The sequence below is a fragment of the Pseudonocardia yunnanensis genome (assembly GCF_039534065.1).
Classification (GTDB): Bacteria; Actinomycetota; Actinomycetes; order Mycobacteriales; family Pseudonocardiaceae; genus Pseudonocardia; species Pseudonocardia yunnanensis.
On record NZ_BAAAUS010000004.1, the window covers coordinates 114,310 to 223,893 of the forward strand.

Here is a 109,584-nt window from a genome sequence, read left to right on the forward strand (position 1 = left end):
CATCCTGAGCGGGGTGCGCAAGCTCCCGCCCGCCACCGTGCGGACGATCCAGCCGGATGGCACGAGCAGCGACCACCTCTACTGGCAGCCCTCACACACCCGTCGCCCCGAGCACGCCGGGATGAGCGCAGGTGACTGGCGCGATGCGGTGCTGGAGTCGCTGCGGATCGCCGTGCGCAGGCGAATGGTCGCCGACGTTCCCGTCGGCGTGCTGCTGTCCGGCGGGTTGGACTCCTCGCTGGTCGTCGCCCTGCTCGCCGCCGAGGGGCAGACCGGTCTCCAGACGTTCAGCGTCGGGTTCCACGCCGCGGCGGGCGAATCCGGCGACGAGTTCGAGTACTCCGACCTCGTGGCCGAACACTTCGCCACCGAGCACCAGCAGATCCTCGTCGACCCCGCACGGATGCTGCCCGCCGTCGACGACGCCATAGTGGCGATGTCCGAGCCCATGGTCAGCCACGACTGCGTCGCCTTCTACCTCCTCGCGCAGGAGGTGTCGAAGTCGGTGCGGGTGGTGCAGTCCGGGCAGGGCGCCGACGAGGTGTTCGCCGGGTACAGCTGGTATCCGCCTCTGGCGGGCGTGCCCCGCGCGCAGGGTGTGGAGGCCTACGCGAAGCAGTTCACCGACCGTCCCCACGCCGAGCTCGCCCACATCCTCGAACCGGAGTGGGTGCTCGACCACGACCCGAGCCGGGCCTTCATCGCCGAGCACTTCGGCGCTCCGGGCGCCGACGAGACGCTCGACGCGGCGCTGCGGCTCGACTCGACCGTCATGCTGGTCGACGACCCCGTCAAGCGCGTGGACAACATGACGATGGCGTGGGGCCTCGAGGCCCGCGTCCCGTTCCTGGACCACGAGCTGGTGGAGCTCGCTGCCGCCTGCCCGCCGGAGCTCAAGCTCGCGCACGGCGGGAAGGGTGTGTTGAAAGAGGCAGCCCGCGGCGTGGTCCCCGACGCGATCATCGACCGGCCGAAGGGGTATTTTCCGGTTCCGGCGATCCGGCACCTCGAAGGTCCCTTCCTCGACCGGGTACGTGACGCCGTCACCGATCCCGTCGCGAAGGCCCGTGGGCTGGTGCGCCGGGACTGGCTGGACACCATGCTGGCCGACCCCAACACTGCACGAACAAACCTCGGTTCCAATGCGTTGTGGCAGGTTGCGCTGCTCGAGATGTGGTTTCAGGAGAGGGGGTTGTAGGGATGGATCACCTAGGGGTGTCGGACTTCACCGAGCGGAGGCTCGCTCGTCTGACCGGCGGTGCTGATATGCATCCGACCGGCACCGCCTACGGCGAGCTGTTCCCCACGGCCTACTCGACCCCCGTGCCCTCCCCCGACGGCAGCCTGGTCGCCTGGGTCTCCGACCGCGACGGCCGCCCGCGCGCGTGGGTGGGGGTGCTGCCCCCCGACGGCGGCCCCATCGTCGAGCCCGAGTCCCCGCTGCCCGTCGAGGGCGACGTACAGGCCCTCACCTGGTCGCCCGACGGCACCTGGCTGGCCTTCCAGACCGCGATGTACGGAGGCGAGCGCACGCGCGTCCAGGTGCTCACCCCCAACGGCAGCGAGTCGCGTCAGCTCGCTCCCGGGGCGGCCGCCGTGACGCTCGGGGCGTGGTCCCACAACGGCCGCCAGCTCGGCGTCACCGTCTTCCCGGAAGGGGCGGGCGACGGCCAGGCCTGTCTGGTCGACCTGCGCGACGGCACGTCCACGGTGCTCGCCGCCGGCCCCGCCGCCCGGGTCTGCGCAGTGAGCGGCGACGGCAGGCGCGCGGTGGTGCGGCTCGGTCGCCGCGGCGAGCGGCGGCTGGAGCTGGTGGACCTGCACAGCGGGCAGCGCACCGAGCTGCTGCCCGGCGGTGCCACGATCGCCGACGCCAGGTTCGGCATCACCGGCCGCCAGCTCTACGTCCACACCGATGCGGGCCGAGAGCGTCCTGCGCTGCTCGTGGTCACCCTGCTGGGCAGCACCGAGCTGTCCACCGCGTACCCGGTCGCCGAGCGGCCCGACGACGACCTCGACCTCGTGGCGCTCGACCCTGCCGGCGCGCGCGCCGCGCTCGTCTGGAACGTCGACGGGCGCAGCGAGATCGAGCTGCTCGACCTGCGCTCCGGGATGCTCGAGCCCGTGGTCCCCGTACCCGGCGATGTGGTCACCGGGCTGGCCTTCAGCCGCGACGGGCGCGCGCTGCTCGCCGCCAACGAGGGCCCGACCACTCCGCCGCAGCTCGCCCGGATCGGGCTCGAGACCTACGGGGACGCCACCCCGCTCCTGCCTGCCGAGCCGGGCGACGGCGAGTCGCTCGTCGCCCCGACGCTCCACGAGTTCCGCGCCGAGGACGGCCTGCTGCTGTCCGGGTGGCTGTTCCGGCCCTCCGGGGTGCTCGGGCCGCTGCCCACACTCATCTGGCTGCACGGCGGCCCTGAGGCGCAGGAACGGCCCACCTTCCAGCCGCTGTTCCAGGCGCTGCTCGCCGAGGGCGTGGCGGTCTTCGCCCCCAACGTCCGCGGCTCGGGCGGCTACGGACGCAGCTTCGCCTGCGCCGACGACCACGAGCGCCGGTTCGTCGCGATCACCGACGTGCGGGCCGCCGTCGACTTCCTCGTGTCGGCGCGGCTCGCCCATCCCGGCCGGGTCGGCGTCTCGGGCCGCTCCTACGGTGGCTACCTCGCGCTCGTCGCGCTGGCCTGGTTCCCGGAGCTGTTCGCCGTGGGCGTCGACATCTGCGGCATCTCCGACTTCGCCACCTTCTACGCCTCCACGGAGCCCTGGATCGCCGAGGCGGCCACCACCAAGTACGGCGACCCGCGCTCGGACGCCGCACTGCTGCGGGAGCTCTCCCCGATCCACCGGGTCGACCGCATCACCGCGCCGCTGCTGGTGGTACACGGCGCACACGACACCAACGTGCCGCTCGTGGAGGCCCAGCAGGTGGTGGACGCCCTCCGCGAGCGCGGAGCGTCGCCGGGCTTCCTGCTCTTCCACGACGAGGGCCACGAGGTGCACGGCACCGACAACAAGATCGTGTTCGTCCGCGAGGTGGTGCGGTGGGTCACCGCGAACCTCACCGATGTGGGCGTGCAGACGGCCTGACCGGGCCGCCCGCGGCGAGCGCTACAGCTTGCTGAAGGACTGGATGATCGTGGTGCCGTCGTCGTTCGTCCCGACGACGAAGCGGTACGGCTCGTGGGTGGTGGTGCCGTTCTTCTCGACGAACACGATCGTGGCCTGCACGGTGTTGTCGCCGGTCTGCCGAGGGTCCTGCACACTCACCGACTGCATCCGCCCGTAGAAGCCGTCGTACCCGCTCCGCCCACCGGACGCACTCTGCGCCGCCGGGCTCAGCAGCGCGAATGCGGCGTCGGTGTTGCCCGGGAGCAGCGAGTAGTAGTTCTGGACGAAGGCGACCGGGTCGCCGGATGCGACGTTCTTGTCGGGCTCCGGGGTGGGCGTCACGGTCGGTGTCGGCGCCTGGGTGGTGGTGGGCGCCGGCTCGGAGGTACGCGGCGCCGTGGTGGCAGCCGGGGCGGGGGCCGGTGGCGCGGCCGCACTGGTGGGGGCGGAAGGCGGAGCGGCCTGCTGGTTCCCAGGATCGTCGGGGCCGCCCCCTGACGTCAGTATCGCCGCGGCGACACCGCCGCCGATCACGAGCAGCGCCACGAGCGCGATCAGGCCGGATCGCCAGCGGCGAGGACGAGAAGGACCGGGCTCGGACGCGGGCCGGGACGTCTGCGGCGAGGTGGGAGGGGGCGGTGGCGCGATCGGCGGCGCCGCGGCGGTGGGTGCGGCGGCCATGGCAAGGGTGTTGCTCGTGCCACCGGCAGCAGCCGCTGCGAACGCAGGCACTGCCGGCCCGCCGTCGCGGCCCTCCGCCACAGCGGCCAGCACATCGCGGGCCTGCATCGCCGACGGACGCTCGGTGGGTTCCCGGCTCAGCAGCCACATGATCACGGCCGTGAGCGGGCCGGACTTCTTCGGCGGCCGCACCTCGCCCATGGCGACCTTGTGCAGCAGCGCGTACGCGTTGTCGTCGAGCCCGAAGGGCGGGGTGCCCTCCGCCGCCGCGTAGAGCGTGGCGCCGAGCGCGAACACGTCGGACGCCGCGGTGGGATCTCCGCCCCGGGCCACCTCGGGCGAGAGGAACGCCGGGGTGCCGGCGATCAGCCCGGTGCGGGTGAGCTGCACGTCGTCGACCGCGCGGGAGACACCGAAGTCGGTGAGCTTGACCCGCCCGTCCTCACCGAGGAGGACGTTGCCCGGCTTGACGTCGCGGTGCACCACACCGGCCAGGTGAGCAGCGGCCAGCCCGTCGGCCACCTGGCGGCCCACGTCGGCGACCTGCCGCGGCTCCAGCGCGCCCTTCTCCGCAAGCACCTGGGCCAGCGACTTCGACGGGAGGTACTCCATCACCAGCCAGGGCCGGTCCTCGTGCACCACGACGTCGAACATGCTGATCACGTGCGGATGTTGCAGGCGGGCCCCGATCCGGCCCTCCCGCAGGATCCGCTGGCGCGACTCCTCCAGCGCATCGTTGCCGGCGGGGGTGTCCGGGGCGGCCGCGGCGAGCAGCTCTTTCACAGCGACCGTGCGGTTGAGCAGCTCGTCGGTGCTGCGCCACACAGCACCCATGGCGCCGGCCCCGATCCGCTCGTCCAGGCGGTATCGGTTGCCGACGCGGATGGGGGTCTCCTCGGACTGCGAGCGCTCGCTCATCGCCCGTCAGGGTAGCGATGACCATTCCCCCCGTGACGACGGCGGTCCCGATCTCACTCCGTTATCACGACATGGTTACGAAGGCAGGTCCAGCTTGCGTGCGCAGGCAGGCCAGGAGCCGTATCCGCCCCGGTCGTCGCGCACGCGGGTGGCAACTGTGATCTGTTGCTCACGCGTGGCGCGGTGGGCCGACGGGGCGAACTCCGTTCCCCCGTACGCGCGCCAGGTACTGGCGTCGAACTGCAAGCCGCCGTAGTAGCCGTTGCCGGTGTCGATCGCCCAGTCGCCCGACGACTCGCACTGGGCGAGCCGGTCCCAGACCGGCTCGGCCGCCGGTGGGGTGCGCGGCCGCGGCGGAGCAGCGGGCGGCGGCGGCGGTTCGGCCGGTGGGAGCGGAGGCGGCGGTGCAGCCGTGGCTGCCGACGGCGGTTCAGGGGAAGCGGTCGGCGGCACATTCGTGGGCGAGCGCGGCTCCGGGGTGGTCGACGGCGCAGGAGGCGCGGTCGGCTCCGGGGCGCCGGACTCCCCGGCACCCCTGCGACCCGGCGGTCCGTAGCCCGCAGCCGCGTCGTCCAGCACCAGCACCCAGTCGGCCGCGTCCGCCTCACCGGCAGGGGGCGTGAACGTCGTGGTGCCGCGGCCCGGCACGGCGTCGAGCTCGGTGGCCCGCCCGGTCCGGGGATCGAACCACCAGGGCCGCGCGGTCTCACCCGCGAGACGTGCGAGATCGACGGTGATCGGGGCGCCGACCGGCGTGTAGGCGAGGAATGTGGAGCGGTCGGCGGCCAGTGCACCGTGGATGCGCCGGGGTCCGCTCTCGGCGTCGATCACCACATCGGCGAGCTCCGTGTGCGGCCGCGACTCCACAAGGGCGCGGAGATGGCCCAGTTGCGCCGCAGCGGAGGCATCCACCGCCGAGGGGCGGGCAGGGCCTGGGGCGGGCTCCTGGGCCTCCTCAGGCCGATAGGAAGCGCCCGCGGCGCCGCCGAGCACGGCTCGGTACGCGGCGCGGCGAACGTCCGGCGGCGCGGACCCGCCGTCGCACGCATCGGCGACGAACGGCCGCCCGGCCGCATAGGCGGCGGCGATGAGCTCCGAAGACTCGTCGGACTCGTCGTCGTTTTCGCATAAGTGGCCGAGGAGGTCGAAGCCCGCCCCCTCGGCGCTGCCGGGATGGTGGGTCATGAGCTGCTCTCCCCCGCCCGCCCTGATCCCCGTGGCCACTGACCTCCGGACGTCCTGTGTGCCGTCGGCCGGGGCGGCGCCCAGCACCCAGACCACGTTGGTGGCCTTCGCATAACGCGCCCCGAGGAGCTCGCCGTACGCGTCGGCGTCGGCGTCGCCCGGCACCGGCTGCAGCGCCACGACGAGGCCACGTCGCGCGGCCTCGTCCACCACGACGTCCAGCCGCTCCCACTCGTCGTCGCCTGCCTCGCGAGTAGGGGCCACCGTCCGGACCACCGTGAAGCCCTGTGCCGATCGGGTGTCCAGGTACGCGTCGAGCCGCGGTCGATCAAGGTCGGCGAGCGGGCCCGGGGCAGAGTCGCTCAGCCAGAAGAACGGTGCGTGGCCTCGCGTGAAGGTGTGCCCATCCGGCCCGATCCGCACGAGGCCGCCGCGGCACCCGCTTGCGTCGAGGGTGCCGATGTCGGGCGCGCCGGTCTCCCCGCTGCGCGCACGCACGGACGCGCCGGTGAGGTAACCGTCGCACCCCAGGAGCACGGCCGCAGGCACTGCCGGCGCAGCCCGTGAGCCGCTCACCACCAGCGCGCCGCCCAGCACGACGGCCACGGCGAGCACGGTGAGCACCGGCGGCAGGACGGCGCCGCAGCGGCGCTGAAGGAGCACGGGCGGAAGCTAGGAAGGCGGGTGCGCGGCGCGAGGCCGAATGACGGATTCCGCTGCGCGGGCCCGGGCGCGGGGTCTGCGGCCCGTCGCAGGTCAGCCCCCGGAGATCACCGAAACTCACCCCTGACGTGCGGTGACCATACTTTTTGCGTCTGTTACCGAACACTCTCGGCGTGTTCGCGCCGTCCGTCCGCATGACCGTTCGGCGACTCGATTGCAGTATTCCTTACGAGATGTACGCCGTGAGGGTGATCGAGGCGACGATGACACCCGTTGGAGGAGGCGTAGGGGGATCATCGGTGCTGGTGGTTCAACCACGCGCGACGACGAAGGTGGAGAGTAGATGAAGATCTCGGACATTCTCGCCGCAAAGGGGCGAACCGTGCATTCCGTGTTGCCGTGGCTCACGGTGGGCGAGGTCGTCGAGCGGCTCGGCAGGCTCGGCGTCGGCGCGGTGCTCGTGTGCGACGAGAACCGGACGATCCGTGGCATCGTCTCCGAGCGCGATATCGTCCGGGCCCTTGGCCGGGATGGCGCCGCCCTGCTCGACAAGCAGGTCAGCGACGTGATGACGCGCCATGTCAGCACCTGCGCGCCCGACGAGACCGTGGCTCATGCGATGGCCCGGATGACGGCCGGGCGCTACCGCCACCTGCCCGTGATGCAGGGTGGCGAACTGGTGGGCATGGTCAGCATCGGCGACCTGGTGAAGAACCGGCTCAGGGAGATGGAACTCGAAACGGGCGTGCTCCGCGACGCCGTGATCGCCCGCTACTGATCTGCAGTTTCTTTGACGGCTGCGCTCCCGCCCAGCAAATTCGTGGGCGGGAGCGCCGTCATGTCGATCAGTCGAACTCAGGGCCCTCGGTACGGGTCCTCTTGAGCTCGAAGAAATGCGGGTAGGCCGCCAGCAGACGGGCACCGTCGAACACCTTGCCGGCGTCCTCGCCACGCGGGATTCGGGAGAGCACGGGGCCGAAGAAGGCCACGCCGTTCACGTGGATCGTGGGCGTACCCACGTCCAGACCCACCGGCTCCATGCCCCGCTTGTGGCTGGCGCGCAGCTCCTCGTCGTACTCGGTGCTGGTGGCGGCGTCGGCCAGGGCGGCGGGCAGGTCGAGTTCGGCGAGCGCCTCCTTGATGACGACGTCGAAGTCCTTGTTGCCCCCGTTGTGGATGCGCGTGCCCATAGCGGTGTAAAGGGGCTCGAGGATCTCCTGCCCGTGGTCGCGGGCCGCGGCGATGGCCACGCGCACCGGCGCCCACGCGCGGTCCATCATCTCGCGGTAGGTCTCCGGAAGATCGCGGTCCTCGTTGAGCACGGACAGACTCATCACGTGCCAGTCGATCCGCACGTCGCGGACCTCGCGGACCTCCAGCATCCATCGGGAGGTGATCCACGCCCATGGGCAGAGCGGGTCGAACCAGAAGTCGACGTGAGCGGTCTCGGTGGGGGTGGGGGTCTCGGTGCTGATCGCGGTCGTCACTGTCTCTCCGATCGGGGAACGCGGCACTGCACGGCTATCCGCACAACCTGGACAAGGTCGACGGGATTCCCGCTCCCCGATCCCGGGCATCCCGGGCGCACTCGTGGTTGGATCGGCAGCCACTGCGCCGACCGGATCCGGCCGACCCGAGGGTGGGCCGAGCGAGGTGGCCGACCCACAGCAGGACGACCCGAGGTAGGAGAGCCGAGACCGCATGCCCCCGCCCAACCTGACACGAGCCGACGCCGAGCGGCGGGCCGCTCTGCTGAATGTCTCCGACTACGCGGTCGAGCTCGACCTGACCGACGGTGGCGGCAAGCCCGGCGAGACGACCTTCGCCAGCACCACGACCGTGCGCTTCAGCTGCAGTGAGCCCGGCACGGGCAGCTGGATCGACTTCGTGGGCGCGGGGGTCGACTCGGCCACGCTGAACGGCAAGCCGCTCGACGTCAGCGGCTACCGCGAGGACGACGGCATCGCCCTGCCCGCTCTGGCTGCCGAGAACGAGCTGCGCGTGGAGGCCACGGGCCGGTACATGAACACCGGCGAAGGGCTGCACCGGTTCGTCGACCCGGTCGACGGCGGCGTGTATCTCTACTCCCAGTTCGAGACGGCCGACGCCAAGCGCATGTTCGCCTGCTTCGACCAGCCGGACCTCAAGGCCCGCTACGCGCTGACGGTCACCGCTCCCGCGGACTGGAAGGTCGTCTCCAACGCCGTCATCGAGGAGACCGGCGATGCGGCCGGTGGTGCGGCGGTCCACCGCTTCGCCACCAGCGAGGTCATGAGCACCTACCTGGTGGCGCTGATCGCCGGACCCTATGCGGACTGGCACGCCACCTACTCGGACGAGCTCGGCGAGATTCCGCTCGGCATCTACTGCCGGGCCTCGCTGGCCCCGCACATGGATGCGGAGCGGCTGTTCACCGAGACCAGGCAGGGCTTCGACTTCTACCACCGCAACTTCGGCGTCCGGTACCCGTTCGGGAAGTACGACCAGCTCTTCGTGCCGGAGTTCAACGCCGGTGCCATGGAGAACGCGGGCGCGGTGACGTTCCTGGAGGACTACGTCTTCCGCTCGCGCGTCACCCGCTTCCTCTACGAGCGCCGCGCAGAGACCGTGCTGCACGAGATGGCGCACATGTGGTTCGGCGACCTCGTCACCATGCGCTGGTGGGACGACCTGTGGCTGAACGAGTCGTTCGCCACCTGGGCGTCGGTGCTCTGCCAGGCCGAGGCCACCGAATACACCGAGGCCTGGACCACGTTCGCCAACGTCGAGAAGTCGTGGGCGTACCGCCAGGACCAGCTGCCCTCCACCCACCCGGTGGCCGCCGACATCCCCGACCTGCAGGCCGTCGAGGTGAACTTCGACGGCATCACCTACGCCAAGGGCGCGTCGGTGCTCAAGCAGCTCGTCGCCTACGTCGGGCTCACCCCCTTCCTGGCCGGGCTGCGCAGCTACTTCGCCGCGCACGCCTGGGGCAACGCCACCTTCGACGACCTGCTCGGCGCGCTGGAGGAGGCGTCGGGCCGCGACCTCTCCGGCTGGGGAGCCCAGTGGCTGCGCACCACCGGGCTGAACCTGCTCCGGCCGTCGTTCGAGGTGGACGCCGAGGGCCGCTTCACGCGGTTCGAGGTGGTGCAGGGCGGTGCGCGCCCGGGCGCCGGCGAGCTGCGCACCCACCGCATCGCGGTCGGCGTGTACGACGACACCGACGACCAGGCCGGGAGCAAGCTCATCCGGACCCACCGCGTCGAGGTGGACGTCTCCGGCGAGCGCACGGAGGTGCCGGAGCTGGTGGGCGTGCCGCGGGGCAAGCTCGTGCTCGTCAACGACGACGACCTCACCTACTGCGCGCTCCGCCTGGACCCCGACTCGCTCGCCACGCTCGTGGACCGCATCGGTGACATCGCCGAACCGCTACCCCGCACCCTGTGCTGGTCGGCGGCCTGGGAGATGACCCGCGAGGCAGAGCTCAAGGCGCGCGACTTCGTCACGCTCATCGCGGGCGGGTTCGGAGCCGAGTCGGAGATCGGCGTGGTGCAGCGGCTGCTGCTGCAGGCTCAGACCGCCCTCGGCTCCTACGCGGAGGAGGGGTGGGCGAAGGAGCGCGGCTGGCCACTGCTCGTGGACGCACTGCGGTTCCGGCTCGACACAGCGCCTGCCGCATCCGACGCCCAGCTCACCACGGTGAACGCGCTCGCGGCGAGCGTCCTGCCGAGCAGCGTGCTCGACCGGATGCGCAGCTGGCTGCTCCAGCCGGAGAACAACCCGGACGTCCCGGAGGGGCTCACGCTCGACACCGACCTGCGCTGGCGGCTGTTGCAGGCGCTGGTCGCCCACGGTGTTCTGGGCGAGGCCGAGATCGCGGAGGAGCTCGAGCGCGACCCCACCTCCACGGGTCAGCGGCAGGGCGAGCGGGCCCGCGCGCTGCTGCCCACGGCCGAGGCGAAGGAACGCGCCTGGGATCGCGCCGTGCACGACGACGAGATCCCGAACGCCGTTCAGGAGGCGATCATCAGCGGGTTCAGCCACCCCACACAGCGCGCCCTGCTGAGCGGTTACGTCCAGCGCTACTTCGACGAGGTGGCGGAGGTCTGGGCCAGGCGCACGAGCGAACGGGCGCAGTCGGTGGTGCTGGGCCTGTTCCCGTCGTGGGCCGTCGAGCGGTCCACGGTCGAGGCGGCGGACAGGTGGCTCGCCGACGAGTCTCACCCGCCGGCACTTCGGCGGCTGGTCTCCGAGGGGCGCGCCGGGATCATCCGGGCCCTCGGGGCGCGGGAGTTCGACCGGAGCTGACGCGCCGCCACGACGCGTCGCTCTGAAACGCCAATGCGACGTGGCAACCAGCGCAGGTCGCCCCCGCGGTCACGCTGGTTGCCACGTCGCCGGCTTGCGGCGCGCTACGCGCGCCGCTCGATCGGGCGGGGAGCGAGTACGGCTTTCCGTGCCCTGCCTGAGAGTTCCGCCACGAGCCTTTCCAGCGGGCCCTGCCCCACGAACCGCCGCCACAGCAGCGCGAACACGCACGCACCGACGATCAGCACCAGGTACAGCAGCCCGGCCTCGTCGTCCAGCACGCCGGTGGCGAGCACCAGCACGTGCGCGGTGTAGATCGTGAGAGCCATCGTCCCCGCCACCGTGATCGGCCGCAGCAGACGCGCGATCAACGGAACACGCACCAGGAGCAGCGAGCCTCCGATCAGCGCCATCGCGGACCCGATGGTGTTGATCATGTCGATCCAGCTGGTGGAGTGGGATGCAGGCAGCGCGAGCCACCACCACGAGCTGACGGGGGTGAGATCGTCTCCGTCCCACAAGAGGTAGGACGACGCCGGGTCGCCGTCGAAGTCGCCGAGCGTTGACAGCGTGTGGATACCGCCCAGCCCGTACAGCAGGGGCAACGCGATGGCCCACGCCACGACCACGAGCGCGATCCCGCCGAACAGCAGGCGGCGGGCCACCAGCGCCGACGACAGGTCACTACGCCCGATGGCGAGCCCCACGCAGATGTAGGCGAGGTAGGCCAGCACCGGGTAGTAGCCGGTCAGGAACAGCACCTGGAACAGACCGACCGGATCGGTGAACAGAGTTGCGAACGTGGGGTTGTCGTCGGGCCTGGGGAGCCCGGCGAAGATCATCGCTGTGTTCAGCAATGGCGCGATGATCGCCAGTGCGATCGCAATGCGGACCAGCACCCGTGGCCGCAGCCGAAGCAGCGGAATCGCGAGCAGGAAGAGCACGGCGTAGTAGGGGAGGATGATGTCGACGTCGTCGCTGAAGCCGATCGCGAGACCGATCGCCCCGATCACGATGGCACGCACCAAGATGCCCGTGCGCATGGCGGACAGGTCCCGCCCCTCCAACGGCCGCTGCCGTCCGGAGATGAGCGCCAGGCTCACTCCCGCGATCATCGCGAACGACGCGGCAGAGCGACCCGCCGCCACAATGGTCGCGGCGGTCGGCGCCCCGTTGTCGTCGACGGCGTCGAACACGTGCGTGGCGATCATTCCGATCAGGGCCAGCCCTCTGGCGAGGTCGACCCCCTCGATACGTGCCCGGCGCGCCGGTGCACGGCTTTCCGTCTCGGTGGTGCTCTCAGTCATCTGTCCACCACTTTCACGATGTCGCCAGTTCTGACCGATCCGGATATTCATGATTCCGAAATGACGGTCGCCCGAACTTCGGGAAGTAGCGGGTGCGAACTATTTCTGTGGAGCCGGCAAGCAGGTACCACGGGAACTATTTCCCCCTCTAATAGTGTGGAGTGTTCGCCCGGTCTCCGGTGCGGACCGGATGCGCTGAGGTGCGGGTCTTCGGACGACAGAACGAACGAAGGCGCGACCTCGCGCAACTACCCGTCCACCTCGAGTGTGTCCCCACCAGCACACGTGGCCGGGGTGCGATCGGCTCGGCATTGTGGCGAGAACCACTGGCCCGGTTCGACGAACTGGCGATATGCATCGTGAAAGCGCCCCGCGATCAGAGAATACGGAATTTCGATCATTCCGGTATTCCTTGATCGCGGGGCGCTATCAGCTGTCCGGATAATGGCCACGGCTCGTGCGGAGGACGACCGGCTGCGCGCCGCATCGGTCCGCGCCGTGCGTCAGGCGACGCTCAGTTCGTGCTGACCCTCTCGAACCTCTGAAGCGGGGTTGCCACTCCACCGTGCGTGGGGCGGCACTTCCTCGCCCTTCATGAGGAAGGAGTGCGCTTCGATCACGGCGCCGTCGCCAACGTTGGTGCCGTAGTGGATGAAGGCGTTGACCCCGAGGGTGCAGCCGTTGCCGATCGTAGAGCGGTCGGACTTGAACGCGCCGTCCTCCTGCGAGTGGCACTGGACGTTGCTCGACAGGTTGAGGGTGCAGTCGTCGCCGATGGTGACGAGCGTGCGCTCGGTCATGGTGAGGCCGTCGTCGAAGAGGCGGCGGCCGACCTTCACGCCCAGCATGCGCCAGACCATGCCCTTGAACGGAGTGCCGTTGAACAGCTGGATGTAGGTCTGAGCAGGCACCTTCCAGTACCGCTCGTGCCGCCAGAACGCGCGGTCGTAGATCGAGCAGATCCGCGGCTCCAAGCTCCGGAAACGCATGACGAGGCGTTCGACGAGCACCCAGTAGAAGACCGTGAACAGGATGGTGACGACGCTCGACAGCGCCAGCGCCAGCTGGCTCGTCCACCCGAAGTACAGCTCCGCGGAGGCGGCGTCGAGCAGCAGGACACCGAGGAAGAACACCCACCGCACCATCAGGTACAGCGCCATGGTGACGATGTTGTGCCTGTTCTTGGTGGACAGGCTGCGGCGCAGCTGCGCCCGGCTCAGGCGACTCGCCTTCACGTCACGCTCGACCGATCGCGGGATCTGGAAGCTGGGCGCGCCCAGCAGACCCACGCCCTCCCGGACCTTGCCGCCGGTCGGAACCATCACCTTCGTCGCGAGCAGGCAGTTGTCACCCACCGTGCTCTGCGCGGAGTAGGCGATGTTGTTGCCGAGGAAGCTGCGCGCTCCCAGTGCCACCCGCGACAGCCGGAAGGAGGTGCTGGAGAAGTCGGCGTTGATGAAGGACACGCCGTCCGCGACCATCGTTCCGCTACCCACGGCGGACAGGAACGGGTTCTCGTGGCGCACCTCCATGCCGAAGTTCGAGCCCGTCTGCACGACCTTGCCGAGGTCGTAGCCGATCCAGCGCAGGTATTTCACGATGTAGGAGCTGTCGCCGAAGAGCCAGGTGAAGAACCGGACGTTGGTCATCCGCGCGATCGACTTGTGCAGCCCGTAGTGGAATCCGTACAGGGGATAGACCTTGTCAGGCTTGATCGCGAGGTTGAGCAGGCGCGGGATGGTGCCCACCACGAGCAGGCCGATCACCACGAAGCCACCGAACGCCACCGCCGAGGTGATCAGGATGTCGCGGTAGAACGTCCAGGTCGTGAGGGCCATCGGCCCGGGGTTCAGCACGGTGTTGAGCTGCGGAACCTCGCCCAGCGCCAGCACCAGGACGGTGATCAGCAGCGGCATGGCCACCACCAGCACCGACAGGATCTGCGAGAACCCGAACCAGGCGCTGCGCAGCCTGCCGCCCGGCGCCCGCTCGACCACGCGGTAGGTAGCGCCGCACGGCTCTGCGGGCGAGCCGTCCCAGCTCTCGCCTGCCGGCACGGACTGCCCGCTGTGCAGAGAGGAGGCGTGGCCCAGCTGCGCCCCGTCGCCCATCGACGCACCGATGTCGACCAGCGACATCTCCCCGATGAACACGTTCTTGCCCAGGGTCACCGGCCCGGTCTGGATCACGCCGTCATGGGCCCGGTAGCCGGAGAAGAACGAGTCCTTACGGATCACCGTGCCCTCTCCGATCGTGAGCAGGTCGGTGCACACCGGAAAGGTGCGGGAGAAGATCGCGACGTTCCGTCCGATCTTCGCGCCGAGCGCCCGCAGGTAGAGGTTGAGGATCGGCGAGGCCGTGCTCGTCCGCGAGCGGGCACCGATCAACAACAGCAGAGGGTTCGCGCGGATCATCGTCTTGACGATCCAGAACCTGAGGTACTTGAGGCTCCAGATCGGGATCTCCTGAGCCTTCCACCGCCCGACGAGCACCCACTTCACCACGATCGGCAGCAGGCTCAGGGCGACGAAGGTCCCGGCACCGAACTCCAGCGCCCGCACGTAGACGTCCAGCAGGCCGGAGCCGGCGGAGACCCAGTTGTAACCACCGTCGATGATCAATCCGGCGAGGTAGGAGTAGCCGAGGAACACCAAAGCCTGCAGCGCTCCGCAGAAGAGGTACTGCAGCGTGCCCGCCCGCTTCGTCGTGCCGGCCACGCTCTCGGCGCCGGCCGTCTGCTCGGTGCCGGTCGGCTCCACGCGTGGGATCAACACGGTCTGCGGCTCTGCGACGACCACGGGCGCGGCGGGCGCGGCATCGGCGAACGCCGCCGCGAGGCTGCTGATCGTCGGGTACCGGTAGACGTCCTTCATCGACACGGTCGGGAGATCGGGCCGCTTCCGCAGCCGGGCACAGAACCGTGCCATCACCAATGAGTCGACGCCCAGATCGTCGAAGAAGTGGCTGTCGGGCGAGACCCGCTCCACTCCCACCACCTCGGCGAGGACCTCCGCGAGCGCTGTCGCGGCCGTCGGAGCCGCTGCAGGCCGCCGCCTGGGTGTCGGCGAAGGCTTGACAGGCGCGGTCGAGCCGGCCGACACATCAGGCGTCGGCATCGGAGCCGGCGTCGGAGCCGACTCGTCCGTCGGAGCCGGCCTGGGTGTCGGAGTCGGAGTCGGCTTGGGCGCCGGTGCCGAGTCGGCTGTCGGCATCGGCGCGGGCGTCGACGACGCCTTGGGCGGCGCTTTCGGCCCCACCGACGGCGCCGGCCTGGCCGTCGCGGCCGACTTGGTCGTCGGAACCGGGCCCGGGGGCACCTCGAAGGCGGTGGCCAGGCCTCGGATCGTCGGGTGGCGGTAGACGTCCTTCATCGACACCGTCGGGAGATCGGGCCGCTTCCGGAGCCGGGCGCAGAACTGGGCCATCACCAGTGAGTCGGCGCCCAGGTCGTCGAAGACGTTGCTCTCCGGTTCCACCCGCTCGACCTTCATGATGTCGGCGAGGACTTCTGCGAGCAGCGTCTCCGTGCTCGGCATGGGGCTGGTGCGGCCGACTCGAGTGGCTGAGTAATCAATCACTTCGGTCAGGGCCTCGACATGCTCTCCCACGAACGTGAGCTCCTTCAGTCAAAGTTGGTCATGCCGTGCGGCATGCGGGAAGGCGTGCGGAAAAGCACTTCAACTACCCGCGTGAAATGCTTCCGTGGTGTCACTCACAATGCCTACAGGTACCGTCAGCGAAACCAACCGCCTATCGCGTCACCATGTTCTCCCGGTAAAAGGCGGGTTCAATACGCCTCGAGCACCGGGACAGGAGACCGCGACAGTGGTCAGGAATCGGCGGCCGGGAGTTTCGGCACGTGGTTGCCACGGTGACTCTGCGAGTCGACTCTCTGCCGAACGGCAAGAACAACGAAGCCAACCACGCCGCAACCATGAGCCGAACCGGCCACCCAAGGGCCTTCCGGCGATCCTGCAGTTACTGGCATGATTGTCTCCTCATCTCCGACAGGCATTCGGCCGCTCACTTGAACCGATTGCAGTGGTGAAGCGTTAGCCGGCCGCAGTGAGATGCCGGCCACCAGGACGTTCTCGACGACGATGTCGCCCGCTGCGTGCTCCTGCGCGGCGTCGCGCGGGAGTCATCCAGCTAAGTTGAACTGCTCCACTCTTCGAGGAATACGTCGTAGCCGTTGAGTTGGCTCATCACTGTGATCGACGCCACCGCTGCACGGGCTTGTGCACGGCGATTCCGGCGGCTGTCCTGTATTGATGTGGCAATTGCCCGCAGTGCCAGGCTTCGGATCGGCGCGGTAGCAGAAACCGGGGCGCGGGGCTTCGCCGAGTGACGGGAAAGACAGGCGACGGTCGAGAGCGCCGCGTCTGACCCAGGCCCGCCGCGCTCGCCACCCTCGGCGCCCGGGAGGCGATCGCACGGGCGGACAGCAGCCTGACGGCGGCCCACGGGCGGGTGACGCCGTGCGTTGTAGGGACCCGCCTGGCGCCGGCTCTGGGGCGCTCTCAGCGGCATCCCACAACGGCACTCAGGGGCTGGGCGGGCTCGTCGGGAAGGCCGCCTGGAGCGCCTGGTCCCGCACACCCGTGAACATGACGCCGGGGCCGCGCCTCGGCTGCGCCACGCACGGCGGCGAGAACCCACGCCGTGCGAGCGACGATCGTTCGCGCTTTCGGCCACTCCCCGCAGAGGGGGTCCACCCGGGGACGAACTCGGAGTCGTCTCGACAGGACGGCCGGGGCCGGTCAGGACAAACCACTGACGGGCGAAATCGATGGGTGTTGCTGCTGGTGTGGCCGTCGATCAGGCCACGATCGCCGCAGCGGGGTGACTCGGCGATGAGCCACATCCGTCTGCGATTTGCGGCGACTCGTCATCAGAGGGCTGCACCGGAGTCGTCCGGGCCTCGTACACCGCCCTCGTGGTGGCTACTTCCCTATCGCGGGTCATAGGACCGTGGTTCCGGTCCCGTGGCCTCGCGGGCACATCGAAATCAGGCCGTCCAGGTAGCGGCGACGGACTCCTCGGCAAGCACGTCCTCGCCGTACAGGTCGTGCAGCCAGTTGGTCTGGTAGACGGTGTCGAGGTAACGCTCGCCCAGGTCAGGGGCGATGGTCACCGCCGTCACATCGGGCGAGCCGTGCTGCTCGAGCCAACGGGTCGCGCCACTGACCGCCGTGCCGGTGGAGCCTCCGAACAGGAAGCCACGCCTGGCCAGTCGGTGGCAGGCCCGGATGGTGTCCGCCTCCTCGACGAGCACCACCTCGTCGATGTAGGACTCGTCGAGCAGCGGCGGACGAACGCTGGTGCCCAGACCGGGGATCATGCGGCGGCCAGGAGCGCCACCGAAGGTCACCGAACCCACGCTGTCCACCGCGACGATCCGCACCGGGCGGTGCCACTCCTTGAAGAAGCGGGCGCAGCCCATGAGGGTTCCGGTGGTGCCCGCCCCGACGAACAGCACATCCAGCAGCGGGAACTCGCGAGCGATCGCCGGCGCCGTGGTGCGGTAGTGCGCCTGCCAGTTGCCCGGGTTGGTGTACTGGTTGAGCCACACGTACCGGTCGTCAGAGGCGCACATCGCGCGGACGTAGTCGATACGCGCACCGAGGAAGCCGCCCACGGCGTCCGGCTCGGAGATGATGTGCACCCGGCTACCCAGCGCCTCCATCAGTCGCCTGGTGGAGAGGTTGCACCGGGAGTCGGTCACGCACAGGAACTGGTAGCCCTTGCTCGCCGCGATCATGCTGATCGCCACGCCGAGGTTGCCGGACGACGACTCGATCAGGATCGACCCCGGGGTGAGGATCCCGTCGCGCTCGGCGGCCTCGATCATCTCGCTCGCGGCCTTGAGCTTGATGGAGCCGGCGAAGTTGAATCCCTCGCACTTGAGGAACAGCGACTGCCCGAAGATCGAGCGCAGGTCGACGTAGAGCTCGTCCTCGTTGAAGCGCTGGGGAACGGAGATCACAGGCACGATTGCCTCCTCATCTGCAGCAGTGCATTCGGCCGCTCACCCGTACCGACGCAGCTCATGAAAGAAATTATCGATGACATGCAGCTCTCCAGAGCGGGTCACCTCGTCGTAGACGTACTTGCCTACTGCGAGGTCGAGCACCCCGAGGCCGAAGGGCGAGAACACAACGGGCCGGTCCACCGGCACCGTTACCCTTCCGGCCATTACGTCGTCCAATGTGCCGTGCAGGAAGTCCCGGTTGCCCGTGAGCTGTTCGGCCAGATGCGGTGAGGTGTTGGCCTTGAGACAATGCTCGACATCGTCCACGATGTTGGTCGACGCGAGCACGATCTCCGGCGCGACATCGCGCAGCGACACGTGCAGCACCAGCGGGTTGTGTTCTAACCAGGACACGTTTTCTACGTGCGGTTGGCTCGCCACTGTGGCGAAGACCACCAGATCACTGGAGCGGATCAGATCCTCGGCATTGTCGTACACCGTGATGCGCCCGGCGGTGCCGGACTGTTCGAGATATCCGCGGAATCCGGCCGCGCTGTCGGCGGACAGGTCGAAGACACCGACCTCGTCGAATGACCATCCGCTGCCGGCCAGAAAAGTGTGAATGTAGCGGGCGATCAGGCCCACGCCGAAGAACCCGACGCGGGTGGGCCGCTCCCGGCCGCGGCTGAGCCAGTCGGCTGCCAGTGCCGCCGAGGCAGCCGTCCTGGTAGCACTGATGATCGAGCTCTCCAGGCAGGCGAACGGGTAGCCGGTGTCGTGGTCGTTGAGGATCAGCACCGCCGACGCCCGCGGGATGCCGGCCGCCACGTTCTCAGGAAAGCTCGAGATCCATTTCAGACCGTCCACCCGTGCCTGTCCGCCGATGGAGGCCGGCAGCGCGATGATGCGGTCGTTGGGGCGGTCGGGAAAGCGCAGGAAGTAGGACGGCGGGTTCACCGAGTCACCGGCGCCGTGCAGCCGGTAGGTGGCTTCCACCACTTCCATGACCTGCTTCTCGTGGCCCTGCAGCGCGCGCTGCACCTGGGCACCCGAGATCACCGCGAACGGTGGCACGGTAAGGGCGCCGGGAGTCGATGGAGTGGACGGGACGGCGGTCATCCGGCTGTCACCCCGCCGGTCGGCGAGACGTCGCCGAGTCGCACCGCGTCAGCCATTCCGACGAGCACTTCACGCGGCCCCTCGTAGGCCTCCCGGCTGTGCGCGCTGCGGATGTTGTCGACGAGCATCAGGTCGCCCGCCTGCCACGGCTCCCGCGCGGTGTGGGCGTCGTAGATGCCGGTGAGCAGCTCGACGACGTCCTGGCTGATCGGGTCGCCGTTGCCGAAGCGGGTGTTGAACGGCAGCCCGTCCTCGCCGTAGACGTCCACGAGGTACTCGTGCACCTCCGGATCCATCGTCCACTCGTTGAGGAAGGCGATCTGGTTGAACCAGCAGCGCTGGCCGGTGACCGGGTGGCGTACCACCGCACTGCGACGCTGACGGGTGCGCAGCTCGCCGTCGGGCTGCCACTCGAACTCGATCGCGTTGGCACGGCAGTAGCTCTCGACAGCAGCGCGGTCGTCGGTGCCGAATGCGTCGGCGTAGGACGCCCCGATGTCCTCGTTGTACGCGCGGGTGAGCAGCCAGCCTTCCCGCTCGAACCGCTCGACCAGCTGAGGGGGCAAGGCGTTGAGCACGGTCGGCGAGTCGGCCACCCCGGTCGCCCCGCCTGCCGAGGCCGCGCCCAAGCACGCGAAGAGCATCATCCCCGGGAACTCGAGCGCGTAGCTCAGTTCGTGATGCATGCACATCGGCTGGTTCGGTGGCCACTTCGACGAGGAGTACACGCCGTCCGAGTAGACCTGCCGAGCCGCGAAGGCCTCCCGCTCGGTCATCAGTCCGGTGGTGGTCAGCCGCTGGAACACCGCGGCCACCTCCGCCGCGTCGCGCAGCCCGAGGCCGCGGACCAGGACCGAACCGTGGTCGGCGACGACGGCGCGTAGCGCGTCCCGGCGCTCGGCTGCCCAGCCCGGCGCATCGCCGGTGGGCTCGGCCCGCAACATCGGCGGCTTGCCGGGCCGCAGATCCACGTCGAGCAGTGACGCCGCGGATGAGGACGACATCTCTCGTTCCTTCCAGTTGCTATTCAAGAAGAAGTCAGTAGTTCGGCGGCTGCCAACACGGCCTGGGCCGCCTCGGTGGGACGGGTCCGCAGGAAGTAGTGGCCGCCCGCACCGATCTCGTGCAGCTCGACGTGCTCGGCCAACAGCTCCCACTCCCGGTACCTGCGCGGGAACTCCGCGGTGCTCGGATCGTCATCGGCGAGAACCGCCGTGACCGGGGCGGTCAGCTTCACCGCCGGTGGGTTGTCCAGAACCTCGGCGAAGTACTGCAGTGCGGTCCCGTAGTCGTGCCGATAAGCCGCACCGACGTGCTCGGCTCGCTGCGCATCGAGCTCACCCAGCTCGGTGTAACCGCTATCCGCGCTCAGGCCTGCGGCGATGTCGGCGTTGCTGCGGCCGTCCAGTGCGGCGAGGGCCGCGCGCCGGTCCGTTGCGCTGCCGAGCAGCTGTGCCGCGAGGAACACCCGCTGGACGGCCACGCCGCGCTCCTGCAGAACTCTGGCCGTCTCCACCGCCGGCGCGGTGCCCGAGGAGTGGCCCCACAGCAGGACCTTCGTCAAGCCGCGCCGGGTGATCTCGTCGACCACCTGCTCGACGACCTGCGCCATCGGCGCGAATGGCTCGCGCTCGGCGGCCAGGTCGTGACCGGGCAGCTCCACGGCATAGACCCCGAGCCCGCTGTCGCGCAGCGCCGAGGCCATCGGCTGGTAGTTCACCGCGTTGCCACCGGCGTAGGGGAAGCAGACCAACGCGCCCGCGTCCGCACCGTCCGATGCCGACAGTTGCTGGAGCAGCCCGGAACGCCGCTCGGACCTGCCGTCGACGAACTCGGCCAGGTCGGCGAGGACGGGGTAGCGGGTGATGTCCTTGAGGGACACCGTCCGCTTCAGCGTGACCGCCAGCTTCACCGCCGACAGCGAGTTGCCGCCCCGGTCGAAGAAGTGGTCGGCCCGGCCGATCTGGTCCGCCGGAACCTTGAGCACCTTGGCCCACGCGGCCGCGAGGCGTTCCTCTGTCGGCGTCTGCGGGGCGTCGTACGCCTGCTCGACGGTCTCCAGCTCGCCGGCCAGCTTGGTCAGCGACTTCTTGTCGATCTTGCTGTTGGCGGTCAGCGGCAGGCTCTCCTGCCAGTGGAACGCCGCCGGCACCATGTAGAACGGCAACGACTCACCCAGTCGGTCACGCAAGACGTCGACGTCGAGCGGCTGCCTGGCCGAGTAAAAGGCCACCAGCTGCTTGCTCTGGTCCGCCCGCTCCGCGACCACCACCGCGCCGTCACGGACACCGGGCACCCGCAGCAGGGTGTTCTCGATCTCGCCGATCTCGATCCGGAAGCCCGAGATCTTGACCTGGGAGTCCTTGCGGCCCAGGAAGTCCAGCTTCCCGCCCGGCAGCCACCGCCCGTAGTCACCGCCCAGATAGAGGCGCTCACCGGGCCGGTGCGGATCGGTCAGGTAAGCCTGCGCGGTGCGCTCCGGGTCGTTCACATAGCCCCGGCCCACGCAGACACCGGCGAAAACGATCAGCCCGGGCGCACCGAGCGGCACCGGCTGGAGGTTCTCGTCGACGACGTAGACGTTCATGTTGGGCGATGCCGGACCCAGCGGGACGCGGTCTCCGTCGGGTGCGTGGTCCATGACCTCGTGGTTGGTGTCGTCGGAGGTCTCGGTGAGCCCGTAGGCGTTGACCAGCTTGATCCCGGGCTCGGCGGCGAACCAGCGCTGGGTCAGTTCCTTCTTCAGCGCCTCACCGGTGGCCGACACGCAGTGCAACTCGGGCAGCTTGCGGGGGTGTTGTTCCAGGTAGGTCAGCACGACCTCGAGGTAGGAGGGCACCACCTGCAACACGGCGATCCGCTGATCGATCACCTTCTCGACGAACCGTTGGACGTCGAGGATCACGTCCTGCTCGATGATCACCGTGCGGCCACCGACCATCAGCGCGGAGATCAGCTGCCACAGCGAGATGTCGAAGCACTGCGGCGCGACCTGACCGACGACCTGCCCCTCACCGATCTCGCAGGCATCGATCTTGGCGAACAGGTGGTTGAGCATCCCCGCCTGCTCACACATGGCGCCCTTGGGCTGCCCGGTGGAGCCGGAGGTGAAGTAGATGTAGGCCAACTGGTCCGGGGTCACGGCGACACCGAGGTCACCCTCGGCGTGATCCTCGGCGTAGGCGGTGTCGACGAACACCGTCTGCACACCCGGCAACGACTCGACCGCCTTGTCCAACGTGGTCGTGTTACCCGGCTCGGTCAGCACCAGCCGGCACTCGGCGCGCGAGATCGTGGTCGCGATCCGATCGGCCGGGAAGTGCGGCTCGATCGGCAGGTAGGCGCCCCCGGCCTTGAACACCGCCAGCACCGCGGCCATCCAGTCCAGGTTGCGCTCGGTCACCACCGCCACGACGTCCTCGCGGCGCAGCCCCCGCGCCAGCAGAGCCCGCCCCAACCGGTTGGCCCGGGCGTTGAGCTCCCGGTAGGTCCACTCCCGCTCCCCGTGCACCGCCGCGACCGCGTCCGGGTGGGCCTGCACCCGCTGCTCGAACAACTCGTGGAACCGATACGGCGGCAGCTCACGCCGCGCCCCGACCAGCTCCTCGAGCTGATACCGCGCCTCTTCGGCCGACAACAGACTCTGCCGTGCGTGCTCGGCATCCGGGTCGGCGACGATCAAACCCAGCGCGGTGAGGTGGTAGCCCGCGACCCTGGCCGCGTAGTCCGCGTCGAGCACGTCGGTGCGGTACCGCAGCCGCAGCACCATCCGCCCGCCTGACTGCGGGGTGCTCACTCGGAGCACGGTGTCCTCGGCGAGGTCGCCGCCATCGCCCGCCGGGTCGAGCACGGTCTCGAAGGGCGGCTCGGTCAGGCCCAGCTCGCCACGGAGGCCATCGACCGGGAAGTCCTTGTGCGCAGCCAGGTCCGTCTCGACCCGGTGCGCGTCCACGAGAAGCGTCCGCCACGAGTCCGACTCGGTCGTGAGCCTGCACGGCAGCGGTCCGCCGCCTGCGGCGACGTAGCCGGTGACGACCTCCTGCTCACCCGACAGAGCCGCGAGCACCTTGACATGCGCGGCCAGCAGCACCGAACCGAGCGACACAGCCTGCTCGCCCGCGAGGCCGCGCATGGCCGTCACGAGCTCGTCAGGAACCGGCACCTCGTGCTCGGCGACGCCGGGTGCCGAGTCCTGGGTCCACCGCGGGATCGCCGTGAACCCACCGGCGACGAGCACCCCACGCCAGTAATCCCGGCTGCCCTCCGCTGGCATTCCCATTCCAGTCTTCCCTTCACGCACCGTGGTCACGGTGTCACTTTCCGCCAACCTGGACGGTGGCGCGATTGTCATCAATCTCCCGGGCGGGATTTCCGCCCCAACGGGCCTGCGGCAGGACGTCCTCGCCCTTCATCAAGAAGGAGTCCGGAGCGAGAACCGCCCCCTCACCCATCGTGACTCCGTAGTGGACCGAGGAACCGACCCCGAGCGTGCATCCGGTGCCGATCGAGTGGCTCTGCAACCGGCTTCCGGCATTGAACGTGCGACTGTCGCCGACCGCGGTGAGGGTCTTCTCGATGATTGCGAGAAGCAGCCGGGCAACGTTCTTGAACGGCGTGTCGTCGAACGGCTTCGGGTGCACGGACCGCTTCCAGAAGCGCTCGTGCCACCAGAAGTGACTCACCGCACTCTCCACCAGCACGAGGTAGCAGATCCCGAACAGCAGGGCGAACACACCGGCTCCCGCCATCACTGCTACACCGAACGAGCCATAGCGGACCGCGGTGGTCAGCAGGACGAGGGAGATCACGTAGAAGACGAACCACCGTGCAACCAAGAACAATCCCATGCCGCCGGCAATGTCGTACCGTGTTTTCGCGGCGATCGTGCGACGTTGCCGACCCTGTTCGAGGCGGGCCGGCCGCGTGCCCCGCTGCACCGATCGGGGAATCTCGAAGCTGTTCGATCCGAGATCGCCCGTATTTGTCCAAATCTCACCGTCGACCGGGATTGCGACCTTGGTCGCAAGGGGGCAGCACAAGAACCTCCGGGCGCTGGAATGCCCCGTGACGGGCGCCACCCGGTAGTCCTCCCCCGCCAGCCGAGCCGGCGACCCCAGCCGCGTGACGTCCGCAAGCACGCCGGTAAGGCCACGTTCGGTGCTGGTCAACGATTCGGCGTAGCCGCCATGGGTGGTCAAAGACCCACCCTGGGCGGTTTGGGATTCGGCCACGACGCCTGTCAGGACCTCGGTCGACTCTCCCACTACGCGGGCTCCTTGCACAGGAAGTTGACAATTTTCGGGCAGGCTCCGGTGAGCTCACCGGAGAGCCGCTCCGACGTGTCCGAAGAAAGATCCGCAAAGTGACCTACATCGCTCCCGAGATCAGGAATGAACAGCTGCCGGAGGGAACCTGGAGCACTTGGCCAAGATTCCCTCCCGAAACGCGCAACCGGCACATCCCCCACCACACACGGCGCGCCGAACCCGCCATGTCGGAGCAAGGTCATCAATCCTCCCAACGTGCAAGTACTCAACTTCCTTACGTGCGATCACTCATCAGGGTTCAGATCGCGCCGAGCGCGATCTCCTGGCTCCGGACTCGACGGTGCGATCCGCACTTCCGGCCGACGCGCCCGAGAACTGACGGTCGGAGAGAGACATCCGGGAAATCGTGGGCGCGGCGCTGAGTGTTTCACCGCAGATCGGCGTTCACCCGCCTGGCCCCCACACGATCAAAAGTGTAACCCGAACGCGCGTTGATCCCACACCTTGTGACGATCGCCGCGACCCCGCTCCGGCTGTTACAGTGAAGATCTGCGATCCCGACTGGGTCAAGGGAACACAAATACTCACCCATGCGGCTCTATTTGGATCGAATATTTCGTCCGAATTAACGCAGATAGCAGTAATATCATCTAGCTCCGCGATGGGCGGAATCACCCGTCCGGCCCCGAAATGGCGAAGCCCGGCCACCCCCTTCGGGATGGCCGGGCGGTGTGTCGGAGCTGCTCAGCGCCCTGTACTCCCAGGTGCGGACGTGTCCTACTCCAGCGTGTCCGACGCCGATGACGGCGTCGGCAGCGTTCCCGAGTCGCTGCGGGACGGCTGCTGAGACCGAGGCCGGACCGCCGGGAGCCGGGTGGCAGACGGCTGGACCACGGCCGACTGTGCCGCAGGAGGCCGGACGACCGGCGGTTGCACCGCAGGAGGCCGGAGCACGGGCGGCAGGACCACAGGCGAATCCACCACCGGCGGCTCCGCCACAGGCGGCTGCGCGGCGGGCGTCTCCGCTACAGGCGGCTGGGCAGGGGGCTCGGCCACCGGCGGCTCCGCCACGGGAGGCTGGACCGCGGGCGGCTCCGCGGCAGGCGGCTCCGCCACAGGCGGCTGGGCAGGAGGCTCGGCCACCGGCGGCTCCGCCACGGGAGGCTGCGCCACCGGGGGCTGCACAGCGGGCCGGCGGATCTCGGGCTGCTGCGGCCTCGGCCCTTGCGCCGAGTTCCGCGCGCGTTCGACGGCTGCCCCCTGCACTGCCCGCGCCTGGCCAGGTGACTGCCCCGAGCCCGGTGATGATTGTCTCGTCGCCTCGGGGCCGGGGTCGGGCGTGACGGCTGTCTCGTCGCCATCCGGCACCGGCTCCTGCGGCTGTGTCCGCCGCTGCGGCGTTCCCGGCGCCTGTTCCGGGGGTACGGCCGTCGCAGAGGCCCCAGGAGCCGGCTGGACGGAGTCACCGGTCCCGTCCGCTGGCACTGCCGCGGCGGCCCTCCCATCAGAAGGGTCCGCCAGCGCGACCGTGACCGCGATCGAGAGCGTCAACGCCATCGAGACCGCGACGGCCACCCCGACCGGAAGTATGCGCGGCATCGGGGCGGGCGCCACGGGCGTCCTGATCTCCACCGGCACCGGCGGAGCCGGGATGACCGCACGCAACGTCGCCTCGTGCATCTCGACGGCAGGGTTTCCCCGCCACCGTGCGCCCTCGGCCACCTCCTCGCCCTTCATGAGGAAGGAATCGGCGTCGATCACGGAGTCCGGACCGGTCGTGACGCCATAGTGGACGAAAGCTTGCACACCCAACGTGCAGCGTTCGCCGATCACCGTGCGGTCGGACTTGAAGGCACCGTCCTCGAGGGAGTGGCACTGGATGACCGTGCCCTCGTTGATCGTGGCCTCGTCGCCGATGATGGCAAGGGTCTTCTCCGGGATCGAGCACCCGTTGTCGAAGACCCGGCGCCCGACCTTGACTCCGAGCAGCCGCATCATCATCGGCCTGAAGGGCGTGCCGTTGAACAGTGGCGTGGCGAGCATCTTCCAGTGCCGTTCGTGCCACCAGAAATAGGGGTCGTAGATGGAGCAGACCCGCGGCTTCAGGGCGCGGAACCCGGTGGTCAGCCGCTCGACCAGCATGGCGTAGCCGACTGCGAGGAGCATCACGAGCAGCAGCGCCGCAGCCACGGCCCACTGGCCCAACAGGTGGTAGAGATCACCGGCCATCGCCGTGACCAGCAGCAACAGGAACGTCTGGAACCACCGCACCAGCAGGTACAGGAAGATGGTCCGCCGGTTGTAGCGGTTCTTGAGAGCGAGCCCGCGCTCCAGCTCCGCCCCCGTCTTACGCAGGTCGTCGTCTCGCTGCACCGAGCGCGGGATCTCGAAGCACGGCGACCCGAGCAGACCGACGTTCTCCCGCACCGGCCCACCGATCGGGATCATCGCCTTCGTCGCGAGCAGGCAGTTGTCACCGACCTTCGCCCCGACGGGGAAGGCGAGGCTGTTGCCGAGAAAGTTGTCCTTACCGAGCTCGGCACGCGCGACCCGGAAGGACGTGCTGGTGTAGTCGGCGTTCATGACCGTCAGGCCGTCGGACACCATCGTGCCGCTGCCCACCGTCGTCAGGTAGGGCGTGTCGTGCGCGAGCTCGGACCCGAAGTTCGAGCCGGTCTGCACCACCTGCGGGAGCCGGTACCCGAGCCACTTCAGGTAATGGACGATGTAGGAGCTGTCGCCGAAGAGCGAGTGGTAGAACCGCACGTTCGTCAGGCGCCGGATCATGCGGTGGACGTAGTAGTGGTAGCCGTAGAGCGGGTGCACCTTGCCGGGCACGACCAGCCGGCTGAGGATGCGCGGCACCATGGCCACGGCCACCAGCCCGAGCATGGCCGCACCGAGGAACACCACGAGCGAGACCGCCAGCACCTCGACGTAGAACACCCAGGCGCCGAGCCGGTCGTGACCCTCGCCGAGCAGCTCCGCCGTCCAGGGCACGACCGACACCACCTCGACCAGCACGGCCAGCCCGAGCGGGGCGAGCAGCAGCACGTTGAACAGCTGCAGGAAGCCGTACCAGAACCGGCGTGCTGTGCCACAGCGCGCTTCGGAGAGCACGCGGTAGTCGACGTCGGTGGGCACCGCGGGTGACCCGTGCCAGGCCTGCCCCGTCGGGATGTGCTGGCCCGGATGCAGCGACGAACAGTGGCCGAGCTGGGCGCCGTCACCGATGGACGTGCCGATCTCGAGCACGGTCTTCTCCGCCACCAGGACGTTGTTTCCCAGCGTGATGGGGCCGATCTGGATCATGCCGGCCTGCGCCCGGTAACCCAGCACGACCGCGCTCTCGCGGATCACCGTTCCGGCGCCGATCGTCAGCATGTCGGTGCAGACGGGAATGGACCGGGAGAAGATCGTCGTGCCGGGCCCGATCTTCGCGCCAAGTGCACGCAGATACAGGACGAAGAGCGGCGAGCCGCGGAAGAGGGCCATCGGGTTGGCGCGAATGAGCAGCTTGACCAGCCAGAACCGGAAGTAGCGCAGGCTCCAGATCGGGAACTCCGTGGCCTTCCAGCGTCCGATCAGCAGCCATTTCGCCACGATCGGCAGCAGGCAGTACCCCGCGAACACCGCGGCGCCGAACGCCAGAGAGCGCAGGTAGGCGGCCTGCCAGTCGGTGGCCTGCGAAACCCAGTCGAACCCCCGCTCCAGCACGACACCGCCGAGACACAGCGAGACGACGAAGGCCAGTAGCTGCAGCGTGCCGCACAGCAAGTACCCCGCCGTGCTCACCCGCTTCGCCCTGACCGCGAGCGACTTGGCGGGGGCCACGGGCCGGGCCGATGCGGGGTCGGCAGCCGCGGCGGGCAGCGACGCGACGTCCGGTTCCGGCAGCGACGCGGCGAGCGAGGAGACCGTCGGATGCATGTAGACGTCTCGGATCGAGATCGACGGCAGGTCCTCCCGCTTGCGCACCCGCCCGCAGAACTTCGCCATCAGGAGCGAGTTGGCGCCGAGATCGTCGAAGAAGTGGCTGTCGGCCGAGACATGGTCGACGCCCACGGTTTCCGCCATGAGCTCGGCCAGCAGCTGCTCCGTCGCGGTCGACGGCCCCACGTCCTCGCGCGTCACGCGCAGGCCCCGCTGCGTCGGCGCGGGCAGGTTCTCGCGGTCCGCCTTGCCGTTCGTCGTCATCGGGATGGCGTCGAGCTGTTCCAGGTACGCCGGAACCATGTATTCGGGCAACCGCTCGCACAACACCGCGTGGACCTCGGCCGGCTCCACGTTCTCGGTGTCACGGCGCAGGCTGTAATAGCCGACCAGTTCCACGGCGCCCGGCACCGGCTCGTAGGTGGCCACCACCGCCTGCGCGATTCCCGGCACCTCGAGCAGCACCGACTCGATCTCGGTCAACTCGATCCGATAGCCGCGGATCTTCACCTGCAGGTCGATGCGGCCCAGGTACTCGATCTCCCCGTCGGGATTCACCCGGCCCAGATCGCCGGTGCGGTAGATCCGCCCTGACGGATTGTCCGGAATACCGAGGAAATCCGGGACGAACACCGTCTTGGTCAGATCGTCGCGGTTGACGTAGCCGATCGCCAGGCCCACCCCGGCGATACCGATCTCTCCCGTCTCACCGGACGCCAACGCGCGCCCCGGATCCTCGGGATCGAGAATCACCGTGGCGTAGGTGGGCAACGGCGCGCCGATCGTCACCGGCCGGTCCGGATCCACCACCGTCCATGTCGCCGTCACGGTCGCCTCGGTCGGCCCGTACACGTTCAGGAAGCGGCGACCCGGCCGTGACCAGCGCACGATCAGGTCGTGCGGGCACGCCTCCCCCGACACCAGCAGGAACCGCACCTCCGGCAACTCGTCGTCCAGCGTCGCCAACAGGGTGGGCACGCAACACATGGCGGTGACCCGCTGATCGATGAGGAACTCGTGCAGATCCACGCCCAGCAGGCTCGACCCCGACGGCTTCGGCACGAGCGTCGCGCCGACCGCCCACGGCACCCAGATCTCCTCGACGGAGAAGTCGAACGCGATCGTCAGGCCCTGGTACACGCGGTCATCCGACCGGTAGCCGTACACCTCGGCCGCCACCCGCACGAAGTTGCAGATGGCCGAGTGGGCCACCGCCACACCCTTCGGGCGCCCGGTCGACCCCGAGGTGTAGATGATGTACGCCAGCCCGTCGGCGAACGCCCCGCGCTCGTCGGGATCCAGGCGCTGATCGTCATACTCGTCGATGTCGGCCGCGGTCGAGTCGAGGCACACCACCTCGACGTCGGCATCCGCCAGGTGCGACCGCAGGTGCTCGAGCGACAGCACCACGGCCACATCGGCGTCGGACACGATGAACGCGAGCCGATCGGCCGGGAAGCCCACATCCAGCGGCACGTATGCGGCGCCGACCTTCAGCACCGCCAGCATGCCGACGTAGGCGTGCACCGCGTCGTCGAGCAGCAGTGCCACCCGCTCACCCGGACCGACGCCCAGATCCAGCAGGTAGCGGGCCAGCCGGTTGGCGCGGCTGTCCAGCTCGGAGTAGGTCAGCGCCTCCCCGACCCCGTCCACCGCCAGGTGGTCCGTCCGGCCCGCCGAGGAGAGCTCGTCGCACCGGTCCTCGAACAACTGCTCCAGACGTTCGCCGGCGCCCCACCGGACTCCCCGACCGGGCTCGTCACCGACGAGGACCAGGTCGGACAGTTCCGGCGGAACCCCTGTCTCAGGATGCCGATCGCGTAACACTGTCGCGCCTCCGCTCAGTGCCGATGTCCTGGTGCAGACCGAACGTGGTGTGGAGCAGCCGGACCGCGTGATGAACGGTGCGTTCCGGCAGGTGGAAGGAGACGCGGCTCGGGGTGCTCGTCACCAGCTGGGGCTGGATGCCCGCGGCCTCGAGGGTGCGCAGCGCCCGCGCGGTCACCTCCGGGCGCCTGCCCACGCCCGTACCGACGATGCTCACCGAACCCATGTCGTCGCGGAGCAGGACGCGGGCCCCCGCAGCGAACAGGGCCGCCACGATCTCGGACTCCTCCACCCCTGGCGCCGTGATGTGCACCTTGTCGCCGTCGCGCACCATCGAGCCGACGGACGCGCCGCGCTCGGCCAGGGCCGCGGTGATCACCGCGGGGGACGCCCCGGAGACCGTGTAGAAGCTCTCGCGCTCCCGATGTGCTACCCCGGTGATGTCGGCTTGCTCGAACACTGTCTCCTCCTGCAGCCAGGTCCCGGCGGCCGTCGTGAAGCTCGACCGCACGTGGATATCGATGTCGTGGGCAGCGGCGAGCTCCACCGCGCGCGGCTGGAGAACCCGCGCACCCGCGGCGGCGAGCTGCAACATCTCCTCCCGGCTGATCGTGGCCAACTGCCGCGCATCCGCAACGACCCGCGGATCCGCCGAGAACACCCCGGCGACGTCGGTGAAGATCTCGCATTCGCGCAGTCCGAGAGCCGCGGCGATCGCCACGGCCGAGGCGTCCGAACCGCCACGTCCCAATGTCGTGACGTCACCCGACGGGGAGATCCCCTGATAGCCGGCCACCAGGACGATGGCCCCGGTGTCGAGGGCGTCGAGGATCCGTTGCGGGCGTATGTCCTGCAGTTGTGCGTTGCCGTAGCGGTCGTCGGTCAGAATTCCGGCCTGTGCACCGGTCAACGACACCGCTCGCGATCCCAGATCGTGCACCGCCAGCGCGGCGAGAGCGCACGAAATGCATTCGCCCACGGACAACAGTGCGTCGAGCTCGCGCAGTTGCGGGCGCGACGACATCGCGTAGGCCATCCTGTTGAGCTCATCGGTGGAACCGCCCATGGCCGAGAGCACCGTCACCATCCGATGACCTGCCCGCTGGGCGGCGACCATTCGTTCTGCGACCGCTCGCAGACGTATCGGATCGGCGACCGAGGTTCCGCCGAACTTCCACACCAGGGTCGGCTGAACCATCAGGTCCGCGCCCTCAGGGGAGCAGGAACCAGACTCAGCAGGCGTCCCGTCCTCGGCGCGCAGTGTTCGATGGCATCGATCAGGATCGTGCACGCCATGTCGACCACTTCGGCGGTCACGTTCAGCGGCGGCAGAATCCGCACCACCGTGTCGTTCCGGCCGCCCAGCTCCACGATGAGCCCCTCACGAAGGGCCCGGGCCTGCACCTTCCCCGCGAGCTCTCCCGGTGTCGAGCCCGGGACGTCCTCGAGCTCGATTCCCCACATCAGGCCCCGGCCCCGCACCTCTCGAACCCAGCGGTTCCCGCCCAGCGCACCCAGCCGCCGGTCGATCTGGAGACCGCGACGCCGGACGTTCCCCAGCACGTCGTCCCGCTCCACCACCCGCACGGCCTCGGCGCCGGCGGCGAACGCCAACTGGTTCCCGCGGAACGTTCCGGTGTGCGCCCCCGGCGCCCACACGTCGAGCCGCTCGTTGTAGAGGATGATCGCCACCGGCTGGCCGATCCCGCTCAACGCCTTCGAGGCGACGATGACGTCGGGCTCGATCCCGTACTGCTCGAAGGCGAACCACGTGCCCGTTCGCCCGCATCCGGTCTGCACCTCGTCCACCACGAGAGGCACGCCGAGCTCGCGGGTCAGCAGGCGCAGCCGGCGAACGAACTCGTCGTCCGCCGGGACGACTCCGCCTTCGCCCTGCACCATCTCGACGACCACCGCGGCCGGCAGCGGAACGCCACCGTTCGGATCCCGCAACGACCGTTCCAGGAAGCCGATGCAGTTCGTGGAGCAGGTGTCCCGGGTCAGCCCCATCGGGCAGCTCGAACAGTTCGAGTACGGGAAGAAGTGCACTCCCGGCACCCCGCCCGCGACCGAGCCCTTGTTCGCCGTCAGCCCCGTCAGTGCCATCCCGAGGTGTGTCGTTCCGTGGAATCCGCCCTGGAACGACACGACATCGCCACGACCGGTGGCGATCTTGCACAGTTTGATCGCCGCGTCCACCGCATTGGCCCCCGTGGGACCACAGAAATGCACCTTCATCCGGTCACGCAGACCTGACGGCAACATCGACAGCTGTGCTTCGGTGAACGCGTCCTTGGCGGGGCTCGGCAGATCGAGCCCATGCGAGAAACGGCCGAGCTGATCGATCACCGCCTGCACGAGATCGGGATGGTTGTGCCCCAGCGACAACACTCCGGCTCCGGCCAGGAAGTCGATGAACACGTTCCCGTCGACATCCCGCACGAAGCTCCCCGATGCCGTCTCGACCGCGATCGGAATATGGCGCGGATACACCCGAGCGTTCGACTCACGACGACCCTGACGGTCGAGGAACTCCAGAGACCGTGGCCCTGGCACCTCCCCCACCACACAGGGCCGCGCAAACCCACCATGCTCGAGCAAGGTCATCGATCCTCCCAGCCTGCGGGCCACGGACAGTGCGAGCCGCGCCGTGGCCCAGGCCCCGATCTCGACGCGACAGGTGCGATCTACAGATGGGCCGAGAGATGGTTCGGCCTCCCTGCACGAGGCGATCCGGTTATCGCACTTGCGAGACGCAACGTTTCGGGTCGTTTGCTGGGGTACCCGCTCGCCTGCCTGGCCGGATCCGCGATCGCCCGAATGCCGCCTCATGGGCGCTGAACGGGCTATCGGCCGATCTCGGGGCGGACGCACTCGGCTGACAGCACGCCGAGCACTCCGGCGTTCGGGGGATCGGGGATTGCCCGGTGGACCGGCTCACGGTCAGGACTCGGGGCGTGCTGAGGACGCCCACGCGCCGGCGTCGTGGCATACGTAGGCCCACGTCCACCCGAATGCCACATCGAAACCACCCGTACATGACGACGCCCGGCCGTCCGTTGGGACGACCGGGCGCAGGGTGTTGGCGCGGGTGGCGGCGTCAGTCGATGAGGCCCAGGCGGCGAAGCATGCTGCTGACCGACCCGCCGCGGGCGCGGTATGCCGAACAACCCGTGGCTCCGCACACACCGCAGTCGGTGCCGGGCCGGTAGTGTTCGTGCGCCTCGCGCGCGTGGCCACAGGCGCACGGCTCGACGACGGTGGGCTGCACCGGCGGGGCAGGCGGAGTGACCGGTGGGGCCTCCGGCTTACGCGAGGCCGGTGCAGGTGCGGGCTTCCGCTGCGCGGGAACCGCAGGCACCCCGGTGGGCGGAGTCAGAACGGACGAGCCGGCCGAGTGCCGACGGTCAGGCCGTCCACCACCACCGGTCGGACGCCCCGCTACCGAGTCCCCCATGAGGGTTCCTGCCCTTCGTCAGTCGGTGTTGCCCCGAGGGCTGCACCGCACGTTATGCGATGGGGCCACCCGCTCGGGTCCCACCAACTGTAGTGAATGACGAGAGGTTACGCGGCTGTCGGTGATTTGCCCTACCCCAGCGACGAACGGTTACTGCGCGCGGCGGCGACCGCCGGCCTGGTCGGCAAGCATGCGCAGCCCGCTGAGCAACCCGCCCAACAGGTCGCTCTCGCGGAATGACGCCACCATGCTCATCACCGCGAGCTTCGCGCCCCGGTCAGGCAGCCGCATGCGCGCGTCGGCACCGCTCAGCACCTCGACGATCCGCTGCCCGGGGCTCACCGCCACCAGCACGGCCTCGCTCGAACCGTCGAGCTGGTCGTGCAGCTCGGCGACCCGGGCCGTCGGGTCCGCACCCAGGTCGCCGATGTAGACGCTGAACAGCAGCCCGGACTCGCGGCTCGCCAGGGTCAGCGCCTCGTCGAGACGAGTGAGCTGCACAGGCGAGAACGGCTGGTCGGCTCGCGACTCCTCGCGGTAGACCTCGGCGGCCGACACCCTGCCGGACGCGGTCACGACAGCGCCGACGGGCAGCTCCTCGCTCCCCGGAACAGCGACGGCCGTGCCCGTGCCACCGTGGTGGCTCGTGCTGCCCGGATGTGTGGTCTCACCAGCTGCCACGGGCACCTCCTCGTTCGAGATTGCTACGCACTGCGGCGCCGTGGGCTCCGGTGGCATGGCTGTCGTCGGCCGCCGGGAGCTGGGCACCCTCGGGGTTGGCGGTGAACCACATCGGCTCGAAGGTCCACGGCTGACCGGACCGGTATCGAGGCCGCCGCGCCATCCGGGGACCGACGACGAGCAGGACGATGACCAGGTACAGCCCGACCGGCGGCACCGCGAAGTACAAGATCGTCTCGGGCACGCTCACGATGGAGAACGTAGCTCACCAGGTGGGCGGGCGCCGACCGCCCCACCCTGCCGCGACATGCAGCTGCGCGCCGAGTGCGAGCAGTAGCGCATCGTCACCCATGCCGCCGACCAGCTGCACGGACACGGGTAGCTCGGGGCCCGCGTCTTCCCGGCCCCACGCCACGGGAAGGCTCAACGCGGGCTGCCCGGTGAGGTTGTAGATCGCTGCGAACGGCGTGAAGTGTTTCTGCCGTTCGTAGTCCTGCCTGGGGTCCCCACCCGCGGTGAACCAGCCGACCGGACGGGGCAGCTGGGCAAGCATCGGCGTGAGCACGACGTCGACGGCCGCCTGCGCTTTCACAACCCGCCGGGTGGCCTGGATCGCCGACTGAGTGGCTGTCATGTACTCCGGCCCGCTGATCGCCGTACCGCGATCGCGCCACCACCGGGTGAGCGGAGCGAGCAGCGGCTCGGCCTCCGGCGGCACGGGGTGCCCGTGCGCGAGCACCGCCCACAGCACCTCGAACACGGGCAGGAGGTCCTCGGGGATGCCCGGGTCGAACTCGACGACGTCGTGGCCCAGTTCGGCCAGCAAGGCGGACGTCTTCTCGTACGCGGCGAGGCAGGCGGGGTCGACCGCCACACCCGGTACCGGCGGGACGGCGTACCGGCCGACCCGCAGCCTCGCAGGCGGGCGGCCCGCGGCGGCGAGATGGCTGTCGACCCTGGGCTCCAGGACGTACGGCTCTCCCGGCACGGGCCGGGCGAGCGCATCGAGCATCGCGGCGGCATCGGCGACCGTGCGGGCGAGCGGCCCGGACACCGACATGCCGGGCGGGTCGCCCCCGGCGGGCCCACGAGACACCAGCCCGCGGCTGGTCTTGAGTCCGACGAGGCCGCACGCGGCGGCCGGGATCCGGATCGAACCGCCACCGTCGGTTCCGTGCGCGAACGGGATGAGCCCACCCGCGGTGGCCGCGCCGGCACCGCCCGACGAACCACCGGCGAGCCGGCCGGTGTCCCATGGCGTGACGGCGGGCGGGCGACCTGCCGGTTCGGTGTAGGGCGGCAGTCCGAACTCCGGCGTCGACGTCTTGCCCAGGCTGATCGTGCCCGCGGCCCGCAACAGCCGGGCCGAGTCGTCGTCGACGTCCGGGATGTAGTCGGCGTACACCGGCGACCCGAACGTGGTGCGGACCCCCGCGGTCATCGCGAGATCCTTGATCGCGGTGGGGACGCCGAGCAGGGGGCGCTCGTCGCCGTCCCGCAACGCGCGGTCGGCCGCCTCCGCCTGCGCGAGCGCGGCGTCCGGGGTGAGCGTGACGAAGGCGCCGAGCAGGTGGTCGAGCGACTCGATGCGCCGCAGGTGATGCTCCACCAACTCCACAGCGGACAGCTCACCCCGGCGCAACGCCGCGGCCTGCTCCAGTGCAGTGAGGTCGTGCGGCTGGGACTTTCCGTCAGAGGTCACGGCGCGCGGCCCGGCTCAGCTGGGCCGACGCTCGGACGCAAGGACCTCGTCGGCCCCGACCCATCGGCCACCGGCCGCCTCGATGCCCGGCATCGCCTTCCTGACCTCCTCGAGGAGGTCGGGCACGAAAAGCAGGACGGAGTCGGGTGCGGCGTCCACCAGGTCATCCGGGCCGATCACCGGGATGTCCGAACCGGGGATGCGGCCGCCCTGCTTCGCCACCGACGCGTCGGCGACTCCCGCGAGCAACTCACGACGCACGCCTGCGCGGTGCAGCAGCGGCACCGCCCGCGATGCCGCGGGGTACCCGTAGACGCGGCGGCTGCTGCGCTGCTCGGCCAGCAGCCAGTCGTTGAGCCGGGAGCAGCCCATCTGGACCACGTCGTCGAGAGTTGCCACCGCGGCCGCGTCGAGCACACCGATGGCGATCTCCTGCTTCGTGAGCGCCTCGAGCGACTCCTCCGGCTCGGCACCGGCGCGGCCCGCCACGAGAACCGTGCCGCCGTACAGCGGGAACCAGAACGCGGCGAAGGCCGCGAGCCCCACCTCGGCCATCATCGTGCGCATCACCGGCACCGAGTAATAGGCGAAGTGGCCGTGCCGGACGGCGTTCCACTCCCGCTGCTCCACGATCGACGCGAGCGACTGGAACTGGACGAGGAGCAGGCCACCCGGCGCCACCGCCGCAGCTCGCTCGGCCATCGCAGCCGCCTGGTCGTGGGCGTGCATCAGGCCGAAGGAGCAGTCGACCACCACGTCGGCCGGCTCCGCCGCGGCGGCAGGCACGAGCCCGTGCTCGGCGAGCAGCGGCAGCCAGCTGCCCCCGTGCGGGCTGGGGAACTCGGCGACCGTGCCGCCTGCGGGCAGCACCCGGGCCGACACGAGCTGGGCCACGGCGTCGGCGGCCTGCCGGGTGAGCGCCTCGGGCTGCACCCCCTGTGGGTCATCCGGCACGTCCATGTCGTCGGCCAGCTGGGCGAGCCCGCATTCGCCGCACATCCACAGCCGCAACGGGAAGACAGGGTCTGACCCCGGCGCGTCGAAGGGTGGGAACAGCTCACTCGACGGCTGTTCTCCGAGATCCATCACGAGAGTGCCGCTTGCGGAGCGGCAGAACCGGCAGATGTGCACGTCCTGCCCAGCCTTCATGAGTTGTGAACCACCTCGAGGTCACGAACCGGAGGACGACGCTACCGGTCTCGCCCGAACGGACCGGCGCAGGGCGGGCGCCCTCTGGGGTGAACGTGCGACCCTGTAGCGTTTTCGATCCGTCGATTTGTCGTGCTGGTCCCATATGTCGGGATATTTCGGATCAGTGCGGCTCCAGGAGGACGTCGTTGCGAGCAGCATCGCCTGCCGCGGCCATGGGGTTGCCCCACATGACGATCGCCGAATCGCCACTCCCGGTCTCCGACCACATCAGCGTGCGCCTGCACACCCTGGTCCCCGGAGGCGCGCACACCTACGCGAAGGGCGACGACCAGTACCCCGAGGACCTCGCCCCGATCATCTCCCACGGTCGCGGAAGCAACGTCTGGGACGTCGACGGCAACGAGTACATCGAGTACGGGTCGGGCCTCCGCTCGGTCAGCCTCGGGCACGCCCACCCGCGTGTGGTGGAGGCGGTGCGCCGGGAGCTCGATCGGGGCAGCAACTTCGTGCGGCCGAGCGTCGTGGAGCTGGAGGCGGCGGAACGTTTCCTCGCCACCGTCCCCACCGCGGAGATGGTGAAGTTCACCAAGAACGGCTCGGACGCCACCACGGCTGCCGTGCGCCTGGCGCGGGCGGTCACCGGGCGCTCGCTCGTGGCCGTTTGTCGTGACCAGCCCTTCTTCTCCACCGACGACTGGTTCATCGGCACCACACCGATGTCCGCGGGAATCCCCGAGCAGCTCACCCTGTCCTTCCCCTACGGCGACCTCGACACCACCGCGGAGTTGCTCGAGGAGCGCGAGGGCGAGATCGCGTGCCTGATTCTCGAGGCCGCGACCCAGCAGGAGCCCCCTCACGGCTACCTGCAGGGCATGCGGGCGCTCGCCGACAAGCACGGCGCCCTGCTGGTCTTCGACGAGATGATCACCGGCTTCCGCTGGTCGGAGACTGGCGCCCAGGGCGTGTACGGCGTGGTGCCCGACCTGTCGACGTTCGGCAAGGCATTGGGCAACGGCTTCGCCGTCTCGGCCCTGGCCGGACGCCGTGACGTGATGGAGTGGGGCGGGTTGCGCCACGATCGCGACCGGGTCTTCCTCCTCTCCACCACCCACGGCGCCGAGACGCACTCGCTCGCCGCCGCGATGGCGGTGATGGACACCTACACCGAAGAGGGGATCTCGGCCCGGCTGCACAGCCTCGGGGAGCGGCTGGCCTCCGGCGTCGCCGCGGCAGCGGCCGGGATGGGTGTGGCTGACCACGTCCTCGTCCGGGGGCGAGCGAGCAACCTCGTGTTCGCCACGCTCGACGAGGAGCTGAAACCCTCCCAGCCCTACCGCACGCTGTTCCTGCGCCGGCTCATCGCCGGTGGCGTGATCGGACCGTCCTTCGTGGTCAGCAGCGCGCTCACCGAGGACGACATCGACCGCACCGTCGAGGTGGTGTCCCAGGCGTGCGCCGTCTACCGGAAAGCGCTCGACGCCGGCGACCCCTCACCGTGGATGGGCGGCAGGCCGGTGAAGCCGGTGTTCCGCTGCCGCGTCTGAGCTCTGTGCGTGTTGGCCCCGAGAGGGATCGGGCCGCCCTCTCACCGGGGCACGCGGACGCGCGCGAGCACGCCGCGGTGATCGGTGCCCTCGACCTCGACCACCTCGAACCCGGTGGTCACCGTGCCGATCGGCACCAGCACATGGTCGATCTGGATGCCGGCCCACGGTGCTGCCGACGACGGGTAGGTGCCGACCAGTCCCTTCCCGGTGCCGACGGCCGCGCTGCGACATCCCCCGAGCGCGGCGCGAAAGGCCGAGTGGTCGAGCGTGGCGTTGAAGTCGCCGACGACGATCGGCGCCACGGGACCGTGGCACCACCGCTCGACCAGCGCGAGGTCACGCAGCCACTGGGCCGTCCGCCTGCGGTCCACGGGTGCGGCGGTGTGTATCGCGAAGAGGCTTCGCCTGCCGAGGATCCCGCCGGTGGCCTCCAGGTGCCGTAACCGCATCCCGGTGCCCGAGCGGACCTGCACGTCCCCGGCACCAGACGCCGCCAGCAGCGTGACGCCCTGGCCGTCCTTGACCCCCGGTGCCGTCGAGACCCACGACCGGTAGCCCAGCGTCTCCACCAGCGGGATCAGCTTGTCGCGGAAGTCGGAGCCGGCTTCCGGGAGCACGACGAAATGAGGGGTCTCCCGGGCGATCAGGGTGGCGAGCTCCCCGGTGTCGGCCCGCCCGTTGAGCACGTTGAACGTCAGGATGGCGAGGTCGTCCGGAGCAGCCGCACGCGTCGGGAAGCGGACCGCCCGAGCGGCGACCGCGCCGAGGCCCGCCACGGCGACGGCCCCGACCGCCGCTGCCGCCGGACGGGTGCGCGAACCCCTCGCAAGCAGCGCAGCGGCAGCCAGCGCCGAAACCGCGAACTGTGGGCGAAAAGCGACGATGGCCACGAAAGGGAATCGGCGGTCGAGCCGAATCCAATCGGGAAGAACCACGCTCGCCGCAGATCCGGCCAGGACGGCCGCCGCCGCGACGCGCAATGTGCTTTTCATGCCCATAAGTGACGATCCCTCTCGACGCCGGCCTCCGGAAAACGGACGGATGTGCTCCCGGGTTCCTCACTCGATCGGGTGGTGAGGTCAGGCACGGGCCTCGCCCGACTCGACGAGCCTGCGAACCCGGTCGATCAGCTGCGAGCGGTCGTCGGAGCGATCGACCTCGATCTCCAGCGGCGTGCCACCTGGACTCGTGTACGTCGCCGTCACGCTCGTCGCGCCCCGCTGCACCGCGATCCAGTCGTAGATCTTGCTGACCAGCAGAGCCAGCATGCGGCTGCCGACCAGGACGATCACCACGTCGACCATGCACGTCGACCCGCCGCGGCCCGGTACGCAGGTGTTGACGTCGACCAGGCCACGGAAGTGCCCTGCCCGGTTGAGCCACGCGCTGAGCGCATGCGCGTCGGACTCCGTGAGGTGGATCCTCGCCTGGGCCTCCTGCTCCTCAGGCATCGATGCGTAGCGCCTCGGTGCGGACATACCGGACGGCTGCACCGCCTCGACAGGTGCTATGCATTGGCCACGTGGCTCGCTTGTCGATCTGCTGGATACCCACTGCACTCCTCGATGCTCGGCGTCGACCAAAGAGTTATTCATTCTGCAGTGTGAATCCGTTACCACGGTGAGTAGTTGTCACGTCGAGAGATCCGCAACACTGCCCGCCTCCACGACCTGTTCCCACGTGAGACCGCTGCGCTGAACCAGAGCGAACAGCAACTGCCCGGTCATCCACGTCTCATAGCCGGCCCGGTGTCGTCGCTCCCCCGGCCGGATGTGCGGCGGAAGGAGCCCGGCATGGGTAGCAAGGCGGCTCAAGCCGTAGCCGCCGGGCAGCCCCGGCCAGACCGCCCTCGCGAGCCGCGCCGTGTCGAGGACGAGCGAGGGGCGCCACTGAGGCAGGTGGTTGGCGATCACCCGTAGCTCGACGGCCGCGTTGTGCGCCACGAGCACCCGCCCCCTGATCGCGGCGTACACCTCTTCGGCCACTCGCGCCCAACTCGGGCAGGCGAGGACGTCGGTGTTGCGGATGCCGTGGACGCCGTCGGTGACGTCGGGCGTGATCGGACGGTCCGGGCGGACGAGCCAGACACGCATGCTCGCCTGCCGCAGGTCCGCGGCGGGTTCGATGGGCAGCACGGCGATGTCGACGATCTCCGGTGGCTGCTGCCCGTTGCCCTGCACGTCGACGACGGCAAGTGGATGATCGGCCAGAGCTGTGGGGGTACTGAAGTACACGCGGAATCTCCGAAGGGGGTCCGACCGTGGTCTGGGCCTGCGATGGCACCAGCGGTCGCTGAAGTTCTGCACCAGCCGGCCCCGTGTGCATGCCCGGCTCGCTCGGCGACTCAACGAGGCCCGCGGCTACGGCGGCGCGTGCGGTGATGGCTCGATCATCCCGCCAAGGGGCGAGCACGGAGCGAAGCACCCCGTTCACTTTCGGGTCATGTCGCGATCAGTATCGTCAGGGCGGCTGTCCTGTCCCTCAGCCGTCTGCCCGCTCTCTGGACACCGGTGCGCAGGCAGGACACGCTGATCGAACCTGGTAGGACCACGAGGGGGCAGCGATGGCGAGAACTCCGCAGCAGATCTTCGAGCACCACGCCGGTGCGTTGATCGCCGGCGACATCGACGAGATCGTCGCCGACTACACCGACGATGCGGTGTTCATCACGCCGCGCGGGGTCCGGCACGGCAAGGCCGGCGTCCGCGAGGCCTTCACCGAGCTCCTCGCCGACCTCCCGGACGCGAAGTGGGACGTGCCGACCCAGATCTTCGAGAACGACGTCCTGTTCATCACGTGGAGCGCGGTGTCCGCGTCCCAGCAGGCCCTGGACGGCGTCGACACGTTCGTCTTCGACGACGACGGCATCCGCGTCCAGACCGTGCGCTACACGCTCCAGAGCACCACATAGCGGCTCACATCCGACCAGTTCCGACCCCACGTCGTTCACCCCGGTGGTGGAGGCGCGGTCTTGCGCAGCACCACGTCGAACCCGTTCTGATAGGTGATGACGTAGCGACCTGACGCCACGAGTTCCTGGACGACCTGCAGCGACCAACCCGGCGGCTTCAGATCGAGGTAGCGGCCCTGGGCCTCGACCGCGTCGAAGGTGAGCAGGACGTCGGGGTACTCGGCGTTGATGCAGCGGATCGGGTCGTCGGCCAGCTGGGTGCATCCCTCGATCACTGTGCCGTGGCTGTGGGTGTCGACGCCCTCGACGGCGTAGGGCCCGACGTTGATCAGCGGCATGACCTCCAGGCCGTGCGGGGTGGTGGCGTAGACCTCGCGCACCATGTCCACCTCGTCCGGGTAGACGATCATGTAGGCCTCGTTGCCGCCGCGGATCAGGATGATCGACCCGAACAGCAGCGCCATCCCGGCGGCGAGGACGTATTCCATGCCGCGTCGCCAACGCACGAGCGCCCGCAGTGCGTCGGCGCCGAGGATCGCGAGGATCGGCAGGCCGTACAGCACGATGCGCAGGAACAGCTCACCGCCGTAGCTCTGCACGGCCGCCATGCCCATGGGCACCGCGGCGAGCGCGATCGGCACCAGGTCGCGCCTGCGCCGCCAGTACACCCAGGCTCCGATGATCGCGAGCAGCCAGGTGGCGACCGGGACGACGATGCGCAGGAGCTTCACCGCGACCTGACCGAAGTCGCCCTCCAGCCGGCCTGCGACACCCACCTCCAGCGCGTTGCCCTCCTCCCCGGCGCCCGTGATCAGGCTCAGCTGGGTGAGCCAGAACTCCCGACCCGCGATCAGGACGTACACGGCCACCGCGAGGATCGCGACGAGCACGAGGCCACGGCCCCTGAAGCGGCCGACCACCGCGAGCAGAACCAGCTGACCGATGATCGCGAACGGTGTGAGCTGGTGCTCGGGTGCGATCGCGATCAGGCACAGCGCGGCGCAGAAGTAGATCAGCAGCAGCTGGCGCGGCGGCAGACTCGGCCGGGTCGGCCGCGTCCTCGCCGCGACCACCCACCTGCGCCACAGTGGCAGCCGCTCCGCGTCGGGATGCGGGGAAGGCCAGCCCGGCACTCCGGCCGAGTCGGTGCGCCGGGTGGCCAGCGGCCCGAGCGCGAACGCCAGCACGGTCAGCATCAGCACGATGCCGATGGCCTGCGGCGAGAAGTAGTCCTGCTCGATCCAGTTCAAGCCGAGGAAGAGCCAGGCGGCCACCCAGGGCGCGCGGGTGCCCCCCAACATCGAACGGGCCAAGGCGTACACACCGATCGCCCAGACGCCGACGATCACCGGTGGGAACCACCGCAGCACCGAGTCGAGCCGGGTGACGCCCCCCGCGTCCTGGAAGAACGCCCACTGCGCGAAGAACGCCGGCCAGTAGAACCGGGCGTCGATACCGATCGGCACCTGGCCATCGCCCGCGATGGCGTTGGTGAACCCGGCGATCAGCCACGCCGTGGTGAACCGGGCCGCCGGCTCCACCACCGACGGCATGCCGAACGAGCAGAGGATGAGAACCGCGGTGGCTGCACCGAGCATCGGGATCCGCGGGCGTGGCGACCACAGCTCGACCACGCAGGCGCCCACCGCACACAAGAGGGACGCCCACGCGGCAGGCCCGAGCACCCGGGCCAGCCCCCAGCCGTCGAGCGCTGCCAGATCGGTGGTCGCCGCGGCCACCGGCAGCAAAGCGACAGCCGCAACGGCGAGCAGCGGCGACAACCACCGGGAGATCCCCACCGACGGCTCTGCAGGCGAGGACGCGCGGGCTGCGGGTACGAGAGATCCGACGGCGCCGGGTTGGACGGTCATGCGGACGCCGTCGCCCCCAGCTCGTCGAGCACGGCCTGCCGCTGCACGCCTTGCGTGCGCCCCATTCGTCCCCCCATGTCCCGATCACGAACGGGGGCTGCACGAAGTTCCGGAGCGGTGCCGACAACGCGCTCGGGCCCGGGACCGTGATCGACTTCAGGAGACGGTGAAGGCTTTCGTGACCGTGCCGGAGAACTGCGACGGGGTGCCGAGCACCGTCGAGACGAGGTAGCTGCCGGGCCTCAACACGGCAACGCTGTAGGCCGGACCGGTGCCCGTCGAGAGCGCACCTGCGGCGACGTCGGTGACCTGCTCGATAGCCGCCTGACCGCTGTCGATGTCGGCGGGAGTCACGTTCTGGCCGTCCTTGACCCGGGCGAGCAGCAGGACGAACCCGGCCTTGGCCGGATCGCCGGAGTTGGTGAATCGAATCGCGAGAGGACCGGGCTTCATCGTGGGGGCGATCGGGCCGACCGTCCCGCCGTCGTTCACGGCGTCGAGAGTCTGAAAACCGCAGCTGTCGTACACCCACTCGTTCATGGCGTTGGATGCCGCGGTGCCCTCCGTCGAGGTGGCGTCGATCCGCTGTCCCTTCTTGGCCTGGTCCAACTGAGCGGAGTAGGTCTGGAGCGCACCGGTGAGGGTGTCGGGTGCGTTCTCCCGCACGACGGTGAACAACGGCTCGACCGAGGAAGCCCACGCCTGCATCTCGCCGGCGGAGGGGGCCGGGCTCTCGGGATCGAGGCCTGGCGGGATGGTCGAGTCCAGCGAGACCTGCGCAGCGCAGGCCGCCGCCTGATCCTTCGCCGGTGCGCCGGCGGGACTCGGAGCCCCCGCCGGCGCGGCCGAACAGGCGGCCATCAGCGCGGCGGCGAGTGAAACTGTCAGGACACCGAGAGCCGTACTCCGAGAAGTCATGCCGGAAACGGTCCCGAAAACCCGCGGCCCGGGGTTCCGTACCGGCACGGCACTTCTTCTCCGTGCTGGCACGGGTGACCGAGATCGCTGCCCGCTTTACCGTGTGCGCCATGGCCTGGCCGAGGGCGTTCGCCGCCCTGATCTGCGCTGCTTCCTTGGCGGTACTGGCGTGGTGCGTCGTACTGCTGGCGCGCTGGCCCGACGTGGGTGTCCTCGTCACCGTGGTCGTCATCGCGTTCCTGTTGCCCGCCCTCGCGCTCGGTCTGGTGATCGCGCTGCGTCGCCCGCACAACCGGATCGCTCCCCTGCTGTGCCTGGTCGGCGCGGTGCCGCTGCTCGTCGTCGGTCTCGGTGACGAGTACACGGCCGTCGTCGCCGCGCATCCCGGTGCGCTACCGGTCTCCGCGTTGGTCGTCGGGTTGAGCCAGGGCTCCTGGATGTTGTTGTACCTTCCGCCCGCGTTCCTCATGCTGGTCTTTCCCGATGGGCGGCTGCCGGGCCGGAACTGGCGGTGGGTCGCTGCCGGACTCGTCGTGGTGCCCGCCGCTTTCATCGTGTTGTGCGCGCTGGATCCGGCCCCTTACCCGCCGCCGTTCACGGACGTTCCCCATGCACTCGGAGTCGTTCCGGCGCAGATCGCCCCGATCGGCATCGCGCTGCCCGTCGCGTTCCTGGGGCTGCTCGTCGCCAGTGCCGCAGCGATGATCGTGCGCTACCGCCGGGCCGACGGCCCGGTTGCTCGCGCGCAGGTGCGCTGGTTCGCCCTCGGCGCAACGCTGCTGCCGCTCACCCTTCTGCTCTGCTGGCTGTCCTATCTGGTGTTCGACACCCCGGACCTCGTGGTCGTGGGCCTCGGTCTCACGGCCGTCGCGATCCCGGCCGCCACCGCGATCGCGGTGCTGCGCCACGACCTCTACGACGTGGACCGTGCGTTCAGCGCCACGATCACCTACGGGCTGCTGAGCGCCCTGCTGCTGGCGATCTTCGCGACCATGGAGGTGGCAGGCGGCGTCCTGTTCGGACGCGACTCCGCGGAGGCGGCTGCCGTCGCCACCGCAATCTGCGCGCTTGCGCTCTCCCCGTTGCGCAGCCGGTTGAAGGACCAGGTCGACCGGCGGTTCTACCCGCTGCGCCGATCGGTGCGTGACGCAGTGGCGCAGCTGCGAACCCAGGTCGACGCAGGTGTAGCGCGGCCCGAGGATCTCCCGGCAGTGCTCCGGGTCGCCCTGCGTGATCCCGGCCTGCGTGTCGGCTACGTGCTGCCCGGGCGGGCAGGCCTGGTCGACGAGCACTGCGTCCCCGTGGTCGACGTCGGCCACGAGGTGCCCGTCCGGCTCGGCGACACGCACATCGGGTCCCTGTTGCCGTCGGCGACCACCGCCACCCGCGAGCTGCTGCGCGAGACCGCGTCCGGATGCGCGCTGCTCGTCGAGGTCATCCGGTCACGGCTGGAGATCAGAGAGGCGCTCCAGGAGGTGGCCGAGAGCCGGGCGCGGCTGCTGCAGGCCGGCTACCGCGAGCGCCGCCGGCTCGAGCGCGACCTGCACGACGGCGCCCAGCAACGACTCGTGTCGCTCGGCATGTCCATCCGGATCGCCCAGCGCCATCTCAGCGACGAGGGTGCCGGCGCCCGGGCCGAGATCGACGGCCTGCTGGACCAGGCCGTCGCCGAGCTGGGCACCGCGGTGGCCGAGCTACGTGCGATCGCGCAGGGGCTGCGGCCGCTCGACCTCGACTCGGGGCTCGGCCCGGCCATCCGCTCGCTCACCACCGCGCTGCCGATCCCGGTGCGGCTCGACGTCCTCGACGAGGACGTGCCGGACGAGGTGGCCACCACCGCCTACTACGTCGCGAGCGAGGCTCTGGCCAACGTCGTGAAGCACGCGGACGCCGAGAACATCGACGTGTGCGTCATCCGCCGCGACGGGCACGTCGTCGTCCGGGTCAGCGACGACGGCCGGGGCGGCGCGGTCGCCCGACCCGGATCAGGGCTCGCGGGGCTGGTCGACCGGGTCGCCGCGGCCGGTGGCCGGTTCTCCGTCGGTCACGGCGTCGGCACCGACACAGCCACCGGGACGATGATCGAGGCGGTCCTGCCGTGCGGACCGTGATCGCTGAGGACTCCGTGCTGTTCCGCGAGGGGCTCGCCAGACTGCTCCAGGACGCGGGCCACGAGATCGTCGCCAAGGTCGGGAGCGCCGACGCACTCGTCGACGCCGTGGCCAAGACCCGACCCGACCTCGCCGTCGTGGACATCCACATGCCACCCCACCGCGGCGGCGACGGGGCGCGGGCCGCACGCAGCCTCCGCGACGACCACCCCGACCTCGGGATCATGCTCCTCTCCCAGCACATCGAAACCCATGCCACGGTCGACCTGATCAGCTGCGGCGGCTTCGGCTACCTGCTCAAGGATCGGGTCTTCGATGTCGACGAGTTCCTGGAGTCACTGCGCAGGGTCGCGGCAGGTGGCTCCGCCCTCGACCCCGAGGTCGTCACCCAGCTCATCGGCCACCGCCGCAAGCACGACCCGCTGGAACGGCTCACGGCCCGCGAACGCGAGGTGCTCGCACTCATGGCCGAGGGCCGGACCAACCGAGGAATCGCCCAGCGACTGGTCCTCACCGACCGCACCGTGGAGACCCACGTCACGAACATCATGATCAAGCTCGGCCTCGTCGACGGCGTCGAGGGTCACCGGAGGGTTCTCGCCGTGATCACCTACCTCGGATCGCGATAGCGGACACGGCGCGCAGGGACCGGCTACTCGCCCTGCCGCCTCGTCTCGCGGTAGATCGCGATCGCGTGCTGCTGGGAGTTGACCTCGAGCTTCACGAGGATGGACCGGATGTGCGTGCGCACCGTGCTCATCGCCAGCACGGCGTCCACGGCGATGTCGGCGGCCTTCTGGCCACGCTCCAGCCGCCGCAGCACCTCGAACTCGCGGTCGGTGAGCAGGTCGAGGCGGCGCCGGCGCGTGTTGACCTCCGCCCGTGCCACGCGGTGCAGCTCGAGCCAGGCCATGCGTTCCTTGGCCATCATGACCGGCCGGCCGACGCTCATGTGCAGGACCGTGCGGACCAGCACGTCGAGCGGACAGCTGCGCGGGACGTACGCCGCCGCGCCCGCGGCCACGGCCGCTGCCGTGCGCTCCCGGTCGGTCTGCTGACCGACGACGAGCGTCGGCCAGCCCGACGTCACGGCCTTGGCGACCAGGCCGACGCCTTCGGGGAGATCGAGGTTCACCACGACCACGCCCCGGGCTCTGTCCACTCTGGGGAACGCGCAACTCCCGTTGGTCTCACGCTCCTCCGCAGCGAACCCGTTGGCCTGCAACGCGGTGACCACTGAGGTCGTGACGAGGTCGTGCGGTCCTACGACGAGCACGGGAACAGATGGCGACATCGACACAAGCCCCCCCGAACGCTTCCAGGTCTATGTCGAGAGAGGGCTCGTACGAACGGCAGTTGACGTTAGCTGTGGTTTGTCGTGTTTCGGGAATTACGCAGCCACACCGAGCCACGGCTCCCACGCGGGGAGTGGCTCCACGGCCAGCACGAGGATGCCCCCGGCCGCGCGGTCGGGTGCCCGGGGAACGAACGCGAGGCTCCAACCGAGCTCGGCCAGCATCCTGTCGGCCTTGCGAGAGTTGCAGGTGCGGCAGGCGGCGACGCAGTTCTCCCAGGAATGGGTGCCGCCGCGGCTGCGGGGGACGACGTGGTCGATCGTGTCGGCGCGCTTGCCGCAGTAGCCGCAGCGGCGGCTGTCGCGGCGCAGGACACCCGCCCTCGTCATCGGGACGGCGCGGCGGTAGGGCACTCGCACGTAGCGGGAAAGGCGCATCACCGACGGGGCGGGAACCGTGAGGTTCTCCGAGTGGAAGACCTCGTCGAGTGCGGCCTCGACGCATTCGGCCTTGCCGGTGAGCATCAGGACGACGGCACGCTTCGCCGTGACTACGGCGAGCGGCTCGAACGTCGCATTGAGAAGCAGGACCCGGGACCCCGTCGGGACCACGCTCGGGTGCGGCGTGATCCCCAGCGCCTCCCCTGGCTCGGGGTCGGCACTGATGGGGTCGGGTTGTCGATGCTTCACGCGACCACCTCCCTCGCAGATCAGACCATAGCGGGAGGGGGCGACGCACGTGTGATATGGGTCCGAATCACATTTGGTTGAGTGGCAACTCTCACCCGGAGACAGCCGCCAAGGCGGCCCGGACGTCCGCGACAAGATCGTGTTCGTCCTCACAGCCCGCCGAGAACCGCACCAGCCCGGGCGCCACGTCGTCGCCCCAGCGTTGCCGGCGATCGGCGCTGCTGCGCAGGCCACCGAAGCTGGTGGCCGACGTGACGAGCCGGGACGCGGCCAGGAACCGCCCCACCGCGTGCTCGTCGGGCAGGGTGAACCGCAGCACTCCGTTCCAGCGCCGCATCTGCCGGATCGCCACGGCGTGGGCCGGATCGTGCGGCAGGCCCGGCCACCGGACGTCCGACACCAAGGGGTGCTCGGCGACCGCGGCAGCCACGGCGGCCGCGTTGGCGGCCTGACGCGCGAGTCGCAGATCGAGGGTGCCGAGGCCGCGGTGGGCGAGCCAGGCCTCCATCGGCCCGGGTACGGCACCGCCACGGGCACGCGCCTCGCGCAGCCGTGCCGCGAGTGCGCCGTCGCGGACGCTGACGTGGCCGAGAACGACGTCCCCGTGCCCGGCGAGTGCCTTGGTGTCGCTGGCCACGGTGAGGTCGGCACCGAGGGCCAGCGGCTGCTGTCCCAACGGCGTGGCCGTGGTGTTGTCGACGGCCAGGAGCGCCCCGGCGGCGTGGGCGGCGGCAGCGGCGGCAGCGATGTCGGCCACGTCCAGGCCGGGGTTGGAGGGCGTCTCCAGCAGCACGAGCGCGGCGCCGTCGAGCACCTTGTCCGGCCACTCACCCGCCGTCGGCACCTCGCGCACCTCGACGCCGAGGGGGCCCAGCTCGTCGCGGGCGAGCGAACGGGCCAGGTAATAGCCGTCGGAGGGCAGGACCAGCGCACCGTCGCGGCCCGCAAGCCGCAGCACCGCGGCGATGGCGGCCATCCCGGAGGCGAACAGCACGCACTCGCCGCCGTCGAGATCGCCGATGGCGGCCTCGAGCATGCGCCAGGTGGGGTTGTCGGCGCGGCCGTAGAAGTCGGTGGGCGTCGGGTCGGCGGGGCCGCCGAGGTGGAACGTGGACGACAGCACGGGGCCGGGATGCAGGGCTTCGCCGAGAACGCCTCCGCTGTGGCCACCGTGCACGCAGCGCGTCCCGTCCCCCGTCACGCCCTCACACTACGACGTGGCCTACTCGGGGCGCGGAGCCCGGCTGATCAGTTCCTTGCCCATCTCCGCGGCGGAGAGCCCCTCGTGGCAGACGCGCCGCACGGCGTCGGCGATCGGGACCTCCACCCCGTGCCGGGCCGCGAGCTGGCAGATCGACAGGCACGACTTCACGCCCTCGGCCACCTGCCCGTGGTTGGCGGCCTCCGCCTTCGCCAAGGACTCCCCGCGGCCCAGGTGCTCGCCGAACGTGCGGTTGCGGGACAGCGGCGACGAGCACGTGGCAACCAGGTCGCCGAGCCCGGCGAGCCCCGCGAACGTCAGGGGGTCCGCCCCGAGCGCCACCCCCAGCCGTGCAATCTCCGCGAGCCCGCGGGTGATCAGCGACGCAGTGGTGTTGTCGCCGAATCCCATTCCGGTGGCGATGCCGCAAGCGAGCGCGATGACGTTCTTGCCCGCGCCGCCCAGCTCGCAGCCGATGACATCGGTGTTGGTGTAGGAACGGAAGTAGCCGGTGGTGCACGCCTGCTGCAGGGCCACTGCGCGGTCGTGGTCGGAGCAGGCGATCACGGTGGCAGTGGGTTCCTCCGCGGCGATCTCGCGCACCAGGTTGGGGCCGGACACGACGGCCACCCGTTTAGCGGGGACCCTCGCAACCTCGCAGATCACCTCGCTCATCCGCAGCAGCGTGCCGAGCTCCACGCCCTTCGCGAGGCTCACCAGCGTGCTGTCGCGGGGCAGCAGATCCCGCCAGAGGACGAGGTTGTCGCGCAGCGTCTGCGACGGCACCGCAAACACCACCGCATCGGCCTTGTCGAGCGCGATCGCCGGGTCGGTGGTGGCCGTCAGCAGCGCGGGCAGGACGATGCCCGCCAGGTAGTCCGGGTTGCTGCGTCGCTCGTTGACGGCCGCGGCCACCTCGGGACGGCGGGCCCACAGCCGCACCTCGCGTCCGGCGTCGGCCATGACCTTCGCGAACGCCGTGCCCCACGACCCCGCGCCGAGGACGGCGACCCGGCGGACCTCCCGGCCACCGCTCACGAATCCGCTCCGCGGCGGAAGAACTGCACGGGGGCCTCCTCCTGGCGAACCTCGGCGAGCAGCTCCTTGACCCGGCACATGATCACGTCGGTGACCTCGCGCAGGAGCGCGGCATCGAGCGGACGCCCGCGGTACGCCGTCAGTTCGATGGGTTCGCCGCAGCGCACGATGATCGGTTTGCGGGGCAGCGGCCGGAACTGCCCCTTGTAGCCGTCGTAGACGTCCCGCGTGCCCCAGTGGACGAACGGAACGACGGGAACCTCGGCCGACAGCGCCAGCCGGGCGACGCCGGTGCGCGCGAGCATCGGCCATCCCTCCGGGTCGCGGGTGATCGTCCCCTCCGGGTATATCACCACGACCTTGCCATCGGTCAGCGCCCGAGTGCCCTCCCGCAGGCTGTGTTGCGCGTCGGCGGACTCCCGGTAGACGGGGATCTGCCCGCTGCCGCGCATGGCCCAGCCGAGCACCGGCTTGCTCCACAGGCTGTTCTTGGCCAGGAACCGGGGCACCCGCCGGGCCCGGTGCACCACGAGGCCACTGAAGATCGGGTCGAGGTGGGAGATGTGGTTGGCCACCAGAAGGGCACCGCCGGTCGAGGGGATGTGTTCCTTGCCCTCGAACCGCGAGCGGCCCAACAGCCAGCCCATGGGGTAGAAGAACACCGCGCAGAACGCGATCCAGAAGCCGCCCTTCTCACGCCTCACGCACGAACCTCCGATCCCGGCCTGACGCGGAGAGTCTTCCTGGCCGGGCGCTCGGGGTCCACCTCCGGGTTCGGTGCACGATGGAGGGGTGGGCTCGATGATGTCGACCGTGGACCTGGTGGTCCCGGTCAAGCAGCTGGGCGCGGCCAAGTCCCGGCTGCGCGGCGCCGCCGACCAGGGCATCGGCGACGCCGACGCCCACGCACGTCTGGCGTTGGCGCTGGCGCATGACACGGTGGCCGCGGTGCGGGCCTCGACCAGAGTGCGGCGCCTGCTCGTGATCAGCTCCGACCCGGTGGTCGCCGCCGAGCTCGGCGCCGTGGGCGTCGAGGTCGTTCCGGACGGCCCCGTGCCGGGCCTCAACGCCGCCTACGCGGGCGGCGCAGCGCTTCTGCGGGAGCACGACCCCGCGGCGGCGGTCGGGGCGCTGCAGGCCGACCTGCCGGCGCTTCGCACCGCTGAGCTGGACGACGCCATCGCCGCCGCGGCACAGCTCTTCGCGGGCCGGGCCGGGCGCGTCTTCTGCTCCGACGCCGAGGGCACCGGCACGACTTTCCTGCTCGCCGCGCCGGGTGTCGCGCTCGACCCGCTGTTCGGAGTGGGCTCGGCCCTGCGTCACCGCGACTCCGGTGCGCAGCCGCTGCACGGTGACTGGCCGGGCCTGCGGCGAGACGTCGACACGGCCGACGACCTGCGCGAAGCCATGGATCTCGGCCTGGGTGAGCACACGTCAAGCGTCCTCGCACCGAGCCCGCACCACTGACGCAGCCCCCAATCGGAGCTGCTCGAATCCGTCGTAGCTCGCATATCGGCTGGTTCCTGCGGCGCAGTTCACCCGCTCGACCCTCGGCGGGATCCGCACACAGTCGCCGGGTGGGCCAGAATCACCATCGTGGGTGACGACGTGAGCAGTTCTGTCCCGGAGCCCGGCCCCGAGGACCAGACGCCCGCCCGGCAGGGCACGCGCGGGCGGCGGTCCCCGCGGCCGTCGACCCGTCGGGTGCATGCGGCGAGCCGCCCCGTGAGCAGCACCACGGTGCCCGTTCGCCACGAGGAACCGGAGACGGACGCGCGGCGTAGCAGCGATCGGCGGCCTGGCCCTGCGGCCCCCGCCACCGCCACGGTCCCGGCCCTCACCGGCACAGCGGCCGCCGTGCCGGTGAGTCCACCGGCACGCACCCTCGCGCCGTCGTCCGGCCTGCCCGACGACCGCTACCTCAACCGCGAGCTGTCATGGCTGGACTTCAACGCCAGGGTGCTCGCCCTCGCCGAGGACCCCAGCCAGCCGCTGCTGGAGCGGGCCAAGTTCCTCGCGATCTTCGCGTCCAACCTCGACGAGTTCTACATGGTCCGGGTGGCCGGACTGAAGCGCCGCGACGAGACGGGGCTCGCCGTCCGCAGTGCCGACGGCCTCTCCCCCCGTGAGCAGCTCGCCAGGATCGCGGCCCGCACGCAGGCGATCGCCGAGGCGCACGCACGCGTCTTCCTCGACCAGGTGCGCCCCGAGCTGGCGGCCGAGGGCATTCGCATCCTGCGCTGGGGCGACCTGACAGACGACCAGAGGATCAGGCTCTCGGCCTACTTCTCGGCCCAGGTGTTCCCGGTGCTCACCCCGCTGGCCGTCGACCCGGCGCACCCGTTCCCCTACATCTCCGGGCTGTCGCTGAACCTCGCTGTCACCGTGCGCGACCCCGAGGGCCGCACCGAGCGGTTCGCGCGGGTCAAGGTGCCCAACAACGTGCCGCGGCTGGTGCGGGTGCGCACCGACGACGACACGGTCACGTTCCTTCCGCTCGAGGACCTCATCTCCGCCCACCTCGGTGAGCTGTTCACCGGCATGGAGCTCGCCGAGGTCCACGCCTTCCGCGTCACCCGCAACGCCGACGTGGAGGTCGAGGAAGACCGCGACGAGGACCTCCTGCAGTCACTGGAGCGCGAGCTCGCCAGGCGCAGGTTCGGACCGCCCGTGCGCCTCGAGGTCACCGACACGATGAGCGAGCACGTGCTGGAGCTGCTGCTGCGCGAGCTGGACGTCGACCCCGCCGACGTTGTCACCGTGCCCGGGCTGCTCGACCTCACCTCGCTGTGGGCCGTGCACGGGGTCGACCGCCCGGACCTGAAGGACGACCCTTTTGTCCCGGCAACACACCCGGCCTTCGCTGACCGGGAGACCCCGCGCAGCGTGTTCGCCACCCTGCGCGAGGGCGACGTGCTGGTCCACCACCCCTACGACTCGTTCTCCACGAGCGTGCAGCGGTTCATCGAGCAGGCCGCGTCCGACCCGAACGTCCTCGCCATCAAGCAGACCCTCTACCGCACCTCCGGCGACTCCCCGATCGTCGACGCCCTGATCGACGCCGCCGCGGCCGGCAAGCAGGTGGTCGCGCTGGTGGAGATCAAGGCGCGGTTCGACGAGCAGGCCAACATCCGCTGGGCACGCGAGCTGGAGAAAGCGGGCGTGCACGTCGTCTACGGGCTCGTCGGCCTGAAGACGCACTGCAAGACCTCGCTCGTGGTGCGGCAGGAGGGGTCGACGATCCGGCGGTACTGCCACATCGGCACCGGCAACTACAACCCGAAGACCGCCCGGCTCTACGAGGACCTCGGCGTGCTCACGGCCGACCCGACGATCGGTGCCGACCTCACCGACCTGTTCAACTCCCTCACCGGCTACTCCCACCAGACTTCCTACCGGAGCCTGCTGGTGGCGCCCTACGGCGTCCGCCGCGGCATCGTCCGCCGGATCGAGGACGAGATCGAGGCCCACCGCGAGGGCAACCCCGCCGCCCGGATCCGGATCAAGGTCAACTCACTGGTCGACGAGCAGGTGATCGACGCGCTCTACCGCGCGTCGCTGGCCGGCGTTCCGGTGGACGTGGTGGTGCGCGGCATCTGCGCGATCCGGCCGGGTCGCCCCGGCCTGTCGGAGAACATCAACGTCCGGTCGATCCTGGGCCGGTTCCTGGAGCACTCGCGGGTGTTCCACTTCGGGGCGGCCGACGAGTACTGGATCGGCAGCGCCGACATGATGCACCGCAACCTCGACCGCCGGGTCGAGGTGTTGTTGCGGGTGGCCGACCCGAGGTTGGCGAGCAGGCTCGGCCTGATGCTCGACTCCTGCCTCGACCCGGCCACCCGGTGCTGGACGCTGCACGCCGACGGGTCGTGGGAGCCGTCGCCGTCGCCGGACTCCGGGGTGTCACCGGTGCGCGACCACCAGGCGGAGATGATGCTGCTACACGCCGGCGCCACGGCCGACAACGAATGAACGGGGTTTTCCGGTCCGGCCCTCCGCACGCCACCACGGACACGAACGACGCCGACGTGCTGGCCGCGGGAGCGGTGCTGTGGCGGCCCGGCACCCGCGGCCCCGAGCTGGGGCTCGTGCACCGGCCGCGCTACGACGACTGGTCGTTCCCGAAAGGCAAGCTCGACGCGGGCGAGACCTTGCCGTTCGCCGCGGTCCGGGAGGTGGCCGAGGAGACGGGACAGCGCGTCCGTCTCGGGCCGGCACTCGGCGACGTGCACTATCCGGTGCCCGAGGGCCAGAAACTGGTGCGGTACTGGGGCGCGGAGGCCCTCGGCGGCGAGTTCGTGCCGGGCGACGAGACCGACGAGCTGCGGTGGGTCGGTGTCCAGCGCGCTGCCGACATGCTGTCCTACCGGCACGACCTCGAGGTGCTGCAGCGGTTCGCGGAGGTCGGCATCCCCAGCTCGGTGGTGCTGCTCGTCCGGCACGCAAAGGCCGGCAGCCGTGGCGACTGGGACGGCGACGACGACCTGCGGCCGCTGTCGGAAGCGGGCCGCGAGCAGGTCCGTCGGCTGACCGGACTGCTGCCGCTGTTCGGACCGGAGCGCATCGCCAGCGCGCCGCTGGTGCGCTGCCGGGACTCGGTGGCACCGCTCGCCGAGACGCTCGGGCTCGCCGTGCTCGACGAGCCGCTGCTCGGCGAGCACGCCTTCTACCGCGACATCGCGGCCGGGCTCGCCCGATTCCGGGAGCTGGCGAAGGAGCCCGGCGTCACGGTCGTGTGCAGCCAGGGTGGCGTGATCCCCGACCTCGTCGCGGCACTCGCCACCGGCGCGGACGTGTCCGTGGACCCCGAGGACGTCCCGGCCAAGAAGGGCAGCACCTGGGCGCTGACGTTCTGCAGGGACGCCGAGCTCTGCACCGCCGACTACTACCCCCGCCCCACCGGCTGACCATGCGGGCGGTGGGCCGCGGCGCGAGCGGCCCGCCTACTTCTTCTTGCCCTTGCGGGGCTTGCCGTCCTTCGCCTTCGCCGCCTTCTTTCCCGCCTTCGCGGCCTTGTCGATCTTGTCGGCCTTCTCGAGCTCGTCGGCCGTCCGGTCGTCCTGCTTCGCCTTCGCGGGCTTGCCCGGCTTCTCCAGGGCGTCGACCTGCTCGGTCACGACGACCGCGGGTGTGAGGGCCGCCGCGGTACGCGGGGAGGTCTGCGGCTCAGCGCCGCTGACGGCCGTGCGGAACGCCGTGCCCGGACGGAACGCCGGCACCGTGGTGGCCGGGACGTTCACGGTCTCGCCGGTGCGCGGGTTGCGGGCGACGCGGGCGGCCCGGGGGCGGCTGGTGAACACACCGAACCCGGTGAGCGAGACCGATTCACCTGAGCGAACGGCGTCCACAATGGTCTCGAGTAGGCCGTCGACGGCACCCGCCGCGGTGCGCCGATCACCGAGCCGTTCCGCGAGTACATCCACGAGTTGGGTTTTGTTCATCCGACCAACGTAGAACGCGCATCGCGTCGGTGGCACATGACCTGGCCGAACGCGTCGCGCGTCACTGCGGAACCGGCGTGCCGGCTCCGCAGTGACAGGGTGGACGGGCGTTCCTATGAGTGTTCGGGAATCGTCACGCTGTCCGAGTGGTACGAGACCGAACCCCCCGCGTTGCCGGCCTCGACCGAACAGAGGACGTCGCGTCCGGACAGATCGGCGGGCACGGTCAGGGTCGGAGCGGTCTGGCCGTCGATCGGGACGAAGAAGAGGAACCCGGTGGGGGTGTTCCACGCCTCCTTGGGCGTGGTCGTGTCGATCTCACCACGCGACCAGCTGTACTCGAGCGTCGCGGGCTCGCCGCCTTCCCATTCCGGAGTCGCGCAGGTGATCGTCGAACCCACGGCGAGCTTCCCGGTCACCGTGACGTCCTCGGCGGGCGACGGCTCGAAGACGGGGTGGGGCTGCGTGATCCAGTCCCGCAGCCCCGCCACGTCGGCGAACGCCGCTGCGGTGCCGGCCGCGCACATCTGGTCGGTCACTTCGCCACTGAAACTCGTCACCCCGACGATGACCGCGCGCCCGTCCACAAGCTCGACGAGCGGCCCGCCACTGTCGCCAGGGCAGATCGCCGGCCCGTCCGGTTGCGTCGCCTGAGCGCACACCACCGAGTCGTCACTGCCCGAGGGCGTGTGGAGACGGGTCGCGCAGGCCTGCGCCGAGATCGGGCCGAGATCCGCCCTGAGCAGCTCGTCACTGCTGGACGGCGGCGGCATCGCGGGGTCGGTCGACGGCGCTGCCGTGATGCCGTGCCCGTACGCCGTCAGCGTGGCACCGGGCGACGGCGCCTCGTCCGCCACCACCAGCGGCATCGCGTCGGGCACGGGTTCGGCGAGGCCGATGATCGCGACGTCGGCCACCGCGCTCGACTTGGTGAAGCTCGTCGGATCGGCAGGCGACGGGACCTGCTTGTACTCCGGGTGCACGGCGACACCCTCGATCGGAAGGATCCGACCGGGATCACGGGACAGCACCGCCGCGCCCAGGTGGACCTCGACGCGACGGGGATCGCCCTCCGACACGCAGTGCGCCGCGGTCAGCACCCGGTCCGGCGCGATCAGCGCTCCACCGCAGAACGTGCGCTGCGCCAGTGGCTCGTCACCGGGGCGTGCGAGCGTCACCATCCACGGGGCATCCGCGGCATCGGGCACCGGGGTGCCACCGGTGATCGCTTGTGCCGGCGCCGCGGCCAGGACGACCGCCACGGCCGCCCCCAGCGAGCCGAGCACTCCCGCTCGCGCCCACCGGCGCCCTGAACTTCCCCACGCCATCGGATTCCCCCCGATTTCCACGGTTATCGACGGGGAATGACGCTACGGCGGACGTTGCAGTGTTGATCTCGGTCGAAAGTACGACCGCTCCGGCCGCATCCTCGCCTTTTCGGCCGAACGTCGGCCGAAAAGGCGTGAATGACCGGATCAGACCTGGGCCGTGGTGGGGAGGTGGCCGGGCCGGCTCGCTTCGAAGGCCGTGATGTCGTCGGCGTGGCGCAGGGTGAGCCCGATGTCGTCGAGGCCTTCGAGCAGGCGCCAGCGCGTGTACTCGTCGATCTCGAACGGGACGACGAGCTCGTCCGCCCGCACCACCTGCTCCGTCAGGTCGACGGTCACCTCGGTGCCGGGGGCGTTCTCCAGCAACTTCCACAGCAGCTCGACGTCGGGCTGCGCCACCTGCGCCGCCACGAGCCCCGCCTTGGCCGAGTTGCCACGGAAGATGTCACCGAACCGCGACGAGATGACCGCCCGGAATCCGAAGTCCATGAGAGCCCATACGGCGTGTTCCCGGGACGAGCCCGTGCCGAAGTCCTGCCCGGCCACGAGCACGGATCCGCGCGAGAACGGCTCGATGTTCAGGATGAAGTCCGGCTGCTGGCGCCAGGCCTCGAACAGCGCGTCCTCGAAGCCCGTGCGCGTGACGCGCTTGAGGTGCACCGCGGGGATGATCTGATCGGTGTCGACGTTGGACCGGCGAAGGGGCACGCCGATGCCGGTGTGGGTGCTGAACGGTTCCATCAGTCCAGGTCCTCCGGAGAGCTCAGGGTGCCGCGCACCGCGGTGGCCGCGGCGACGAGCGGGGACACGAGGTGGGTGCGGCCGCCCTTGCCCTGACGGCCCTCGAAGTTGCGGTTCGACGTGGACGCGCTGCGCTCGCCCGGCGCCAGCTGGTCGGGGTTCATGCCCAGGCACATCGAGCAGCCCGCGGAGCGCCACTCGGCGCCTGCCTCGGCGAAGATGTCGCTGAGCCCCTCGTCCTCGGCCTGGAAGCGCACGCGCATCGAGCCCGGGACGACCAGCATCCGGACACCGTCGGCCACCTTCCGGCCCTTCATCACGGCGGCGGCGGCGCGCAGGTCCTCGATGCGCCCGTTGGTGCAGGAGCCGACGAACACGGTGTCGACGGCCACCTCGCGCAGCGGGGTGCCCGCCTCCAGACCCATGTAGGCGAGCGCCTTCTCGGCCGACGCGCGCTCCTGCTCGTCCACGATGCGGGACGGGTCGGGCACGTTCTCCGAGAGGGGGAGCCCCTGGCCGGGGTTGGTGCCCCAGGTGACGAACGGCGTGAGCGCGTCGGCGTCGATGAACACCTCGGCGTCGAACGTGGCGTCGTCGTCGGTGCGGAGCGCGTTCCACGACGCGATGGCCTCGTCCCAGGCCTCGCCCTTCGGCGCGCGGTCGCGGCCCTTCAGGTAGGCGTACGTGGTGTCGTCCGGGGCGATCATGCCGGCGCGAGCCCCGGCCTCGATCGACATGTTGCAGATCGTCATCCGCGCCTCCATCGAGAGGTTCTCGATGACGTTGCCGCGGTACTCGAGCACGTAGCCCTGCCCGCCCCCGGTGCCGATCTGGGCGATCATCGCGAGCACGATGTCCTTGCTGGTGACGCCGTCACGCAGCCGGCCGTCGGCCGAGTTGACGTTGATCGCCATCGTGCGGAACGGCTTCAGCGGCAGAGACTGGGTGGCCAGCACGTGTTCCACCTCCGACGTGCCGATGCCGAAGGCCAGCGCTCCGAACGCGCCGTGGGTGGACGTGTGGCTGTCGCCGCAGACCACGGTCATGCCCGGCTGGGTGAGCCCGAGCTGGGGACCGACGACGTGCACGATGCCCTGCTCGGCGTGGTTCATCGGGTAGAGGGGCACGCCGAACTCGGCGCAGTTCTTGCGGAGCGTCTCCACCTGGGTGCGCGACACCGGGTCGGCGATCGGGAGCTCGACGTCGGCGGTGGGAACGTTGTGGTCCTCGGTGGCGACCGTGAGGTCGGGACGGCGAACGCCTCTGTCGGCGAGCCGGAGCCCGTCGAACGCCTGGGGACTCGTCACCTCGTGCACGAGGTGCAGGTCGATGTAGAGGAGGTCGGGCTCCGAGCCCTCGCCCCGCCGGACGACATGCCTCTCCCAGACCTTCTCCGCCAGCGTGCGTCCCATAATCATCCCATCCTCCGCTGGACGTCCCATATACCGGGACGTTAATATCGTCCCGTGAGACAGCTTAGCGGCGTCGGAGTTCTGGACAAGGCCGTGGGGGTTCTCCGGGCCGCAGCTGCCGAGCCTTGTGGGCTGGCCGAACTGTGTCAGCGCACCGGTCTGCCCCGCGCCACGGCGCACCGGCTGGCCGTCGGTCTCGAGGTCCACGGGCTCCTGCACCGCGGCGCCGACGGTCGCTGGCGCCCCGGGCCCACGCTCGCCGAACTGTCGGCCGGCGGCGTCGACCCGTTGCTCGAGGCAGCCGCAGCCGTACTGCCCCGGCTCCGCGACATCACCGGCGAGAGCGTGCAGCTCTACCGTCGCGACGGCGCCCAGCGCGTCTGCGTCGCTTCCGCGGAGCCGGCCAGCGGGCTGCGCGACACCGTTCCCGTCGGCACCCGGATGCCGATGACCGCCGGTTCCGGGGCCAAGGTGCTGGCCGCCTGGGCCGAGCCCACGGTCCAACGCGCCGTGCTGGCCGACGCGATGTTCGGCGAGCGGGTGCTCGTCGACGTCCGAAGACGCGGCTGGGCGCAGAGCGTGGCCGAGCGCGAGTCCGGCGTCGCGAGCGTGTCGGCCCCCGTCCGCGACAGCTCTGGCCAGGTCATCGCAGCGGTTTCGGTGTCGGGTCCGGTCGATCGGATCGGCCGGCGTCCTGGCGTCCGCTGGGCCGCTGATCTACTGGCGGCCGCGGAGGCTCTGCAACATCGTCTGTGACACCCCGGCGTGTTACGCGGTATGTCGCCTTGCGATCGATACCCGCCCGATCGGTCCCCGGCGTGGCGCGGCTAACGTGACCGACGCTCTGCTCGATGGGCACAGAGAGTCGTACGGACACGAAAACGGGTGACGATGAGTTATCTGCTCGGCATCGATGTGGGCACGACCCGCACCGCAGCCGCCATCGGCCGGTCGGGGGCCCGCCCGAGCGATACGGAGATCGTCAACCTGGGCGACCGCTCCAGTGCCGTGCCCTCCGTCCTCTACATAGGCGATGACGGAGCGGTGATCGTCGGCGAAGCGGCCGAACGCCGGGCCGTGAGCAGCCCCGACCACGTGGTGCGCGAGTTCAAGCGCCGGATCGGCGATCCCACGCCGATCCTCGTCGCCGGCAGGCCGTGGGCACCGGAGGAGCTGTCGGCCCGGCTCGTGCGCTGGGTCGTCGACCGGGCGGCTCAGCGCGAGGGCGGGCCCGCGATGCGGGTAGCCGTCGCGCATCCCGCGTCGTGGGGTGCCCACAAGAAGGACCGGCTGGGCGCTGCAGTCGCAGCCCAGGGCGTGCCCATCACGTTCATCGCCGAGCCCCAGGCCGCCGCGCTGCACTACGCCGCGGGCGAGCGCGTGGAGCCGGGCTCCACGATCGCCGTGTACGACCTCGGCGGCGGCACCTTCGACGCCGCTGTCGTCCACAAGGACGACCACGGGTTCACGCTTCTCGGCCGCCCCGAAGGCATCGAGCGCCTCGGCGGCATCGACTTCGACGAGGTGGTGTTCGAGCACGTCCGCCAGGGGCTCCCCGAGGCGTTCGACGGGCTCGACGAGACCGACCCGGCCGTGCTGTCAGCCGTTGCGGCGGTGCGGCGTGAGTGCACCGAGGCCAAGGAAGCGCTGAGCAGCGACACCGAGGTCTCGATCCAGGTCATGACGCCCGCGGGTCAGGGCTCGGTACGGCTGCACCGCAGCGAGTTCGAAGCCATGATCCGGCCGCGCGTCGAGGAGACGGTCGACGCGCTCCGCCGAGCAGTCGGTTCGGCCGGTCTGGCGCCTGCGCAGCTGTCGGCCGTGCTGCTCGTCGGCGGGTCCTCGCGCATCCCGCTCGTCGGCCAGCTCGTCTCCGAGCAGTTGGGCCGCCCGGTCGCGGTGGACGCCGACCCGAAGAACGCGATCGCCATGGGTGCCGCGCTGTCGTTGCGTCCCCCGTCCGGCAGTGGCGCGATGCCGCAGGTGGCGCCCTCGCGCCCCGGACCCGGACCCGGACCCGGACCCGGACCCGGAGGCCAGCCGATGGGCGCTGCGGCGCTCGCCGGCGCGGGCGCGCCGATGGGCACGGGGGCCACCCCGCCGATCGGCGTGGGGTCCTCGTCCTACCCACCCCGGCCGGGCTACGGCGAAGCCGCGGCGGCAGCCGCCCCCGCCCCGGCCACCCAGTGGATGTCGGGCTCCCGCAACGGGCCGATGCCCCCCGCGCCCTCCTACCCCGAGCGACCGCAGCTCGACCCGGACGACGGTCGCGACTTCATCGAGTACGCCGACCGCCCCCGCGGCCCGTCGGCCGCCCGCCTGGTGACCATCGGCGGGATCGCCGCCGCGATCGCCGTGGTTGCGGCGATCGCCCTGTGGCCCACCGGCCGGTCGGTACCCCTCGAGCCCGACGTCCAGAGCAGCGATCCGCCCATCTCCGCGGTGACGGATCCCGGCGAGCCCACCCCCGAGCAGGAGCCGGATACGGGCACGGACCCGGCCGATAATGGCCGGCCGGGCTCGCAGCCCGCGCCCGGAGACTCGCGTCCCCCCGACCAGCCGGCCCCGACGACGAGGCCCGCGCCCACCAGCGAGCCGGTGGAGCCCACCACGACCCGGCAGTCGGAACCCACCACCACGACAACCCGGCCTCCGACCACCACGACGACGCCGCCAACGACGACAACGACGCCTCCGACGACGACCACATCGCCACCTCCGGCCGCGAGTGGTTCGCAACCGCCGACGACGGCCGCGCGCGCGGGCGCGGGCGGGGTGGCCTGAGCCCCTGCATGTCCGCCGGGCGCCGTGCNNCGCCCGTCGTATCTGCACGGTGCGCGCACCAACGCTGGATGACCTCGGCGAGCTGCCCTCGCACAATGCAATGCGAAAAGGCCCGCTCCGGATAACCGGAACGAGCCTTTTCGTTGTAGCCCCGACGGGATTTGAACCCGCGCTACCGCCTTGAGAGGGCGGCGTCCTAGGCCGCTAGACGACGGGGCCGTGGAAACGCTATTAGCTTATCAGACCACTTCTGGTGCGTTTCCGCTGGGGTACCAGGACTCGAACCTAGACTAACTGAACCAGAATCAGTCGTGCTGCCAATTACACCATACCCCAAGGGTTCAGGATCAACCGGCCCCTCTACCGCGGGAGCCGGTCTCGCCTGCCCTGCGGCGACTACTCTAGCCGAGGCCTCCAGCCCGCTCCAAACCGGCCCTCAACCGGGTGAGCGATCGTTCCCGGCCCAGCAGCTCCATCGATTCGAAGAGCGGCGGGGACACCGTGCGGCCGCTCACGGCCACCCTGACGGGCGCGAACGCCTTGCGCGGCTTGAGCCCCAGTCCGTCGATGAGCGCCGACTTCAGCGCCGTCTCGATGCGCTCGGTCGACCAGTCGTCGACGCCGTTCAGGCCGGTCAGGGCCGCGTCGAGCACCGGGGCCGCGTCGGCGCCGAGATTCTTCTCCGCGGCCTCGGCCTCGGGGACGAAGCCCTCTTCCGGCACGAACAGGAACCGGAGCATGCGTGCCGCGTCGGACAGCACGACGCTGCGCTCCTGCACGAGGGGCGCAGCCGCGGCCAGCAGCGCACGCTGCTCCTCGGTGATCGTGCCCTCGATCACACCCTCGTCAACGAGGTAGGGCTCGACCCGCCGCGCGAACTCTTCAACGGGCAGCGCCCGCAGATGAGCCGCATTGATGGCCTCGGCCTTCTTCAGGTCGAAACGAGCGGCGTTGCTCGACACCCGCGATATGTCGAACGCGGCGACCATCTCGTCGATCGTGAACACATCGCGGTCCTCGGCAATCGACCAGCCGAGCAGGGCCAGGTAATTGAGCAGACCCTCGCGGATGAATCCGCGCTCCCGGTAGAGGAAGAGGTTCGACTCGGGATCGCGCTTGGAGAGCTTGCGGTTGCCCTCTCCGGTGACGAGCGGGAGATGCCCGTAGCGGAACGGACCCTTGCCGATTCCGACGCGCTGCAGCGCCTCGAGCAGCGCGATCTGCCGCGGCGTGGACGAGAGCAGGTCCTCCCCGCGCAACACGTCGGTGATGCCCATGAGCGCGTCGTCGAGAGGGTTGGTGAGCGGGTAGAGCGGGGTGCCGTCGCCACGGGCGAGCACGAAGTCGGACACGGTGCCCGCCCGGAAGGTGACATCTCCTCGCACCAGGTCGGTGAAGGTGATGTCCCGGTCGGGCATCCGCAGCCGGTAGACCGGCGCGCGCCCCTCGGCCCGGAACGCGGCGCGCTGCTCCTCGGTGAGGTCGCGGTCGGCGTTGTCGTAGCCGAGCTTCGGGTCGCGGCCGGCGGCGCGGTGGCGAGCCTCGATCTCGTCGGCCCGCGAGTACGACTCGTAGACCTCTCCCCCGTCGATCAGCCGTTGCAGCGCGTCGGCGTAGATGGGCCCGCGCTCGCTCTGCCGGTACGGGGCGTGCGGGCCGCCGACCTCGGGACCCTCGTCCCAGTCGAGCCCGAGCCACCTCAGGGCGTCGAGCAGCGCGGCGTAGGACTCGGCCGAGTCGCGGCTGGCGTCGGTGTCCTCGATCCGGAACACGAAGGTGCCGCCGTGATGGCGGGCGTGCACCCAGTTGAACAGCGCGGTGCGGATGAGACCGACATGGGGGGTGCCCGTCGGCGACGGGCAGAACCGGACCCGGACGCCGGCCGGCCGGGATTCGCTCGCAGGCTCACTCATGATGTGGCCAAGCCTATCCGGGCGGACACCTGGCCTTCTCGGCCCGCTGCGCCTAGAATTCAACGCATGTTGAGTAACGAGCGCACGACCTGCCTCGTCGTCGGTGGCGGCCCAGCCGGGCTGGTACTCGGTCTACTCATCGCTCGGGCCGGGGTCGAGGTCACGGTTCTGGAGAAACACCCCGACTTCCTGCGTGACTTCCGCGGCGACACCGTGCACGCATCCACGCTTACCCTGCTCGACGAGCTGGGTCTCGGGCAGCGGTTCGCGGCCCTGCCCCAGCAGCGGATCAACCGCATGCAGGTGCAGCTGGACGGCTGCAGCGCGCAGGTGGCCGACCTGCGCCGGCTGCCCGGCGCCCACCAGCACATCGCGATGGTGCCGCAGTGGGACTTCCTCGATCTCGTCGCCGACGCGGCGGAGGCCGAGCCCACCTTCACACTGCGCCGCAACGCCGAGGTCGTGGATCTGCTGTACGACGGCGGGCGTGTGGCCGGTGTGCGCTACCGCGACCGCACAGACGGCACCGAGCACGAGATCCGGGCAGGCCTCACCGTCGGCTGCGACGGGCGGGCGTCCGCGGTCCGGGCAGCGGCCGGGATGCGGCCACGCTCGTTCGGCGTGCCGATGGACGTGTGGTGGTTCCGGCTGCCGCGCCACGCCGGCGATCCCGACGGCGGTGTGGGCCGTGTCGGCACCGGGGAGTTCGCGGTGATGATCGACCGCGGCGACTACTGGCAGTGCGCCTACCTGATCCGCAAGGGCAGCGACGCGGAGATGCGTGCGGCCGGGATCGCGCAGTTCCGCGCACGGATCACGGGGCTGCTGCCATGGCTGGGCGACCGGGCGGACGCGCTCACGTCGTTCGACGACGTGAAGCTGCTCGACGTCAAGCTCGACCGCCTGCGCCGCTGGTACCGCGACGGCCTGCTGTTGATCGGCGACGCGGCACACGCGATGTCACCGGTCGGCGGGGTGGGCATCAATCTCGCTGTCGCCGACGCGGTGGCCACCGCCCGGCTGCTCGCGCCCGCGCTGCGCTCCGGCGGCATCGTGCCGCCTGCCCTACTGCGCCGGGTGCAGCTTCGCCGCTGGTGGGCCACCGCGCTGATTCAGGGAGCTCAGCGCGCGGCACACCGCGGGATCCTCGGCGAGCGCGTCGCCCAGCCCACCGCAAGCTCGCCACAGTCACAGGGGGCGTCCGGCATGTTCGACCGCGACGGAGACGGCACACCTGCCGCCGCAGGCAGCGAGGTTCCGTTCCCGCTGAGCATGTTGCAACGCTTCCCGGCACTGCAGGGTGTGCCGGCGCGGCTCATCGCGATCGGTCCGCTGCCGGAGCATGCACCGGAGTGGGCCCGACGCTCGCCGCAACCCGCCGCCTGATTCGGGCATTCCGAACGAACGGCACGTCCGTCCACTAAGTCGGGACGCACGGCACTCTCGTTCGATGACAGGGCTCTGTCAGGTGGCTTCCGCCATTCCGCACTCGCCTACCCGCCGGAAGCCCACGCGCTCATAGACGCGTGTGGCGGCCTCGTCGCCCGCGGCGAGGAACACCACCTCCGCACCCGCGTTCCGGGCGGCGGCGGCCAGCAGCGCCGTGACGGCGGCACCGAGCCCCTGACCGCGCGCGGCCGCCACGGTGCCGATCCCGACCAGCTCGACCACGTCCCCGACCCGTTGCACCGATCCCGCAGCGACCGGTCCGCCCGGGCCCGTGACCAGCGCTCGCGCGATCGCCCCGGCCGCGAGGTCGGCCTGGAGCTCGGCAAGGGCGGCGCCCACCGGCGGTCCGGGAGGCGGGGCCTTGAAGGCCGCAGCCGCAACGGTCAGCACGGCGTGTGCCGCCGCCTGCAGATCACCATCGGCCGGTCCGAGCAAGCGGGCCGAGTAGCCGGGCGGGAGCGAGGGGGCGATCGGGTCGCTGTTCAGCACGAGCAGCGGACAGATCGTCACCGGCAGGCCCGCATCGCGGGCAGCGTCCGCCATCGACGGGGTCGTGTCGGCGACCCACTCGAACGCCTCCGGCACGCGGAGCCCCCGCTGGCGTGCCCGCACCCGCTCGATGTCCTCCGCGGTGACCTGCGGGCCACCGGGGATCGGGCGCGCGTAGAACGGCCAGCCGGATCCCGAGCGGTTGCGGACGAAGAGACGTAACGGACCGTCGTCGGACGCCATGGCCCAATGCCGCGGGACCTCGTCGCAGAACCGGTCGATCCGCCGCAGCACGTCGTCCACGCGCTGATCCTGCCCTAGGGGTGCGCTGAACAACTCGGCCCTACTGGCGGAGTTGTTCAGCACCCTCCTGTGGTCAGGTTCGGGCTCCGACGGGGGCGCCCAACGCCGCGTACGCCAGCGCGTCGACGAGGGCGAGCCACGACGCCTCGACGACGTTGCTGTGCACGCCCACGGTGGTCCACGAGCCGGCGTTGCCGGTGGACTCGAGCAGCACCCGCGTCACCGCGTCGGTGCCGTAGCTCTGCGAACGGCCCGTGGTGAGGATGCGGACCTTGTAGTCGGACAGCTCCACGTCCGAGAGCCACGGGCACGTCGGCGTGAGCGCGGCCCGCAGCGCCGCGTCGAGCGCGTTGACCGGCCCGTTGCCTTCCGCGGTGGCGATCAGCCGCTCCCCGTCGGCCAGAACGACCCGTACCGTCGCCTCGGCGAGCACGCTGCCGTCGGCGCCGTGCTCGACGATCACGCGATAGGACTCGAGGGCGAACGGCACCGCCTCCGTGCCGCCCACGGCGGAACGCATGAGCAGCTCCAGGGAGGCGTCGGCGGCTTCGAACGACCAACCCTCCGCCTCGCGCTCCTTCACGGTCGCCACGAGCGACGACACCGCCTCGGGGTGGCCGGCCAGGTCCAGTCCGAGCTCAGCACCCTTGAGCTCGACGCTGGCCCGGCCGGCCATCTCGGTGACCAGCACCCGCTGCCCGTTGCCGACAACCGCAGGGTCCATGTGGTTGTACAGCTCCGGGTCCACCTTGATCGCACTCGCGTGCAGGCCCGCCTTGTGAGCGAACGCTGACGTCCCGACATAGGCCTGGTGGGTGTCGGGAGCGATGTTGGCGATCTCCGCCAACGCGTGCGAGGTGCGGGTCAGCTCGCCGAACACGCCGTCCGGTAGGACGGGCATGTCCAGCTTGGTCACCAGGTTCCCGACGACGGCGAACAGGTCGGCATTGCCGGTCCGCTCGCCGTAGCCGTTCGCGGTGCACTGCACGTGCGTCGCGCCGGCCTGCACCGCGGTGACCGAGCTGGCCACCGCGGAGCCCGTGTCGTCCTGGCAGTGGATCCCGAGGCGGAAGCCGGTGCGCCCGGCCACCTCGGTCACCACCTCGGCGATGCCCAGAGGGAGCATGCCGCCGTTCGTGTCGCACAGCACCGCGACGTCCGCACCCGCGCCGACCGCGGCATCCAGCACCCGCAGCGCGGTGTCCGGATCGAAGCGGTAGCCGTCGAAGAAGTGCTCGGCGTCGAGGAACACCCGGCGGCCCTCGCCACGGAGGAACGCCACCGTGTCGGCCACCATCGCGCAGTTCTCGGCCACGTCGGTGCGCAGGGCCCGCTCGATGTGGCGGCGATCCGACTTCGCCACCAGCGTGACGACGGGCGCAGCACTGTCCAGAAGGGCCCTGACCTGCGGATCTCCCGCAGCGGTCGTCCCGGCGCGCCGGGTAGAGCCGAACGCCACGAGCACCGCGTGCCGCAGTTCCAGCTCACCCGCAGCGGCACGGGCGAAGAACTCGGTGTCCTTCGGCAGTGCACCCGGCCAGCCCCCTTCGATGAACCCCACTCCGAGCGCGTCCAGATGCCGGGCGACGGCGAGCTTGTCGGCGATGGAGTAGCTGATGCCCTCGCGCTGAGCGCCGTCGCGCAGCGTCGTGTCGTAGACGTGGAACGCGTCTCCGAGCGGTGTTCCGGCCGGTTCTGTGCGGGACATCCGGGGGCTCCTGGAAGTGGGTCGGACGTGATCAGGAATTCATCGGGCAACAAAAAAGACCCCCCGCGAATGCGAGAGGTCTGCGCGTCGGCTGTGGTGCTGGTTAGCCGACGCGCCTGTCGATAATGATCACGTAGAGGTGCTGCACGTCGACGAGTGTTGCACGCCCCTTCCGGAGACGTCACACCGCGTTCCCAGATCGTGGGAGAGATGGTGTTCACACGATCGCGCGTCGGCTAGTGATTGGTGTCGAGCCCGTCGGCACAGGCAGGCGGGCCGATCACGAGAGGGCCAACGATGCTCCAGCTCACCGTGCTCTACAACCACCCCGAGGACCAGGGCGCCTTCGACCGGCACTACGACGACGTGCACGCCCCGCTCGCCATGAAGATGCCCGGCCTGCGCCGGTTCACGGTGACCAGGCCCGGACCCGACGCGTACGGGAACGCACCCGCTTACTACCTCATCGCGGTGCTCGAGTTCGACGATGAGGTGGCACTGGGCAACGCGATGGGCAGCCCGGAGGGTCAGGCCGCGGTGGCGGACATGGCGAACTTCGCGGGCGCAGGCGCGACCACGCTGGCAGGGAAGGGCCAGACGCTCGTCTGACCGGATCCCCGCAGCACGCCTCGGCCCCGGCCGGACCGTCTCAGCTCGTGGACGGGGCCGCGGCGTGTGAGCTCACGAGCGCTGCGAGGCGGTCACCGATCGACTGCGTATGGCCGGTGGCGCTGTGGTCGCGGGTGGCGAGATCGAACGCCACCGCAGCCTCGATGCGCCGGGCCGCGTCGCGGTTGCCGAGGTGGTCGAGCAGCAGCGCCACGGACAGCACGGCGGCGGTGGGGTCGGCGATGCCCTGCCCGGCGATGTCGGGAGCGCTGCCGTGCACCGGCTCGAACATGCTCGGGTTGCGGCGGCTCACGTCGAGGTTGCCGCTCGCGGCGAGCCCGATGCCACCGGTCACGGCGGCGGCCAGGTCGGTGAGGATGTCGCCGAAGAGGTTGTCGGTGACGATCACGTCGAACCGGCCGGGGTCGGTGACCAGGTGGATCGTGGTGGCGTCGATGTGCTGGTAAGCCACGCTGACCTCGGGGTGCTCGAGCGAGACCTCCTCCACCAGCCGCGACCACAGCCGTCCCGAGTAGCTCAGCACGTTGGTCTTGTGCACGAGCGTGAGGTGCTTGCGCGTGCGGCGGGAGGCGCGGGCGAAGGCGTCGCGGACCACGCGCTCCACACCGAAGGCCGTGTTGACGCTGACCTCGGTGGCGATCTCCTGAGGAGTGTCCTTGCGGAGCAGGCCACCGGTGCCGACGTACGGCCCCTCGGTGCCCTCACGCACCACCAGCAGGTCGATCTCGCTGTGGGACGCCAGCGGGCCGCGCACGCCCGGGTAGAGCCGGGCGGGCCGCAGGTTCACGTGGTGGTCGAGCTCGAAACGCAGCCGCAGCAGGAGCCCACGCTCGAGGATGCCGCTCGGCACGGATGGGTCACCCACAGCGCCGAGCAGGATCGCATCGTGTGCCTGCAGCTCCGTGAGGACGGACTCCGGCAGCAGCTCGCCCGTGGAATGCCACCGGGCGGCGCCCAGGTCGTAGGTCGTGGTCTCCGCACCGGGCTCGACCTCGCCAAGGACCTTCAGCGCCTCGTCGATGACCTCCGGCCCGATGCCGTCTCCGGGAATGACCGCAAGGCGCATTACCGATGTCCTCTCTCCAGTTGACCCCGAAGCAGCCGGGCGCACGTTACCCGCTGCAACGGGACCGCTATGCTTTCCGCCATCCGATCGGGGTCACCCCATAGGGTGGAACTGATGCGGAAGCGACGTTGTCGGAATCGCTCCCGACGCGACACGCCCCCATGCGGGCCATTCTGCCCCGCCCAGATGCTGGGCATCGCGCAACCCCCGGACGCAGCCATCCACCACGTCGGCGCCGGCGCTGCCCCGGTCGTGTTATCGCAGGTCAGAGAGCTTCACCCGTTCGCCCTCGAGGAACTGCTCACCGCCATCACGGGCGCGCCACGCCGCCGGCGCGCAGAGTGCCGCTGATTCCCATCGGGGCCGCTACCGGCGCCGCACACGGCCACGACGACGAACCGCCGAAGGGCAGGCATCGACACCCTGACCGTGCTGCCAGGGGGCCGTCTTCGGCGAGGTCGGCAAGGGTTGCCGCACACCGGACGGGCGGCAGGAGCCGCTACGACCCGCCGCGGTTCGCGGTTGCGAAGCCGCGGCGGGTGAACGGTTCGGCGATCGCCGCTGGTGACCGATCCGGCGCCGGTGCGACACCGGATCCGATGAGAGCGATCGCCGCGCGGGCGACCGGTCGTCACGGTCCGGGGCGAGGCCCCGGAGGGATCAGTCGCTCTCGAAGGAGATCAGCCGCGTGGTGCGCGCACCCACCGAGGCTCCGATCGGCTCCAGCACACCGGGGTCGACCGGACGGTCGACACGCAGCAGCATGATCGCGTCGGTGCCGTCGGTGGTCTGGCTGATCTGAGCTGCCTCGATGTTCACGGCGGCCTCGCCGAGAAGCGAGCCGACCCGGCCCATCACGCCGGGACGGTCGGCGTACTCCAGGAGCAGCACGTCGCCCTCGGCCCGCAGGTCGAAGTGGCGTCCGTTGACCTCGACGAGCTTCTCCACCTGGGAGCGCCCGGTGAGCGTGCCGGACACCGTGACCGCTGCACCGTCGGGCATGGCGGCGCGCAGCTGCACGACGCTGCGGTGGTTCTCGCTCTCCGGCGCGGTGGTCACCTCGACCTCCACACCGCGCTCAGCGGCGATGCTCGGCACGTTGACGAACGTGACCTGGTCCTCGACGACGTGGGTGAAGACGCCGCGCAGCGCGGCCAGCGCCAGCACGGAGACATCCTCGGACGCCAGCTCACCGGCGACGTCCACCGTGACCGAGCTCGGCAGCCGGCCCGCAACGGCGTGCAGCACCGTGCCGAGCTTCTGCGTGAGCGGCAGCCACGGCCGGACCTCCTCGCCGACCACACCGCGGACCTGCACGTTGACCGCATCCGGCACGAACTCACCGGCCAGCGCCAGCTGCACGGAGCGGGCGACGTCGGTGCCCGCCCGGTCCTGCGCCTCGTCGGTGGACGCGCCCAGGTGCGGGGTGACGACCACCTGCGGCAGCTCGAACAGCGGGCTCGAGGTGGTGGGCTCGGTGACGTACACGTCGATGCCCGCCGCGCCGACGTGGCCGCTGCGCACGGCATCGGCCAGTGCGTCCTCGTCGACCAGGCCGCCGCGCGCTGCGTTGACGATGATCACGCCCGGCTTCGTCATCGCGAGCTGGTCCTTGCCGATGAGCCCGAGCGTCTCGGCGGTCTTCGGCAGGTGGATCGAGATGGCGTCGGCGCGCCGCAGCAGATCCTCGAGGCTCGCGAGCTCGATGCCGAGCTGCGCGGCGCGGGCCGGCGCGACGTAGGGGTCGTAGGCGATCAGCTCGACACCGAACGCGGCGAGGCGCTGGGCCACGAGCTGGCCGATCTTGCCCAGCCCGACGATGCCGACGAGCTTGCCGTTGAGCTCGACACCGGTGTACGAGCTGCGCTTCCACTGCCCGGCACGCAGGCTGGCGTCGGCCGCGGGGATCCGGCGGGCGGCGGCCAACAGCAGCGCGACGGCGTGCTCCGCGGCGGAGACGATGTTGGACGTGGGCGCGTTGACGACCATGACGCCGCGGGCGGTGGCGGCGGGGACGTCCACATTGTCCAGTCCGACGCCTGCCCGGGCCACGACCTTGAGTCGGGTGGAGGCGGCGAGCGCTTCGGCGTCGACCTTGGTGGCCGAACGTACGAGGAGCGCGTCGGCGCCGGAGATGGCACTCAGCAGCGCGGGGCGATCGGTGCCGTCCACGCTGCGGATCTCGACCTCGTCGCCCAGACACGCGATCGCGGACGGCGCGAGCTTCTCGGCGATCAGGACGACGGGGCGGGTGGCTGCGGTGCTCACGGCGGTTGTGTGCTCCCCGAATCGACGGCTGGGACAGTTCCGATGGTAGATGCGGCACGGCACCCAAGGTGCTGCGGCGTGGGCCGCGCAACAGGATGAACGGGGGAACGTCTCACTCGTCCGGTCCTACCGATGGAGCAATCGAGTCGGTCATGAGACACGAACGGGTGGATCGTGCGGCGCGCGATCGTCTGTTCTGCGCCGCCCCTCGAACCCGACGCGCGGAGTCAGGGCTGCACAGCGTCACGGGAGGGCCCGAGGCGGTGTTGAAGACTGGACACGTGACCACGGAGAACGACGCCCGTCCGGCTCCGCCGCCGACCAGCACGTCGATCGTGCTGCTCACGCTGGCGCACCGGATCGAGTCCGAGCTGGGCGCCGCCCTCGCGCCGCTCGGGCTGACGGTCAGCAGGCTCGGCCTCCTCGGCCACATCGCCGGGGTGCCCGGGGCATCGTTCAGCGATCTGTCGCGGATGTCGGGGATCAGCGTTCAGAGCATCCACGCGGCCGTGAAGACGTTGGCAGGCGCGGGGCTCGTGCGGGACAACACCGCGCGCGCCGGAGCCGCTTCCACCATCGAGCTCACGCCGGCCGGCTCCCGGCTGCTCGAGCAGGCGATGGACGCGGTGTCCGACGTGGACGGCCGGTTGTTCGGCGCCGGAGCCGACCCCGTCCTCCGCCAGGTCGGCGACGCCGTGCGCACCGCGTTCGGAGGCTGATTCCGCCGCAGCTTCAGCCTTCCTGAAGCTCCTGCTAGCCTTCAGGAAAGCTGAAGGTGATCTGGGGGGATGGATGGAAGGTCTACTGCTGTCGGTGCACGTGCTCGCGGGCATCGTCTTCGTCGGGGGGTCGGCCGTGGCCACGAGCCTCTTCCCGCGCTACGCGCCCGTCCTGGCGTCGGTCGGCGTCGGGGCGGCGGCAGGCGAGAGCGCGCCAGAGGGTTCAGGTGAGCGCAGCCGCGCCGTCGCGCTCGCGCTGCACCGCATCACGCGCGTCTACGGCATCTTCGGGATCGTGGTCCCCGCCGTGGGAATCGCGCTCGCCATCGCGCAGGGACGCATGACAGAGATCTGGATCATGATCTCGATGCTTCTGACCGCGGGGGCGGGACTGCTGCTGGCATTGCAGATCTACCCAGGGCAACGCGACGCGCTCGCCGATCCCGACGACGGCGCACGACTGCGCAAGCTGAGCATGACCGCTGGGATCTACAACCTGCTGTGGGCGATCGTCGTCGTCCTGATGATCGTGCGCCCGGGAACCTCCGCCTGACACGAGGCGCGGCCGGCCACCACGGAAACGCGATTTGCACGAGCATCTGCACGATCTGTCGAAACGGGTCGTGCCGTTGCACGAAACTGCCCGCTGCCACACTTGAAACGGGTTCCTACTGTTTCGCCGACAAAATGTCAGGCACATTTGCCAGGACACCAGCACGGGCGGTGATCGAAACTTTCCGCCAGGTCATCCGGCCGCCCTCGACTACGCCGTTCGGCTGAACACCCCCGAACCGTGCGTGCGCAGAAATGATCACCTTGCGCCGAATAGTTGTATTCCGCCCTGCTCCTTCTTAGCGCTTGATTCACCCGGTAGAGTTTCGCCTGCCGCAGACAGGACTGTCCAAGAGTTCGGCGACTCTCTTCTCGTTGCCCAATTTCTCGAGACACGTTCTCCCGTTCGGCGAATTCCTAATCCCAGCGGTTGAAGCGAGGGTTTTTCCATGCCCATTTCCCCCAACCAGGGCTCCAGTGCCGGAGGCACAGCCGTGGTGATCACCGGTACCAACCTCGCAAATGCGAGCGCGGTCCGTTTCGGCACGAACCCGGGGACGATCACGGGTAACACGCCGACCTCGGTCAACGTGACCAGCCCGGCCGGTCACGGCGCCGTGGGCGTCACCGTCACCACTCCGGGCGGCACCAGCAATCCGCTGTCCTTCTTCTACCTCGAGCCGCCCACCAAGTTCAGCCTCAGCCAGACCTCGGGCGCCGAAGCCGGCGGCAACTCCGTCACGATCACCGGCGCCAACCTGAATGGCGCCACGTCGGTCACCTTCGGGGCCAATGCCGCGACGATCACCAGCAACAACTCCGGCTCGATCGTGGTGACGGTTCCCGCCGGGACCGGCTCGGTGGCCGTCACGGTGGTGACCCCGGGCGGCAGCACCAACGGCCTGTTCTACCAGTACGTGGTCGCACCGACCGTCACGGACATCGACCCTGACGCGGGCCCGACGGCGGGCGGCACCGGCGTCACCATCACCGGCACCGGTCTCACGACCACCAACTCGGTGACATTCGACGGCGTCCCGGCCAGCTTCGTCGTCATCAACGACACGGAGGTCAGCGCGGTCACACCGGCCGGAACCGCCGGGGCCGTCGATGTGGTGGTGACGACCACGGGTGGCAGCGCCACCTTGGCAGGCGGATTCACCTACGTCGCAGGGCCTGGAATCTGAGGCACGTGATGAATCGAGGGGGCGCCGCACACTCAGCGGCGGCCCCTCGATTCCCCGCCGCCCTCAGGGCTGCGTCGCCGTGCCGATTCCGGCCGATGGATCCACTTGTACGCGAATTGAACGAACCATGGAGGTCAGGTACCGACACCAACCGGTGAGTAAACGTTCTCAGGTCCACTCCGCGGCTTCTGCACGGCCGCGGCGTGGGTGCTGGACGCCCACCACACCTCAGTGCGATAAGAACCAAGCACACGAATCGTGGGAGAAAAGGAATCGTGACCAGCGAAGCCATGGTGCCTTCGGGCGCCGCCAGCCCAGTGAGGCACTCATGCCTACGGTATTGACCGTCGTCCCGTCAATCGTCCCCACCACCGGTGGCACCGTCGTCACGATCACCGGCTCCGGATTCATCGGCGCCACCGCCGTCAGCTTCGGCGGCACGCCTGCCACCACGTTCACGGTCAATTCCGACACCCAGATCACCGCCACCACACCCGCGCGCGCCGCGGGCATAGCCGCGGTCACCGTGACCGGGCCCACCGGCACCAGCAACCCCGTGAACATCATCTACCAGGGCACCACCACGCCACCCACCATCACCAGCATCGCCCCGTCGTCAGGTCCCACCACCGGTGGCACCGTCGTCACGATCACCGGCTCCGGGTTCACCGGCGCCACCGCAGTGAGTTTCGGCGGCACGCCGGCCACCACGTTCACGGTCAACTCCGCCACCCAGATCACCGCCACCACACCCGCGCACGCCGCAGGAGCCGTCCAGGTCACCGTCACGGCGCCCACCGGGACCAGCAACGCCGTGACCTTCGCCTACCAGGCGCCCGCCGCGCCCGTGATCACCAGCATCGTCCCATCTGCCGGACCCACCACCGGTGGAACGATCGTGACGATCACCGGCTCCGGGTTCACCGGCGCCACCGCAGTGAGTTTCGGCGGAACACCGGCCACCACCTTCACGGTCAACTCCGCCACCCAGATCACCGCCACGACACCTGCTCACGCAGCGGGTGTCGTCCAGGTGACGGTGACCGGGCCTGGTGGCACGAGCAACCCGGCGAACTTCGCCTACCAGGCGCCCGCGGGTCCGATCGTGTCCAGCGTCGTCCCGTCGTCCGGACCCACGACCGGTGGAACGGTCGTGACGATCACCGGCTCGGGGTTCACCGGCGCCACCGCGGTGACCTTCGGCGGAACACCGGCCACCAGCTTCATGGTCAACTCCGCCACTCAGATCACCGCGACCACACCGGTGCACGCGGCCGGCACGGCTCCCGTCGTGGTCACCACACCAAGCGGAAGCAGCAACAACAACGTGGCGTTCTTCTACCTGAACGCTCCTGTGATCACGGGGCTGTCCCCTGATCAGGGGCCCGCTTCAGGTGGCACGGTCGTGACGATCACCGGCACCGGGTTCGCGGGGGCCACCTCGGTGACCTTCGGTGGCACACTCGCCACCGCGTTCACCGTGGACTCGGACACCCAGATCACGGCGACCGCGCCGGCGCACGCGCCTGGTACGGCGGATGTCGTCGTCACGGCCCCGGGCGGTACGAGCACCGGTTCCCCGTACGCCTACGTTGCTGCTCCTGTGATCACCACATTGGCGCCGAACGCGGGCCCGCAGGCCGGTGGGACGTCGGTAACCATCAGCGGTGCCGGATTGACCTTCACCAGTGCGGTGCAGTTCGGAGCCAACCCGGCTGCGTTCACGGTGCTGTCCGACAGCCAGATCGTTGCGACAGCACCAGCGGGTACAGGCACGGTCCAGGTGACGGTCACGACGCCGGGAGGCGTCAGCAACGGACTGCCGTACGAGTACGTGCCACCGCCGGAGATCTGACCGGAAGCAGGAACGGCACTCTCGCTCCGACTCATCGGGCGAGAGTGCCGTTCGTGGCTCTGAGCGTGAGGCTCAGGTGGCCTTCGAGCCCACCCAGCTCATCAGGCCGCGGAGCTTCTCGCCGACCTGCTCGATCGGGTGCTCCGCGCCCTCCTTCTGGAGACGGGTGAAGTTCGGGCGGCCGGCCTCGTCCTCGGCCACCCACTCCTGCGCAAAACGCCCGTCCTGGATCTCGGCGAGGATCTTGCGCATCTCGTCCTTCACCGCGGGCGTGATGACGCGTGGACCGCGGGTGAGGTCGCCGTACTCGGCGGTGTCGGAGATCGAGAAGCGCTCATTCGCGATGCCGCCCTCGTACATGAGGTCGACGATCAGCTTGAGCTCGTGCAGACACTCGAAGTACGCGATCTCCGGCGCATAGCCGGCCTCAGTGAGCACCTCGAAGCCCGTCTGGACGAGCGCAGCGGCGCCACCGCAGAGAACGGCCTGCTCACCGAACAGGTCGGTCTCGGTCTCCTCCTTGAACGTGGTCTCGATGACACCCGCGCGGGCGCCGCCGATGGCCGCGGCGTAGGAGAGGGCGAGGGCCTTCGCGTTGCCGGTGGGGTCCTGCTCCACCGCGATGAGGCACGGCACACCCTTGCCGTCGATGAACTGGCGGCGCACGAGGTGACCCGGGCCCTTCGGCGCGACCATGGCGACGTCGACATCGGCCGGGGGCTTGATCAGCTCGTAGCGGATGTTGAAGCCGTGGCCGAAGAAGATGGCGTCGCCCGGCTTCAGGTTCGGCGCGATGTCGTCGGCGTAGATGAAGCGCTGCTTGGTGTCGGGCGCCAGGATCATGATCACGTCGGCTTCGGCGGACGCCTCGGCAGGCGTGACGACCCGGAGCCCCTCGTCGGCAGCCTTCTGCCGCGACTTGGAGCCCTCCGGGAGCCCGATCCGGACGTCGACGCCGGAGTCACGCAGCGACAGGGCGTGCGCGTGACCCTGGCTGCCGTAGCCGATCACCGCGACCTTGCGGCCCTGGATGATCGACAGATCGGCGTCGTCGTCGTAGTAGATGTTCACGGCCATAACGGGTGAAGTGTTCCTCTCGGATCGTGGCTAACGAATGGCAGCGGCGGCGGTGATCGAGCGGGGACCGCGGCCGACGGCCACCATCCCCGACTGCACCATCTCGCGGATGCCGAAGGGCTCGAGGTTCTTGAGCAGCGCGCTCAGCTTCTCAGCGGTTCCGGTGGCCTCGATCGTCAGTGCCTCCGGTGTCACGTCCACCGCCTTCGCGCGGAACAGGTTGACGATCTCGAGCACCTGGCTGCGCACGCCGGGGTCGGCGCGCACCTTGACCAACAGAAGTTCGCGCTGGACGGATGCGGCCGGCTCCAGCTCCACGATCTTGATCACGTGCACGAGCTTGTTGAGCTGCTTGGTGACCTGCTCGAGCGGAAATTCGTCGACGGCAACGACGATCGTCATCCGCGAGATGTCCGGGTGCTCGGTGGGTCCCACGGCGAGCGACTCGATGTTGAAACCGCGCCGGGAGAACAGGCCCGAGATCCGGGCCAGCACCCCCGGCTTGTCCTCGACGAGCACCGACAGGGTGTGCCGTTCGATCACTCTTCCTCACCCTGCCTCATTGCCTCCGCCGTGACGGCGCCGGTGCCGGCGTCGTCAGCGACGATCTCGTCGGTGTCGAACAACGGCCGGATGTTGCGGGCCGCCATGATCTCGGAGTTGCCGGTGCCCGCTGCGACCATGGGCCACACCTGGGCGTCGGCTCCGACCACGAAGTCGATCACAACCGGTCGGTCGTTGATCTCCATGGCCTGCTGGATGACGGCGTCGACCTCGTCCTTGGACTCCGCACGCAGCCCGACGCAGCCCATCGCCTCGGCGAGCAGCAGGAAGTCGGGGATGCGGTGCTTGTGCGTGCCGAGGTCGCTCTGGGAGTAGCGCTCCGAATAGAAGAGCGTCTGCCACTGCCTGATCATGCCGAGGTTGCCGTTGTTGATGATGGCGACCTTGATCGGAATGCCCTCGAGCACGCAGGTGGCGAGCTCCTGGTTGGTCATCTGGAAGCAGCCGTCGCCGTCGATCGCCCACACCACCGTGTCCGGGCGGCCCATCTTCGCGCCCATCGCCGCGGGCACCGCGTAGCCCATGGTGCCGAGGCCGCCGGAGTTGAGCCACGTGCGCGGCTTCTCGTACCGGACGAACTGCGCGGCCCACATCTGGTGCTGCCCGACCCCCGCCACGTAGACAGCGTCCGGACCTGCGGTCTGGCCGATCCGCTCGATCACGTACTCGGGCGACAGCGAGCCGTCGGCGGGCCAGTCGTAGCCCAGCGGGTAGGTGGAACGCAGCCCGTCGAGCCGCGCCCACCACGTGGTGAGGTCGGTCTGGCCGCGCTCCGCCCGCTCGACGCGCAGCGCGTCGATGAGCTCGGTGATGACCTCCTTGGCGTCCCCGACGATCGGGACGTCGGCCCGGCGGTTCTTGGAGATCTCGGCCGGGTCGATGTCGGCGTGCACGACCGCCGCATTGGGCGCGAAGCTCGCGAGATGACCGGTGACCCGGTCGTCGAACCGCGCCCCGAGTGCGACGAGCAGGTCGGACTCCTGCATGGCCGCCACCGCGGTGACCGTGCCGTGCATGCCGGGCATCCCGACGTGCTGGCGGTGGCTGTCCGGGAAGACGCCGCGGGCCATCAGGGTGGTGACCACCGGGATGTTGGTGAGCTCCGCCAACTCCAGCAGCTCGGCCGAGGCCTCCGCCTTGAGAACACCGCCGCCGACGTAGAGCACCGGCCGCTGCGCCGAGCTGATCAGCTTGGCGGCTTCCCGGATCTGCTTGCCGTGCGGCCGCGTGGTGGGCCGGTAGCCGGGGAGCTTGAACTCCGGCGGCCAGGAGAACGTGGTGCGCTCCTGCAGCACGTCCTTCGGGATGTCCACCAGGACCGGGCCCGGTCGGCCCGTGGATGCCAGGTGGAACGCCTCCGCGATAGCGCGCGGGATCTCCGTCGCATCCTTCACGAGGACGTTGTGCTTGGTCACCGGCATGGTGATGCCGGTGATGTCGGCTTCCTGGAACGCGTCGGTGCCGATCAGCGCGCGCGTCTGCTGGCCGGTGATCGCGACGATCGGGACCGAGTCCATGTATGCGTCGGCCATCGGCGTGACGAGGTTCGTGGCACCCGGCCCCGACGTCGCCATGCAGACGCCGACCCTGCCGGTGGCCTGCGCATACCCCTCGGCCGCATGCCCCGCGCCCTGCTCGTGACGCACGAGCACGTGGCGCACACGCGTCGAGTCGAGCAGCGGGTCGTAGGCGGGAAGGATCGTGCCTCCCGGAATACCGAATACGACCTCGCAGCCCAGCTCCTCGAGCGAGCGGACGAGCGACTGTGCGCCGGTCATCGGTACACGGTCGAAGCGCGGACCGGGGACGGTCTGCGCCGACGCCGGCTGGGCGGGGCCCGAGCCGGGCTGGGCACCCTGGCGGCCCGGCGGCGGCGCCGGCTTCGGTCCGGACGGTCCGGGGACCGAGCCGGAACGGGGCGTTGCGGTGGTCATCTGCGGCAGCTCCGGGAGTTGGGGCCGGACATGAAAAAACCCCCGACCGCCAGCTGGCGGAACGAGGGTGGCGCGTCGACGACCGAGGGCTCTCTCAGGCGTGGACGCGCCTGATAAGTACGAGCTCCTGGGCGGCTGGCATGGGCGGGACGCTAGCCGTCCGCCCACGAGGGCGTCAAATCCCTGGGACTGTGATACCAGATACTGGAACACCACCAGGCGATTCCGGCCTTACTCGTCCGGATCGTCCGGCCTGTCACGCCCGCCGGTCCGCCGCCGCGGCCACGGCAGCCGCAGACGCGACGAACAGTAGACCGAGAAGCGCTTCACCGAACGGCGGCGGGGCATCGCTCGTGAGCGCGCGCACCGCACTGCCCACCGGCGGGAGCCAGGGTTGTACGGCCGTGACCGTCACGACGCTGACGGCGAGGAGGAACGACCAGCCGATGCGTGTGACCAGGGGCCGGGCGCACAGCACCCCGATCGCGGTACCGGTGGTGGCCGCGGCGACGTGGACGAGCACACCGGAGAGCACCGCCTCCGCTGGATAGGGGTCGGCCGCCCGCAGCACCGGCACCACCACGGAGAGCAGGACGAGCACGGCGTCGGCGGCGAGAGCGACCAGCACGGTGCCGGTCACCAGCCGGACCGGCCCGCCCGCCGCCGCCATCGTGACGAGACGCTGGGCCGGGGCCTCGATGTTCGCCACCACCAACGTCAGCCATGCTGCGGTGGGGTAGAGCGCGAGCGCCGTCGCGGGCCACACGCCAGGCGGGCGACCGACGCTGTCGCTGAGCAGGACCGCGAGCACGACGCCGTAGACGACGACCGGGATCAGAACCCGCTGGGATCGGACGACGTCGGCGCCCACGTATCGGGCGACGGCCAGGGTGCGCACTGTTACCGGGCCTCCTGCCGAACCGTGGGTCGCCGACCGTGGGGTCGAAGTCTGCACAAGCCCGATCACCGCCTGCACCCCGCCGTCCCCGCGACCGCCCGGTCCGCAGGTGGCGATCCCCGGTGGGTGAGACCATGGCCTGGTGAGCACCACCGGCCCCGATCCCGTCCCCCGCGCCGTCTTCCGCACCTCGCCGCTGACGATCCTGGTGGCGCTCGCGTTCGCCTTCTGCGCCACACCCGTGGCGCTGGGGGGCCCGTACCTGTGGCTGCTCTACCTCATACCGATCGGCATCATCGTCTGGACGCTGCGGGTGCGCACCGTGGCCGATCCGGACGCAGTGACCATCCGCCGGATTGTCGGCGGGAGGCGCGTAACGTGGCCGGAAATCAGCTCGCTGCGCCTCGGCCATCGTTCACGAATTCGCGGTCGTGCCGGGGTCAGCGCGGTGCTGACCGACGGCGCCGAGCTCTCGCTCCCCGCCGTCGGAGTCCGCGACCTGCCCCAGCTCGCCGCCGTCAGTGGCGGCAGGCTGCCCGACCCGGCTGGAGAGTGAGCCGATGCCGGCTCTGCGTTCCCGCGTCACCACCCAAGGCCGTAACGCCGCCGGAGCGCGTTCGCTCTGGCGCGCCACCGGCATGACCGACGACGACTTCGACAAGCCCATCGTCGCCATCGCCAACTCCTACACCCAGTTCGTGCCCGGCCACGTGCACCTCAAGGAGCTCGGTGAGCTCGTGGCGGGGGCGATCCGGGAAGCGGGCGGCGTGGCGCGGGAGTTCCACACCATCGCCGTGGACGACGGCATCGCGATGGGCCACGGCGGGATGCTCTACTCGCTGCCCAGCCGCGAGGTGATCGCCGACGCCGTCGAGTACATGGTCAACGGGCACGCCGCCGACGCGCTGGTCTGCATCTCCAACTGCGACAAGATCACGCCCGGCATGCTCAACGCCGCGATGCGCCTCAACATCCCCACCGTGTTCGTCTCCGGCGGGCCGATGGAGGCAGGCAAGGCCGTCGTCGTCGACGGGGTGGCGCACGCGCCCACCGACCTGATCACCGCGATCTCCGCCTCGGCGTCGTCGCAGGTGGACGACGCCGGGCTCGGGCTCGTGGAACGCTCGGCCTGCCCGACCTGCGGTTCGTGCTCCGGGATGTTCACCGCCAACTCGATGAACTGCCTCACCGAGGCCCTCGGCCTCGCGCTGCCCGGCAACGGCTCCACGCTGGCCACGCACGCCGCGCGGCGCGAGCTGTTCCTCGAGGCGGGCCGCACGGTGATGGCGCTCGCGAAGCGCTGGTACGGCGACGACGACGCCTCCGTGCTGCCCCGGTCGATCGCGAACCGGAAGGCGTTCGAGAACGCGATGGCGCTCGACGTCGCGATGGGTGGTTCCACCAACACCGTGCTCCACATCCTCGCCGCCGCGCAGGAGGGCGAGATCGACTTCGACCTGGAGGCGATCGACGCCCTGTCGCGCCGGGTCCCCTGCCTGGCCAAGGTGTCGCCGAACTCCAGCTACCACATGGAGGACGTGCACCGGGCCGGTGGAATCCCGGCCATCCTCGGCGAGCTCTGGCGGGCCGGGCTGCTCAACGAGGACGTCCACACGGTCCACTCGCCGTCGCTGCGGCAGTGGCTGTCCGAATGGGACGTCCGGGCGGAGGCACCGTCGGAGAAGGCCGTGGAGCTGTACCACGCGGCCCCGGGCGGGGTGCGCACGACGGAGGCGTTCTCCACGGAGAACCGCTGGTCGTCGCTCGACAAGGACGCGGCCGGCGGCTGCATCCGCGACGCCGAGCACGCCTACACCGCCGACGGCGGGCTCGCCGTGCTGCGCGGCAACATCGCCCCGGACGGTGCGGTGATCAAGACCGCAGGCATCCCCGAGGACATCTGGCGCTTCTCCGGCCCCGCCCGCGTGGTGGAGAGCCAGGAGGAGGCCGTGTCGGTCATCCTCACCAAGCAGATCCAGCCCGGTGACGTGCTCGTGGTGCGCTACGAGGGGCCGGCGGGCGGGCCGGGGATGCAGGAGATGCTGCACCCCACCGCGTTCCTCAAGGGCGCAGGGCTCGGCGCGAAGTGCGCCCTGATCACCGACGGCCGGTTCTCGGGCGGGTCGAGCGGCATCTCGGTGGGCCACATCTCTCCCGAGGCCGCTGCAGGCGGTGTCATCGGCCTGATCGAGGACGGCGACACAGTGCTCATCGACGTCCGGAGCCGCACGCTCGAAGTGCAGGTCAGCGACGAGGTGCTGGCCGAGCGCCGGTCCAAGATGGACGCTTCCGAGCAGCCGTGGCAGCCGAAGGACCGCGAGCGCCCGGTCTCGAAGGCACTGCGCGCCTACGCGGCGCTCGCCACGAGCGCGCACACGGGCGCCGTTCGCCGGGTGCCCTGACGTCTCCGGCCGGCTCGGATGCCGCCGTGGCATCCGGGCCGGCTCCGGCTGACCGCCGACTCCCAGTCAGACGCGCAGGAACACGTACACCAGCACACCCACGGCCACGCCGACCACCAGCGCCAGCACGCCCCACGAGGCCGGCCGCCGGTGCCAGGCACTACCGTTCTCGATCGCGATCCTCCCGGCCCCGGTGAGGACGAGCGCGGCGGCCGCGAGCCCGAGCACGACGTCCAGCTCCACGGCGTTCGCCCCCGCGGCCGTGATGAAGAAACCGCTCGTCATCTTGATCAGCACCGCGTTGATCTTGATGGCGACCAGCGCGGCTGCCGCGAGCGGCGTGAGCACCCCCAGCACGACGAACGCCCCGGCCACCAGCTCCGCGATCCCGGTGGCCCACGACAGGGTGGGGGCCTGCTGGTAGCCGTAGCGCTCGAGCATGCGGCCGAACTCGGCGACGCCAGGTCCGTCCCACAGCCCGAACACCTTCTGCATGCCGTGCGCGAAGAACGTGCCGCCCACGGCGAACCGAAGGATCAGCAGCCCGACGTCGGTGGCGCCGTTCCATGCCAACGGCCTGCGGTTCGGACGCGTGGTGCTCGCCTCCGGCTCGCCGAACGAACTACCAGGACCAGGGAGCATCGACGTCGGCCGGTCGGTCATGCCGGGAGGGTAGACGCGCCGGGCCGGTTACGCACTCGGCTCGGCTCGTCACTCACCCGGATCAGTACCCGTTCTCCACAAGGTTCGGCGGCTGCTCCCCGCGCACGTAGGCACCGAGCTGCTCGGCGACCACCTCATAGGCGCGTCGCCTCGTGCTCGGCACGCTGCCGCCCACGTGCGGCGTGACGAGCAGCCCGGGCGCGCGCCACAGCGGGTGGTCGGCGGGCAGGGGCTCGGGCTCGGTGACGTCGAGCGCGGCACGCAGCCGTCCGCTCGTGAGCTCCGCGGTGAGCGCGTCGGTGTCGACCACCGACCCGCGCGCGGCGTTGACCAGCAGCGCCCCGTCCGGCATCGCGGCCAGGAACTCGGCGTCGACGAGCCCGCGGGTCTCGTCGGTGAGGGGCACGACCACCACACAGGCGTCGTGCCGCGGTAGCAGGTCGAGCACCTCGTCGATGCCGTGCACGCCCGGACGGGCCCGGCGCCCGACCAGCGTGGTCTCGACGTCGAAGGGCGCGAGACGGTGCACCGTGTTCTCGGCGAGGTCCCCCGCGCCGAGGATGAGAACCCGCTTCCCGGCCAGCTCCTCCGTGGCGTGTTGGTCCCAGTGCGCCTCGTCCTGCGCCCGGATGAACCGCGGGAAGTCGCGATAGACCGCCAGGAGGGCCCCGACGACCCACTCCGCCGTGGCGCCACCGTGGGCGCCCCGGCAGTCGGAGAGTGCGACACCGTCGGGCAGCCGACCGACCCAGGTCTCCGCACCCGCCGACAGGAGCTGCACCAACTGCAGCTTCGGCAACGACCTCGCCATGGCCAGCCCGTCGCCGTTCGCGAGGGCGGGAACGAGCACCTGTGCGGTCTCCGCCGCCTCCGGAAGCTCGCTGCCGACGTCGTACCTCAACGGGGTGATGCCGGGGACGGCGGCGAGAGCGGTCATCCCCTCCTCATGCGGAACCAGAACAACGATGTCGCCCATGCCCCGACCCTAATGACGTGGCTCGGGTCGGCCTGCGGGTGTGGGGGGTCCAGCACGACGAACCGTTCACGGGCCGCTCACTCCGTGCCGCATAGCCTGGGTCCGTGGGAGGACGGGTTCGGCGCGCGGCGGCCACGGCGTTGCTCGGCCTGCTGCTGGCCGGCTGCGCGACGTTCCCCGACCAGGGCCCGCGGGAGTGGCGGGAGCAGGTGGAGGGTGCGGGAGAGCTCGGAGGCCCACCCGTCATTCCGGAACCCACCCCGCCGCAGTCCCCGCCTCCCGGAGGCGACGCCGGGCAGCCCGGCGCGCCCCAGCAGGCCACCGGGTGCGTCGACCCCGACCCGCAGGTCGTGGCGACCTGTCTGGAGCCGGTGGGCGCCATCGCGGTCCTTCCCGACGGCCGTTCGGCACTCGTGGCCGAGCGCGCGACCGGTCGGGTGCTGCGAGTGCAACGCGGGGCGGACCCGGTTCTGGTCACCACGGTGCCGGTGGACCCGAGCGGTGGCGGCGGCCTCACCGGGCTGGTGCTCTCCCCGTCCTACGCCGAGGACCAGCTCGTCTACGCCTACGCCACCACCCGCGAGGACAACCGTGTGGTGCGGATCGCGCCGGGCGAGGCTCCCAAACCTGTGCTCACCGGCATCCCCCGCGGCCCCCGGAACAACAGCGGAGCCCTCGGCGTGGACGTCGACGGGTCGCTGCTGGTGGCCACGGGTGACGCAGGCGGCGACCCGGCGGCCCCCGGTTCGCTCGCGGGCAAGCTGCTGCGCATCGACACGCTGGGCCGTCCCGCCCCGGGCAACCCGGACCCCGCCTCGCTCGTGCTCAGTTCCGGGCTGCGGGCGCCGGGCGGGATCTGCATCGACCCGGTGACGACGATGGTCTGGGTGACCGACCGCACCGGCACGCAGGACGTGTTGCACCTCGTCGTGCCCGGGCCGCTCCCCGCGCCCGCCTGGACCTGGCCCGACCGGCCCGGTGTGGCCGGCTGCGTGGCCCAGCCGGGGCTGGTCGCCATCGCGCTCACCGGTGCCGCCTCGCTCTTCGTGCTGCACCCCGGCGACAACGCCATGTTCACGGGGACGCCGGAGAAGATGCTCACCAACACCTACGGCCGGCTCTCGGCGGCGGCCTTCGCCCCGGACGGGCTGCTCTGGCTGGGCACCGTCAACAAGGCGGGCGGCAAGCCTGTTCCCAGCGACGACCGGGTGATCCGGATCCAGCCGCCGGCGGGAGGCGGGGAGAGCCGCACCTGAGGTCGCCGCCGTCAGATCGGCCGGATGCGTCCCCCCGTGCGGGCCATGGCGAGCGCAACGACCTGCGTGCGTTGAGTCGCTGCGAAGTTGTCGTCGCTGACCAGGACCAGGGTTCGCTCGCCGGTGCACACGTCCGGTCCCCACGTCATGCCTTCGATGTTCTCGATCCCCTCCAGCCCGACGTCGGCGAGATCGACCAGCAATGTCTTGCGTGCCGGTTCGATCGAGGCTCCGACCAGCGACGGCAGAGCGCGCACGTCGGTGGCGCGCGAGATGTCGGCCACGTAGACGCGGATCCGGTTGCCGGAGCCGGCCACGAAGGCCCGCTCCAGGAGGAGGAACCGGGTGGAGGTCGCCGGTTCGCAGGCGAGGATGGACGCCACGCCGGAGTTGCCGTCCGCAGGCCCCTCGGGAAGGGGGTCGAGCTCGTAGGCATACTGAGCGAGGACCGCCCCCTCCACCGATTGCACCGTGATCCTCGTGACGCCGCCCGCACCCATCGTCGGCTCGGGCCCGTCCGCCAGGAGAGGGTCCTCCAGGACGGAGACGACGAGGTCGCCGTTGCGGGCGAACGTGAGGCTCTCGATGGCGTGGTCCTGCCTCGGCCCGAGCCCTCCCGAGTACAGCTCGTTGCGCGGAATCGGCAGGTCACGCAGGAAACGGCCGTCGCGGGTCGAGATCCGCAGCGCGGGATCGACGAGGATGCGCTGCCCCGCGCTCGACTCGGCGAGGATTCCCTCGTGGCTCCACAGCATTCGGCCCGTCCGCGGATCCACACGGATCTCCTCGGGGTCCACGGTGCCGAACACATTCCGGTCGCCCGGTCCGAAGTCGAACTGCTCCGTGGCCCATTCGTCGAGCGAGGGATATGCCTTTCCGTCGGGCCGCCGGAAGAAGGTGACCCCGGTCAGCATGACGTCGTGCAGCCCACCGGCGTCCAGTTCGATCTCTGCTGTGTAGAAGCGGGCAGGGTCGACGGCGGAGCGGTCGTCGCTGACGAGCAGGTACCGACCGGTGCGAGGGTCGTAGTCGACGCCGGAGAACCCGCCGACCGTCGTGCCGCGGAACTGAAGTCTGTGGGGCAGGGTCCGTTCGCCCAGTAGGCGCACCGCCCCGTAGCGGCATCTGGCTCGCTGCCACGCGATGTGGCGCTGTTGCTCCATCGTTCCCCCCGGCACTGGTCGCCCCCCGTCATGCGCAGGCGTTGCGCACTCCCACCAAGGCAGACGCGTGCGGCGGGCAAGCCGGTCCAATGACGTGGAAGGAATCACATCCGCCCAGATCAGGAATCCGGATATGCGAATTCCCGCATTCATATCGACGAGCGGACGTCGATGATCGGGGCCGCCATGACGCTGCGATCCCGGGCGCGGTCGCGGCGGGGCGGTCAGGGCTGGTGCTGCCCCCACCGGCCGTGGTGGACGACCTCGGCGACGCCGCGCCGTCCCCGTTTCAAGGAGGGAGACGGTGTGTCGGGGGCCGGGTAGCCGATCGAGAGCACACCGATCGGCTCGTACGCGTCCGGGACCCCGAACTCGGCCCGGACGGGCGACACCCGCGACGGTGGGAGCCCGAAGAAGCACGCCCCCAGCCCCTCGTCCACCACGGTCTGCAGCATCAGCAGCGACGCCATCCCCGTGTCGATGTACCAGTAGGGCATGGGCCAGCGGGCCTCGTCCTGGTCGGTCCAGCCCTTGTCCGGCTCGGCGTAGCGCTCGAGGTAGGCGGCCTTGTGCGCGAACGGGATCACCAGCAACGGCGCCCGCTGCAGGCCGGCGAGGACCCAGTCGTAGCTCCCGTCGGGCTCCTCCTCGGCCGAGGCCGCCCAGAACCGCTCCCGGTCCTGCGGACTCTCGAGTACGAGGAACGCCCAGCCCTGGCTGAAGCCGCCGGAGGGAGCGTGCAGGGCGTTGGCCAGGATGCGGTCCCGGATCGGAGACGGCACGGACCGCTCAGGATCGTAGTTACGGATCATGCGCCGCCTGCGGACGATCTCGTCGAACTCCATTCCGGAAGTCCTACCGCTCCGTCTCCCGCCCGGGAAGATCGTTCTCGTCGCGGCGGCCGAGGTGAGCGTGCCGTGATGCCACCGACCAGGCCAGGGACATCTCGGACCACGGCGGATGGCGCGCCCAAGCGACGACGGCCGCGTCCTGACCCACCCCACCGACCAGGAGGGCGTGCCGCGGGTCACCAGGCCCGATAGATCTCGCGGCGGTGTCCGACGTCGAGCACCAGGACCAGGAGCCGCTTGTCCTCGACCCGGTAGACCACGCGGTAGTCGCCACACGGAGCCGCAGCGCCCCAGGATGACCGGCGAGAGCCTTGACCCCGGAGGGCCTCGGGTCGAGGGCGAGGTTGTACATCGCCACCACGAGTCGGCGGGCGATGGGCTTGTCGAGCTTGTGCAGTGTGCGTTCAGCCGCCGGGTCAGCTCGACCTCGTACCGGCGTAGGTCGTCGTCCTCGTTCACTGACGCTCGCGCGGCTTGGCGTCATCGGCTGTGGTCGACCCGATCGACCGGCTGTTGCGCCCCCGACGACCAAGCGGCCTTGCGCCCCTCCCGCTCCGCTGCCTGAGGACCGGCGAGGGAACGACGTCCAGCTCGTCGGCGACGTCGAGCAGCGGCCGGGTCGAGGCACCGGCGTCCAATTCCTCCTCCGCTTCCCGTGCGAGCCTCGACAGGTGTGCGTCTTCGGCGGCTTCCGCGGCTTCGGCGACCTCGACGGGGACGACCGCACCGACGCGCTGTCCACGCTTCGTGATGTAGGTGATCTGCCCGGCGTACGTCGCCCGCCCAAGGACGTCGGCGAAGTGGTCGCGGGCGTCGGAGATGGGCAGTTCCTCAGGCGCAGTCACCACTACAACGTACGAGTTCAGGGGGTGCCGATTTCGGGTGGTCGAGAACCGCTGCGGTGCACGATCAGATCCAGCACTTCACATGCCAGGAGGTCTTTCGTTGCATCTTGTCCTGACGGCAGCCAGCCACCTCTACGCGGCCGTCGGCCGTTGGGGCCGAGCCGCACCGAGCGACCCGGCCCACCACGCGGAACCCTGCTACGCGCCGACGCGCTCGATGATGAGATCCCGCACCCGCTTGGCGTCGGCCTGGCCCTTCGTGGCCTTCATGACGGCACCGACGATCGCACCGGCGGCCTGCACCTTGCCGCCGCGGATCTTCTCCGCGACGTCCGGTTGCGCGGCCAGTGCCTCGTCGACCGCCGCCAACAGTGCGCCCTCGTCGGAGACGACGGCGAGCCCACGCGCGGCGACGACGTCGTCGGGTGAACCCTCTCCGGCCAGCACGCCGTCGACGACCTGACGGGCGAGCTTGTTGTTCAGCGACCCCGACGCGACGAGCTCGATCACCCGCGCCACCTGCTCGGGCGTGATCGGCAGCCCCGCCAGTTCGACGCCACGCGCGTTCGCCTGCTGGGCGAGGTACGCCACCCACCAGGAGCGGGCCTCACCCGCAGGAGCGCCGGCCGCGACCGTGGCCTCGATGAGGTCGAGTGCCCCGGCGTTGACCAGGTCGCGCAACTCCTCGCCGGTGAGCGACCACTCGGCCTGGAGCCGGCGGCGACGCTCCCACGGCCGCTCGGGCAGCGTGCCTCGCAGCTCGTCGACCCACTCGGCGGGAGGGGCGATCGGCACCAGGTCGGGCTCCGGGAAGTACCGGTAGTCCTCGGCGGTCTCCTTGCGGCGGCCGGGCCGTGTGGTGCCGCCGGCCTCCTCGAAGTGGCGGGTCTCCTGCACGATCGGCTCGCCCGCGAGCAGCACGCCCGCCTGCCGCGTCATCTCGTACCGGACGGCACGCTCCACCGACCGCAGCGAGTTGACGTTCTTGGTCTCGGTGCGTGTGCCGAGCACGCCGGAACCTCGCGGGGACAGCGACAGGTTCACGTCGCAGCGCATCGAGCCCTGGTCCATCCGCACGTCGGAGACCTCGAGTGCCCTCAGCAGGTCGCGCAGCGCCGTGACGTACGCCCGTGCCACCTCCGGCGCCCGCGCACCGGTGTCGGGGATCATCTTCGTGACGATCTCGATCAACGGGACGCCTGCGCGGTTGTAGTCCAGCAGCGAGTACTCCGCACCGTGGATCCGCCCGGTGGCGCCCCCGACGTGCAGGGACTTGCCGGTGTCCTCCTCCATGTGGGCGCGCTCGATCTCGACGCGGATGGTGGTGCCGTCGTCGAGGGGCACGTCCAGGTACCCGTTGACGGCGATCGGCTCGTCGTACTGGGAGGTCTGGAAGTTCTTCGGCATGTCGGGGTAGAAGTAGTTCTTCCGCGCGAAGCGGCCCCACGGCGCGATCTCGCAGTTCAGCGCCAGGCCGATCCGGATCGCCGACTCCACGGCCGCGCGGTTCACCACCGGCAGTGCTCCCGGCAGGCCCAGGCATGTGGGGCAGACCTGTGTGTTCGGCTCGGCGCCGAACGTGGTGGGGCAGCCGCAGAACATCTTCGTGTTCGTGTTGAGCTCGACGTGCACCTCGAGCCCGAGCGTCGGCTCGAACCGCTCCACGACCTCGTCGAAGTCGACCAGCGTAGGGGCGCTCATTCCGCACCTCCCGGAATCGAAGGGACGCGGTTGATCAGTGGGCCGCCGTCCTCGGCGTTGCGAGCGGCCTCGTACGCCGCTCCCACCCGGTACATGACGGCCTCGCCGAGGGCGGGGGCCATCACCTGAAGGCCGACGGGCAGCCCGTCGACGAGCCCGGACGGCACCGACAACGCGGCCGTGCCTGCCAGGTTGGTCGGGATCGTCGCCAGGTCGTTCAGGTACATGGCGAGCGGGTCGTCGACCTTGTCGCCGATCGGGAACGCCGTGGTGGGCGTCGTCGGCGAGACCAGCACGTCCGCCTGGGTGAACGCCGCGGCGAAGTCGCGGGCGATGAGCGTGCGCACCTTCTGCGCCTGCCCGTAGTAGGCGTCGTAGTAGCCCGACGAGAGCGCGTAGGTGCCGAGAATGATGCGCCGCTTGGTCTCGGGCCCGAACCCGGCCTCCCGGGTGGCCGCCATGACCTCCTCCGCCGACGCGCCCGTGTCGACGCGAAGGCCGTAGCGCATGGCGTCGAAGCGGGCGAGGTTCGAGGAGACCTCGCTCGGCAGGATCAGGTAGTACGCCGCGAGCCCGTACTCGAAGTGGGGGCAGGAGACCTCGACGAGCTCGGCGCCGAGCTTCTCCAGCTGCCGCAGCGCCTCGTCGAACGAGGCACGGACGCCGGGCTGATAGCCCTCGCCGCCCATCTCGCGCACCACGCCGATGCGCAACCCGGAGAGGTCGCCGTCGGCGCCGCGCCGCGCGGCCTCGACGACAGCAGGGAGCGGCTCGTCGATCGAGGTGGAGTCGAGCGGGTCGTGGCCCCCGATCACCTCGTGCAGCAGCGCCGCGTCGAGCACGGTGCGCGCGCAGGGCCCGCCCTGGTCGAGCGAGGACGCGCAGGCGATGAGCCCGTAGCGGGACACGCCGCCGTAGGTCGGCTTGACGCCCACGGTGCCGGTGAAAGCGGCAGGCTGGCGGATCGAGCCGCCGGTGTCGGTGCCGATCGCGAGCGGCGCCTCGAACGCGGCGAGCGACGCCGCCGAGCCGCCACCGGAGCCGCCCGGCACGCGGGTGGTGTCCCACGGGTTGCGAGTGGGCCCGTAGGCCGAGTACTCGGTGGACGAGCCCATCGCGAACTCGTCCATGTTGGTCTTGCCCAGGATCGTGATCCCCGCGGCACGCAACCGCGACGCCACCGTGGCGTCGTAGGGCGGGCGCCACCCCTCGAGGATCTTCGACCCGGCGGTGGTGGGCATGTCGAGCGTCGTGAAGACGTCCTTGAGGGCCAGCGGCACACCGGCCAGTGGCGAAGCCGGCGCCGTGCCGGCGTCCAGGCTCTCGTCGACCATCGCGGCCGAGGCCAACGCTGCGTCGGTGGCGACGTGCAGGAACGCGTGCACCTCGTCGTCGACGGCTGCGATCCGGTCGAGGTGGGCCTGCGCGACCTCGACAGCCGACACCTCACGCGAGTGGATCTTCTCGGCCAGCTCGGCGGCGGTGAAGCGGGTCAGCTCCTCGCTCATGCCTCCTCCCCCAGGATCTGGGGCACCCGGAAGCGCCCGTCCTCGGCAGCGGGGGCACAGGCGAGCGCCTGCTCCTGTGTGAGGCCGGGACGCAGCTCGTCGGGCCGGAACACGTTCTGCAGCGGCACCGCGTGCGACGTGGGCGGGATGTCGTCGGCGGCGACCTCGCCCACGCGGCTGACCGCGGCGATGATCACCTCGAGCTGACCGGCGAAGACGTCGAGCTCCGCGTCGGTGACGGCGAGCCGGGACAGTCGGGCGAGGTGCGCGACCTCGTCCCGGGTGATCCCGGTGTCGCCACCCGAGGTCACGGGATCGGCGGACATGTCCCTCCAGGGCGGTTCGGTGCTGCGCAGGATGCGGGGTTGTGTCGGCGTGCACTGCGCCTGCTCCCCGCGCGCCGGGCAAGCGCAGCGGCACCGGCGCAGATGTCGACTACGTCGAGTCTAGTCGTCCGGCAACCAGGCCTCCGTCCGGATCCGCTGCCGGATCTGCGCTGATTCAGATGCCTTCGCCAGATGTTGCGCCGGAGGGGGCGCACCCTGACACAATCTCGCCCGGAGTGCCGCGTCGGCCCGCCCGAGTGGCGCCGGTCCCTCGCGGCTGGAAGCTTTTCGCGAGAGGACGTGAAGTGTGTCGTTCCTGCTCCGGGTGGTGCTGCCGGACAAGCCGGGCAGTCTCGGAGCCCTCGCCACGGCACTGGGCAACGCAGGCGCAGACATCCTCAGCGTCGACGTGGTCGAGCGGAGCAGGGGGCACGCAGTCGATGACCTCGCCGTCGAGTTGCCGTCAGGGCGGCCACCCGACGTGTTGATCACTGCGGCCGAGTCGATTCCGGGCGTGGAGGTGGAGTCGGTGCGGCCGCACTCGGGAAAGCTCGACACCCACCGCGAGCTCGAGCTGATCGAGGAGATCACCAGCGACCCGGCACGCGGCCTGCAACTCCTCGCCGACGGTGTGCCGCGGATCTTCCGGGCCGGCTGGGCGCTCGTCGCCGAGCGCGACGGCACGCGTTCCTACCGGCTGGCCGAGAGCGCAGCGGCGCCGGAGACCCGCGCGGGCGACCTGCCCTGGCTCCCGCTGAAACGCGCGATCGTCGTCGACCCCACGGTGCACTGGGTGCCGGATCCGTGGCGCGCCCTCGACACGGAGCTCGGAGCAGCGCCGTTCGGGCCCGACGCGCGGGCACTCGTCGTCGGCAGGCCTGGCGGTCCGGCCTTCCGGCCGTCGGAGCTGGCCCGGCTCACGCACCTCGCGGGGATCGTCACCACGGTGCTCGGCAGCCAGTGATGGAGGGCTGACCGTGGACCGGCCCTGGTCCCGCGTGCCCGGTTGGGTGGGCGCGGCGCTGCGGCCGGAGCTCGCCGGCGCGACCGACGAGGTCATCGCAGCAGTGCGTGCCGAGGTGCCCGACTACGCGCGCCCGTTGACGGGCCGGTTCGGCATGCGGATCACCGAGGGCGTCTCGGTCGCGCTCGGCCAGTTCATCGACCTGCTCGGCCGCGACGAGCCCCTCGGCGACGCCGTCGTCTACCGGGCGCTCGGCCAGCTCGAACACCGCGAGGGCCGCACGCTGGCGGCGTTGCAGTCGGCCTACCAGGTCGGCACCCGCACGATGTGGCGCCGGCTCGGCGGCAGCACCACCGCACGGCAGCTACCACCCGAGGTGATCTTCAGCCTGGCCGAGGCGCTGTTCAGCTACGTCGAACAGATCTCGGCCGCCTCGGTGGCGGGCTGGGCCTACGAGGAGTCCAGCCGCGCGAGCTCGATGCAGGCCCGTCGGCACGCGCTGGTGGAGCTGCTCGCCCGGCAGCCACCGGCGGCCCCGGCCGAGGTCGAACGGGTCGCCGCGGCGGCCGGCTGGGTACTGCCGGGACGACTCGCCGCGCTCGTGGTCGAAGACGCCGTCGCGGTGGCGGGCCGGCTACCCGGGGCGATCGGGGCCGACCTCGATCCGGTCGGCGTCGCGATCGTCAGCGTCGGCGCCACCCGGAACGGACCTGCGGGCCCGACCGGGACACGCGGCGAGCCCACACCGGATGGCACCGGCTGGCTCGACCGGCTGCGAGCCGGGTTGGGCGCACGGCGGGCGGTGCTCGGGCCAGTGGTCGAGCCGGCACAGGCGCACCGCTCCATCGCCAGGGCGCAGGCGGCGTGGCCACTGCACGTCGCGGGCCTGCTTCACCCCGGTTCCGACGAGACACTGGCCCGGGCCGACGAGCACCTGCTCGCGCTGCTCCTCGCGGCCGAACCCCAGCTGGCCGCCGACCTGTACGAACGCGCCGTAGCACCGCTGCGCACCCTGCCGGCCGGCGCAGCCGCCCGCGGCGAGGAGACACTGCGGGCCTGGCTCGACGCACACGGCGACATCACCGCCACCGCCGCCGCCCTGCACGTGCACCCCCAAACCGTGCGCTACCGCCTGGCCGGACTCCGCGACGCCTTCGGCGGTGCACTGGACGACCCGGCAGCGCGGCTGGAACTGGCGGTGGCCCTGCGAATGTCGGTGGACAGCTGCACCGGAACCGACCACCCCCCGGAACCCTGACGGGCGCGCCGGCCGTCCCACCGGTACGAACGGGCCTTCCGCCCAGACCTATGGGACGAGCGCGCCGCTCGCTCAACTCCAGTCGGCGCCCAGCCGCAGCATCCGCGGGCACCGGCGCAAGCTCCAACCGCACGACCGGCCCGTCCGCCCAGCCCTATTGGACGAGAGTGCCGCTCGCTCGATCCGATGCGCGGGAGGCGGCGGCATCCGCCGATACCGCCGCGAACACCAACCGCACGACCAGCCCGTCCGCCCAGACCCATTGGACGAGGGCGCCGCTCGCTCGATCCGGCGGGCAGGTTCCGGGGTAGGCGTTCCGCGCTGACATGAGCGGGCCGTCCGGGCGAGACCGGCACCCGGCTACCCAGCCACAGGCACCCCCCACCCGCACGAGCGGCCCGTTCACCCCGACCTACTGGACGAAAGTGCCGCTCGCTCAATCCGGCGGGCGGGATCCGGGACAGGTGTTCCACTGACATGAGCGGGCCGTCCGAGCGGGACCGGAACCCGGCTGCCCAGCGCCGGCACCGCCCACCCGCACGAGCGGCCCGCTCAGCCCGACCTATTGAACGAGAGTGCCGCTCGCTCGAAACCGGTGGGCGGGTGGCCGTCGATGGCGCGGGTTCGGGCACGAGCCCCGCACTCCGAGATATTGCGCGTTGATCGTTCCGAGATCTGGGTTTCCGCCCCTGCGAGGGCGCAGAACCGGATCTCGCGGCGATCTTGGATCGATGATCGTTCCGAGATCCGCTTGTACGTCCTGGCAAGAGCGGATCGGCGGATCTCGCGGCGATCTTGGCCCGCCGCGTGACTGTGCCCCACCAGTACGAGCGGGCCGCCCGCCCAGACCTACTGGACGACCGTGCCGCTCGCTCGATAGGGAGGCGGCCGGCCGGACGTTCCGCCCGCACGAGCGGCCCGGCCGCCCGGACCTAACGCACGAGAGTGCCGTTCGCTCAGCTCCCGCAGCCGCCCGCCGACGCGCCCGCCCGTAGCTGGGCGAGTCCGGGCGCGGGCGCCCGTGTTCCGAGATCTGGGTTTCCGCCCTCGCGAGGGCGCAGAACCGGATCTCGCGGCGATCTTGGCTCGATGATCGTTCCGAGATCCGCCGTTACGTCCTGGCGAGGGCGGATCGGCGAATCTCGCGGCGATCTTGGTCTCGCCGCCTGACGGTGCCCCCAGTACGAGCGGGCCGGTCGCCCCGACCTATTGGACGACCGTGCCGTTCGTGCGGGAGGTGGGTCAGGAGGCCAGGCGGGCCGGGGCTGCCAGGGGGCGGCGGGCGGGGGTGGGCAGCTGGGTGGGTGGGGTGGTGGCCGGGGACTTGCCTCCGCCGGGGAAGGCCAGGCGCGCGATCTTGCGCAGCACCTTGCCGTACTGCCGCGGCAGCGACCCGGTGGTGTACGGCAGGCCGTAGCGCTTGCAGATCTCCTGCACCCGCGGCGCGATCTCCGCGTAGCGGTTGCTGGGCACGTCGGGGAAGAGGTGGTGCTCGATCTGGTGGCTCAGGTTGCCGGTCATCAGGTGGAAGAGCTTGCCGCCCGACAGGTTCGCCGAACCCAACATCTGCCGGACGTACCACTGTCCCTTCGTCTCGCCCTCGAGCCGCTCCTCGTCGAACGTCTCCACGCCGTCGGGGAAGTGGCCGCAGAAGATCACGGCGTGCGCCCACATGTTGCGTGCGACGTTGGCGGTGGCGTTCGCGGCCACCGTGCTCACGAAGCCGGGGCCCGACAGCAGCGGGAACAGCACGTAGTCCTTCGCGAGCTGGCGCCGCGCCTTGCGCCAGAGGCCCATCAACTCAGCCTTGGCCTGAGGCCACGGCTTGGTGCCGTCCTTGACCTTCTCGAGCTCGATGTCGTAGATCGCGATGCCCCACTCGAAGATCATCGAGAGGCCGAGGTTCACGAGCGGCTGGAAGACGTCGGTGGGCTTCCACTCCTGCTCGGGCGTGACCCGCATGATCGAGTAGCCCAGGTCGCGGTCCTTGCCGCGGACGTTGGTGAACGTGTGGTGCTCGTAGTTGTGCGACTTCTTCCACGACGCTGCGGGCGACGCGTGGTCCCACTCCCACGTCGTGGAGTGGATCTTCGGGTCACGCATCCAGTCCCACTGGCCGTGCAGGACGTTGTGGCCGATCTCCATGTTGTCGAGGATCTTGGCCACGGACAGCGCCGCCGTACCGGCCACCCAGGCGGGCGGGAACAGGGAGAAGATCAGCGCGGCGCGGCCGCCCACCTCGAGTCCTCGCTGCACGGCGATGACCCGGTGGATGTAGCGGGCGTCGGCCTCGCCGAGCGACCCGACCACCTCGGCGCGGATCGCGTCCAGCTCGGCTCCGAGTGCCTCGACCTGCTCGTCGGTGAGGTGCGCGGCAGCGCTGGGGACGGTGGACGGGGTGAAGGTCTGTGTAGCCATGGAGATGCCTCCTAGAGCTCGATCTCGACGTCGCCCGCGGCACCGGAGACACAGGTGCGTACGGGTTCGCCGGGGGTGTCGTGCAGGTCGCCGGTCCGCAGGTCGCGGACCGCGCCGGAGCGCAGCCGGCCGACGCACGTGTGGCAGATGCCCATGCGGCATCCGTTGGGCAGCAGCGCGCCGGCCGCCTCGCCGGCCACCATCAGTGGCGTGCCGGGGCCGGCGTCGGCCTCGATCCCGCTGGCGGTGAAGGACACGCGCCCGCCCGTGGCGTCGGTGGCGACGACCGCCGGCGGTGTGAACAGCTCGACGTGCAGTGCGTCCGGGTCACCGACCCTGGCCCAGTGCGCGGTGAGAGCGTCGAGCAGGCCGGCAGGCCCGCACGCCCAGGTCTGGCGGGCCGCCCAGTCGGGAACCGTGTCGGTGAGGTTCTCCGGGGTGAGCCGGCCTTCCACGGCGGTGTGGCGCTCCACGAGTGTGAGCCCGGTACGCGCGGCGAGTATCCGCAGCTCCGGTCCGAAGACGAGGTCGGACGGAGTGCGGTCGCAGTGCACGAGCACCGCCCCGCTGAGCGTCCCGGGCCGGTCCGTAGCCAAATGGCGGAGCATGCCCATGACGGGCGTGATCCCGCTGCCCGCGGTGAGGAACAGGAGTTTCTCTGGCACCGGCTCCGGCAGCACGAACTCGCCTGCCGGCGGCCCGATCCGCAGCAAAGTGCCGATCGGTGTGCTGTGCGCCAGCGCGTTGGAGACGGTGCCGCCCGGAATGGCCGTGACGGTGACGGCGAGCAGTGGGTCGCCCGGGCAGGACGTCACCGAGTAGGTCCGCCAGTGCCAGACCCCGTCGAGCCGGGTGCCGACCCCGACGAACTGGCCCGGCCGGTGCTCCGGACGGCCCGGGCCGGAACGCAGCAGCAGAGTGGTGGTGTCGGCGGTCTCCCGGCGCAGTCCGACGACGCGGGCGTGCGGCTCGCGGCGTGACCACAGCGGGTTCAGCGTGCCGAGCAGATCATCGGGTAGCAGTGGCTGCGTGAACCAGGACGCTGCCACCCGCGCCCGCCGTCCGAATAACCCCAGAACCCCCATACATCCGACGCTATTGCCGGGTTCACACACCCGGCCACGTCGCGGACCACGTCCCGGCGGCCCCTTCTGTTGCAGGAGCCAAATCCGTGGATCAGACGCGGATCTCCAACGCCAGCTCGGCGAGATGGTCGTTGCCCGTGGCGAGCCATCCCCTGGGCGTGACGAGAACGTCTTCGAACCCGATGCGGGTGTCGATGCCCATACGCATCGCGTACTCCAGAACCGGCCATGCGCCGTCCTCCTCGCCGTGGAGGAGGATCGGAACCGGGAGCGTGCCGAGAGCACGCAGGATGCGTACCGCCTCGGCCACTGCCGTCTCGGGGTCGGAGACGGTGGACTCGGCCAGCACGCGGGTGGTGCCGCGGGGCACCCCGGTGGTGCGCAAGGTGACGGCGTCGCCGCTGGTCCACACCCCGAGCTCGACGCCGATCCCCACCGACGCCGCCGCGGCGCAGACGTCGACCCAGCCCTTCTCGTGCACGTTCACCGAGCAGACGTCCGGCTTGCCGACCCCGAGATGGCCCCACGCGAGCACTGCCTCGATGCGCTTGACGGGGTCGGGCTGGATCCAGCGGCCGGTGGTGACGCCGATCTCCATGCCGGGCACCTGAGCCCGGATGGCAGCGACCGTGTCGCCGACGTAGATGGGGTCGAGCGTCTCCTGCTGGTCGGGCCCGCGTGGGTGCACGTGCACCGATGAGATGCCCAACTGCGCCACGTCACGGGCGTCGCGCGCGAGGTGCCGGGCGAGCACCGGCAGCGCGGGATGCGCATCCGCCGGTCGCGATCCGTTCAGAACCGCCTGCAGCACGCAAACACCCCCACACGGACCACCCAGCGAACCCCAATGAGCCGACAAGCCCCATCGGAGGCTCTCGGCACATCGATCATACGGACTCACGCCTGACACGATCGGGGGCTTATGACTCTACTGTCGCCATCTGCCTCGCAGCGTCGGGACCCCGTTCCAGAAGCACCCGGAAGCCGGCCTCGTCGAGCACCGGCACTCCGATCTCCAACGCCTTGTCGTACTTGGAGCCAGGCGCGTCGCCGGCCACCACGAACGCGGTCTTCTTCGAGACCGAGCCCGCCGCGCGTCCGCCGCGGGCGGTGATCGCCTCCTTGGCCTCGTCGCGCGAGTAACCCTCCATCGAGCCGGTGACGACGATGGAGAGCCCCTCGAGCGTGCGCGGCACCGACGCGTCGACCTCGTCGACCATCCGGACGCCCGCCGCCCGCCACTTCTCGACGACCTCCCGATGCCAGTCGACGGTGAACCAGTCGCGCACCGCCGCGGCGATGGTGGGGCCGACCCCTTCCACTCCGGCGATCGGCGCCAACGCCGCCGTGAGGGCCTTCGCCTGCGCCCGTGCCGCCACGCGTGCCGCGCGCTGCGCAGCCGCAGCCTGCTCCTCGGCGGAGAGCTCCGGCACGTCCTCCCCGGTTGCCCCTGCACTGGCCGGCTTCGCGGCACTGGCGGCACCATCTCCCGCCGCGCTGTCGGCAGCGTCCTCGACGGCCTCGCCGTCGGTGGCCGCTGCCCCCTCAATGACCGCACCATCGACGGCTGCGCTGTCGACCGCCCCGTCGACGTCCGGTGCTGCGAGCGCAACCGCATCAGCCGCGTCGTCGGAGTCGTCGAGCGAACCGTCGGACGTGATCGCGACTCCGGCAGCAGCGGTGTCGCGGGCTGCGGCCTCCGCCGCGGCCTCGATCGCGTGCATCGACGCGAACTCCCGGGCCAGCGCCTGCGCCGCGGTGGGCCCGACGTGGCGGATCGAGAGCCCGACCAGCACACGCCACAACGGCCGGTCCTTCGCCGCCTCCAGGTTGGCCAGCAGCTTGTGGCCGTTGGCCGACAACTCCCCCGCCTTGGTGCGGAACAGGTCGACGCGTAGAAGATCCTGCTCCGTGAGCGTGAAGACGTCGCCCTCGTCCTGCACCACACCGGAGGCGAGCAGTGCGGTGGCGGCCTCGTAGCCCAGCCCCTCGATGTCGAACGCACCTCGCCCGGCCACGTGGAACAGCCGCTCACGCAGCTGCGCAGGGCACGAACGGGCGTTGGGACAGCGCTGGTCGACGTCGCCCGCTTTCTGCCGCACCAGACGCGTGCCGCACTCCGGGCAGTGGGTGGGCATGACGAACTCTCGCTCCGAGCCGTCGCGCAGATCGACGACCGGGCCGAGCACCTCGGGGATGACGTCGCCCGCCTTGCGGATGACGACGCGGTCGCCGATCAGAACGCCCTTGCGCCGCACCTCATCGGCGTTGTGGAGCGTGGCCAGCGAGACCGTGGACCCGGCGATCACCACAGGCTCCATCTGCGCGAACGGCGTGACCCGGCCGGTGCGCCCCACGTTGACCTGGATGTCGAGGAGCTTGGTGGTGGCCTCCTCGGGCGGGTACTTGAACGCGATGGCCCAGCGGGGTGCCCGTGAGGTGGATCCGAGCCGCCGCTGCAGCGCCACCTCGTCGACCTTGACGACCACGCCGTCGATCTCGTGCTCGATGTCGTGGCGGTGTTCGCCCCAGTACTCGACGTGGGCGACGACGTCGCCGACGTTGTCGAGCACCACGGTGCGCTCCGAGACGGGCAACCCCCAGGCTCGCAGCGCGTCGTAGCCCTGCGACTGGCGCTCGAGTGCGAAGCCCTCGCGCTTGCCGAAGCCGTGGCAGATCAGGCGCAGATGGCGCGATGCCGTGACCTTCGGGTCCTTCTGCCGCAACGACCCGGCCGCGGTGTTGCGCGGGTTGGCGAACGGCGGCTTGCCCGCCTCCACCAGCGTCGCGTTGAGCGCCTGGAAGTCCTCCAGCCGGAAGTAGACCTCGCCGCGCACCTCCACCACCGCGGGCACGGGGAACTCCGGGGTGCCCGTGAGCCGGTCGGGCACCTCCTCGAGCGTGCGCATGTTGAGCGTGATGTCCTCACCGGTGCGGCCGTCGCCGCGGGTGAGCGCCCTGGTGAGCCGGCCGTTCTCGTAGAGCAGGTTGACGGCCAGCCCGTCGATCTTGAGCTCGCAGAGGTAGTGGAGCTGCTCCGCGCCGACGTCACGCGCGACCCGCTCGGCCCAGCTGCGCAGCTCGTCGGGGCTGAACGCGTTGTCCAGGCTGAGCATGCGCTCGAGATGGTTGTGGGCCGTGAAGTCGGTGGAGAACCGCCCGACCACCTTCTGCGTGGGCGACTCGGGAGTGGCCAGCTCGGGGTGCTGCTCCTCCAGCTCCACCAGCTCACGCCACAGCGCGTCGAACTGCCCGTCGGAGACCACGGGCGCGTCGAGCACGTAGTAGCGGAACTGGTGGTCGGCTATCTCGGTCGCCAGCCGAGAGTGACGCTCGCGGACCTCCGCGGCTGGGGCCGAAGGGGCGGCGGGTTCTGGGCTCACGCCGTGAGGCTACCGAGACCGACCGACAGTCTCAGCCGGCGACGCCCCAGGTCAGAAGGTCAGGCCTTCAGGAGCTCCCGTACCGCGCCGAGCAACGTCACGACGGAACGCTCCGTGGCAGCGTGTCCCATCAGCCCGATCCGCCACGCCCGCCCGGCGAACGCGCCGAGGCCACCCCCGACCTCGATCCCGTACTCGGCGAGCAGCCGCGTGCGCGCCTGCCCGTCGTCGAGATCATCGGGAAGGACCGCGGTGGTGAGCTGCGGCAGCCGGGCGCCGTCGGGGGCGACCACCGTGAAACCCAGCTCCGGCAGCGCCGACTGCAGCAGCGCGCCGACTCGTGCGTGCCGCTCCCAGACCGCTTCGACGCCCTCCTCCAGCAGCCGCCCCAGCCCCGCGTGCAGCGAGTACGCGAGCGTGGAGGACGCGGTGTGGTGGTAGCGCGGGGGCGTGGCCAGGAAGTACTCGTTGAGCAGGCCGAGGTCGAGGTAGAAGGAGTGGATCGGCGTGGTGCGCGCCCGCATCTTCGCGACGGCACGCGGGCCGAGCGTCACCGGAGCGAGCCCGGGCGGCGCGCCGAGGCACTTCTGCGAGGCCGAGTAGCAGGCGTCGATCTGCCATTCGTCGATCTCGAGGCGGGTGCCGCCCAGCGCGGTGACAGCGTCGACGAGCAGCAGGGTGTCGGTCTTCGCGAGCTCGGGCCCGAGCGGGGCGATGTCGTTGCGCACACCGGTGGACGTCTCCGCCGCGACCACAGCGACCAACGCGGCCTGCGGATGCGCCCGCTGCGCAGCGAGAACGTCAGCGGGGTCGAGCGCGCTGCCCCACGGCGCCTCGACCCGTACCACACGGGCGCCCCCGCGGTGGGCGACCTCGCAGATCCGTTCACCGAAGTAGCCGTTGACGCCGACGATGACGGTCTCGCCCGGCTCCAGCAGCGACGCCAGGCAGGCCTCCATGCCGGCGGAGCCGGTGCCGCTGACCGGAAGCGTCAACTGGTTGGAGGTGCGGAAGACCTCGCGGAGCCGGTCGCCGATCTCGTGCACCACACCGAGGTACTCGGGGTCGAGATGGCCCAACACCGGACGACTCAAGGCCTCGACGGCCTCCGGGTACGGCGCGGAAGGTCCCGGGCCGAGGAGAAGACGGTCACCGTGCATAGGTCGCACGCTACGTGCGATCGGTAGCGGAGGACACGTCGGGTGGATCGAGAAATACGTCACCCAACTCACGGGAGAGGGTGAGGGCACGGCGGCCCCACGCCGGTGTCGCGCCGGCGAGACCGCACGTCGGCGTCGGGATGGCGAGTGTCGCGAGGCGCGAGCGGTCGAAGCCGAGCCGGTCGGCGAGATCGAACGCAGGGCGCGCGAGCTCCCTCGTTGTGACCGGTCGTCCGGGGTCGAGTGCCGGCACCAGCCCCAGCATGAGCGGGGTGCCCGCGTCCCAGACCTCGCCGAGTGCGTCGAGCGCCGCCGGCAGGGCGGTGTCCCCGGAGAACGCCGGGCGCGTGGCGTCGATCCCGATCCCGGCGGCCCCGATGTCCGCGAGCAGCCGCACCGGCGGCCGGTCGGCGCAGCAGTGCACGATCACCGGCACGCCCAGCCCGGAGACGAGGTCGCGCAGCGTGTCCTGCGCCTCGTTCCGGCCGACCGCACGAACCGTCCCGTATCCCGACGCCGTGGGCAGCGAGGCGGCCAGCGCGGCCGGCAGCGTCGGCTCGTCGAGCTGCACCAGCACCTGGGCCCCGGTGCGGGCGGCGACCTCGGCGACGTGGGTGCTCAAGCCCACCAGCAGGCTCTCGGCGAACTCACGTACGGCACCGCGGTCGGTCAGTACGCGGTGGCCCGAATGCAGCTCCACGCCTGCCGCGAGCGTCCACGGCCCGGCCGCCTGCACCTTCACCCACGCGGGCCGGGCAGGCTCGCACGCCTCCTCGAAGGCGTCGAGATCGACGCGCATCAGGTCGACGGCCCGACGGTGGTCTCTTCCGGGCCGGGCGGTCACCCGGTAACCGGTCGGCACGACCTCGACGGCGATGTCCACGAGCATCCCTGCCGTGCGCCCGATCATGTCCGCGCCCACACCGCGGGCCGGCAGCTCGGGCAGGTGCGGCAGCAGCGGCACCTCACCCACCACGGTGGCGGCGGCCTCGCGGGGATCGGTGCCGGGCTGCGACCCGACGCCGGTGGCGGCCCCGTCGGGCCAGCGCGGAGGCGGTGCTGCGGGCTCGGCCTCGTCGACCGGCCCGGGCATCACGATGGCACCGCCTGCGGCCGTCTCGCCCGGGGGGACCCCGGTCAGGCCGGCTGCGGCGATCGCGGCCTCGAGCGCGTCATCGGTACTCACGGCCGGTGTCTACCACCCGGCGTGCGCACTCATGCCTTCCGGTACCGGGCGTCGAAGAAACAGTGGACGCCGAACGCGACCAGCCCGAGAGCCAGCACCACGAGCACCACCGGCCCGTACGGCTGGCCGGCGACGGCCTGCAGCCCCGCGTCGAGGCCGGTCGGCTGCGCCGGATCGAACCGCACCGCGGCGACGACGAGCAGCACCCCGGGGATCCCGTAGACCACTCCGAGCGCGGCCCAGCCGAGCTGACCGACCCGGGTGACCAGCTGCGAGCGGTTGAGCCCCGCCCCGGCGAGGTCGAGCTCACGCAGGAACGCATGCGTGATTCCGCGGTACACCGCGTAGCCGCCTCCGACGACGAGCCCGACGCCCGCGAGCCCCACGAGGAACGGGCCGCCGGGCAGGCCGAACACGACCGTGGCGAACGACGGCTGCTTCGACGGCGCGCCTCCGGACGTGGCGACGGATGCGGCCGACCACGCGAGAACGCCGAACAGCGCGGCTTCGGCGAGGTTGACCGCGGTCCGCAGAACGCGGTTCCCGACGGGTGCCCCGCGGTGCCCCCACACGGCCTCGGCGAGCTGCCAGACCACGAGCGCGCTCAGGCCGACCGTGATCACCCACAGCAGCGCCACCCCTGGCCACTGCTCGGCGATCGTCTGCAGCGCACCCTTCTTGTCGACGCGTTCCCGATCACCGAGGGCGACCTGCACGGCGAGTGCGGCGACCAGCAGGTGCACCGCCCCGTACGCGACGAGACCACCGCGGCCGAGCATGACCACGGGAGCGCTGCGCGCCACGTCCCGCGCCGCCGCCCCAGTGGTCTCGGACACCACGCGCACCTCCTCGTGCGCGCGAAGCGTCCCCTGGCGGCCCGCCGTGGCGACACCGCCACTCGGGGTGGGCGGCCCGGTGATCCTCAGTGCGCCCTGGTGATCGTGGCGCTACCCAGCACGACATCGCCACCGGCGTCGGGCCGGTAGAGGGCGACCGCCTGGCCGGGAGCGACACCACGCAGGGGCTCGTCGAGCTCGACCCGCAGCCCGTCGGCGCTCGGGACGGCGACAGCCTCGGCCAGGCCGCCGTGGGCCCGCACCTGGACCACGCACGGGAACCGGTCAGCAGGCGCCTGCCCGGCGCTCCACACCGGACGCGCCGCGTCGATGGTGTGCACATCGAGGGCGGTGGCCGGCCCCACACGGACGGTGCCGCTGGCCGGCTCGATCCCGATCACGTAACGCGGCCTGCCGTCGACGGCGGGAGCGTGGACGCCGAGTCCCTTGCGCTGCCCGACCGTGAAGCCGTGCACGCCGTCGTGGCGGGCCAGCTCCTCGCCGGTGGTGTGGTCGACCACGGAGCCCGGCCGGGCGCCGACGCGGGCGCCGAGGAACGCACGGGTGTCGCCGGAGGGGATGAAGCAGATGTCGTGGCTGTCGGGCTTGTCGGCCACCCGCAGGCCGCGCTCGGCGGCCTCGGCGCGCACCGCCGTCTTCTCGGTGTCGCCGATCGGGAACATGGCGTGCGCGAGCTGGTGGGAGGTCAGGACCGCCAGCACGTAGGACTGGTCCTTACCGGCGTCCACGGCGCGGCGCAGCTCGCCTGCCGTGAGCCGGGCGTAGTGCCCGGTGCAGACGGCGTCGAAGCCGAGCGCCAGCGCCTTGTCGAGCAACGCCGAGAACTTGATCTTCTCGTTGCAGCGCAGGCACGGGTTGGGGGTCTGGCCCGCGGCGTAGGCGGCGACGAAGTCGTCCACCACGTCGGCGGTGAAGCGCGCGGCGAAGTCCCAGACGTAGAACGGGATGTCGAGAACGTCCGCGGCTCGCCTGGCGTCTGCGGCGTCCTCGCGCGAGCAGCACCCCCGGGAACCGGCACGCAGTGCGGCCGGGGTCTCGGACAGCGCCAGGTGCACCCCGACGACGTCGTGCCCGGCGTCGACGGCGCGCGCCGCCGCCACGGCGGAGTCGACGCCGCCGCTCATCGCCGCCAGCACCCTCATCGGATACCGGCCGCCGGCTGCCCGGCGCGTCGCGCCCGCTCGACCACGGCACCGATCACGGCGACCACAGCGTCGACGTCGGACGGGGTGGAGGTGTGCCCGAGGGAGAACCGCAGCGAGCTGCGGGCAACGGCCTCGTCGGCACCCATGGCGAGAAGCACGTGGCTGGGCTGCGTCACCCCTGCTGTGCATGCCGACCCGGTGGAGCACTCGATGCCCTGGGCGTCGAGCAGCATGAGCAGGCTGTCGCCCTCGCACCCGGGGAAGGACAGGTGCGCGTTGCCGGGCAGCCGCGACGGGCCGCCCTCGACCACGCCGGTGCCCGGGTCGCCGTTCAGGGTGGCGTCGGGGACGGTGGCGAGGATCTTGCCGACGAGGTCGTCGCGCAGCCCGGCCAGGGTGGCCGCCCGGCGACCGGACGCGCCGGCCGCCAGCTCGACCGCCGTGGCCAGGCCCACCACGGCGGGGGTGTCCAGGGTGCCGGACCGCACGTCGCGCTCCTGGCCACCACCGTGCAGGATCGGGGTGAGCGCCACCTCACGCCCGAGCAGCAGCACGCCCGCCCCGATGGGGCCGCCCAGCTTGTGCCCGGTGAGGCTGAGTGCATCCACTCCGGACGCGCCGAAGTCCACCGGAAGCACGCCGACGGCCTGCACGGCGTCGGTGTGCATGGGGATGCCGAAGTCGTGGGCGATGGCGGCGAGCTCGCGGATCGGGTTGACCGTGCCGACCTCGTTGTTGGCCCACATGACCGAGACCAGCGCGACCCGCTCGGGCTCGTGGGCGAGAGCGGCGCGCAACGTCTCGGGACGGACGCGGCCGATCTCGTCGACCTCGAGCAGCTCCACCTCGGCGTCCTCGTGCTCGGCGAGCCACTGCGCCGAGTCGAGCACGGCGTGATGCTCGATCGAGGAGACGAGCACCCGCACGCGCTGTGGGTCGGCGGCGCGGCGCGACCAGTAGAGGCCCTTCACCGCCATGTTGTCGCTCTCCGTGCCACCGGTGGTGAACACGACCTCCGAGGGCCGGGCACCCACCGCGGCCCCGATCCGTTCGCGCGCCTCCTCGACGTCGCGCCGGGCCCGCCGCCCTGCGGTATGCAGGGACGAGGCGTTGCCGGTGCGACGCAACGCATCCGTCATCGCCACCACTGCCTCATCCAGCATCGGCGTGGTGGCGGCGTGGTCGAGGTAGATCGGTGGTGGTGTCACAGAGCTCTACGCTGCCATTTCAGGTCGGCGACCCGTCCCGTTCGGTGATCGCACGTCAGGGTAGTCGCCGCGCGCGGCCTGCGGCCTCGGGCTATGCGGCCTCGACACGCGCCGACTCCGCGGCACCGCCGAGCGGTTGCTCCCACTGCGCCGTGTGCGGCACTCCGGTGATCCCCGCGACGGCGTCGGCCGCCATTCGGGCGAGCTCCCGTCGGTCGGCCGCGGACCCTGCCGGGATCGCCGGAAGCACCGTCAGCTCGCAGATCAGCGCAGGCAGCCGCAGCACCCGGTACAGCGAGTCCCACAGCGTCTGGTCGCCGACGAACGCCGACGAGCGGTCCGGAGTCCCGTCCGGGCGGCGCAGCTCGAACGCCACCGGCCGGACCTGGGCCCCTGCGTCGATGGCCGCCTGGAACGCAGCCCGCCGGAACGGCCCGGCCGCCTGTCCGCACCAGGTCGTGCCTTCGGGGAACACGCCGACGACGGAGCCGGAGCGCAGCGCCTGCGCCGTGGCGGCGACCGTGGCGGGCAGCGCGCGCAGCCCCGCGCGGTCGACGAAGAGGGCTCCGGTGCGCGCAGCCAGAGCACCGATCACCGGCCAGTCCCGCACCTCGTGCTTGGCGAGCATCCGCACGGGCTGCACCGCGGCCATGGCGAGCACATCGATCCACGACATGTGGTTGGCGACGACGAGCACGCCGGCGCCGTCGCTGTAGGGCCCGCCGTTGACCCGCAGCCGCACCCCCACTGCGCGCAGCGCCGCCCGGCAGCACGCGCTCAGCCACCGGGCCCGTGCCGGTCCGCCGAGCACCGGCACGGCCAGCACAGCGCCGACCAGCACCGCCACGCAGAGCACGGCCACCAGCCGGAGCAGCCGCACGATCACCCATAGGCGCGACACGGCCACCCCGTCGTCCTGCAAGCAACCGGGCTCGCACGGCGACGACGGCGCCCAGCTCGCCGTATGCACCGGGTGCGGCGGCCCGGACGCCGCCGTCGTCGTCAATGGAGACAGCAACGAAGTCGACGATGAAGCCGTCGATGGCGTCGTCGCCGACGCCGTGATCGAACCGGTCACTCCGCGCCGTCCCCTAGGAAGAAGCGCAGGTACCGGTCGTCCACGTGGTCCATGCCGAGCAGCACCATGAAGTCGGCGCAGTCGAAGTCCGGGTCGTGCGCCGGCTCACCGCACACCCACGCGCCGAGACGCAGGTAGCCGCGCAGCAGCGGGGGCATCGGCGCCCGCTGCGACTGGACGACCCCGTCCGGGTCCCACGGGTTGAGCGGCTGGACGCTGTAGGGCTGCGGGGAGAGGTGGCGGGCGCGCACCCGGTCCCGGACGCTCGCGGCGATCCCGCCACCGTCGCCCAGCGGGACGCTCGCGCAACCGCCCAGCCAGCGGTGGCCGGTGAGCAGCATGTACCGGGCGATGCCGGCCCAGACGAGTCCGACGACGGCTCCGTCGCGGTGGTCGGGGTGCACGCAAGAACGCCCTGTCTCCACGAGCGACGACCGCAGCGGCGCCAGCGCGTCGATCCGGAACTCGGACTCCATGTAGAGGCCGCCGGCCGCGGCTGCCCGCTCCGGCGGCAGCATCCGGTAGGTCCCGACGATCTCGCCGGTGATGTCGTCGCGTACGACGAGGTGGTCGCAGAACTCGTCGAAGCGGTCGACGTCGAGCCCGGGCTCCGGGGTGTGGAGCACGGCGCCGAGCTCGTCCGCGAAGACGCGGTGCCGGAGCCGTTGGGCTTCGCGCACCTCGTCCGGGTCGGTGGTGATCAGCAGCGAGTAGCGTGAACTGGCGGCCTGTGGAGTCCGGGCCAGAACCTGCGATGAGGTCACGCGGGAGTTGGTACGGGTCGTGGGCTAACGCCGACCGCCGCGGGCATCGACCGCCGATGGCAACCGGGTGAACAGCACAGCGTCCTCACAGACCTGCCCCGGACGGAAGTCACCGTCCGGGGCAGGGGCGTGATGTCGGCCGACCGAGTGCTCAGCCCTTGCGCTTGGTGACCTCGTCGGTCAGTTGGGGGGCGACCTTGAACAGGTCGCCCACCACGCCGAAG

The 109,584-nt window shown here is 70.6% G+C and carries 83 protein-coding genes, 2 tRNA genes and 1 pseudogene (1 of these 86 only partly in view); 24 read left to right on the forward strand and 62 right to left on the reverse strand.

Annotated features, from left to right (window positions below; translation table 11 throughout):
- Together ABD743_RS05275 and ABD743_RS05280 are read left to right on the forward strand one after the other, a co-directional pair.
- Positions 1 to 1,198, forward strand: partial view of an N-acetylglutaminylglutamine amidotransferase gene (locus ABD743_RS05275; protein ID WP_344719410.1) — the 3' portion only. Its footprint begins 584 nt before the window's first position; 1,198 of the gene's 1,782 nt are visible here — the last part of the coding sequence; its start codon lies off the left edge, out of view; it ends in the stop codon at positions 1,196 to 1,198.
- A gap of 2 nt (positions 1,199 to 1,200) precedes the next feature.
- Complete coding sequence (locus ABD743_RS05280; protein ID WP_344719411.1) at positions 1,201 to 3,090, forward strand: prolyl oligopeptidase family serine peptidase; 1,890 nt, start codon at positions 1,201 to 1,203, stop codon at positions 3,088 to 3,090.
- Between the two features lie 21 nt (positions 3,091 to 3,111).
- Here the strand turns inward: ABD743_RS05280 and ABD743_RS05285 are convergent, their stop codons facing one another.
- Positions 3,112 to 4,710: a serine/threonine-protein kinase gene (locus tag ABD743_RS05285; protein ID WP_344719413.1), complete on the reverse strand. Its 1,599-nt coding sequence runs from the start codon at positions 4,708 to 4,710 to the stop codon at positions 3,112 to 3,114.
- 75 nt (positions 4,711 to 4,785) lie between these two features.
- On the reverse strand, positions 4,786 to 6,558 hold the full coding sequence (locus tag ABD743_RS05290) for a transglycosylase family protein (RefSeq protein ID WP_344719415.1): 1,773 nt from the start codon (positions 6,556 to 6,558) through the stop codon (positions 4,786 to 4,788).
- A gap of 343 nt (positions 6,559 to 6,901) precedes the next feature.
- Here ABD743_RS05290 and ABD743_RS05295 point away from each other — a divergent pair, with 343 nt between their 5' ends.
- The gene (locus tag ABD743_RS05295; RefSeq protein WP_344719416.1) at positions 6,902 to 7,336 is read left to right on the forward strand and encodes a CBS domain-containing protein; all 435 of its coding nucleotides are present in this window, start codon (positions 6,902 to 6,904) and stop codon (positions 7,334 to 7,336) included.
- A gap of 67 nt (positions 7,337 to 7,403) precedes the next feature.
- On the opposite strand, the gene ABD743_RS05300 is transcribed toward ABD743_RS05295, so the two are convergent.
- Positions 7,404 to 8,045 (reverse strand): mycothiol-dependent nitroreductase Rv2466c family protein, encoded by a 642-nt coding sequence (locus ABD743_RS05300; protein ID WP_344719418.1) that lies wholly within the window; start codon positions 8,043 to 8,045, stop codon positions 7,404 to 7,406.
- 214 nt (positions 8,046 to 8,259) lie between these two features.
- Here ABD743_RS05300 and pepN point away from each other — a divergent pair, with 214 nt between their 5' ends.
- Positions 8,260 to 10,848: an aminopeptidase N gene (pepN, locus tag ABD743_RS05305; protein ID WP_344719420.1), complete on the forward strand. Its 2,589-nt coding sequence runs from the start codon at positions 8,260 to 8,262 to the stop codon at positions 10,846 to 10,848.
- 104 nt (positions 10,849 to 10,952) lie between these two features.
- Here pepN and ABD743_RS05310 read toward each other — a convergent pair whose 3' ends face one another.
- The 14 genes from ABD743_RS05310 to ABD743_RS05375 all read right to left on the reverse strand — a co-directional run bounded on the left by ABD743_RS05310 (position 10,953) and on the right by ABD743_RS05375 (position 37,261).
- A complete protein-coding gene (locus ABD743_RS05310; RefSeq protein WP_344719421.1) occupies positions 10,953 to 12,155 on the reverse strand; it encodes a heparan-alpha-glucosaminide N-acetyltransferase domain-containing protein in 1,203 nt (400 codons plus the stop codon).
- Between the two features lie 503 nt (positions 12,156 to 12,658).
- Entirely contained in the window at positions 12,659 to 15,763 is a 3,105-nt protein-coding gene (locus ABD743_RS05315) for a Pls/PosA family non-ribosomal peptide synthetase (protein ID WP_344719423.1), read from the reverse strand.
- Positions 15,764 to 17,163: 1,400 nt separating this feature from the next.
- A complete protein-coding gene (gene sbnA, locus ABD743_RS05320) occupies positions 17,164 to 18,147 on the reverse strand; it encodes a 2,3-diaminopropionate biosynthesis protein SbnA (protein WP_344719425.1) in 984 nt (327 codons plus the stop codon).
- Between the two features lie 36 nt (positions 18,148 to 18,183).
- Positions 18,184 to 19,245, reverse strand: a complete 1,062-nt coding sequence (gene sbnB, locus ABD743_RS05325; protein WP_344719427.1) for a 2,3-diaminopropionate biosynthesis protein SbnB — start codon at positions 19,243 to 19,245, stop codon at positions 18,184 to 18,186.
- Positions 19,242 to 20,249, reverse strand: coding sequence for a TauD/TfdA family dioxygenase (locus ABD743_RS05330; protein WP_344719429.1), 1,008 nt, complete (start codon positions 20,247 to 20,249; stop codon positions 19,242 to 19,244). The genes sbnB and ABD743_RS05330 overlap by 4 nt, the downstream gene beginning before the upstream one ends.
- Positions 20,250 to 20,272: 23 nt before the next feature.
- Complete coding sequence (locus ABD743_RS05335) at positions 20,273 to 23,524, reverse strand: non-ribosomal peptide synthetase (protein WP_344719431.1); 3,252 nt, start codon at positions 23,522 to 23,524, stop codon at positions 20,273 to 20,275.
- A 34-nt stretch (positions 23,525 to 23,558) separates the two neighbouring features.
- Positions 23,559 to 24,509, reverse strand: a complete 951-nt coding sequence (locus ABD743_RS05340) for a hypothetical protein (protein ID WP_344719433.1) — start codon at positions 24,507 to 24,509, stop codon at positions 23,559 to 23,561.
- Between the two features lie 780 nt (positions 24,510 to 25,289).
- Complete coding sequence (locus ABD743_RS05345) at positions 25,290 to 30,272, reverse strand: Pls/PosA family non-ribosomal peptide synthetase (protein WP_344719435.1); 4,983 nt, start codon at positions 30,270 to 30,272, stop codon at positions 25,290 to 25,292.
- A complete protein-coding gene (locus ABD743_RS05350) occupies positions 30,250 to 31,470 on the reverse strand; it encodes an aspartate kinase (RefSeq protein ID WP_344719437.1) in 1,221 nt (406 codons plus the stop codon). Before ABD743_RS05350 ends, ABD743_RS05345 begins: the two co-directional genes overlap by 23 nt.
- Complete coding sequence (locus ABD743_RS05355; protein WP_344719439.1) at positions 31,470 to 32,879, reverse strand: aspartate aminotransferase family protein; 1,410 nt, start codon at positions 32,877 to 32,879, stop codon at positions 31,470 to 31,472. Before ABD743_RS05355 ends, ABD743_RS05350 begins: the two co-directional genes overlap by 1 nt.
- 1,000 nt (positions 32,880 to 33,879) lie before the next feature.
- On the reverse strand, positions 33,880 to 34,410 hold the full coding sequence (locus ABD743_RS05360) for a DUF5130 family protein (RefSeq protein ID WP_379659402.1): 531 nt from the start codon (positions 34,408 to 34,410) through the stop codon (positions 33,880 to 33,882).
- Positions 34,397 to 34,660 carry an aa3-type cytochrome oxidase subunit CtaJ gene (gene ctaJ, locus ABD743_RS05365; RefSeq protein WP_344719441.1) on the reverse strand — a complete coding sequence of 88 codons (264 nt, stop codon included), beginning with the start codon at positions 34,658 to 34,660 and terminating at the stop codon, positions 34,397 to 34,399. Before ctaJ ends, ABD743_RS05360 begins: the two co-directional genes overlap by 14 nt.
- A gap of 15 nt (positions 34,661 to 34,675) precedes the next feature.
- A complete protein-coding gene (locus ABD743_RS05370; protein WP_344719443.1) occupies positions 34,676 to 36,112 on the reverse strand; it encodes an amidase in 1,437 nt (478 codons plus the stop codon).
- A gap of 15 nt (positions 36,113 to 36,127) precedes the next feature.
- Positions 36,128 to 37,261 (reverse strand): class I SAM-dependent methyltransferase, encoded by a 1,134-nt coding sequence (locus ABD743_RS05375; protein WP_344719444.1) that lies wholly within the window; start codon positions 37,259 to 37,261, stop codon positions 36,128 to 36,130.
- 230 nt (positions 37,262 to 37,491) lie between these two features.
- Between ABD743_RS05375 and ABD743_RS05380 the strand changes: the two genes are divergently transcribed.
- The gene (locus ABD743_RS05380; RefSeq protein WP_344719446.1) at positions 37,492 to 38,808 is read left to right on the forward strand and encodes a glutamate-1-semialdehyde 2,1-aminomutase; all 1,317 of its coding nucleotides are present in this window, start codon (positions 37,492 to 37,494) and stop codon (positions 38,806 to 38,808) included.
- 41 nt (positions 38,809 to 38,849) lie between these two features.
- Here the strand turns inward: ABD743_RS05380 and ABD743_RS05385 are convergent, their stop codons facing one another.
- From ABD743_RS05385 to ABD743_RS05395, 3 genes are all read right to left on the reverse strand, one after another.
- Entirely contained in the window at positions 38,850 to 39,803 is a 954-nt protein-coding gene (locus ABD743_RS05385) for an endonuclease/exonuclease/phosphatase family protein (protein WP_344719448.1), read from the reverse strand.
- 87 nt (positions 39,804 to 39,890) lie between these two features.
- Positions 39,891 to 40,262 (reverse strand): effector-associated constant component EACC1, encoded by a 372-nt coding sequence (locus ABD743_RS05390; RefSeq protein WP_344719449.1) that lies wholly within the window; start codon positions 40,260 to 40,262, stop codon positions 39,891 to 39,893.
- Positions 40,263 to 40,442: 180 nt separating this feature from the next.
- Positions 40,443 to 41,045 carry a 3'-5' exonuclease gene (locus tag ABD743_RS05395; protein WP_344719451.1) on the reverse strand — a complete coding sequence of 201 codons (603 nt, stop codon included), beginning with the start codon at positions 41,043 to 41,045 and terminating at the stop codon, positions 40,443 to 40,445.
- A gap of 329 nt (positions 41,046 to 41,374) precedes the next feature.
- Here ABD743_RS05395 and ABD743_RS05400 point away from each other — a divergent pair, with 329 nt between their 5' ends.
- Positions 41,375 to 41,722, forward strand: coding sequence for a nuclear transport factor 2 family protein (locus ABD743_RS05400; RefSeq protein ID WP_344719452.1), 348 nt, complete (start codon positions 41,375 to 41,377; stop codon positions 41,720 to 41,722).
- A gap of 35 nt (positions 41,723 to 41,757) precedes the next feature.
- Here the strand turns inward: ABD743_RS05400 and ABD743_RS05405 are convergent, their stop codons facing one another.
- Together ABD743_RS05405 and ABD743_RS05410 are read right to left on the reverse strand one after the other, a co-directional pair.
- Entirely contained in the window at positions 41,758 to 43,593 is a 1,836-nt protein-coding gene (locus tag ABD743_RS05405) for a hypothetical protein (protein ID WP_344719453.1), read from the reverse strand.
- Positions 43,594 to 43,749: 156 nt separating this feature from the next.
- On the reverse strand, positions 43,750 to 44,511 hold the full coding sequence (locus ABD743_RS05410; protein WP_344719454.1) for a hypothetical protein: 762 nt from the start codon (positions 44,509 to 44,511) through the stop codon (positions 43,750 to 43,752).
- 110 nt (positions 44,512 to 44,621) lie between these two features.
- Here ABD743_RS05410 and ABD743_RS05415 point away from each other — a divergent pair, with 110 nt between their 5' ends.
- Both ABD743_RS05415 and ABD743_RS05420 read left to right on the forward strand, forming a co-directional pair.
- Positions 44,622 to 46,622 (forward strand): histidine kinase, encoded by a 2,001-nt coding sequence (locus ABD743_RS05415; protein ID WP_344719456.1) that lies wholly within the window; start codon positions 44,622 to 44,624, stop codon positions 46,620 to 46,622.
- The gene (locus ABD743_RS05420; protein WP_344719457.1) at positions 46,610 to 47,251 is read left to right on the forward strand and encodes a response regulator; all 642 of its coding nucleotides are present in this window, start codon (positions 46,610 to 46,612) and stop codon (positions 47,249 to 47,251) included. Before ABD743_RS05415 ends, ABD743_RS05420 begins: the two co-directional genes overlap by 13 nt.
- Before the next feature lie 23 nt (positions 47,252 to 47,274).
- Here ABD743_RS05420 and ABD743_RS05425 read toward each other — a convergent pair whose 3' ends face one another.
- The 5 genes from ABD743_RS05425 to ABD743_RS05445 all read right to left on the reverse strand — a co-directional run bounded on the left by ABD743_RS05425 (position 47,275) and on the right by ABD743_RS05445 (position 51,549).
- On the reverse strand, positions 47,275 to 47,898 hold the full coding sequence (locus tag ABD743_RS05425) for a response regulator transcription factor (RefSeq protein WP_344719459.1): 624 nt from the start codon (positions 47,896 to 47,898) through the stop codon (positions 47,275 to 47,277).
- Positions 47,899 to 48,012: 114 nt separating this feature from the next.
- Complete coding sequence (locus ABD743_RS05430; RefSeq protein ID WP_344719461.1) at positions 48,013 to 48,606, reverse strand: HNH endonuclease; 594 nt, start codon at positions 48,604 to 48,606, stop codon at positions 48,013 to 48,015.
- A gap of 91 nt (positions 48,607 to 48,697) precedes the next feature.
- A complete protein-coding gene (locus ABD743_RS05435; protein WP_344719462.1) occupies positions 48,698 to 49,807 on the reverse strand; it encodes a cystathionine gamma-lyase in 1,110 nt (369 codons plus the stop codon).
- Between the two features lie 21 nt (positions 49,808 to 49,828).
- Positions 49,829 to 50,845, reverse strand: coding sequence for an NAD(P)H-dependent glycerol-3-phosphate dehydrogenase (locus tag ABD743_RS05440; protein WP_344719464.1), 1,017 nt, complete (start codon positions 50,843 to 50,845; stop codon positions 49,829 to 49,831).
- Positions 50,842 to 51,549, reverse strand: coding sequence for a lysophospholipid acyltransferase family protein (locus ABD743_RS05445; RefSeq protein ID WP_344719466.1), 708 nt, complete (start codon positions 51,547 to 51,549; stop codon positions 50,842 to 50,844). The genes ABD743_RS05440 and ABD743_RS05445 overlap by 4 nt, the downstream gene beginning before the upstream one ends.
- 97 nt (positions 51,550 to 51,646) lie before the next feature.
- On the opposite strand from ABD743_RS05445, the gene cofC reads away from it, so the two are divergent.
- The 3 genes from cofC to ABD743_RS05460 all read left to right on the forward strand — a co-directional run bounded on the left by cofC (position 51,647) and on the right by ABD743_RS05460 (position 55,752).
- Complete coding sequence (gene cofC / locus ABD743_RS05450) at positions 51,647 to 52,312, forward strand: 2-phospho-L-lactate guanylyltransferase (protein ID WP_344719467.1); 666 nt, start codon at positions 51,647 to 51,649, stop codon at positions 52,310 to 52,312.
- Between the two features lie 258 nt (positions 52,313 to 52,570).
- Positions 52,571 to 54,817 carry an RNA degradosome polyphosphate kinase gene (locus tag ABD743_RS05455; protein ID WP_344719469.1) on the forward strand — a complete coding sequence of 749 codons (2,247 nt, stop codon included), beginning with the start codon at positions 52,571 to 52,573 and terminating at the stop codon, positions 54,815 to 54,817.
- On the forward strand, positions 54,814 to 55,752 hold the full coding sequence (locus tag ABD743_RS05460; protein WP_344719471.1) for an NUDIX hydrolase: 939 nt from the start codon (positions 54,814 to 54,816) through the stop codon (positions 55,750 to 55,752). The genes ABD743_RS05455 and ABD743_RS05460 overlap by 4 nt, the downstream gene beginning before the upstream one ends.
- Positions 55,753 to 55,788: 36 nt before the next feature.
- On the opposite strand, the gene ABD743_RS05465 is transcribed toward ABD743_RS05460, so the two are convergent.
- From ABD743_RS05465 to leuC, 4 genes are all read right to left on the reverse strand, one after another.
- Positions 55,789 to 56,286, reverse strand: a complete 498-nt coding sequence (locus tag ABD743_RS05465; protein ID WP_344719473.1) for an HU family DNA-binding protein — start codon at positions 56,284 to 56,286, stop codon at positions 55,789 to 55,791.
- Between the two features lie 113 nt (positions 56,287 to 56,399).
- Positions 56,400 to 57,614 (reverse strand): S1 family peptidase, encoded by a 1,215-nt coding sequence (locus tag ABD743_RS05470; RefSeq protein WP_344719474.1) that lies wholly within the window; start codon positions 57,612 to 57,614, stop codon positions 56,400 to 56,402.
- A gap of 147 nt (positions 57,615 to 57,761) precedes the next feature.
- Positions 57,762 to 58,355 carry a 3-isopropylmalate dehydratase small subunit gene (gene leuD / locus ABD743_RS05475; protein WP_344719476.1) on the reverse strand — a complete coding sequence of 198 codons (594 nt, stop codon included), beginning with the start codon at positions 58,353 to 58,355 and terminating at the stop codon, positions 57,762 to 57,764.
- Complete coding sequence (leuC, locus tag ABD743_RS05480; RefSeq protein WP_344719478.1) at positions 58,355 to 59,767, reverse strand: 3-isopropylmalate dehydratase large subunit; 1,413 nt, start codon at positions 59,765 to 59,767, stop codon at positions 58,355 to 58,357. The genes leuD and leuC overlap by 1 nt, the downstream gene beginning before the upstream one ends.
- Positions 59,768 to 59,821: 54 nt before the next feature.
- Between leuC and ABD743_RS05485 the strand changes: the two genes are divergently transcribed.
- On the forward strand, positions 59,822 to 60,523 hold the full coding sequence (locus ABD743_RS05485) for an IclR family transcriptional regulator (protein ID WP_241035996.1): 702 nt from the start codon (positions 59,822 to 59,824) through the stop codon (positions 60,521 to 60,523).
- Between the two features lie 135 nt (positions 60,524 to 60,658).
- The gene (locus ABD743_RS05490) at positions 60,659 to 62,551 is read left to right on the forward strand and encodes an Hsp70 family protein (protein WP_344719548.1); all 1,893 of its coding nucleotides are present in this window, start codon (positions 60,659 to 60,661) and stop codon (positions 62,549 to 62,551) included.
- Positions 62,552 to 62,697: 146 nt separating this feature from the next.
- Here the strand turns inward: ABD743_RS05490 and ABD743_RS05495 are convergent.
- The 3 genes from ABD743_RS05495 to gltX form a co-directional block, all read right to left on the reverse strand.
- Positions 62,698 to 62,770 (reverse strand) — tRNA-Glu (locus ABD743_RS05495).
- Positions 62,771 to 62,815: 45 nt separating this feature from the next.
- Positions 62,816 to 62,887, reverse strand: a tRNA-Gln gene (locus ABD743_RS05500).
- Positions 62,888 to 62,952: 65 nt separating this feature from the next.
- Complete coding sequence (gene gltX / locus ABD743_RS05505) at positions 62,953 to 64,464, reverse strand: glutamate--tRNA ligase (protein ID WP_344719479.1); 1,512 nt, start codon at positions 64,462 to 64,464, stop codon at positions 62,953 to 62,955.
- A gap of 66 nt (positions 64,465 to 64,530) precedes the next feature.
- Between gltX and ABD743_RS05510 the strand changes: the two genes are divergently transcribed.
- Positions 64,531 to 65,850: an FAD-dependent oxidoreductase gene (locus ABD743_RS05510; protein WP_344719481.1), complete on the forward strand. Its 1,320-nt coding sequence runs from the start codon at positions 64,531 to 64,533 to the stop codon at positions 65,848 to 65,850.
- Positions 65,851 to 65,928: 78 nt separating this feature from the next.
- Here ABD743_RS05510 and ABD743_RS05515 read toward each other — a convergent pair whose 3' ends face one another.
- Entirely contained in the window at positions 65,929 to 66,705 is a 777-nt protein-coding gene (locus ABD743_RS05515; RefSeq protein ID WP_344719482.1) for a GNAT family N-acetyltransferase, read from the reverse strand.
- Positions 66,706 to 66,778: 73 nt separating this feature from the next.
- Complete coding sequence (cimA, locus tag ABD743_RS05520) at positions 66,779 to 68,413, reverse strand: citramalate synthase (RefSeq protein ID WP_344719484.1); 1,635 nt, start codon at positions 68,411 to 68,413, stop codon at positions 66,779 to 66,781.
- A 297-nt stretch (positions 68,414 to 68,710) separates the two neighbouring features.
- Here cimA and ABD743_RS05525 point away from each other — a divergent pair, with 297 nt between their 5' ends.
- Positions 68,711 to 69,022 carry an EthD family reductase gene (locus tag ABD743_RS05525; protein ID WP_344719486.1) on the forward strand — a complete coding sequence of 104 codons (312 nt, stop codon included), beginning with the start codon at positions 68,711 to 68,713 and terminating at the stop codon, positions 69,020 to 69,022.
- A gap of 40 nt (positions 69,023 to 69,062) precedes the next feature.
- Here the strand turns inward: ABD743_RS05525 and ABD743_RS05530 are convergent, their stop codons facing one another.
- Positions 69,063 to 70,109: a 3-isopropylmalate dehydrogenase gene (locus tag ABD743_RS05530; protein ID WP_344719487.1), complete on the reverse strand. Its 1,047-nt coding sequence runs from the start codon at positions 70,107 to 70,109 to the stop codon at positions 69,063 to 69,065.
- Between the two features lie 660 nt (positions 70,110 to 70,769).
- Complete coding sequence (serA, locus tag ABD743_RS05535) at positions 70,770 to 72,377, reverse strand: phosphoglycerate dehydrogenase (protein ID WP_344719488.1); 1,608 nt, start codon at positions 72,375 to 72,377, stop codon at positions 70,770 to 70,772.
- A gap of 281 nt (positions 72,378 to 72,658) precedes the next feature.
- Here serA and ABD743_RS05540 point away from each other — a divergent pair, with 281 nt between their 5' ends.
- The 4 genes from ABD743_RS05540 (at position 72,659) to ABD743_RS05555 (ending at position 76,690) form a co-directional block, all read left to right on the forward strand.
- Positions 72,659 to 73,096, forward strand: coding sequence for a MarR family winged helix-turn-helix transcriptional regulator (locus tag ABD743_RS05540; protein ID WP_344719490.1), 438 nt, complete (start codon positions 72,659 to 72,661; stop codon positions 73,094 to 73,096).
- 73 nt (positions 73,097 to 73,169) lie between these two features.
- Positions 73,170 to 73,649, forward strand: a complete 480-nt coding sequence (locus ABD743_RS05545; protein ID WP_344719491.1) for a hypothetical protein — start codon at positions 73,170 to 73,172, stop codon at positions 73,647 to 73,649.
- A gap of 448 nt (positions 73,650 to 74,097) precedes the next feature.
- Complete coding sequence (locus ABD743_RS05550; RefSeq protein WP_344719493.1) at positions 74,098 to 74,835, forward strand: IPT/TIG domain-containing protein; 738 nt, start codon at positions 74,098 to 74,100, stop codon at positions 74,833 to 74,835.
- Between the two features lie 328 nt (positions 74,836 to 75,163).
- Positions 75,164 to 76,690: an IPT/TIG domain-containing protein gene (locus ABD743_RS05555; RefSeq protein WP_344719495.1), complete on the forward strand. Its 1,527-nt coding sequence runs from the start codon at positions 75,164 to 75,166 to the stop codon at positions 76,688 to 76,690.
- 72 nt (positions 76,691 to 76,762) lie between these two features.
- Here ABD743_RS05555 and ilvC read toward each other — a convergent pair whose 3' ends face one another.
- The 4 genes from ilvC to ABD743_RS05575 all read right to left on the reverse strand — a co-directional run bounded on the left by ilvC (position 76,763) and on the right by ABD743_RS05575 (position 81,163).
- Positions 76,763 to 77,767, reverse strand: a complete 1,005-nt coding sequence (gene ilvC / locus ABD743_RS05560) for a ketol-acid reductoisomerase (protein WP_344719496.1) — start codon at positions 77,765 to 77,767, stop codon at positions 76,763 to 76,765.
- Positions 77,768 to 77,797: 30 nt separating this feature from the next.
- The gene (gene ilvN, locus ABD743_RS05565; RefSeq protein ID WP_241036039.1) at positions 77,798 to 78,307 is read right to left on the reverse strand and encodes an acetolactate synthase small subunit; all 510 of its coding nucleotides are present in this window, start codon (positions 78,305 to 78,307) and stop codon (positions 77,798 to 77,800) included.
- On the reverse strand, positions 78,307 to 80,265 hold the full coding sequence (locus ABD743_RS05570; RefSeq protein WP_344719498.1) for an acetolactate synthase large subunit: 1,959 nt from the start codon (positions 80,263 to 80,265) through the stop codon (positions 78,307 to 78,309). The genes ilvN and ABD743_RS05570 overlap by 1 nt, the downstream gene beginning before the upstream one ends.
- A gap of 256 nt (positions 80,266 to 80,521) precedes the next feature.
- The gene (locus ABD743_RS05575; protein WP_344719501.1) at positions 80,522 to 81,163 is read right to left on the reverse strand and encodes a hypothetical protein; all 642 of its coding nucleotides are present in this window, start codon (positions 81,161 to 81,163) and stop codon (positions 80,522 to 80,524) included.
- A 142-nt stretch (positions 81,164 to 81,305) separates the two neighbouring features.
- On the opposite strand from ABD743_RS05575, the gene ABD743_RS05580 reads away from it, so the two are divergent.
- Positions 81,306 to 81,719, forward strand: a complete 414-nt coding sequence (locus tag ABD743_RS05580) for a PH domain-containing protein (protein ID WP_344719503.1) — start codon at positions 81,306 to 81,308, stop codon at positions 81,717 to 81,719.
- 4 nt (positions 81,720 to 81,723) lie between these two features.
- Entirely contained in the window at positions 81,724 to 83,565 is a 1,842-nt protein-coding gene (ilvD, locus tag ABD743_RS05585) for a dihydroxy-acid dehydratase (RefSeq protein ID WP_344719505.1), read from the forward strand.
- A 66-nt stretch (positions 83,566 to 83,631) separates the two neighbouring features.
- Here ilvD and ABD743_RS05590 read toward each other — a convergent pair whose 3' ends face one another.
- Together ABD743_RS05590 and ABD743_RS05595 are read right to left on the reverse strand one after the other, a co-directional pair.
- Positions 83,632 to 84,228 carry a DoxX family protein gene (locus ABD743_RS05590; protein ID WP_344719506.1) on the reverse strand — a complete coding sequence of 199 codons (597 nt, stop codon included), beginning with the start codon at positions 84,226 to 84,228 and terminating at the stop codon, positions 83,632 to 83,634.
- 61 nt (positions 84,229 to 84,289) lie between these two features.
- Complete coding sequence (locus ABD743_RS05595; RefSeq protein ID WP_344719507.1) at positions 84,290 to 85,204, reverse strand: 2-hydroxyacid dehydrogenase; 915 nt, start codon at positions 85,202 to 85,204, stop codon at positions 84,290 to 84,292.
- A 104-nt stretch (positions 85,205 to 85,308) separates the two neighbouring features.
- On the opposite strand from ABD743_RS05595, the gene ABD743_RS05600 reads away from it, so the two are divergent.
- Positions 85,309 to 86,460: a PQQ-dependent sugar dehydrogenase gene (locus ABD743_RS05600; RefSeq protein WP_344719508.1), complete on the forward strand. Its 1,152-nt coding sequence runs from the start codon at positions 85,309 to 85,311 to the stop codon at positions 86,458 to 86,460.
- 11 nt (positions 86,461 to 86,471) lie between these two features.
- Here ABD743_RS05600 and ABD743_RS05605 read toward each other — a convergent pair whose 3' ends face one another.
- From ABD743_RS05605 to gatC, 7 genes and pseudogenes are all read right to left on the reverse strand, one after another.
- Complete coding sequence (locus ABD743_RS05605) at positions 86,472 to 87,623, reverse strand: esterase-like activity of phytase family protein (RefSeq protein WP_344719510.1); 1,152 nt, start codon at positions 87,621 to 87,623, stop codon at positions 86,472 to 86,474.
- A 224-nt stretch (positions 87,624 to 87,847) separates the two neighbouring features.
- Positions 87,848 to 88,468, reverse strand: coding sequence for a nitroreductase family protein (locus ABD743_RS05610; protein ID WP_344719512.1), 621 nt, complete (start codon positions 88,466 to 88,468; stop codon positions 87,848 to 87,850).
- Positions 88,469 to 88,650: 182 nt separating this feature from the next.
- Positions 88,651 to 88,773, reverse strand: a pseudogene (locus ABD743_RS44395) (type II toxin-antitoxin system RelE family toxin); the annotation flags it as partial.
- A 156-nt stretch (positions 88,774 to 88,929) separates the two neighbouring features.
- A complete protein-coding gene (locus tag ABD743_RS05615) occupies positions 88,930 to 89,319 on the reverse strand; it encodes a type II toxin-antitoxin system prevent-host-death family antitoxin (RefSeq protein WP_344719513.1) in 390 nt (129 codons plus the stop codon).
- 198 nt (positions 89,320 to 89,517) lie between these two features.
- Entirely contained in the window at positions 89,518 to 91,020 is a 1,503-nt protein-coding gene (gene gatB, locus ABD743_RS05620) for an Asp-tRNA(Asn)/Glu-tRNA(Gln) amidotransferase subunit GatB (protein WP_344719515.1), read from the reverse strand.
- On the reverse strand, positions 91,017 to 92,528 hold the full coding sequence (gatA, locus tag ABD743_RS05625) for an Asp-tRNA(Asn)/Glu-tRNA(Gln) amidotransferase subunit GatA (RefSeq protein WP_344719516.1): 1,512 nt from the start codon (positions 92,526 to 92,528) through the stop codon (positions 91,017 to 91,019). Before gatA ends, gatB begins: the two co-directional genes overlap by 4 nt.
- Positions 92,525 to 92,854: an Asp-tRNA(Asn)/Glu-tRNA(Gln) amidotransferase subunit GatC gene (gene gatC, locus ABD743_RS05630; protein WP_241035971.1), complete on the reverse strand. Its 330-nt coding sequence runs from the start codon at positions 92,852 to 92,854 to the stop codon at positions 92,525 to 92,527. The genes gatA and gatC overlap by 4 nt, the downstream gene beginning before the upstream one ends.
- A 307-nt stretch (positions 92,855 to 93,161) precedes the next feature.
- On the opposite strand from gatC, the gene ABD743_RS05635 reads away from it, so the two are divergent.
- Positions 93,162 to 93,818, forward strand: coding sequence for an ACT domain-containing protein (locus ABD743_RS05635; RefSeq protein ID WP_344719517.1), 657 nt, complete (start codon positions 93,162 to 93,164; stop codon positions 93,816 to 93,818).
- Positions 93,819 to 93,831: 13 nt separating this feature from the next.
- Positions 93,832 to 95,076, forward strand: coding sequence for a PucR-like N-terminal domain-containing protein (locus ABD743_RS05640; RefSeq protein ID WP_344719519.1), 1,245 nt, complete (start codon positions 93,832 to 93,834; stop codon positions 95,074 to 95,076).
- A 1,242-nt stretch (positions 95,077 to 96,318) separates the two neighbouring features.
- Here ABD743_RS05640 and ABD743_RS05645 read toward each other — a convergent pair.
- The 11 genes from ABD743_RS05645 to ABD743_RS05695 all read right to left on the reverse strand — a co-directional run bounded on the left by ABD743_RS05645 (position 96,319) and on the right by ABD743_RS05695 (position 109,360).
- Complete coding sequence (locus ABD743_RS05645; RefSeq protein WP_344719520.1) at positions 96,319 to 97,494, reverse strand: fatty acid desaturase family protein; 1,176 nt, start codon at positions 97,492 to 97,494, stop codon at positions 96,319 to 96,321.
- Positions 97,495 to 97,505: 11 nt separating this feature from the next.
- Positions 97,506 to 98,579, reverse strand: a complete 1,074-nt coding sequence (locus ABD743_RS05650; protein ID WP_344719521.1) for a ferredoxin reductase — start codon at positions 98,577 to 98,579, stop codon at positions 97,506 to 97,508.
- A gap of 91 nt (positions 98,580 to 98,670) precedes the next feature.
- Positions 98,671 to 99,390 carry a 3-keto-5-aminohexanoate cleavage protein gene (locus tag ABD743_RS05655; RefSeq protein ID WP_241035966.1) on the reverse strand — a complete coding sequence of 240 codons (720 nt, stop codon included), beginning with the start codon at positions 99,388 to 99,390 and terminating at the stop codon, positions 98,671 to 98,673.
- Positions 99,391 to 99,499: 109 nt separating this feature from the next.
- Positions 99,500 to 101,962, reverse strand: a complete 2,463-nt coding sequence (gene ligA, locus ABD743_RS05660; RefSeq protein ID WP_344719522.1) for an NAD-dependent DNA ligase LigA — start codon at positions 101,960 to 101,962, stop codon at positions 99,500 to 99,502.
- 59 nt (positions 101,963 to 102,021) lie between these two features.
- A complete protein-coding gene (locus ABD743_RS05665; RefSeq protein WP_344719523.1) occupies positions 102,022 to 103,122 on the reverse strand; it encodes a pyridoxal-phosphate-dependent aminotransferase family protein in 1,101 nt (366 codons plus the stop codon).
- A 10-nt stretch (positions 103,123 to 103,132) separates the two neighbouring features.
- Positions 103,133 to 104,215: a uroporphyrinogen decarboxylase/cobalamine-independent methonine synthase family protein gene (locus ABD743_RS05670; RefSeq protein ID WP_344719549.1), complete on the reverse strand. Its 1,083-nt coding sequence runs from the start codon at positions 104,213 to 104,215 to the stop codon at positions 103,133 to 103,135.
- Positions 104,216 to 104,337: 122 nt separating this feature from the next.
- On the reverse strand, positions 104,338 to 105,144 hold the full coding sequence (locus ABD743_RS05675) for a DUF1206 domain-containing protein (protein ID WP_344719524.1): 807 nt from the start codon (positions 105,142 to 105,144) through the stop codon (positions 104,338 to 104,340).
- An 86-nt stretch (positions 105,145 to 105,230) separates the two neighbouring features.
- Positions 105,231 to 106,307, reverse strand: coding sequence for a tRNA 2-thiouridine(34) synthase MnmA (mnmA, locus tag ABD743_RS05680; protein WP_344719525.1), 1,077 nt, complete (start codon positions 106,305 to 106,307; stop codon positions 105,231 to 105,233).
- A complete protein-coding gene (locus ABD743_RS05685) occupies positions 106,304 to 107,518 on the reverse strand; it encodes a cysteine desulfurase family protein (protein WP_344719527.1) in 1,215 nt (404 codons plus the stop codon). The genes mnmA and ABD743_RS05685 overlap by 4 nt, the downstream gene beginning before the upstream one ends.
- 91 nt (positions 107,519 to 107,609) lie before the next feature.
- The gene (locus tag ABD743_RS05690) at positions 107,610 to 108,425 is read right to left on the reverse strand and encodes a lysophospholipid acyltransferase family protein (protein ID WP_344719528.1); all 816 of its coding nucleotides are present in this window, start codon (positions 108,423 to 108,425) and stop codon (positions 107,610 to 107,612) included.
- A 167-nt stretch (positions 108,426 to 108,592) separates the two neighbouring features.
- Positions 108,593 to 109,360: a GNAT family N-acetyltransferase gene (locus ABD743_RS05695; protein ID WP_344719530.1), complete on the reverse strand. Its 768-nt coding sequence runs from the start codon at positions 109,358 to 109,360 to the stop codon at positions 108,593 to 108,595.
- Positions 109,361 to 109,584 lie beyond the last annotated feature (224 nt).

Coding starts and splice junctions, on each gene's coding strand:
- ABD743_RS05310 (WP_344719421.1), bottom strand. CDS start 12,155: ATGACTGAGAGCACCACCGAGACGGAAAGCCGTGCACCGGCGCGCCGG.
- gltX (WP_344719479.1), bottom strand. CDS start 64,464: ATGAGTGAGCCTGCGAGCGAATCCCGGCCGGCCGGCGTCCGGGTCCGG.
- gatB (WP_344719515.1), bottom strand. CDS start 91,020: ATGAGCGCCCCTACGCTGGTCGACTTCGACGAGGTCGTGGAGCGGTTC.
- ABD743_RS05490 (WP_344719548.1), top strand. CDS start 60,659: ATGAGTTATCTGCTCGGCATCGATGTGGGCACGACCCGCACCGCAGCC.
- pepN (WP_344719420.1), top strand. CDS start 8,260: ATGCCCCCGCCCAACCTGACACGAGCCGACGCCGAGCGGCGGGCCGCT.
- ABD743_RS05545 (WP_344719491.1), top strand. CDS start 73,170: ATGGAAGGTCTACTGCTGTCGGTGCACGTGCTCGCGGGCATCGTCTTC.
- cofC (WP_344719467.1), top strand. CDS start 51,647: ATGATGTCGACCGTGGACCTGGTGGTCCCGGTCAAGCAGCTGGGCGCG.
- leuD (WP_344719476.1), bottom strand. CDS start 58,355: ATGGAACCGTTCAGCACCCACACCGGCATCGGCGTGCCCCTTCGCCGG.
- ABD743_RS05610 (WP_344719512.1), bottom strand. CDS start 88,468: ATGGAGTTCGACGAGATCGTCCGCAGGCGGCGCATGATCCGTAACTAC.
- ABD743_RS05645 (WP_344719520.1), bottom strand. CDS start 97,494: ATGGCTACACAGACCTTCACCCCGTCCACCGTCCCCAGCGCTGCCGCG.
- ABD743_RS05405 (WP_344719453.1), bottom strand. CDS start 43,593: ATGACCGTCCAACCCGGCGCCGTCGGATCTCTCGTACCCGCAGCCCGC.
- ABD743_RS05570 (WP_344719498.1), bottom strand. CDS start 80,265: ATGACCACCGCAACGCCCCGTTCCGGCTCGGTCCCCGGACCGTCCGGA.
- ABD743_RS05285 (WP_344719413.1), bottom strand. CDS start 4,710: ATGAGCGAGCGCTCGCAGTCCGAGGAGACCCCCATCCGCGTCGGCAAC.
- gatC (WP_241035971.1), bottom strand. CDS start 92,854: ATGTCCGCCGATCCCGTGACCTCGGGTGGCGACACCGGGATCACCCGG.
- ABD743_RS05295 (WP_344719416.1), top strand. CDS start 6,902: ATGAAGATCTCGGACATTCTCGCCGCAAAGGGGCGAACCGTGCATTCC.
- ABD743_RS05380 (WP_344719446.1), top strand. CDS start 37,492: ATGACGATCGCCGAATCGCCACTCCCGGTCTCCGACCACATCAGCGTG.
- ABD743_RS05665 (WP_344719523.1), bottom strand. CDS start 103,122: ATGCACGGTGACCGTCTTCTCCTCGGCCCGGGACCTTCCGCGCCGTAC.
- ABD743_RS05410 (WP_344719454.1), bottom strand. CDS start 44,511: ATGACTTCTCGGAGTACGGCTCTCGGTGTCCTGACAGTTTCACTCGCC.
- ABD743_RS05530 (WP_344719487.1), bottom strand. CDS start 70,109: ATGCGCCTTGCGGTCATTCCCGGAGACGGCATCGGGCCGGAGGTCATC.
- ABD743_RS05470 (WP_344719474.1), bottom strand. CDS start 57,614: ATGGCGTGGGGAAGTTCAGGGCGCCGGTGGGCGCGAGCGGGAGTGCTC.
- ABD743_RS05390 (WP_344719449.1), bottom strand. CDS start 40,262: ATGCCTGAGGAGCAGGAGGCCCAGGCGAGGATCCACCTCACGGAGTCC.
- sbnB (WP_344719427.1), bottom strand. CDS start 19,245: ATGACCGCCGTCCCGTCCACTCCATCGACTCCCGGCGCCCTTACCGTG.
- ABD743_RS05670 (WP_344719549.1), bottom strand. CDS start 104,215: ATGCCCGGGCCGGTCGACGAGGCCGAGCCCGCAGCACCGCCTCCGCGC.
- ABD743_RS05605 (WP_344719510.1), bottom strand. CDS start 87,623: ATGGAGCAACAGCGCCACATCGCGTGGCAGCGAGCCAGATGCCGCTAC.
- cimA (WP_344719484.1), bottom strand. CDS start 68,413: ATGTCCCGCACAGAACCGGCCGGAACACCGCTCGGAGACGCGTTCCAC.
- ilvD (WP_344719505.1), top strand. CDS start 81,724: ATGCCGGCTCTGCGTTCCCGCGTCACCACCCAAGGCCGTAACGCCGCC.
- ABD743_RS05525 (WP_344719486.1), top strand. CDS start 68,711: ATGCTCCAGCTCACCGTGCTCTACAACCACCCCGAGGACCAGGGCGCC.
- ilvC (WP_344719496.1), bottom strand. CDS start 77,767: ATGGCCGTGAACATCTACTACGACGACGACGCCGATCTGTCGATCATC.
- ABD743_RS05335 (WP_344719431.1), bottom strand. CDS start 23,524: ATGGGAATGCCAGCGGAGGGCAGCCGGGATTACTGGCGTGGGGTGCTC.
- ABD743_RS05650 (WP_344719521.1), bottom strand. CDS start 98,579: ATGGGGGTTCTGGGGTTATTCGGACGGCGGGCGCGGGTGGCAGCGTCC.
- ABD743_RS05460 (WP_344719471.1), top strand. CDS start 54,814: ATGAACGGGGTTTTCCGGTCCGGCCCTCCGCACGCCACCACGGACACG.
- ABD743_RS05555 (WP_344719495.1), top strand. CDS start 75,164: ATGCCTACGGTATTGACCGTCGTCCCGTCAATCGTCCCCACCACCGGT.
- ABD743_RS05350 (WP_344719437.1), bottom strand. CDS start 31,470: ATGGTTCAGCCGACCCTGGTGTGGAAGTTCGGCGGAACCTCGGTCGCC.
- mnmA (WP_344719525.1), bottom strand. CDS start 106,307: ATGAGGGTGCTGGCGGCGATGAGCGGCGGCGTCGACTCCGCCGTGGCG.
- ABD743_RS05550 (WP_344719493.1), top strand. CDS start 74,098: ATGCCCATTTCCCCCAACCAGGGCTCCAGTGCCGGAGGCACAGCCGTG.
- gatA (WP_344719516.1), bottom strand. CDS start 92,528: ATGAGCGAGGAGCTGACCCGCTTCACCGCCGCCGAGCTGGCCGAGAAG.
- ABD743_RS05355 (WP_344719439.1), bottom strand. CDS start 32,879: ATGACCTTGCTCGAGCATGGTGGGTTTGCGCGGCCCTGTGTGGTGGGG.
- ABD743_RS05590 (WP_344719506.1), bottom strand. CDS start 84,228: ATGACCGACCGGCCGACGTCGATGCTCCCTGGTCCTGGTAGTTCGTTC.
- ABD743_RS05375 (WP_344719444.1), bottom strand. CDS start 37,261: ATGAAGGCTGGGCAGGACGTGCACATCTGCCGGTTCTGCCGCTCCGCA.
- leuC (WP_344719478.1), bottom strand. CDS start 59,767: ATGGGACGCACGCTGGCGGAGAAGGTCTGGGAGAGGCATGTCGTCCGG.
- ABD743_RS05400 (WP_344719452.1), top strand. CDS start 41,375: ATGGCGAGAACTCCGCAGCAGATCTTCGAGCACCACGCCGGTGCGTTG.
- ABD743_RS05385 (WP_344719448.1), bottom strand. CDS start 39,803: ATGAAAAGCACATTGCGCGTCGCGGCGGCGGCCGTCCTGGCCGGATCT.
- ABD743_RS05415 (WP_344719456.1), top strand. CDS start 44,622: ATGGCCTGGCCGAGGGCGTTCGCCGCCCTGATCTGCGCTGCTTCCTTG.
- ABD743_RS05510 (WP_344719481.1), top strand. CDS start 64,531: ATGTTGAGTAACGAGCGCACGACCTGCCTCGTCGTCGGTGGCGGCCCA.
- ABD743_RS05465 (WP_344719473.1), bottom strand. CDS start 56,286: ATGAACAAAACCCAACTCGTGGATGTACTCGCGGAACGGCTCGGTGAT.
- ABD743_RS05595 (WP_344719507.1), bottom strand. CDS start 85,204: ATGGGCGACATCGTTGTTCTGGTTCCGCATGAGGAGGGGATGACCGCT.
- ABD743_RS05280 (WP_344719411.1), top strand. CDS start 1,201: ATGGATCACCTAGGGGTGTCGGACTTCACCGAGCGGAGGCTCGCTCGT.
- ABD743_RS05330 (WP_344719429.1), bottom strand. CDS start 20,249: ATGTCGTCCTCATCCGCGGCGTCACTGCTCGACGTGGATCTGCGGCCC.